The 111,955-nt window shown below is 63.3% G+C and carries 106 protein-coding genes, 2 tRNA genes and 1 pseudogene (1 of these 109 only partly in view); 52 read left to right on the top strand and 57 right to left on the bottom strand.

Going from position 1 to position 111,955, the window contains the following annotated elements; all coding sequences use genetic code 11:
* Window positions 1–26: 26 nt before the first annotated feature.
* A complete protein-coding gene (locus GDN70_RS03210; RefSeq protein WP_152102144.1) occupies window positions 27–266 on the top strand; it encodes a hypothetical protein in 240 nt (79 codons plus the stop codon).
* Between the two features lie 4 nt (window positions 267–270).
* On the opposite strand, the gene GDN70_RS03215 is transcribed toward GDN70_RS03210, so the two are convergent.
* From GDN70_RS03215 to GDN70_RS03235, 5 genes are all read right to left on the bottom strand, one after another.
* Window positions 271–1,287: an AI-2E family transporter gene (locus tag GDN70_RS03215; RefSeq protein WP_371731602.1), complete on the bottom strand. Its 1,017-nt coding sequence runs from the start codon at window positions 1,285–1,287 to the stop codon at window positions 271–273.
* Between the two features lie 271 nt (window positions 1,288–1,558).
* Window positions 1,559–2,188 (bottom strand): histidine phosphatase family protein, encoded by a 630-nt coding sequence (locus GDN70_RS03220; RefSeq protein WP_152102145.1) that lies wholly within the window; start codon window positions 2,186–2,188, stop codon window positions 1,559–1,561.
* Between the two features lie 104 nt (window positions 2,189–2,292).
* Window positions 2,293–4,530, bottom strand: coding sequence for a PAS domain-containing hybrid sensor histidine kinase/response regulator (locus GDN70_RS03225; protein ID WP_173015744.1), 2,238 nt, complete (start codon window positions 4,528–4,530; stop codon window positions 2,293–2,295).
* Window positions 4,531–4,656: 126 nt separating this feature from the next.
* Complete coding sequence (locus tag GDN70_RS03230; RefSeq protein WP_028139394.1) at window positions 4,657–5,130, bottom strand: hypothetical protein; 474 nt, start codon at window positions 5,128–5,130, stop codon at window positions 4,657–4,659.
* Window positions 5,131–5,227: 97 nt separating this feature from the next.
* Entirely contained in the window at window positions 5,228–6,766 is a 1,539-nt protein-coding gene (locus GDN70_RS03235) for a YifB family Mg chelatase-like AAA ATPase (RefSeq protein ID WP_152102147.1), read from the bottom strand.
* Window positions 6,767–6,994: 228 nt separating this feature from the next.
* Between GDN70_RS03235 and GDN70_RS03240 the strand changes: the two genes are divergently transcribed.
* Both GDN70_RS03240 and GDN70_RS03245 read left to right on the top strand, forming a co-directional pair.
* Window positions 6,995–7,240, top strand: coding sequence for a PilZ domain-containing protein (locus GDN70_RS03240; RefSeq protein WP_011083489.1), 246 nt, complete (start codon window positions 6,995–6,997; stop codon window positions 7,238–7,240).
* Between the two features lie 179 nt (window positions 7,241–7,419).
* Window positions 7,420–8,193 carry a tetratricopeptide repeat protein gene (locus tag GDN70_RS03245; protein WP_152102148.1) on the top strand — a complete coding sequence of 258 codons (774 nt, stop codon included), beginning with the start codon at window positions 7,420–7,422 and terminating at the stop codon, window positions 8,191–8,193.
* Between the two features lie 21 nt (window positions 8,194–8,214).
* Here the strand turns inward: GDN70_RS03245 and GDN70_RS03250 are convergent, their stop codons facing one another.
* From GDN70_RS03250 to rsmI, 7 genes are all read right to left on the bottom strand, one after another.
* Entirely contained in the window at window positions 8,215–9,504 is a 1,290-nt protein-coding gene (locus GDN70_RS03250; protein ID WP_028139397.1) for an AAA family ATPase, read from the bottom strand.
* Complete coding sequence (locus GDN70_RS03255; protein ID WP_028139398.1) at window positions 9,501–10,235, bottom strand: CpaD family pilus assembly protein; 735 nt, start codon at window positions 10,233–10,235, stop codon at window positions 9,501–9,503. Before GDN70_RS03255 ends, GDN70_RS03250 begins: the two co-directional genes overlap by 4 nt.
* Window positions 10,236–10,290: 55 nt before the next feature.
* Window positions 10,291–11,808 carry a type II and III secretion system protein family protein gene (locus GDN70_RS03260; protein WP_038972284.1) on the bottom strand — a complete coding sequence of 506 codons (1,518 nt, stop codon included), beginning with the start codon at window positions 11,806–11,808 and terminating at the stop codon, window positions 10,291–10,293.
* 13 nt (window positions 11,809–11,821) lie between these two features.
* Entirely contained in the window at window positions 11,822–12,643 is an 822-nt protein-coding gene (gene cpaB / locus GDN70_RS03265) for a Flp pilus assembly protein CpaB (protein WP_038972285.1), read from the bottom strand.
* 465 nt (window positions 12,644–13,108) lie between these two features.
* Window positions 13,109–14,053, bottom strand: a complete 945-nt coding sequence (gene gshB / locus GDN70_RS03270) for a glutathione synthase (RefSeq protein WP_038948653.1) — start codon at window positions 14,051–14,053, stop codon at window positions 13,109–13,111.
* Between the two features lie 10 nt (window positions 14,054–14,063).
* Window positions 14,064–14,465 carry a YraN family protein gene (locus tag GDN70_RS03275; protein ID WP_028139402.1) on the bottom strand — a complete coding sequence of 134 codons (402 nt, stop codon included), beginning with the start codon at window positions 14,463–14,465 and terminating at the stop codon, window positions 14,064–14,066.
* Window positions 14,452–15,402 (bottom strand): 16S rRNA (cytidine(1402)-2'-O)-methyltransferase, encoded by a 951-nt coding sequence (rsmI, locus tag GDN70_RS03280; protein WP_038972286.1) that lies wholly within the window; start codon window positions 15,400–15,402, stop codon window positions 14,452–14,454. The genes GDN70_RS03275 and rsmI overlap by 14 nt, the downstream gene beginning before the upstream one ends.
* Window positions 15,403–15,741: 339 nt before the next feature.
* On the opposite strand from rsmI, the gene GDN70_RS03285 reads away from it, so the two are divergent.
* Window positions 15,742–16,974 carry a penicillin-binding protein activator gene (locus GDN70_RS03285; RefSeq protein WP_028139404.1) on the top strand — a complete coding sequence of 411 codons (1,233 nt, stop codon included), beginning with the start codon at window positions 15,742–15,744 and terminating at the stop codon, window positions 16,972–16,974.
* Between the two features lie 119 nt (window positions 16,975–17,093).
* On the opposite strand, the gene hemW is transcribed toward GDN70_RS03285, so the two are convergent.
* The 3 genes from hemW to rph are packed head-to-tail and all read right to left on the bottom strand — an operon-like array spanning window position 17,094 to window position 19,595.
* Window positions 17,094–18,248, bottom strand: coding sequence for a radical SAM family heme chaperone HemW (gene hemW, locus GDN70_RS03290; RefSeq protein ID WP_152102149.1), 1,155 nt, complete (start codon window positions 18,246–18,248; stop codon window positions 17,094–17,096).
* Window positions 18,235–18,870, bottom strand: coding sequence for an RdgB/HAM1 family non-canonical purine NTP pyrophosphatase (gene rdgB, locus GDN70_RS03295; protein ID WP_152102150.1), 636 nt, complete (start codon window positions 18,868–18,870; stop codon window positions 18,235–18,237). The genes hemW and rdgB overlap by 14 nt, the downstream gene beginning before the upstream one ends.
* Window positions 18,871–18,881: 11 nt before the next feature.
* On the bottom strand, window positions 18,882–19,595 hold the full coding sequence (rph, locus tag GDN70_RS03300; RefSeq protein WP_018323503.1) for a ribonuclease PH: 714 nt from the start codon (window positions 19,593–19,595) through the stop codon (window positions 18,882–18,884).
* A gap of 181 nt (window positions 19,596–19,776) precedes the next feature.
* Between rph and hrcA the strand changes: the two genes are divergently transcribed.
* Together hrcA and grpE are read left to right on the top strand one after the other, a co-directional pair.
* The gene (gene hrcA, locus GDN70_RS03305; protein ID WP_028139407.1) at window positions 19,777–20,865 is read left to right on the top strand and encodes a heat-inducible transcriptional repressor HrcA; all 1,089 of its coding nucleotides are present in this window, start codon (window positions 19,777–19,779) and stop codon (window positions 20,863–20,865) included.
* Between the two features lie 96 nt (window positions 20,866–20,961).
* Entirely contained in the window at window positions 20,962–21,579 is a 618-nt protein-coding gene (gene grpE / locus GDN70_RS03310; RefSeq protein ID WP_097668241.1) for a nucleotide exchange factor GrpE, read from the top strand.
* 115 nt (window positions 21,580–21,694) lie between these two features.
* Here the strand turns inward: grpE and pncA are convergent, their stop codons facing one another.
* Together pncA and GDN70_RS03325 are read right to left on the bottom strand one after the other, a co-directional pair.
* The gene (gene pncA, locus GDN70_RS03320; RefSeq protein WP_028139409.1) at window positions 21,695–22,420 is read right to left on the bottom strand and encodes a bifunctional nicotinamidase/pyrazinamidase; all 726 of its coding nucleotides are present in this window, start codon (window positions 22,418–22,420) and stop codon (window positions 21,695–21,697) included.
* 285 nt (window positions 22,421–22,705) lie between these two features.
* Window positions 22,706–23,647, bottom strand: a complete 942-nt coding sequence (locus tag GDN70_RS03325) for a hypothetical protein (protein WP_028139410.1) — start codon at window positions 23,645–23,647, stop codon at window positions 22,706–22,708.
* Window positions 23,648–24,041: 394 nt separating this feature from the next.
* Between GDN70_RS03325 and dnaK the strand changes: the two genes are divergently transcribed.
* From dnaK to GDN70_RS03370, 8 genes are all read left to right on the top strand, one after another.
* Entirely contained in the window at window positions 24,042–25,943 is a 1,902-nt protein-coding gene (gene dnaK, locus GDN70_RS03330) for a molecular chaperone DnaK (protein WP_028139411.1), read from the top strand.
* Between the two features lie 245 nt (window positions 25,944–26,188).
* On the top strand, window positions 26,189–27,316 hold the full coding sequence (gene dnaJ / locus GDN70_RS03340) for a molecular chaperone DnaJ (protein ID WP_028139412.1): 1,128 nt from the start codon (window positions 26,189–26,191) through the stop codon (window positions 27,314–27,316).
* A gap of 88 nt (window positions 27,317–27,404) precedes the next feature.
* Window positions 27,405–28,004 (top strand): class I SAM-dependent methyltransferase, encoded by a 600-nt coding sequence (locus GDN70_RS03345; protein ID WP_028139413.1) that lies wholly within the window; start codon window positions 27,405–27,407, stop codon window positions 28,002–28,004.
* Window positions 28,005–28,061: 57 nt separating this feature from the next.
* Window positions 28,062–28,640, top strand: a complete 579-nt coding sequence (locus GDN70_RS03350) for an NADPH-dependent FMN reductase (protein ID WP_028139414.1) — start codon at window positions 28,062–28,064, stop codon at window positions 28,638–28,640.
* A 6-nt stretch (window positions 28,641–28,646) separates the two neighbouring features.
* On the top strand, window positions 28,647–29,354 hold the full coding sequence (gene pyrF / locus GDN70_RS03355; RefSeq protein ID WP_028139415.1) for an orotidine-5'-phosphate decarboxylase: 708 nt from the start codon (window positions 28,647–28,649) through the stop codon (window positions 29,352–29,354).
* Window positions 29,355–29,434: 80 nt separating this feature from the next.
* The gene (locus tag GDN70_RS03360; RefSeq protein WP_027566211.1) at window positions 29,435–29,746 is read left to right on the top strand and encodes a DUF1330 domain-containing protein; all 312 of its coding nucleotides are present in this window, start codon (window positions 29,435–29,437) and stop codon (window positions 29,744–29,746) included.
* A 231-nt stretch (window positions 29,747–29,977) separates the two neighbouring features.
* Complete coding sequence (gene dapB, locus GDN70_RS03365) at window positions 29,978–30,793, top strand: 4-hydroxy-tetrahydrodipicolinate reductase (protein ID WP_028139416.1); 816 nt, start codon at window positions 29,978–29,980, stop codon at window positions 30,791–30,793.
* Window positions 30,794–30,876: 83 nt separating this feature from the next.
* Entirely contained in the window at window positions 30,877–31,500 is a 624-nt protein-coding gene (locus tag GDN70_RS03370; RefSeq protein WP_028139417.1) for a 2,3-bisphosphoglycerate-dependent phosphoglycerate mutase, read from the top strand.
* 148 nt (window positions 31,501–31,648) lie between these two features.
* Here GDN70_RS03370 and GDN70_RS03375 read toward each other — a convergent pair whose 3' ends face one another.
* Complete coding sequence (locus GDN70_RS03375) at window positions 31,649–32,545, bottom strand: bifunctional helix-turn-helix domain-containing protein/methylated-DNA--[protein]-cysteine S-methyltransferase (protein WP_028139418.1); 897 nt, start codon at window positions 32,543–32,545, stop codon at window positions 31,649–31,651.
* A gap of 54 nt (window positions 32,546–32,599) precedes the next feature.
* Entirely contained in the window at window positions 32,600–33,130 is a 531-nt protein-coding gene (locus GDN70_RS03380; RefSeq protein ID WP_028139419.1) for a DUF2244 domain-containing protein, read from the bottom strand.
* Between the two features lie 22 nt (window positions 33,131–33,152).
* On the opposite strand from GDN70_RS03380, the gene nth reads away from it, so the two are divergent.
* The 3 genes from nth to GDN70_RS03400 all read left to right on the top strand — a co-directional run bounded on the left by nth (window position 33,153) and on the right by GDN70_RS03400 (window position 36,817).
* On the top strand, window positions 33,153–33,905 hold the full coding sequence (gene nth, locus GDN70_RS03385) for an endonuclease III (protein ID WP_028139420.1): 753 nt from the start codon (window positions 33,153–33,155) through the stop codon (window positions 33,903–33,905).
* 157 nt (window positions 33,906–34,062) lie between these two features.
* The gene (locus GDN70_RS03395) at window positions 34,063–35,202 is read left to right on the top strand and encodes an HlyD family secretion protein (protein ID WP_028139421.1); all 1,140 of its coding nucleotides are present in this window, start codon (window positions 34,063–34,065) and stop codon (window positions 35,200–35,202) included.
* Entirely contained in the window at window positions 35,189–36,817 is a 1,629-nt protein-coding gene (locus tag GDN70_RS03400) for an MFS transporter (RefSeq protein WP_028139422.1), read from the top strand. The genes GDN70_RS03395 and GDN70_RS03400 overlap by 14 nt, the downstream gene beginning before the upstream one ends.
* Before the next feature lie 6 nt (window positions 36,818–36,823).
* On the opposite strand, the gene GDN70_RS03405 is transcribed toward GDN70_RS03400, so the two are convergent.
* From GDN70_RS03405 to GDN70_RS03415, 3 genes are all read right to left on the bottom strand, one after another.
* Window positions 36,824–37,564 (bottom strand): sulfate transporter family protein, encoded by a 741-nt coding sequence (locus GDN70_RS03405; protein WP_028139423.1) that lies wholly within the window; start codon window positions 37,562–37,564, stop codon window positions 36,824–36,826.
* A gap of 222 nt (window positions 37,565–37,786) precedes the next feature.
* Entirely contained in the window at window positions 37,787–38,233 is a 447-nt protein-coding gene (gene nikR / locus GDN70_RS03410) for a nickel-responsive transcriptional regulator NikR (protein WP_028139424.1), read from the bottom strand.
* A gap of 58 nt (window positions 38,234–38,291) precedes the next feature.
* Complete coding sequence (locus GDN70_RS03415; protein WP_152102151.1) at window positions 38,292–40,742, bottom strand: heavy metal translocating P-type ATPase; 2,451 nt, start codon at window positions 40,740–40,742, stop codon at window positions 38,292–38,294.
* 65 nt (window positions 40,743–40,807) lie between these two features.
* Between GDN70_RS03415 and GDN70_RS03420 the strand changes: the two genes are divergently transcribed.
* Window positions 40,808–41,083, top strand: a complete 276-nt coding sequence (locus tag GDN70_RS03420) for a metal-sensitive transcriptional regulator (RefSeq protein WP_007598521.1) — start codon at window positions 40,808–40,810, stop codon at window positions 41,081–41,083.
* A gap of 193 nt (window positions 41,084–41,276) precedes the next feature.
* Here the strand turns inward: GDN70_RS03420 and GDN70_RS03425 are convergent, their stop codons facing one another.
* On the bottom strand, window positions 41,277–42,254 hold the full coding sequence (locus GDN70_RS03425) for a YiiX/YebB-like N1pC/P60 family cysteine hydrolase (protein WP_038972297.1): 978 nt from the start codon (window positions 42,252–42,254) through the stop codon (window positions 41,277–41,279).
* Window positions 42,255–42,446: 192 nt separating this feature from the next.
* On the opposite strand from GDN70_RS03425, the gene GDN70_RS03430 reads away from it, so the two are divergent.
* Window positions 42,447–43,838, top strand: a complete 1,392-nt coding sequence (locus tag GDN70_RS03430; RefSeq protein WP_152102152.1) for an NAD(P)/FAD-dependent oxidoreductase — start codon at window positions 42,447–42,449, stop codon at window positions 43,836–43,838.
* Between the two features lie 179 nt (window positions 43,839–44,017).
* Here GDN70_RS03430 and GDN70_RS03435 read toward each other — a convergent pair whose 3' ends face one another.
* The 4 genes from GDN70_RS03435 to pheS form a co-directional block, all read right to left on the bottom strand.
* Entirely contained in the window at window positions 44,018–44,788 is a 771-nt protein-coding gene (locus GDN70_RS03435) for a sulfite exporter TauE/SafE family protein (protein ID WP_038972299.1), read from the bottom strand.
* The gene (gene pheT / locus GDN70_RS03440; RefSeq protein WP_038972300.1) at window positions 44,785–47,193 is read right to left on the bottom strand and encodes a phenylalanine--tRNA ligase subunit beta; all 2,409 of its coding nucleotides are present in this window, start codon (window positions 47,191–47,193) and stop codon (window positions 44,785–44,787) included. Before pheT ends, GDN70_RS03435 begins: the two co-directional genes overlap by 4 nt.
* On the bottom strand, window positions 47,190–47,636 hold the full coding sequence (locus GDN70_RS03445) for an endonuclease domain-containing protein (RefSeq protein ID WP_038972301.1): 447 nt from the start codon (window positions 47,634–47,636) through the stop codon (window positions 47,190–47,192). Before GDN70_RS03445 ends, pheT begins: the two co-directional genes overlap by 4 nt.
* 104 nt (window positions 47,637–47,740) lie before the next feature.
* Window positions 47,741–48,823, bottom strand: a complete 1,083-nt coding sequence (gene pheS, locus GDN70_RS03450; protein ID WP_028139431.1) for a phenylalanine--tRNA ligase subunit alpha — start codon at window positions 48,821–48,823, stop codon at window positions 47,741–47,743.
* Window positions 48,824–48,967: 144 nt separating this feature from the next.
* Between pheS and GDN70_RS03455 the strand changes: the two genes are divergently transcribed.
* On the top strand, window positions 48,968–49,387 hold the full coding sequence (locus GDN70_RS03455) for a hypothetical protein (protein ID WP_038972317.1): 420 nt from the start codon (window positions 48,968–48,970) through the stop codon (window positions 49,385–49,387).
* A gap of 11 nt (window positions 49,388–49,398) precedes the next feature.
* Here GDN70_RS03455 and rplT read toward each other — a convergent pair whose 3' ends face one another.
* Together rplT and rpmI are read right to left on the bottom strand one after the other, a co-directional pair.
* Window positions 49,399–49,758, bottom strand: coding sequence for a 50S ribosomal protein L20 (gene rplT, locus GDN70_RS03460; RefSeq protein WP_027561620.1), 360 nt, complete (start codon window positions 49,756–49,758; stop codon window positions 49,399–49,401).
* Between the two features lie 80 nt (window positions 49,759–49,838).
* The gene (gene rpmI, locus GDN70_RS03465; RefSeq protein ID WP_008143958.1) at window positions 49,839–50,039 is read right to left on the bottom strand and encodes a 50S ribosomal protein L35; all 201 of its coding nucleotides are present in this window, start codon (window positions 50,037–50,039) and stop codon (window positions 49,839–49,841) included.
* Window positions 50,040–50,310: 271 nt separating this feature from the next.
* Here rpmI and GDN70_RS03470 point away from each other — a divergent pair, with 271 nt between their 5' ends.
* The gene (locus tag GDN70_RS03470; protein WP_038948624.1) at window positions 50,311–50,715 is read left to right on the top strand and encodes a hypothetical protein; all 405 of its coding nucleotides are present in this window, start codon (window positions 50,311–50,313) and stop codon (window positions 50,713–50,715) included.
* A gap of 195 nt (window positions 50,716–50,910) precedes the next feature.
* Here GDN70_RS03470 and infC read toward each other — a convergent pair whose 3' ends face one another.
* Window positions 50,911–51,450: a translation initiation factor IF-3 gene (infC, locus tag GDN70_RS03480; protein ID WP_080670072.1), complete on the bottom strand. Its 540-nt coding sequence runs from the start codon at window positions 51,448–51,450 to the stop codon at window positions 50,911–50,913.
* 246 nt (window positions 51,451–51,696) lie between these two features.
* Between infC and GDN70_RS03485 the strand changes: the two genes are divergently transcribed.
* Together GDN70_RS03485 and GDN70_RS03490 are read left to right on the top strand one after the other, a co-directional pair.
* Complete coding sequence (locus GDN70_RS03485) at window positions 51,697–52,482, top strand: carboxylesterase (RefSeq protein WP_038948623.1); 786 nt, start codon at window positions 51,697–51,699, stop codon at window positions 52,480–52,482.
* A 29-nt stretch (window positions 52,483–52,511) separates the two neighbouring features.
* Window positions 52,512–52,979, top strand: a complete 468-nt coding sequence (locus tag GDN70_RS03490) for a nuclear transport factor 2 family protein (protein WP_038948622.1) — start codon at window positions 52,512–52,514, stop codon at window positions 52,977–52,979.
* A 132-nt stretch (window positions 52,980–53,111) separates the two neighbouring features.
* Here GDN70_RS03490 and GDN70_RS03495 read toward each other — a convergent pair whose 3' ends face one another.
* From GDN70_RS03495 to GDN70_RS03505, 3 genes are all read right to left on the bottom strand, one after another.
* Window positions 53,112–53,909 (bottom strand): acyl-CoA thioesterase domain-containing protein, encoded by a 798-nt coding sequence (locus GDN70_RS03495; RefSeq protein WP_028139436.1) that lies wholly within the window; start codon window positions 53,907–53,909, stop codon window positions 53,112–53,114.
* A gap of 201 nt (window positions 53,910–54,110) precedes the next feature.
* Window positions 54,111–55,286 (bottom strand): tRNA epoxyqueuosine(34) reductase QueG, encoded by a 1,176-nt coding sequence (gene queG, locus GDN70_RS03500; protein ID WP_152102153.1) that lies wholly within the window; start codon window positions 55,284–55,286, stop codon window positions 54,111–54,113.
* Complete coding sequence (locus GDN70_RS03505; protein ID WP_028139438.1) at window positions 55,235–55,927, bottom strand: glutathione S-transferase family protein; 693 nt, start codon at window positions 55,925–55,927, stop codon at window positions 55,235–55,237. The genes queG and GDN70_RS03505 overlap by 52 nt, the downstream gene beginning before the upstream one ends.
* Window positions 55,928–56,096: 169 nt before the next feature.
* On the opposite strand from GDN70_RS03505, the gene GDN70_RS03510 reads away from it, so the two are divergent.
* The 3 genes from GDN70_RS03510 (at window position 56,097) to GDN70_RS03520 (ending at window position 59,094) form a co-directional block, all read left to right on the top strand.
* The gene (locus GDN70_RS03510) at window positions 56,097–56,903 is read left to right on the top strand and encodes an undecaprenyl-diphosphate phosphatase (RefSeq protein ID WP_028139439.1); all 807 of its coding nucleotides are present in this window, start codon (window positions 56,097–56,099) and stop codon (window positions 56,901–56,903) included.
* 121 nt (window positions 56,904–57,024) lie between these two features.
* Window positions 57,025–58,350 (top strand): FAD-binding oxidoreductase, encoded by a 1,326-nt coding sequence (locus tag GDN70_RS03515; protein WP_028139440.1) that lies wholly within the window; start codon window positions 57,025–57,027, stop codon window positions 58,348–58,350.
* Window positions 58,351–58,353: 3 nt separating this feature from the next.
* Window positions 58,354–59,094 carry an SDR family oxidoreductase gene (locus GDN70_RS03520; RefSeq protein WP_028139441.1) on the top strand — a complete coding sequence of 247 codons (741 nt, stop codon included), beginning with the start codon at window positions 58,354–58,356 and terminating at the stop codon, window positions 59,092–59,094.
* A gap of 60 nt (window positions 59,095–59,154) precedes the next feature.
* On the opposite strand, the gene GDN70_RS03525 is transcribed toward GDN70_RS03520, so the two are convergent.
* Window positions 59,155–60,120 (bottom strand): complex I NDUFA9 subunit family protein, encoded by a 966-nt coding sequence (locus tag GDN70_RS03525; RefSeq protein WP_028139442.1) that lies wholly within the window; start codon window positions 60,118–60,120, stop codon window positions 59,155–59,157.
* A gap of 151 nt (window positions 60,121–60,271) precedes the next feature.
* Here GDN70_RS03525 and GDN70_RS03530 point away from each other — a divergent pair.
* The 3 genes from GDN70_RS03530 to GDN70_RS03540 all read left to right on the top strand — a co-directional run bounded on the left by GDN70_RS03530 (window position 60,272) and on the right by GDN70_RS03540 (window position 63,494).
* Window positions 60,272–60,358, top strand: a tRNA-Leu gene (locus tag GDN70_RS03530).
* Window positions 60,359–60,446: 88 nt separating this feature from the next.
* Window positions 60,447–62,105 (top strand): tyrosine-type recombinase/integrase, encoded by a 1,659-nt coding sequence (locus GDN70_RS03535; protein ID WP_244625856.1) that lies wholly within the window; start codon window positions 60,447–60,449, stop codon window positions 62,103–62,105.
* A gap of 144 nt (window positions 62,106–62,249) precedes the next feature.
* The gene (locus tag GDN70_RS03540; RefSeq protein ID WP_152102154.1) at window positions 62,250–63,494 is read left to right on the top strand and encodes a hypothetical protein; all 1,245 of its coding nucleotides are present in this window, start codon (window positions 62,250–62,252) and stop codon (window positions 63,492–63,494) included.
* A gap of 866 nt (window positions 63,495–64,360) precedes the next feature.
* On the opposite strand, the gene GDN70_RS35420 is transcribed toward GDN70_RS03540, so the two are convergent.
* The 5 genes from GDN70_RS35420 to GDN70_RS03560 all read right to left on the bottom strand — a co-directional run bounded on the left by GDN70_RS35420 (window position 64,361) and on the right by GDN70_RS03560 (window position 68,074).
* Window positions 64,361–64,732 carry a hypothetical protein gene (locus GDN70_RS35420; protein WP_244625857.1) on the bottom strand — a complete coding sequence of 124 codons (372 nt, stop codon included), beginning with the start codon at window positions 64,730–64,732 and terminating at the stop codon, window positions 64,361–64,363.
* The gene (locus GDN70_RS03545) at window positions 64,693–65,655 is read right to left on the bottom strand and encodes a hypothetical protein (RefSeq protein ID WP_244625858.1); all 963 of its coding nucleotides are present in this window, start codon (window positions 65,653–65,655) and stop codon (window positions 64,693–64,695) included. Before GDN70_RS03545 ends, GDN70_RS35420 begins: the two co-directional genes overlap by 40 nt.
* Before the next feature lie 111 nt (window positions 65,656–65,766).
* Window positions 65,767–66,237: a hypothetical protein gene (locus tag GDN70_RS03550; RefSeq protein ID WP_244625859.1), complete on the bottom strand. Its 471-nt coding sequence runs from the start codon at window positions 66,235–66,237 to the stop codon at window positions 65,767–65,769.
* A 284-nt stretch (window positions 66,238–66,521) separates the two neighbouring features.
* The gene (locus GDN70_RS03555; protein ID WP_244625909.1) at window positions 66,522–67,025 is read right to left on the bottom strand and encodes an RNase H family protein; all 504 of its coding nucleotides are present in this window, start codon (window positions 67,023–67,025) and stop codon (window positions 66,522–66,524) included.
* Between the two features lie 176 nt (window positions 67,026–67,201).
* Complete coding sequence (locus tag GDN70_RS03560; RefSeq protein WP_152102156.1) at window positions 67,202–68,074, bottom strand: hypothetical protein; 873 nt, start codon at window positions 68,072–68,074, stop codon at window positions 67,202–67,204.
* Window positions 68,075–68,213: 139 nt separating this feature from the next.
* Between GDN70_RS03560 and GDN70_RS03565 the strand changes: the two genes are divergently transcribed.
* Window positions 68,214–68,933 (top strand): recombinase family protein, encoded by a 720-nt coding sequence (locus GDN70_RS03565; protein ID WP_152102157.1) that lies wholly within the window; start codon window positions 68,214–68,216, stop codon window positions 68,931–68,933.
* Between the two features lie 1,173 nt (window positions 68,934–70,106).
* Window positions 70,107–71,024: a hypothetical protein gene (locus GDN70_RS03570; RefSeq protein ID WP_152102158.1), complete on the top strand. Its 918-nt coding sequence runs from the start codon at window positions 70,107–70,109 to the stop codon at window positions 71,022–71,024.
* A 53-nt stretch (window positions 71,025–71,077) separates the two neighbouring features.
* On the opposite strand, the gene GDN70_RS03575 is transcribed toward GDN70_RS03570, so the two are convergent.
* The 4 genes from GDN70_RS03575 to GDN70_RS03590 all read right to left on the bottom strand — a co-directional run bounded on the left by GDN70_RS03575 (window position 71,078) and on the right by GDN70_RS03590 (window position 75,115).
* The gene (locus tag GDN70_RS03575) at window positions 71,078–71,872 is read right to left on the bottom strand and encodes a hypothetical protein (protein ID WP_197742271.1); all 795 of its coding nucleotides are present in this window, start codon (window positions 71,870–71,872) and stop codon (window positions 71,078–71,080) included.
* A gap of 23 nt (window positions 71,873–71,895) precedes the next feature.
* Window positions 71,896–73,905 carry a hypothetical protein gene (locus GDN70_RS03580; protein WP_152102159.1) on the bottom strand — a complete coding sequence of 670 codons (2,010 nt, stop codon included), beginning with the start codon at window positions 73,903–73,905 and terminating at the stop codon, window positions 71,896–71,898.
* A 385-nt stretch (window positions 73,906–74,290) separates the two neighbouring features.
* Window positions 74,291–74,878 carry a hypothetical protein gene (locus GDN70_RS03585; protein WP_152102160.1) on the bottom strand — a complete coding sequence of 196 codons (588 nt, stop codon included), beginning with the start codon at window positions 74,876–74,878 and terminating at the stop codon, window positions 74,291–74,293.
* Between the two features lie 36 nt (window positions 74,879–74,914).
* The gene (locus tag GDN70_RS03590; protein WP_152102161.1) at window positions 74,915–75,115 is read right to left on the bottom strand and encodes a hypothetical protein; all 201 of its coding nucleotides are present in this window, start codon (window positions 75,113–75,115) and stop codon (window positions 74,915–74,917) included.
* Window positions 75,116–75,554: 439 nt separating this feature from the next.
* Between GDN70_RS03590 and GDN70_RS03595 the strand changes: the two genes are divergently transcribed.
* From GDN70_RS03595 to GDN70_RS03610, 4 genes are all read left to right on the top strand, one after another.
* The gene (locus GDN70_RS03595) at window positions 75,555–77,837 is read left to right on the top strand and encodes an AAA family ATPase (protein WP_152102162.1); all 2,283 of its coding nucleotides are present in this window, start codon (window positions 75,555–75,557) and stop codon (window positions 77,835–77,837) included.
* Window positions 77,838–77,916: 79 nt separating this feature from the next.
* A complete protein-coding gene (locus GDN70_RS03600) occupies window positions 77,917–78,780 on the top strand; it encodes a DUF2971 domain-containing protein (protein ID WP_152102163.1) in 864 nt (287 codons plus the stop codon).
* 4 nt (window positions 78,781–78,784) lie between these two features.
* Window positions 78,785–79,432 carry a hypothetical protein gene (locus tag GDN70_RS03605; protein WP_152102164.1) on the top strand — a complete coding sequence of 216 codons (648 nt, stop codon included), beginning with the start codon at window positions 78,785–78,787 and terminating at the stop codon, window positions 79,430–79,432.
* A 2-nt stretch (window positions 79,433–79,434) separates the two neighbouring features.
* The gene (locus GDN70_RS03610) at window positions 79,435–80,268 is read left to right on the top strand and encodes a hypothetical protein (protein ID WP_152102165.1); all 834 of its coding nucleotides are present in this window, start codon (window positions 79,435–79,437) and stop codon (window positions 80,266–80,268) included.
* A gap of 508 nt (window positions 80,269–80,776) precedes the next feature.
* Here GDN70_RS03610 and GDN70_RS03615 read toward each other — a convergent pair.
* The 3 genes from GDN70_RS03615 to GDN70_RS34855 form a co-directional block, all read right to left on the bottom strand.
* A complete protein-coding gene (locus tag GDN70_RS03615; RefSeq protein ID WP_244625860.1) occupies window positions 80,777–81,208 on the bottom strand; it encodes a lysozyme inhibitor LprI family protein in 432 nt (143 codons plus the stop codon).
* Between the two features lie 419 nt (window positions 81,209–81,627).
* Entirely contained in the window at window positions 81,628–82,899 is a 1,272-nt protein-coding gene (locus tag GDN70_RS03620; RefSeq protein ID WP_152102166.1) for an MFS transporter, read from the bottom strand.
* A 259-nt stretch (window positions 82,900–83,158) separates the two neighbouring features.
* Entirely contained in the window at window positions 83,159–83,308 is a 150-nt protein-coding gene (locus GDN70_RS34855; protein WP_173015746.1) for a hypothetical protein, read from the bottom strand.
* Here GDN70_RS34855 and GDN70_RS03625 point away from each other — a divergent pair.
* The 13 genes from GDN70_RS03625 (at window position 83,307) to GDN70_RS03685 (ending at window position 99,553) form a co-directional block, all read left to right on the top strand.
* On the top strand, window positions 83,307–84,869 hold the full coding sequence (locus GDN70_RS03625) for a hypothetical protein (RefSeq protein WP_244625861.1): 1,563 nt from the start codon (window positions 83,307–83,309) through the stop codon (window positions 84,867–84,869). The two genes, GDN70_RS34855 and GDN70_RS03625, sit on opposite strands and share 2 nt — an antisense overlap.
* On the top strand, window positions 84,869–85,444 hold the full coding sequence (locus GDN70_RS03630; RefSeq protein ID WP_244625910.1) for a hypothetical protein: 576 nt from the start codon (window positions 84,869–84,871) through the stop codon (window positions 85,442–85,444). The genes GDN70_RS03625 and GDN70_RS03630 overlap by 1 nt, the downstream gene beginning before the upstream one ends.
* A 229-nt stretch (window positions 85,445–85,673) precedes the next feature.
* A complete protein-coding gene (locus GDN70_RS03635; RefSeq protein ID WP_244625862.1) occupies window positions 85,674–86,975 on the top strand; it encodes a UbiA family prenyltransferase in 1,302 nt (433 codons plus the stop codon).
* Window positions 86,976–87,078: 103 nt separating this feature from the next.
* Window positions 87,079–87,693, top strand: coding sequence for a ribonuclease D (locus tag GDN70_RS03640; protein WP_018323452.1), 615 nt, complete (start codon window positions 87,079–87,081; stop codon window positions 87,691–87,693).
* A gap of 159 nt (window positions 87,694–87,852) precedes the next feature.
* Window positions 87,853–88,587 (top strand): LPS export ABC transporter periplasmic protein LptC, encoded by a 735-nt coding sequence (lptC, locus tag GDN70_RS03645; RefSeq protein WP_028139456.1) that lies wholly within the window; start codon window positions 87,853–87,855, stop codon window positions 88,585–88,587.
* A gap of 4 nt (window positions 88,588–88,591) precedes the next feature.
* The gene (locus GDN70_RS03650) at window positions 88,592–89,305 is read left to right on the top strand and encodes an LptA/OstA family protein (protein ID WP_038972324.1); all 714 of its coding nucleotides are present in this window, start codon (window positions 88,592–88,594) and stop codon (window positions 89,303–89,305) included.
* Between the two features lie 222 nt (window positions 89,306–89,527).
* Window positions 89,528–90,520, top strand: a complete 993-nt coding sequence (gene lptB / locus GDN70_RS03655) for an LPS export ABC transporter ATP-binding protein (protein ID WP_152102168.1) — start codon at window positions 89,528–89,530, stop codon at window positions 90,518–90,520.
* A 90-nt stretch (window positions 90,521–90,610) separates the two neighbouring features.
* Window positions 90,611–92,242: an RNA polymerase factor sigma-54 gene (gene rpoN, locus GDN70_RS03660; RefSeq protein ID WP_152102169.1), complete on the top strand. Its 1,632-nt coding sequence runs from the start codon at window positions 90,611–90,613 to the stop codon at window positions 92,240–92,242.
* Window positions 92,243–92,443: 201 nt separating this feature from the next.
* Window positions 92,444–93,070, top strand: a complete 627-nt coding sequence (hpf, locus tag GDN70_RS03665; protein ID WP_028139460.1) for a ribosome hibernation-promoting factor, HPF/YfiA family — start codon at window positions 92,444–92,446, stop codon at window positions 93,068–93,070.
* A gap of 234 nt (window positions 93,071–93,304) precedes the next feature.
* Window positions 93,305–93,766 (top strand): PTS IIA-like nitrogen regulatory protein PtsN, encoded by a 462-nt coding sequence (ptsN, locus tag GDN70_RS03670; protein ID WP_014438750.1) that lies wholly within the window; start codon window positions 93,305–93,307, stop codon window positions 93,764–93,766.
* A 320-nt stretch (window positions 93,767–94,086) separates the two neighbouring features.
* The gene (locus GDN70_RS03675) at window positions 94,087–97,188 is read left to right on the top strand and encodes an autotransporter domain-containing protein (RefSeq protein WP_152102170.1); all 3,102 of its coding nucleotides are present in this window, start codon (window positions 94,087–94,089) and stop codon (window positions 97,186–97,188) included.
* Between the two features lie 33 nt (window positions 97,189–97,221).
* Window positions 97,222–98,517 (top strand): O-antigen ligase, encoded by a 1,296-nt coding sequence (locus tag GDN70_RS03680; protein WP_152102171.1) that lies wholly within the window; start codon window positions 97,222–97,224, stop codon window positions 98,515–98,517.
* A gap of 13 nt (window positions 98,518–98,530) precedes the next feature.
* The gene (locus GDN70_RS03685; protein WP_095424879.1) at window positions 98,531–99,553 is read left to right on the top strand and encodes a glycoside hydrolase family 5 protein; all 1,023 of its coding nucleotides are present in this window, start codon (window positions 98,531–98,533) and stop codon (window positions 99,551–99,553) included.
* A 199-nt stretch (window positions 99,554–99,752) separates the two neighbouring features.
* Here the strand turns inward: GDN70_RS03685 and GDN70_RS03690 are convergent, their stop codons facing one another.
* The 8 genes from GDN70_RS03690 to GDN70_RS03725 form a co-directional block, all read right to left on the bottom strand.
* Window positions 99,753–100,025, bottom strand: a complete 273-nt coding sequence (locus GDN70_RS03690; protein ID WP_007598581.1) for a DUF1150 domain-containing protein — start codon at window positions 100,023–100,025, stop codon at window positions 99,753–99,755.
* A gap of 50 nt (window positions 100,026–100,075) precedes the next feature.
* Complete coding sequence (locus tag GDN70_RS03695; RefSeq protein WP_028139463.1) at window positions 100,076–100,501, bottom strand: Hsp20 family protein; 426 nt, start codon at window positions 100,499–100,501, stop codon at window positions 100,076–100,078.
* Window positions 100,502–100,763: 262 nt separating this feature from the next.
* Window positions 100,764–101,852 (bottom strand): sn-glycerol-3-phosphate import ATP-binding protein UgpC, encoded by a 1,089-nt coding sequence (locus GDN70_RS03700; protein WP_028139464.1) that lies wholly within the window; start codon window positions 101,850–101,852, stop codon window positions 100,764–100,766.
* Between the two features lie 13 nt (window positions 101,853–101,865).
* Entirely contained in the window at window positions 101,866–102,714 is an 849-nt protein-coding gene (gene ugpE, locus GDN70_RS03705) for a sn-glycerol-3-phosphate ABC transporter permease UgpE (RefSeq protein WP_028139465.1), read from the bottom strand.
* Window positions 102,714–103,595, bottom strand: a complete 882-nt coding sequence (ugpA, locus tag GDN70_RS03710; RefSeq protein WP_028139466.1) for a sn-glycerol-3-phosphate ABC transporter permease UgpA — start codon at window positions 103,593–103,595, stop codon at window positions 102,714–102,716. Before ugpA ends, ugpE begins: the two co-directional genes overlap by 1 nt.
* 50 nt (window positions 103,596–103,645) lie before the next feature.
* Entirely contained in the window at window positions 103,646–104,962 is a 1,317-nt protein-coding gene (ugpB, locus tag GDN70_RS03715) for a sn-glycerol-3-phosphate ABC transporter substrate-binding protein UgpB (RefSeq protein WP_028139467.1), read from the bottom strand.
* Between the two features lie 217 nt (window positions 104,963–105,179).
* Window positions 105,180–106,400, bottom strand: coding sequence for a CaiB/BaiF CoA-transferase family protein (locus GDN70_RS03720; protein WP_038972336.1), 1,221 nt, complete (start codon window positions 106,398–106,400; stop codon window positions 105,180–105,182).
* Between the two features lie 188 nt (window positions 106,401–106,588).
* Window positions 106,589–107,014 carry an organic hydroperoxide resistance protein gene (locus GDN70_RS03725; RefSeq protein ID WP_018323436.1) on the bottom strand — a complete coding sequence of 142 codons (426 nt, stop codon included), beginning with the start codon at window positions 107,012–107,014 and terminating at the stop codon, window positions 106,589–106,591.
* A gap of 155 nt (window positions 107,015–107,169) precedes the next feature.
* On the opposite strand from GDN70_RS03725, the gene GDN70_RS03730 reads away from it, so the two are divergent.
* Window positions 107,170–107,628: a MarR family winged helix-turn-helix transcriptional regulator gene (locus GDN70_RS03730; RefSeq protein ID WP_028139469.1), complete on the top strand. Its 459-nt coding sequence runs from the start codon at window positions 107,170–107,172 to the stop codon at window positions 107,626–107,628.
* A 17-nt stretch (window positions 107,629–107,645) separates the two neighbouring features.
* On the opposite strand, the pseudogene GDN70_RS03735 reads toward GDN70_RS03730, so the two are convergent.
* The 3 genes and pseudogenes from GDN70_RS03735 to GDN70_RS03745 all read right to left on the bottom strand — a co-directional run bounded on the left by GDN70_RS03735 (window position 107,646) and on the right by GDN70_RS03745 (window position 108,662).
* Window positions 107,646–107,880: pseudogene (locus tag GDN70_RS03735) on the bottom strand (GIY-YIG nuclease family protein).
* Between the two features lie 207 nt (window positions 107,881–108,087).
* Window positions 108,088–108,163 (bottom strand) — tRNA-Ala (locus GDN70_RS03740).
* 91 nt (window positions 108,164–108,254) lie between these two features.
* On the bottom strand, window positions 108,255–108,662 hold the full coding sequence (locus tag GDN70_RS03745; RefSeq protein WP_018323433.1) for a TIGR02300 family protein: 408 nt from the start codon (window positions 108,660–108,662) through the stop codon (window positions 108,255–108,257).
* Window positions 108,663–108,822: 160 nt separating this feature from the next.
* Between GDN70_RS03745 and aroA the strand changes: the two genes are divergently transcribed.
* The 3 genes from aroA to rpsA form a co-directional block, all read left to right on the top strand.
* Window positions 108,823–110,160, top strand: coding sequence for a 3-phosphoshikimate 1-carboxyvinyltransferase (gene aroA, locus GDN70_RS03750; protein ID WP_038972341.1), 1,338 nt, complete (start codon window positions 108,823–108,825; stop codon window positions 110,158–110,160).
* Window positions 110,157–110,795, top strand: a complete 639-nt coding sequence (gene cmk / locus GDN70_RS03755; protein WP_028139472.1) for a (d)CMP kinase — start codon at window positions 110,157–110,159, stop codon at window positions 110,793–110,795. The genes aroA and cmk overlap by 4 nt, the downstream gene beginning before the upstream one ends.
* A gap of 267 nt (window positions 110,796–111,062) precedes the next feature.
* Window positions 111,063–111,955: the 5' portion of a 30S ribosomal protein S1 gene (gene rpsA / locus GDN70_RS03760; protein ID WP_028139473.1), read on the top strand. The gene runs 814 nt beyond the window's last position; the window shows 893 of its 1,707 coding nt (coding positions 1–893); its start codon is at window positions 111,063–111,065; its stop codon lies off the right edge, out of view.

Raw genomic sequence — 111,955 nt, forward strand, 5'->3', positions numbered from 1 at the left:
ATGACCTTCGAAAACGCGAGGGCTCGATGGTTGATCGTCTCAGAAGTGCTGCGGAACAGCTCGAAGCACCGACCTGCCCGGATTGCCATGTCGAGATGAGGTGGTACCGCTCGGAACTGCTCGCGGACGAGCCGGTTCCGGTCATTGCGCATCTCTTCGTATGTCCGCATTGCAAGCGTGCGGCAAAGACCGACACCATCTTCAAGGGCATCCCGGGGCCGCCCGACAAGCTCTCCGCACCGCGCTTCATAGCTTGCGCCGCGTAGCAGGTCATTTCCGGACCTCCTGTTGCTCTTTCGAGCGGACGAAGACCTGCCAGGCCGTCAGGAACATAGCCGCGACGAGTGGGCCGATGACGAAGCCGTTTGCTCCGAAAGCCGCAAGGCCGCCCAGGGTGGCGAGCAACACAATATAGCTCGGCATCCGGATCGACTGTCCTACCAGGATGGGGCGGAGAAAGTTGTCCGCGAGGCCGATCACGAAGGTGCCGAAAGCGAGCAGGATGATTCCCTTCGTGACCGAGCCTGCCACGAGCAGATAGAGCCCGGCCGGAAGCCATACCAGCGCGGAGCCGAGCACGGGCAGAAGCGAGAGCAGCGCCATCAGCGCGCCCGCCAGTAGCGGCGCCGTCAGTCCGAGCAGCCAGAAGATCACCCCGCCAAGCGCGCCCTGAATCAGGGCAACGAGGATGATTCCCTTGATGGTCCCGCGAACCGCCAGGGTGAACGCATGCAGAATCTCGGCGCTGTGGCTCGCACGCAGCGGCAGGGCGTCGCGGATGCGTGCGTTCAGCTCGTCACCGTCGCGCAGCAGAAAAAACAGCAGGTACAACATCACGAGCAAGCTTGCGACGAATTCGAGGGTCAACTGACCGATGTTGATCGCGTGCCCGGCCAGCTGCTGGCCGGCCGGGACGAGCAGACCAGACAGGCGTTCCTTCAGGGCCGAAAAATCGATGCTGGCGAGCCGATCCGCCATGGGACCAGCCCAGTCGGGCAGCGCGGATTTCAGCTGCTGAAGCGGATGAGCAAAGCTGATCTCCCCCGACTGAACGCGCTGATACAGCTCCCCTCCCTGGTCGATAAGCGAAGCGATGACGATCGCGACAGGGATCAAGACGATCACCACCACGATGACGACGGTGGAGAATGCGACAAGGTTGCGCTTTCCCGGGAGGGTTTCCAGGAAGCGTCGATAGAGCGGGGCGAAGATGATGGCCAGCAGCGTGGCCCACAGCAATGCTCCGGAGAAAGGCCAGAGCACCCAGCCAAAGGCTAGCGTGACCACGGCAAGCAATACGAGAAATGAGCGGTCCTCCGATGTTCTCACGTGTTCGCCAGCCTTTCAGTCGGAACTCGCAAGACGTGGGTATCACAAGTCGATCGTGCGGGGGCAAGTCGCACAAGGTCAATCTGTCTGCGGCGTTTCGGCAATGTCTCGGCAAATCTCGGTTTGCGCAGACGTTGGCCGGATACCCTCCACGTGAGCCGGCTCGTCGAGAGGCCGGGGAAATCCGGCCCCTCCATCACGCCAGCGATCAGGGTCGAATGTGGGCGCTTCACTTGCCGGCTTTGGCGCTCCAATCTGCAGGCTTGAGGCGTCCGGCAAAGGTGGCGGGGCCCGAGCTGCCGGCCTTGTAAACGAAGGCCTCGCCTTCCCCGACGTCGCCGGCCTCCTTCCCGAAGGCATCGGCGATGTTCGTCTTGTGGGTGACCAGGAAATTGTTGCTGCCTGCCTTCGGCGGCGCGTCGACGAGCTTGCGCACGGCCTGCCCGGCCTTTGCATTGGCGCCGGTGGGGTTTGCCATTCCCGATGCGCTGGCGTTGCTGCTGTCCGTCAACGCGTCGACCGGCTTGACCTCGCGGCCGGAGATCAGCTTGCCGGCCTCGATCGCACGGTTGAGCCGGCTGGTGTAGACATCGCCGATCGGGATCGCGAGGTCCTTGACCGCTGCCCCGATCTGGAGCGCCATGTCCCTGCCCTTTTCGCTGAGCTGACGCTGGGCGCTCATGTCGTCGAACTTGAAGGGGTAGACGTCCTTTTGGTTGTCATCGGTGGCGGTGTGCCGAAAGATCAGCACGTAGCCGCCTTGCTTGAGCGAGGCGATGAGCTCCGGCGTATCGGCCGCGGCGTATCGGGAAAATCCAGCGAGAAGGACAGTAAGTACGAGGCGGCACAGCACGTTCATGCGCGAAACCCTCCTGCAATGCCCCCCGGAGGATGGTGACGCGCAACGCGGTCGATTTCAATTGTCGATTGCCAGATGGGATGAGGTTCCCGTGAGGTTTTCGATCAGACGGCCAGCCGCCGTGACGCCGCCAGCCCTGCCAGCGCTTCGTCCAGCTTGTCGCGATCGAGCGGCTTGATCAGGAATCCGTTCATGCCCGCTTCGAAGCAGGCATAGCGATCCTCCACCAGCGTATTGGCGGTGAGCGCAAGGATCGGCGTGTGGTGGCCGCCGGTCGCCGCCTCATGCGTTCGGATTCGCTTCGTCGCCTCGATGCCGTCGAGCTGCGGCATCTGGATGTCCATCAGCACGAGATCATAGGGCGTGCCGGCCGATGAAGCGGCGAGCCAGGACTCCAGCGCGGCCTCGCCGTGGACGGCGATGACGACGCGATGGCCGAGCTTCGTCAGCAGCGAGCGCATCAACAGCGCGTTGATCTCGTTGTCCTCGGCGACGAGGATCGACAGGCCCTTGGTCGCTCCTTTGGCCGGCGTCGCGCCGGCAGCTTCCGCCGGTGGTTCCGGCGCCAGATCGGGCGAGGCCACCTCCGGCGTCATCGCAAGGCGCGCGGCGAGCGAGGCCGCCCGCAGTGGCTTCACCAGAAAACCGGTGAAGGCCGGGGACAGCTTTTCGTGGCGCGAGCTAGAGGTCAGCAGCACGAGGCGCTGCAACGCATGCGCGCGGGCCATTTCGCCCAGCTGGTCGGCCGCGGCAGGGCCGATCGCACGATCGATCAGCACCGCGTGCCATGAGCGTTCCGGCAGCAGCGCTTCGGCGACCGCGGCATCCGTAATCATGCAGGTCTGGCCACCCCAGCGCTCGAGGCGCCGCGCGATCAGCGAGGCCTCGATGCCGTCGGCGACGAGGAGCATCGACTTGCCGGTGAGGTCGGGACTTGGAAAGGCCGTCTGTCCCGCGCTGGCTTGCGACGGCGGAAGCGGCACCGCGATCTCGAAGGTCGAGCCTTTGCCCGGCTCGCTCGCGAGCGTGATCCGGCCGCCCATGCGCTTGACGATGCGCTCGCTGATGGAAAGGCCGAGCCCGGTGCCGCCATAGGTGCGGGCGACGCGCTCGTCGGCCTGCTCGAATTCGCGGAAGATGCGCTGCTGCGCCTCCGGCGCAATGCCGATGCCGGTGTCGCGGACCAGGAAGCTGATCTCGTTCGGCCAGATGCCGGGCTCGACGATCAGCGCGACGCCACCGCTCGCGGTGAACTTGATGGCGTTGCCGGCGAGGTTGAGCAGCACCTGGCGCAGCCGCGCGGCATCGCCGACCACCTCCAGCGGCAGGCGCTCGTCGACATAGGCGGCGATCTCGAGCGCCTTGGCCTGCGCGCGGGGCGCGAGCAGCTCGGTGATCTCCTCGACCAGGGTCGAGAGCGCGAAGGGACGCTGCTCCAGATCAAGCTTGCCAGCCTCTATCTTGGAATAGTCGAGCAGCTCCTCGATCAGCGCCATCAAGGCTTCGCCCGAGGTTTTCACCGCCTTGGCATAGGTCGCCTGCTCCGGCGTCAGATTGGTGTCGAGCAGGAGGCCGCCCATGCCGATGATGCCGTTCAGGGGGGTGCGGATTTCGTGCGAGGCCATCGCGAGGAAGCGCGATTTGGCGCGGTTGGCGGCGTCGGCCTGGTCGCGCGCGTCGGACAGAGCGCGTTCGGTCTCGGTGCGGTCGGTGACGTCGCGCCCCACGCTCTGCAACTCGGCGGGCTGTCCGGCATCGAGGCGGACATAGCCCTCGCGCCAGGCGATCCAGCGCGCGCCGAGCGGGGTTGCGATCTTCTGGTCGTGGATGCGTGTGCCGCTGCTCTCGCGGGCGCTGTCACCCTGCTCCAGCACGTCGAAATCGAAGCGCGTGCCGACCAGCGCGCTGCGCGCCTGTCCTGCGAGCGCGCAATAGGCTTCGTTGGCAAAGGTGATGCGGCCATCGGTAGCGCGCAGCACGATGAGGTCGCCCTGCTGCTCGAACAGGCTGCGGGCGCGTTCTTCCGCCTCCTTCAGCTCCCAATTGCGATCGATCAGCGCCTCGTTGTGGGCGGCGAGCGTACGCAGCCGCTTGCCCACGAAACGCAGGCGCATGCTCAGCGTCGCAAGGCCGAGGCAGGCGAGCGCGAACAGGAAGCTCGCGCCGATCGCAAAGGTGTGGGGATCGTAGCCGGAGTTTTCGGACCGGCTGCCGGACACGAAGCCATAGGCGCCGCCGAAGGTCGCCGAGAAGATCATGAAAGAGCGGATCGCGAAAGCGATGCGGGGATGCTGTCGCCTGAAGCGGCGCATGCGCACCTTGATCCGGAACGTCCGACCCATCGCCACCGACCCCGACTCTTCTTCGAAATACCGCCACCCGCCGTCTGCGACGATGTCGCGCCGACCTTGCGAACAGCTTGAGGCTTTGGCGCTGCCTCCAAACAGGGTTGACCAGGTGTTAATGGCTCAGAGCGAGGCGGCCTGGAGCGGGAGCGGGCGATGGCCGCCATGGGCGCCGACGATCAGCGCCGCGGCCTCGCGCTGCGAGAACGACTTCGAGCGCACATAGATGCGGTAATCCGCCGGCCCTTCGGTGGAGAGATAGATCACCTGGCCGCCATCGACGGGCTGAGCGGCAATCGAGACAAGGCGCGTCGAGGGATTGGCCTGACAGGAATCCGGCTCGGAACCGAGACCGTCGTCGACCACGGCGAAGTCCGCAGTATCGGCATCGTCGGTGATCTGAACCCGCACCGTGGCCCGGGCGGGATCTTCGGTGAAGGCGACATGGACGCCGGCGGTCCAGAACAGGGAGGTGAGCTCGACCGAGGTTTCGCCGAGGGCGATGCAGGGATGCGAGACCGATCCGATCTCCGCGCGGGCGAACACCGCAGCCGCCAACAAGGGAACAACCGAGGCCAGGATCTTGAAACGCAACATGACACTCTACTCGCCGAGGCCCCGGGGAACTCATTGGGCCTTATGGTTTGCAGAGCGTAAAGGAAACTCGTTACCGCCGGGTTGATGCGCGGAATGATCAAGCCATCTGGCGCACATCCTCCGCGAGTGCGCGGTAGGACAGCGCTTCGGCGAGATGCAGCCGGCCGATCTTGTCGGCGCGATCGAGGTCCGCCAGCGTGCGCGCCACCCGCAGCACGCGGTGATAGCCGCGCGCCGACAGCCGCATGGTCTCGGCGGCGTCGCGCAGCAATTTGGCGCCTTGCGCGTCCGGCTTTGCGATCTCCTCCAGCACAGAGGCAGGAGCCTCGGCATTGGTGCGGACACGGGGCAGGCCGGCATCGGCATAACGCGCGAGCTGGATGTCGCGCGCCGCCGCCACGCGGGCGGCGACTTCGGCGGAGCCTTCTGCCGGTGGTGGCAGGATCAGATCGGCCGCGGTTACGGCGGGCACCTCGATGCGCAGGTCGATACGGTCCATCAGCGGGCCGGAGATGCGCGCCTGGTAGTCGCCCGTGCAGCGGTCGACGCGGCCGCGCTTGCAGGCATAGCCCGGCTCGAACGCGTTGCCGCAGCGGCACGGATTCATCGCCGCGACCAGCATAAAGCGGGCAGGGTAAGTGACGCGATGATTGGCGCGCGACACCGCGACCTCGCCGTTCTCCAGCGGCTGCCGGAGCGAATCCAGCACGCGCGGATCGAACTCCGGCAATTCGTCGAGGAACAGCACGCCCTGATGTGCCAGCGAGATCTCGCCGGGCTTTGCGCGCATGCCGCCGCCGGTGAGCGCAGCCATGCTCGCGGAATGATGCGGCGAGCGGAACGGCCGCTTGGCCGTCAGCGCGCCGCCCTCGATCTCGCCGGCGACGGAGGCGATCATCGAGACCTCGAGCAGTTCGCTCGGTGACAGCGGCGGCAGGATCGAAGGCAGGCGCGCCGCCAGCATCGATTTGCCGGCCCCGGGCGCCCCGATCATGAGCAAATGATGCCCGCCGGCGGCGGCGATCTCCAGCGCGCGCTTGGCGCTTTCCTGACCCTTGATGTCGCGCAGGTCGAGCGTGGAGGCGGCGGGCTCATGCACCTTCGGTGACGGCCGCGACAGCACCTGGGTGCCCTTGAAGTGGTTGGCGATCTGGATCAGCGAGCTTGCCGCGATGATCTGGATGTCCGGGCTCGCCCATGCCGCTTCGGAGCCGCACGAGGCCGGGCAGATCAGCCCTTCCTCGCGCATATTGGCGCCGAACGCGGCGGGAAGAACGCCGGCCACGGGCGCGATCGAGCCGTCGAGGCCGAGCTCGCCGAGCACGGTGAAGCCGGTCAGCGCATCCGGCGGGATCGCGCCGATCGCCGCCATCAGGCCGAGTGCGATCGGCAGGTCGTAATGGCTGCCTTCCTTCGGAAGGTCGGCCGGCGCCAGGTTGACGATGATCCGCCGCGCCGGCAGCGCCAACCCTGAGGCGATTAGCGCCGAGCGCACCCGCTCGCGCGCCTCCGACACCGCCTTGTCCGGCAGGCCGACGATGGCAAATGCCGGCAGGCCCGGCGCGACCTGCACCTGCACGTCGACCGCGCGGGCCTCGATCCCCTCAAAGGCGACGGTGGAAACCCGCTGAACCATGCTAAAACCAGCCTGCCCCTCTCGCACAATTAGGGGTAGCAGAGCCCGGCCCTTTCCGCAAGAACAATACGGGAACGATCCCGGAGGGCGAGCAAGCCCTAACCAATCGTAAACGCCACGCCGACACTAAGCCTCGAATGCCGGCTTCTGTCCTCAGCACATTCCAACGAATGTCCGCTATTCCTGAGGCTGCGGGATGGGCCGTGGTCTAACGGGTGAACAATTCAAATGCTTGCAAATCGCCGGAGAAGCGAACGTCGGGTGTGCAGCCGGCTCGCCAAGATCCATTTTGGCGCGGGCTCGCTGCCGCGGGACTGCACGATCACGGATATCTCGGATGGCGGCGTGAAAGTGGTGGCGGAATTCCTGGAAGTGCCGCCGCAATTCACCATCATCTTCGCACCCGATTATTCTCGCCAATGCCGCCTGCGCTGGCGCATCGGCTGCGAATTCGGTGCCGAGTTCACCGACTAAAGCGCGATGCGATGAGGACCAATCGTCGTCGCGCTTTAGGTTGTTGTTTAAGCATGATCTTTCCGGAAAACCGCTGCGCACTTTCCGGATCATGCTTTGAGGTCACACAGGCCGCGTCCTTAACGGGACTTTAGCGTTAATCGGTAAGCATCTCTGATCAGTTGCCGAGTGATCAGAGTATGTCCAAGCGTTCGTCCCTCGCCTCTCCCCAGGCGAGATTGCTGCTTCCCGCACTCCTGGTGCTTGTCCTCGGCGGTTGCCAGACCGCCGGCATCGAGGATGTGACCGGTGCGCTCGGTGTCAGATCGGAAACGGCGGTCAAAGCCGACGCCAAGCCAGAGATGGACGCCTTGCGCGAGCGCTATCGCGCCAAGCCCAGTGATCCCAACGTTGCGCTCGCCTACGGCAAGGCGCTGCGCGAGACCGGCCAGCGCGCGCAGGCGGTTGCGGTCATGGAGCAGGCGGTGCTCGCCCATCCCAGCAACAAGGCGCTGCTCGCCGGCTATGGCCGCGCGCTCGCCGACAGCGGCAATTTCCAGCAGGCCTTCGACGTCCTCAGCCGCGCGCATGCGCCGGAGGATCCGGACTGGCGCATCCTGTCGGCGCAAGGTGCGGCGCTCGATCAGCTCGGCCGCAACGAGGAGGCGCAGCAATATTATGCCGCGGCGTTGAAGATCGTGCCGGACGAGCCGACCGTGCTGTCCAATCTCGGCCTGTCCTATATGCTGCAAAACAATCTGCCGAAGGCCGAACAGGTGCTCGGCCGCGCTTATCAGCGCAATCAGAACGATGCGCGGGTCCGCGCCAATCTCGCGCTCGTGCTGGGATTGCAGGGCCGCGAGGCCGAGGCCGAAATCCTCGTGAAGGCAGATTTGCCGCCGGACCAGGCCGCGGCCAAGGTCGCGGCGCTGCGGCAGCTGCTGGCGAAGAAGCAGCAGCGGGCGGACAAGTAGTCCGCCCCTTTTGGTGTACGCTTACGACGCCTTGCGATGCGGCGCCGAGTTGCGGCTTGACTTGCCCTTCAACTTCTTCAGCAGCGGTCCGAGCAGCGAGCGCTTCGGCTTCTTCACCTCGCCGCGGCCGGCGAGGCGGTTCGCCATGTTCTGGAACAGCTCGGTGGTGCGGTGGTTCTTGGAGACCTCCGCGATCATCTGGCCGTTATTGGCGGCGGTGGAGAACAGCTTTGAATCGAACGGGATCACCGCGATCGGCTGGCTTTCCATGGTCTTGGCGAACGCCTTGACCTCGATCTCCGCGCGCTTGTGCATGCCGACCTGGTTGATGCAATACAGCGGCGGCCGGTCGTTCGGCCGCGCCGCCTTCAGCACGCTCAGCATGTTCTTGGTGTTGCGCAAATTGGCGAGATCGGGCTCGGCCACGATGACGATGTCGTCGGCGTTCACCAGCGCGCGCCGCGTCCAGCCGGACCATTGGTGGGGAACGTCGAGCACGATGCAGGGCGTGGTCATGCGCAGCGTGTCGAACACGGCGTCGAAAGCTTCGGCGCCGAAATCGTAGACGCGGTCGAGGGTGGCAGGCGCCGCGAGCAGGCTGAGGCGCTCGGTGCATTTGGAGAGCAGGCGCTCCATCAGCGCCGTGTCCGGCCGGTCCTGCGACAGCACCGCGTTGGCGATACCCTGCACCGGGTCCTGGTTGTAGTCGAGGCCCGCGGTGCCGAAGGCGAGGTCGAGGTCGATCACGACGGAATCGAGCGCGAGGTCACGCGCAATGGTCCAGGCCAAATTGTGCGCGACGGTGGAGGCGCCGACGCCGCCCTTGGCGCCGACCACCGCGATGACGCGGCCGGTGATGATGGCCTCGGAGGCCGAGAACAGACTGCAGATGGAGCGGACCACGTCGAGGGTTTCGACCGGTCCCACCACATAATCGTTGACGCCGCGGCGTACCAGCTCGCGATAGGGCGCGGTGTCGTTGGGATTGCCGATCACGACCACGCGTGTGCCGGGGTCGCAGACGCCGGCGAGGTCGTCCAGTCCCTCGAGGATGTCGCGCGTGCCGTCGGATTCGATCACGATCACGTTCGGCGTCGGCATCGATTCATAGACTTCGATCGCCGCGGCAAGGCCACCGTCCTTGGCGGTGAGGTGCGCCTTGGCGAGCCGGCGGTCCTGCCCGGCCGCGGTTACCGCGGCCAGCGTCTTCTCGGTCTCGCAAAAGGCCTGCACCGAAATGCGGGGAACCGGCGCAATGTGTTCCTCGGGGTGCTGCGGATCGTCCGCTTCTTCGTCGTGGATGCCCGTCATTTGCCTGTGTCGCTGAGCTTGGCCCTGTCGGCCTCGGAATTGGGAGTCGAGATCGCAGTGCCCTTGCGGTAGCGATCAAAGGCGATGTCGCGCCGCGCGGTATAGGCCGGCGTCTCGGATCGCGGCTGCTCGAGGTCGGCCGGATTGTCGATCATCGCGGCGAGATTGCGCTGGCTGGCGCAGCCCAGATTGAAGTAGGGCCGGTTCTCGTTGTAGCCGGGATCGAGGATGTTGGGGCCGAGGTCTTCCGGCCACAGCCCGCAGGGGCCGGCGACCGCGGCGATCTTCGAATAGCTCAGGCGGATGGTGGGCAGCAGCCCGGGATCTTCAGGGCGATAGGGATGCTGGACGATGGCACGCGACGGCACGCCGCCGGATGCGAGCACGGAACGGATTTCCCGATAGGTCGCAGCCGCCGCGCGCGAATTCGCAGCGTCGACGGGAACGTCGACGACGACGGACCCGGTGCCTTCGCGCACCCAGTCCCGGGCGATGCCCGCGACGTCCGAATGCTGCGCGGCCGACAGGCCGCCCCTCGCCTTGCCGACGAAGATCACGATCGACTTCTTGCCTTCCTGCACCGCGATCGGGTGGCGCTGGCGATAGTCGGTCGGCACCGTCTGGGTGACGATCTCGCCGGTGGTGTTGCAGGCGCCCAGCATGACGGAGAGCCCCGTCAGTGCCAGCGCGACGCCTAGATTGCGACGTCGATCGGCTGTGGTCTTCGTCATCGCTTCGTCCCCTCTTGCCCCGATTCCCGCCCCGTTCCCCAGCCGTCCGTTCGTCTCAGTCGATGATGAAGCCGAAATCGCCGGGCGCGCCGGCGATCGGATCGACGCGACGCGCGATGCCATAGAGGCGGTTCATGCGGCCGAGCAGTGCGGTCTGCGCGTCCGAGGCCGGCGCGAAGCCGTCGTCGGGCCGCGCCAATTCCTTCTGGGCGACCGCGCGCACCACATAGGGCGTCACGATCACCATCAGCTCGGTCTCGTTGTTGACGAAGTCCTGGCTGCGGAACAGCGCGCCGATGATCGGCACCTGGTCGACGCCGGGCAGGCCGTTGATCGCCTGCTTGGTCTGCTGCTGGATCAGGCCGGCCATCGCCATCGAGCCGCCCGAGGGAATTTCCAGCGTCGTCTCGGCGCGGCGAGTCTGGATCGAGGGGATGGTGATCGAGTTGCTCGAGGTCGAGGACACCGCCTGGGTCAACGTGATCGAATTCGTATTCGACAGCTCCGAGACCTCGGTCATCACGCGCAGGCTGATGCGACCTTCGCTGAGCACGACGGGAGTGAAGTTCAGGGAGATGCCGAACTTCTTGTAGGTGACCTGGGTGGTACAGACGTGGGTGACCGGATCGCAGGAATAGCCTGCCGGGATCGGGAATTCGCCGCCGGCGATGAAGGTGGCGGATTCGCCCGAGATCGCGGTCAGGCTCGGTTCGGCGAGCGTGCGCATGACGCCGGCGCTTTCCATCGCGCGCATGGTGGCGCTGACGGTGGCGACGCCCTTGGCGAGGCCGGCGACGCCGAGCCCGTTGCTGCCGACGATCGGTCCGCCCGAGACCGAGAACGGGTTGGAATTGTTGAAATTCACCACCGCGGTGCCGGCGTTCAGGCTGGCGCTGAGATCGACGCCGAGCTGCTTGACGATGTCGCGGCGCACTTCGCCGACGACGACCTTGAGCATCACCTGGTCGCGGCCGCGCACGACGATGCTGTTGACGACCTTGTCCGAGCCGCCGACCAGTTTTGCGGCGACCTCGCCGGCCTGCTGGGCCTCGACTGGGCTCGACACCGATCCGGTCAGCATCACGCTGTCGCCGACGCCTTCGATCTGGACGCCCGGCAGCGACTGGCGCAGGGCCGCGCGCATGCCGTTGAGGTCGCGCTTCACTGCGATGTCATAGGAGGCGACCTGCTGGCCGTCGGCAGTGAAGAACACGACGTTGGTCTGGCCGACCTGGCCGCCGATGATATAGGCGCGCTGGGCCGAGCGGATCACTGCATTGGCGATCTTGGGATCGGCCACCAGCACGTCCTTGACCTCGCGCGGCAGGTCGATGACGACGGATTTGCCGACGCCAAGCGAGAGAAAACGCGTCTTCGCCGACGCGATGGTCCCGACCGACGACACGCCGAGATCCGGTGCCCGCATCGGCGCCTGGTCGCCGACCGGCGCATCCGTCGCGCTGACCAGGTCGGGGGCTGCGAGCAGCCCCAGCACCAGCATCGTCCCCGTCCAGAACGAGCGCGTGCGCTTCCCCCGAAGGCGCAGGCCCATCCGATCATCCCCGTAGTTCATGCTATCCCCATCATCACTTCTGTGACGTCAATTGCCGTGCCTGCACCCCGTAACGGATCACGTTCACGCCGCCCGCACGCTTGATCCCCTGGTCCTCGGGCGTGCCGTCGACTGCGTTGGCATCGACGATGCTCCGCAGCGCGAGCTGGAGCGTGCCGCCCTGGCGCGCGGCTGCGAGCACTGCGACCTGGTCGGGCCGAAGCTCGAGCGTGACGGTCTTGCCGACGACGGCGTTCTGGCCGTCCTTCTCCTTCGGCGCCTGGTCGATCGCGAGCACGCGGATGTTGGTCAGGATGACCTCGGACAGGACGAGGTCGTTGCCGCCGGTCGGACCGTTGTTGTTGGCGCCGTCGGGGTTCTTCAGACGGCGAGTCAGGACGATGTCGACGCGGTCATTCGGAAGGATGAAGCCGCCAGCGGCGGTCTCGGCTGAAATCTCGGTGGAAACGGCGCGCATCCCGGCGGGCAGGATCGCGGCCATGAAGCCGGAGCCGTCGGCCTTGACCAGCTTCTGCTCGCGGATCGGCTCGCCCTGCATCAGGGGGACGCGGGCGATCGAGCCGGCAATCTGGGTCTGCGCCTCGGGCCTGCTGTCGCGGCGGATGAAGGCGCTGCTCGCGGTCGCTGCCGGCCAGGCCTGCCATTGCAGGTCCTCGGGCTTCACGGCCTGGCCGAGCCCGATGTCGGACTTGGCGACGAGGACCTCGACGGTCGGCAGCTTCTCGGCGACGGGCAGGACGGGCGCGGGCTTGTTGTCGAAGCCGCTCGCCAGATACGCAGCGACACCACCGGCGCCCAGCGCGATGACGAGAACGACAATGCGTGCGGTATTCATACGCTTCTACTCTTACGCGGGGCACTCGAACCGCACCTGGCGGGTTCCCCGTGTCGATGAGTAGGGAGTAAAAGTATAAGGGGTGTTGCGAGGCCGAATGCGATGGCCGGCCTCGATGCTGGTTTTCGGCAGATGGTGAACGCGGCGTTATCCGGTCGGCCAGCAGCCCCGTAGATTCACGCAGTACGGAACGTCCGTTCGAATGACATGCGCGGCGTCATGGTGAATGGGTGGTTAGTGGTGTGTGGGTGCGATCATGCCAATGAGATCGCAGCGCGCTCCATAACATCGGTGTCGTCCCGGCGAACGCCGGGACCCATAACCCCAGGGAGCAGCTTGACGAAGATTGAGCGCCCGGTACCGCGACCAAGCTCCCCGGATAGATTCCGCGGTATGGGTCCCGGCGTTCGCCGGGACGACGCTGAGGAGAGTTCGCGCGCTCCGCAACGTCATCATTGCAGAGTGCTACTTCGCCCGCTTCTGTTCGATCACGTCCCAGACCTTCGCCGCAACATCCGGGCCACCGAGGCGCGCGATAGCGCGGATGCCCGTCGGCGAGGTGACGTTGATCTCGGTGAGGTTGCCGTTGATGACGTCGATGCCAACGAACAACAGGCCGCGCTCGCGTAGCGCCGGACCGACGGTGGCGCAGATCTCGCGCTCGCGCGGGGTGAGCTCGGTCTCCTGCGCCGCGCCGCCGCGCACCATGTTGGAGCGGAGGTCGTCGGCGGCCGGCACGCGGTTGACGGCGCCGGCGAACTCGCCGTTGACCAGGATGATGCGCTTGTCGCCGTGCCTCACCTCGGGGATGAATTGCTGGATCACCCAGGGCTCCCGGAACGTCACCGAGAACATGTCGAAGAGCGAGCCGAAATTCATGTCCTGCGGCATCACGCGGAACACCGCTGCGCCGCCATGGCCATGCAACGGCTTCATGACGACGGCGCCGTGCTTGTCGCGGAACGCGTTGATCTCATCTAAGTCGCGCGAGATCAGCGTCGGCGGCATCAGCTGCGGAAAATTCATCACGAACAGCTTTTCCGGCGCGTTGCGCACCGAGGCGGGATCGTTGACCACCAGCGTCTTCGGATGGATGCGCTCCAGAAGATGTGTCGAGGTGATGTAGGCGAGGTCGAACGGCGGGTCCTGGCGCAGCAGCACCACGTCAAAGCCGTTCAGCGCCTCGCGCCTGGGCTCGCCGAGCGTGAAGTGATCGCCCGGCTCGTCGCGCACGGTCAGGAGCTGAACCGGAGCCACGATCTCCTCGCCGACCATCGAGAGCTTGTCGGGCGTATAATAGGACAGGCCGTGGCCGCGCTTCTGCGCCTCCAGAAGCAGCGCAAAGGTGGAATCGCCCTTGATGTTGATGCGGGCGATGGGGTCCATCTGGACGGCGACGTTCAGTTTCATGGTCTGCCTTTCAGGTCGAGGCGTCGAATGCCGCCAACACATGGCGCGGAAGTGAGCGCGGCGCAATCAGCATGGCGTCGAATCGCAATTCGAATTCGGCATGCTCGGGATGCGCCACGAGCCAGCCTTGCGCGGCGTCGATGATGCGCTGCTGCTGGCGCGGCGTCACGGCGAAGGCCGCGTCATCCAGCGTGGCCCGCGCCTTGACCTCGACGAAAGCGATCAGATTGCGGCGGCGCGCCACGATGTCGATCTCGCCATGCGGGGTGCGGTAGCGTTTGGCCAGGATGCGATAGCCCTTGGCCATCAGATAGGCCGCGGCGCGACTCTCCGCGGAGATGCCGGTGTGGAACGCGGCGACGCGCTCGGGCGAGGCGACCTTCGGCTCCACCGGGACCTCAGTCTTCGCCATCGCCGCCCCTTAAGTCCTTGGCGAGCTCGAGCGCGCGAGCATAGACCTCGCGGCGCGGCCGGCCCGAGAGCGCGACCGCGTGCGCGACGGCATCCTTGACGCTGTGCGCGGCAAGTTGCTCGCGCAACAGACCGTCCAGCGCATCCGACGTCAGCATCTCGGCGTCGGCCGCCGGCGGCGCGATCACCAGCACGAACTCGCCGCGCGTCTCCAGCGTATCGGCCTCGCGCGCCAGCTGGCTCAACGGAGCGCGCGAGATCTCCTCGTGCAGCTTGGTCAGCTCGCGGCAGATCGCGGCCTCGCGCGCCCCCATGATCTCGGCGAGCTCGGCCAGCGTGTCCTGCACGCGGTTGCCGGATTCGAACATCACCAGCGTCGCATCGATGCGCGCGAGTTCGGTCAAGCGCGCCTTTCGCGCGGCGGATTTCGCCGGCAAAAAGCCTTCGAAGAAGAAGCGGTCGGTCGGCAGTGCCGCCACCGACAGCGCCGCCAGCACCGAGGACGGGCCGGGCAGGGCATACACCGCATGGCCGGCGGCGCAGACCTCGCGCACCAGCTTGAAGCCGGGATCGGAGATCAGCGGCGTGCCGGCGTCGGAGACCAGCGCAATCGAGCCGCCCTGCCCCAGCGCCTCCAGGATTTTCGGGCGCGCGGCTTCCGCATTGTGCTCGTGATATTGCTTGAGCTGCGCGGCGATGGCGTAGCGCTCGGTCAGGCGCCGGGTGATGCGGGTGTCCTCGCAGGCGATGACATCGACGCCGGCGAGGGTCTGGAGCGCCCGCAGCGTGATGTCGCCGAGATTGCCGATGGGGGTTGCGACCAGATGGAGGCCCGGTGCCGCCTTCGGCGCCGCAAGCCGATGGGCATCGATGCAGAAACCGCGCGAGGCGGCGTCTTGAGCTTCAGGCGTATTTATCGGGACCGGCTTTGCGCGCATAATGAAGTCAACTTAGGCACGATCCGCAGGGCTGGGAACCGGTTCGCCGAAAAAGATCGCGCCGAGGTGAGGGGCGAGGAACGGACGGGAATGTGATCGATCCAGGATCACGCCGAGAGGGCGTGAGGGCTCTCGCGCCATATTCGCGACCGAAACGCCGCCTTGATGCTGAATGAGCGAGGGCAAATAGCTGCCGGGACAGCAAGGCGGCCGCGTTAAGCGGCTATTATCCTTTTGTTTCGGTTAACTATTTGCCGACAATATGCCTGAATCCGTGGCTTGTGTCGTGGAAAGAATGTCGTGACCCGCCGGCGCCGACGGGTCAGAAGAGAAGCTGAAATGGTGGGCCCGCGTTATCCAAAATCTCCCGTTCCGGGGTCCCTGATGTCAGGGGCGACCCGCCGGAGCGCGCTCGGCCTGTTGCTCGGCACGCCACTGCTGTCGGCCTGCGCCGGCGTGCAGCAGAGCCTGAGCCAGTTTTCCAACCCCTTCTCGAACTCGACGCCGCCGGCTCAGCCCGCAGGTCCCCCGCAACAGGCGACGACCGCCGGCACCGGCGGCGTGAAGGTCGCCGTGATTCTGCCGCTCTCGGCCGCCGGCAATGCCGGCTTGGCCGCGCAATCCATGCGCAACGCCGCCGAGATGGCGCTGGCCGAGTTCCAGAACCCGAACATCCAGCTGCTGATCAAGGATGACAATGGCAGCCCGCAAGGCGCGCAGGGCGCCGCGCAGCAGGCCGTCGACGAAGGCGCCGAGATCATTTTGGGACCGCTGTTCGCGCAATCGGTGCCGGCGGTGGCGCAAGTCGCGCGCACGCGCGGCATTTCCGTGATGGCGTTCTCGACCGATTCCAGCATCGCCGGCCGCGGCGTCTATTTGCTCTCCTTCCTGCCGGAGTCCGACGTCAACCGCATCGTCGAATATTCCGCCAGCATCGGAAAGCGCTCCGTCGCCGTGCTGGTGCCCGACAATGCCTATGGCAATGTCGTCGAGGCCGCGGTGAAAGCGGCCGTGCCGCGCCGCGGCGGGCGCATCGTCTCGTTCGAAAAATACGGCGCCGATCGCGCCACGCCGGCGCGCACCGTGGCGCAGCAACTCGGCAGCGCGGATGCGTTGTTCATTGCCGATGACGGCGATGCCGTGGTGACGGTCGCAGATGCGATGACCGCGGCGGGCGCGAACTTACGCAACATCCAGTTGCTCGGCACCGGCCTGTGGGACAATCCGCGGGTTTATGCGAATGCGAGCTTGCAAGGCGGCCTCTATGCCGCGCCCGACCCGGCCGGCTTCCGCGCCTTCTCCGGCCGCTACCGCACCAAATACGGCGCCGAACCGATTCGCACGGCAACGCTGGCCTATGACGCGGTCGCCCTCGTCGCCGCGCTGGCGCGCACGCAAGGCACCACGCGCTTCTCGTCCGACGTACTGACCAATCCGTCCGGCTTTGCCGGCATCGACGGCCTGTTTCGTTTCCGTGCGGACGGCACCAACGAGCGCGGGCTTGCGGTGATGAAGGTGACCCAGGGTGGCGGCGTTGCCGTCGCGGGCTCGCCGAAGAGTTTTGGGGCGTAGTTCGGGACGACAGTGCCGTAGGGTGGGCAAAGGCGCGCTTCGCGCCGTGCCCACCATCTCTCAGCTAATCGCATGGAATTCGTGGGCACGCTTCGCTTTGCCCACCCTACGGCAGCGCGTTATGCCGCGAGATCCGCGACCACTGCATCCAGCACCGGAAAACCGCTGCTCGTCACGCGCAAGCGGCCCGTCGCATCCACCGTGATCGCGCCTTCCTCGCGCAGCAGCGCGATGCGCTTGGGATCGAGCGGGCGGCCGGAGAGGGCTTTGTAGCGCTCGGGGTCGATGCCTTCGGCGAGGCGCAGTCCCATCAGCAAAAATTCGTCGGCGCGCTCTTCGCTGTTGAGCAGATCGTCGGTGACGACACCATGGCCATTGGTCTCGACCCGCATCAGCCAGGCCTCGGGACGCTTCTCGGTGGCGGTGGCGTGCCTGACGCCGTCGATGTCGAGCCGGCCATGCGCGCCGGGGCCGATGCCGGCATATTCCTCGCCGCGCCAATAGACCAGATTGTGCCGGCACTCGGCGCCGCGCCGTGCGTGATTGGAGATCTCGTAGGCGGGCAGCCCGAGCTTGTCGCAGGTCTCCTGCGTGACGTCGTAAAGCGCGCGCGCCACCGCTTCGTCCGGCGTCTTCAATTTGCCGGCCTGGTGCAGGCCGAAGAACGGCGTGCCTTCCTCGATCGTCAATTGATAGAGCGACAGATGCTCGGCCGCTTCGTCGATGGCGAGACGCAGCTCATCGGCCCACATCGCCGGCGTCTGGTCGGGACGGGCGTAGATCAGATCGAACGAATAGCGATCGAACGAGCGGCGCGCTATGGCGACGGCATCGAGCGCCTCGCGCGCGCTGTGCAGGCGGCCCAGCGCTTTCAGCGAGGCATCGTCGAGCGCCTGCACGCCGAGCGAGACGCGGTTGACGCCGGCGGTGCGATAGCCGGCAAAGCGCGTGGCTTCGACGCTGGTCGGATTCGCCTCCAGCGTCACCTCGACATCGCTGGCGACGGTCCAGTGCTTGCCGATCGCATCGAGCACCGCGCCGACCGTTGCGGGCTGCATCAACGACGGTGTGCCGCCGCCGAGAAAGATCGAGGTGACCTCACGGCCGGGCGAGCGCTCGGCGGTGGCTGCGATCTCGCGCGCGAAGGCGGAGGCGAAGCGCGCCTCGTCGATCGCGGCGTGACGGACATGGCTGTTGAAGTCGCAATAGGGGCATTTCGACAGGCAGAACGGCCAGTGCACGTAGACGCCGAAGGCTTCCTTAGCGCGGCTCAAGGCAGATCTCCGCCAGTTTCACGAAGGCGCGGGCGCGATGCGACAGGCCAAGGCCGAGCGGCGGCAGGCCGTGCTTCTCGATGCTGTCCATCTCGCCGAAGGTGCGGCTGTGGCCGTCCGGCAGGAACATCGGGTCGTAGCCGAAGCCGGCGGTGCCGCGCGGCGGCCAGACCAGCGTGCCGTCGACGCGCGCCTCGACCTCTTCGAGATGATCGTCGGGCCAGGCGACGCAGAGCGCGGAGACGAAATGCGCTTTGCGCTTGTCCGGCGTGGTGGCGCCGCGCTCCTGCAACAGGCGCTCGATCTGCGCCATCGCCGCAGCGAAATCCTTGGAAGGTCCAGCCCAACGCGCGGAGAAAATGCCCGGCGCGCCGTCGAGTGCGTCGACCACGATGCCGGAATCGTCGGCAAAGGCGGGAAGCTTGGTCGCCCGCGCTGCCGCGATCGCCTTGATCGTGGCATTGCTGCGGAAATCGTTGCCGGTCTCGTCGGGCTCGCCGAGGCCGAGCTCTCCGGCCGACACCGCCTCGATGCCGTACGGCGCGAGCAGCTCCTTCATCTCGGCGAGCTTGCCGGGATTATGGGTGGCGATGACCAGCTTTCCGGTGATTCGGCGGTGCATGGGCTTATTGACTACGCGACAGCCAGTTTCTGCAAGTCCACGAGACGCGCGATGCCCTTTTGCGCCAGGGCGATCAGCTTCAGGAACTCGTCCTGCGTGAACGGCTCGCGTTCCGCGGTGCCCTGCACCTCGATGATGCGGCCGTCGCCGGTCATGACGAAATTGGCGTCGGTCTGGGCTTCCGAATCCTCGGCATAGTCGAGATCGAGCACGGGCGTGCCGTTGTAGATGCCGCAGGAGATCGCAGCGACGTTGTCGCGCATCACATTGGCCTTGATCATGTTGCGCGCCTTCATCCAGTTGATGCAATCGGCGAGCGCGACCCAGGCGCCGGTGATCGAGGCCGTGCGCGTGCCGCCGTCGGCCTGGAGCACATCGCAATCGACCGTGATCTGGCGCTCACCGAGCGCTTCGAGATCGACGATCGTGCGAAGCGAGCGGCCGATCAGGCGCTGGATCTCGACGGTGCGGCCACTTTGCTTGCCGGCGGAGGCCTCGCGGCGGGTGCGTTCGGAGGTCGCGCGCGGCAGCATGCCATATTCGGCGGTGACCCAGCCGCGGCCCTGGCCCTTCAGCCACGGCGGCAGGCGATCTTCCAGCGTGGCGGTGACCAGCACATGGGTGTCGCCGAATTTCACCAGGCAGGAGCCTTCCGCATATTTGACCACGCCGCGCTCGAGCGTCACGGGGCGCAATTCGTCGGGCGCACGGCGGCTTGGCCGCATGGGAAATCCTCCAAAACTCGCAGGTTAGGGCTATTCGCGGTGCTTGTAGGTGGGGTGAGGGTATGCGGCAAGGGGAAAGGACAAGGCTTTTTCACCCCCGGTTCTCCACCCTGCAAACGCGACGCTTGTCAGAACCCTCCTGGATGGACAAATTATGAGCATCTGAGAGGAGTTACCGTCTGTGGCCCATCACGATCCGATCCATCTGATCGCGCCGCGCGCAGGCCTCGCCCAGCTCAACGAGCGTTCTCGCGACATCTTTCGTCAAATTGTCGAAAGTTACCTCGCGACCGGTGAGCCCGTGGGCTCGCGCAATATCTCGCGCCTCATCGCCATGCCGCTGTCGCCGGCCTCGGTCCGCAACGTCATGGCCGATCTGGAACAGCTCGGCCTGATCTACGCCCCGCACACCTCCGCCGGTCGGCTGCCGACGGAACTCGGCCTGCGGTTCTTCGTCGATGCCCTGATGCAGGTCGGCGACCTCAACGAGGCCGAGCGGCAGTCGATCCAGAGCCAGCTTGCCACCGTCGGCCAGGCGCAATCGGTCGAGGCGGCGCTGGACCAGGCACTGACGCGGCTGTCGGGCCTGACCCGCGCCGCCGCGGTGGTGCTGACGCCGAAATCCAATGCGCGGCTGAAACACATCGAATTCGTCCGTCTGGAACCGGAAAAGGCGCTGGTGATCCTGGTCGGCGAGGACGGCCAGGTCGAAAACCGCGTGCTGTCGCTGCCCCCCGGAGTTCCCTCCTCGGCGATCACCGAGGCCGGCAATTTCCTCAATGCGCGCATCCGCGGGCGCACCCTGGCCGAGGCGCGGCTCGAGCTCGAGACGGCACTTGGAGAAGCCCGTGCCGAGCTCGATCAGCTCGCACAGAAGGTGATTTCCGCCGGCATCGCCAGCTGGTCCGGCGGCGAGAACGAGGATCGCCAGCTCATCGTCCGCGGCCACGCCAATCTGCTCGAAGACCTGCATGCGCTGGAGGATCTGGAACGGGTACGCCTGCTGTTCGACGATCTCGAGACCAAGCGCGGCGTGATCGACCTGCTGGGGCGTGCCGAGACCGCTGAGGGCGTGCGTATCTTCATCGGTTCGGAGAACAAACTGTTTTCCTTGTCCGGCTCCTCTACGATCATCTCGCCCTATCGGGATGCCGCCGGCCATATTGTCGGTGTTTTGGGCGTGATCGGGCCAACCCGGCTGAATTATGCCCGCGTGATCCCGACCGTGGACTACGCGGCCCGCATCGTCAGCCGTCTTTTGGGAGGCTGATCGGCGTTTCCGCCGATCACGGGCGCTTGATTTTCGGCGCTTTAGGCACGATATCCGGGCCAACAATCCCTGGAAACGAGTTCGAGATTAGAGCCGATGACCGAGCAAGACCGGCAACCCGAAGACACGACTGCCGCGACCGGCGAGCCCGTGGTGTCAAAACCCTACATCATGCCCGACGATCCCGAGCCCGGCTCAGTCGAGCTGTTGCAGAAGGAAGCCGCCGAGGCGCGTGACCGCATGCTGCGGACGCTGGCCGAGATGGAGAATCTGCGCAAGCGTACCACCAAGGAGGTCGCCGACGCCCGCCTCTACGGCATCACCGGCTTTGCCCGCGACGTGCTCGACATCGCCGATAATCTTCAGCGCGCGCTCGATGCCGTTCCGGCCGAGGCCCGCGCCACGGCCGATCCCGGCCTGATATCGCTGATCGAAGGCGTCGAGCTCACCGAGCGTTCGCTGCTCAACGCGCTGGAAAAGCACGGCGTGAAGAAGCTCGATCCGCAGGGCCAGAAGTTCGACCCGAACTTCCACCAGGCGATGTACGAAGTGCCTGATCCGTCGGTGCCGTCGGGCACCGTGGTGCAGATCATGCAGGCCGGCTACACCATCGGCGAGCGCGTGCTGCGCCCGGCCTTGGTCGGTGTCGCCAAGGGCGGCGCGAAGCCCGCGGCCGCGGCGAACAACAACGAGTCGAGCGGCGCGGCGAACTGATTTTTTTGCGTCATTCCGGGCGGCTCGAAGAGCCGAACCCGGAATCTCGGGATTCTCAGGTGCGCAATGGCGCACCATAGTTCGATGCTTCGCATCGCCCCGGAATGACAGTCATCTAGCCCTGCGCGCTCGCGATATCCGCAGACTGAATCCGCTTCACGCCGGCCTTGGCCATATCGGCCCAGGCTTTTGCCAGCGAGCCCTGCGTGTCGATGCCGCGGCAGGCGTCTTCCACCACATAGACCTCGAAGCCAGCCTTGCGCGCGTCGAGCGCGGTCCAGGCGACGCAGAAATCCGTCGCGAGCCCTGCGACGAAGACGCGCTTGATCTTGCGTCCCCTCAGATAGCCGGCAAGTCCTGTCGAGGTCTTGCCGTCGGCTTCGAGGAAGGCCGAATAGCTGTCGACGTCCTTGTGAAAGCCCTTGCGGATGATGAGCTCGGCGTGCGGGATCGCAAGGTCCTTCGACAGCGAAGCGCCATCGGTGCCCTGCACGCAATGGTCGGGCCACAGCACCTGCTTGCCATAGGGAAGGTCGACGGTCTCGAACGGCTTCTTGCCGGAATGCACCGACGCAAACGAGATGTGGCCCGGCGTGTGCCAGTCCTGCGTCATCACCACATTCGCAAATGCTCTCGAGATCTTGTTGATGACGGGCACCACCTGCTCGCCCTCTTTCACCGCGAGGCTGCCGCCGGGCAGGAAGCAGTTCTGCACGTCGATCACGAGCAGCGCGGAGGCATCGTCCGGCTTGATCGATGCCGCTGCAAGGAGTGCGGTTGGAGCCAGCGTTGCAAGCGCCGTCGTCCCAAGCATTGCCAAGACTTGTCGCCGATCCAGCATCGTTCGCCTCCCCTTCGGATGAACTCAACGGAGACGAAGCCTAGTTCCGTTCGTGTACGAACAGAAGCCCGAAAATGCCGCCGGGTTTGATGAGGGGTTGGGCGTGCAGCCTCAACACCGCTGTCGTCCCGGACAAGCGCAGCGCAGATCCGGGACCCATACCCCCAGGGAGAAGTTTGGCGAAGACTCTTCGGGGGTACTGCGACCGACCGCAATCGCGAGATCACGCGGTATGGGTCCCGGCCTTCGCCGGGACGACACCGAGTGTGTTGGAGCGCCTCTGGCCTACCCCTTCGGCTGGATGCCGTCGCGCACGGCGCGGAAGCGAGTGAAGGCGGCCAGCCACTGGTCGCGCGGGGCGCTGGCGATGATGCGCAGCGAGGCGCCTCCGCTCGAGAAGCGGATCCACTGCACCACGGTCACCGGGACCTTGTCCTTGCCGCTGATGCCGTCGATCCGGGTCTCGAAGCCTTGCTGGCCGTTGATGCGGATCGGCTCGGACATGGTGACGCGCGATTCGCGCACGCCGGGAATCTGCAGCGCCGCCTCCTGGGCGAAGCGGGCGCGGTCGTCGGCCTGCTGCGGCGTGGCGCCGATCAGGCCGAGGATCATGAACGGCTTCGACTCGTAACCGGTGCTCTCGTCGCCGTCCGCCAGGATGATGCTCGAGCCCGGCGCCAGAGTGCGGATGTCCTTGAATTCGGCGAGATCGGTGATCCTGAACGGCATCAGCGCGATCTGCTCCTCGGCCGAGACCTGCTTGCGGGTAGTGGCGGTCGCAAACATCTGCCGCACCGCCTCATCCGTGTAGATCTTGGTCGCATTCTCCGGGACCTGCACCGCGACGTAGCCGGAGAAGCCGGCGCCCGGCACGATCATCGAATAGCGCTTCACCGGGGTGTCGCCGGCCTTGCCGCTTTCGGTGGTGAAATAAGCGAGGCCCGCGGGCGTCTCGATCTTGTCCTGCTTGACGCCGCCAGCGCCGGCCGGATTGGAATTGAAGGCGCTCACGACCTCGCCATAGGCTGCCGGCGGCAGCTCGGTGATCAACACCTTGACGCTGCCATCCTCGCTCTCGAATCCCGGAAACGTTTTTGCCGTGCTGAGACCGACCAGCGGCACCATGCCGAGGCGCAAGCCGGGTGGAAACACGGCGTCGGCGGCGAAGGCCGGAAACGCGGAGGCGATCAGAAGGGCGAGCGCGGCGAGGGGGCGGATCAGCTTCATGGGCACTCTGATTGGTTCACATTGAGGCCGTTCGATGGTCGGCCACCGGGCCGCATTGTCGCGCGAAGCAGCTGTGGCGGCTGCCCGGCCGGTCCGCCTTTTACCGGGTTTGGGCTTGCGGCAACAGGGTGGGCGGGCTTGCGGTAGCGGGGGGCTTGCTGAAGCCTGAACCTGTTAATAATTCCTCACCCGCAAGGGCGGTGAAGCCCGGATATCATCGTCCAAAACCCAATGTTTTCACGGCAGAAACGTAGCTTCGGTCCTTGCGGGCCCCTCCCCCCCTCCTATATGAGCCTCAATCATCGCAATATCGCGGATGTTTGATCTTAGGGGGTTTCGGTCGGGTGCCTTCTGGGCCCAGCCAACCTGCCGCAAAAACAAGGATATCAGGACCATGGGAAAGGTCATTGGGATCGACCTCGGCACCACGAATTCGTGCGTCGCCGTGATGGATGGCAAGAACGCCAAAGTCATCGAGAATTCCGAAGGCATGCGCACGACGCCTTCGATCGTCGCCGTGACGGACGACGGTGAGCGCCTCGTCGGCCAGCCGGCCAAGCGCCAGGCCGTCACCAATCCCGAGCGCACCTTCTTCGCAGTGAAGCGCCTCATCGGCCGCCGCTACGACGACCCGATGGTCGAGAAGGACAAGAAGCTCGTCCCCTACAAGATCGTGAAGGCTTCCAACGGCGACGCCTGGGTCGAGGCCGACGGCCAGACCTACTCGCCCTCGCAGGTCTCGGCGTTCATCTTGCAGAAGATGAAGGAGACCGCGGAAGCCCATCTCGGCCAGAAGGTCGATCAGGCCGTCATCACCGTTCCCGCCTACTTCAACGACGCCCAGCGCCAGGCGACCAAGGACGCCGGCAAGATCGCGGGCCTCGAAGTGCTGCGCATCATCAACGAGCCGACCGCGGCCGCGCTCGCCTATGGCCTCGACAAGACCAAGACCGGCACGATCGCGGTGTACGATCTCGGCGGCGGCACGTTCGATATCTCGATCCTCGAGATCGGCGACGGCGTGTTCGAGGTGAAGTCGACCAACGGCGACACCTTCCTCGGCGGCGAAGACTTCGACATGCGCCTGGTCGGCTATCTCGCCGACGAATTCCAGAAGGAGCAGGGCATCAACCTGCGCAACGACAAGCTCGCGTTGCAGCGCCTGAAGGAAGCCGCTGAAAAGGCCAAGATCGAGCTGTCCTCGACGACGCAGACCGAGATCAATCTGCCCTTCATCACCGCGGACCAGACCGGCCCGAAGCATCTGACGATGAAGCTCACCCGCGCCAAGTTCGAGGCGCTGGTCGACGACCTCGTCCAGAAGACCGTCGAGCCCTGCCGAAAGGCGCTGAAGGACGCCGGCGTCACCGCCGGTGAGATCGGCGAAGTGGTTCTGGTCGGCGGCATGTCGCGCATGCCGAAGGTCCAGGAAGTCGTGAAGCAGCTGTTCGGCAAGGAGCCGCACAAGGGCGTCAACCCGGACGAAGTCGTGGCGATCGGCGCTGCGATCCAGGCCGGCGTGCTCCAGGGCGACGTCAAGGACGTGCTGCTGCTCGACGTCACCCCGCTGTCGCTGGGCATCGAGACGCTGGGCGGCGTGTTCACCCGCATCATCGACCGCAACACCACGATCCCGACCAAGAAGAGCCAGGTGTTCTCGACCGCCGAGGACAGCCAGAACGCGGTCACCATCCGCGTCTTCCAGGGCGAGCGTGAAATGGCGGCCGACAACAAGATGCTCGGCCAGTTCGACCTGATGGGCATTCCGCCGGCTCCGCGCGGCATGCCGCAGATCGAGGTGACCTTCGACATCGACGCCAACGGTATCGTCAACGTCTCGGCCAAGGACAAGGCCACCGGCAAGGAGCAGCAGATCCGCATCCAGGCCTCCGGCGGCCTGTCGGAAGCCGACATCGAGAAGATGGTCAAGGACGCCGAGGCCAATGCCGAGGCGGACAAGAAGCGCCGCGAGGCCGTGACCGCCAAGAACGAGGCGGATGGTCTGGTGCATTCGACCGAGAAGGCTTTGGCCGAGCACGGTTCGAAGGTCGGCGAGACCGAGCGCCGCGCCATCGAGGATGCCGTCGGCGACCTCAAGGAAGCGCTGAAGGGCGACGATGCCGAGGCGATCAAGGCCAAGACCCAGACGCTGGCCCAGGCTTCGATGAAGCTCGGCGAGGCCATGTACAAGCAGCAGGCCGAGGCCGACGCCAAGAAGGACGCGGCCAAGGACGACGTCGTCGACGCGGAATTCACCGAAGTCGACGACGACAAGAACAACAAGAAGTCCGCCTGAACCCCAAGAGGGTCATGATGCGGACGGCTTGGACCCCACACGCTCTACCGGCCTCCTCCTTCGCGGGGGAGGCCGCCGTGTCGGGACGGACGGGCGGGTCGCCCGTTACGATCGATCAATTCCCAGCCGTTATGCTGAACGCCGCCAAGCGACCCTCTGCCGCCGGGCAGAAGGCTGCCTATATCGTCGTGTGGCGACGTCGTTTCGCTCCGACTTGAATCGCGATTGGATAGACCGAGTCCCACATGTCCACGTCCACCAAGCGCTGCTATTACGAAACTCTCGAAGTCGAACGCGATGCCGACGAATCCGTTCTGAAATCGTCGTTCCGCAAGCTGGCGATGAAGTTCCACCCGGACCGCAATCCCGGGGACGACACCAGCGAAGTCAAGTTCAAGGAAATCAACGAGGCCTACGAGGTCCTCAAGGACAAGGACAAGCGCGCGGCCTATGACCGCTACGGCCATGCCGCCTTCGAGCAGGGCGGCGGCGGCGCCGGCTTCGGTGCGGGCTTTGCCTCTTCCTTCTCCGATATTTTCGAAGATTTGTTCGGCATGGCCGGGCAGCGCGGCCGCGGCGGCCGCGAGCGCGGCGCCGACCTGCGCTACAACATGGAAATCACGCTCGAGGAAGCCTTCGGCGGCAAGACCGCGCAGATCGAGATTCCGGTCTCGGTCACCTGCGAGGCCTGCTCGGGCATCGGCGCCAAGGCCGGAACCAAGCCGAAGACCTGTTCGAGCTGCGGCGGCGCCGGCCGCGTGCGGCAGTCACAGGGCTTCTTCACGCTGGAGCGGACCTGTCCGGGCTGCCAGGGCCGCGGCCAGATGATCGAGGATGCCTGCCCGTCGTGCTCGGGCCAGGGCCGCGTCACCCGCGAGCGGAATCTTTCGGTCAACATTCCCCCGGGCGTCGAGGACGGCACAAGGATCAGGCTCGCCGGCGAGGGCGAGGCAGGGGTTCGCGGCGGTCCGCCCGGCGACCTCTACATCTTCCTGTCGCTGGCCCAGCACCAGTTCTTCCAGCGCGACGGCGCCGATCTGCATTGCCGTGTGCCGATCTCGATGGTGACGGCCGCCCTCGGCGGCGAATTCGAGGTGCCAACCATCGAGAAGGGCAAGGCCAAGGTGAAGGTGCCGGCCGGGACCCAGTCGAACCGCCGATTCCGCATTGCATCAAAAGGCATGCCGGTGCTGCGGTCGCGCCAGATGGGCGACATGTATGTTCAGGTCGTGGTCGAGACCCCGCAGAACCTCACCAAGAAGCAGCAGGAATTGCTGGCCGAGTTCGAAAAGCTTTCCTCCGGCAACACCCAGCCGGAATCCGAGGGCTTCTTCGCCAAGGTCAAGGATTTCTTCGGTAATCGGGCGAGTTGACCCGGCTTGACCATACCGCCTTCGGCCTATACGTCTTTATGACCATTTTCTGACACGCCGCGGTCCCGCGGTCCCGTCCGGTCCTGACATGCCATTGCCATCGTCCGCGCGTGCGTTGAAGAAGCCTCGTCTCGACGACGAGGTGCGCTTTCTCAGATCATGGATCGAAAAGCCCCTCCACATGGGCGCGGTGATGCCGTCGGGCAAGCTGCTGGCCCGGACCATGGCCCATTACGTCGATGTCGATTCGGACGCGCCTGTGGTCGAGCTCGGACCCGGCACCGGCGCCATCACCTCGGCCCTGATCGAGCGCGGCGTCGACCAGAAGCGTCTCGTCCTCGTCGAATACAATCCCGGCTTCTGCGCCCTGCTGCGCGACCGCTATCCGCAGGCCAAGGTGGTGCAGGGCGATGCCTATCGCCTGCGTGACACGCTCTGGAACGTCCTGAGCGCGCCGGCCTCCGCGGTCGTCTCCGGCCTGCCGCTGGTGACAAAACCGATGCTGACGCGGCTGCGGCTGATCCGCGACGCCTTTGCGGCGCTCGCGCCCGGCGCGCCTTTCGTCCAGTTCACCTATGCGGTGGTGCCGCCGATCCCGAAATCGCTGCCCGGCGTGTCCACAGAGGCGTCGGAACGGATCTGGATGAACCTTCCGCCCGCCCGCGTCTGGGTGTATCGCAAGCATTAATTCCGCCGGCTCGGTTCTTTGCGCGGCGGGCTCGTTTCGCCGAACGCATTGGATTGGATGTCAGCTCCCAAGATCCTGATCATTCCCGGCTCGCTGCGCACCGGCTCGCACAATGCGAAGCTGGCGGCGGTCGCCGCCTATGAGTTTGCCCGGGCCGGCGTGGACGTCACCCGCATCTCGCTCGCCGATTTTCCGCTGCCGATCTATGATGGCGATCTCCAGGCCAAGTCCGGCCTGCCGAAGCACGCGATCAACCTCAAGCGTATGATCGGCGCGCATCATGGCGTGCTGATCGTCTCGCCCGAATACAATGCCTCGGTGCCGCCGCTGCTCAAGAACGCAATCGACTGGGTCAGCCGCGTGCACGATCTGCACGAGGCGCGCGGCGATGTGTTTCGCAACCGCGCCTTCGCGCTCGCCGGCGCCTCGCAGAGCCGGCTCGGCGCGGCCCGTGCGCTGCAGGCGCTGCGGCTGATCCTGACCTCCTGCCACGCCAATGTGATTGCCAGCCAGCTCACGCTTGCCTTTGCCGACCAGGCCTATGACGATATGGACAGGCTCAAGAACGAGGGCGATATCGCCGCGTTGAAGGAGTTGGTGGCGCAGTTGATCGACTTTTCCCAACGCATGATGTGAGGTGACATGACGCCAGCCGAGATCGCCCCCAAGGACCGCCTGATCGTCGCGCTCGATCTGCCCAGCGTCGATGCCGCGGAGGCGACGATCAATCGTCTCGGCGACAGCGTCAGCTTCTACAAGATCGGTTATCGGCTCGCTTATGCCGGCGGATTGCCGCTGGTCGGCAAGCTCGCCGACAAGGGCAAGAAGGTCTTTCTCGATCTCAAGCTGCACGACATCGGCAACACCGTGATGCAAGGCGTCGAAAGCATCACCAGGCTCGGCGCCACCTTCCTCACCGTGCACGCCTATCCGCAGACCATGAAGGGCGCAGTCGAAGGCCGCGGCAATTCCAGCCTGAAGATCCTCGCCGTCACGGTGCTGACATCCTACAACGAGGACGATCTGCATGCGGCCGGCTATCGGCTCGGCGTCTCCGAGCTGGTCGAGGCCCGCGCGCAGCAGGCGCAGGTGCTTGGCATCGACGGACTGGTGTCGTCGCCGGAGGAAGTCGGGGCCTTGCGCAAGATCGTCGGCCACCAGATGCATCTCGTCACCCCCGGCATCCGGCCGGTCGGTTCGGCGACCGGCGACCAGAAGCGCATCATGACGCCGGGCCGCGCGATCGCCGCCGGCGCCGATTATCTCGTCGTCGGACGGCCGGTCGTCGAAGCCGCCGATCCGAAGGCGATTGCGGAAGCCATCCAGGCCGAGATCGCGCAGGCGCTCTGAGCACGATCCGGAAAAGTGTGAAGCGGTTTTCCGATCAAATCATGCTCAAATGAAGATCAGCAACAACAGGGAGAAGAACAATGGCAAAAGGCTACTGGATCGGGCGCGTCGATGTGAGCAGTGACGAGGGCTACAAGCCCTACGCCGTCGCCAACGGCCCGATCTTCAAGAAGTGGGGTGGTCGCTTCGTCGTCCGCGCCGGAAAGTTCACCACCGTCGAAGGCGCCAGCCGCACCCGCAACGTCGTGATCGAATTCCCGGACTACGAGACCGCGATCGCCTGCTACAATTCGCCGGAATACCAGGCCAACATCAAGGTGCGCCAGCCGCACTCGGTCGCCGACCTCATCATCATCGAGGGCTATGACGGCCCGCAGCCGTCTGACGGCTGAGGCGTGCTGCTGGTCTTCCCCTGCGCGGGAGGGGCCGTCGCATTTGAACGTTCACGAGGGGTCGTCATGCCCGGGCTTGTCCCGGGCATCCACGTTCTTCCTGCGCGTGGCAAGGCGCGGATGGCCGGGACAAGCCCGGCCATGACACTTTAGAGAGGGTTGCCCGTCTGCTCCCCCCTCGGTTGCCGGAACTGCGTCCCCCCGCTACAACGGCCATGAGAGGATCACACCATGTCCGACATGCGCCTGATTGTTGCTGGAGCCGGTGGCCGGATGGGCCGCGCGCTGGTGCGGGCGATTGCCGAGAGCAAAGGCGCGGTGCTGGCCGGCGCGCTCGAGGCCCCCGGCTCGGAGCTGCTCGGCAAGGATGCCGGTGTGCTCGCAGGACTGCCGGCCAACGACATCAAGCTCTCCGCTGACCTCTGGGCGATGTCGAAGGAGGCCGACGGCATCCTCGACTTCACCGTTCCGGCGGCGACCATCGCAAATGTCGCGATCGCGGCACAGCGCGGGATCGTGCATGTCGTCGGCACGACCGGATTGTCGGGCTCCGACAATGCCGTGATCAAGAGCGTCACCAACCGCGCCGTCGTGGTGCAATCAGGCAATATGAGCCTCGGCGTCAATCTGCTGGCCGCCGTGGTCAAGCGCGTCGCCAAGGCGCTCGACCAGAGTTTTGATATCGAGATCGTCGAGACCCATCACCGGATGAAGGTCGATGCGCCATCCGGCACCGCGCTGATGCTGGGGCAGGCCGCAGCCAGCGGCCGCGGCGTCACCCTCGATGACCATTCCGAGCGTGGCCGTGACGGCATCACCGGCGCGCGCAGGCCGGGCAATATCGGTTTCGCCTCGTTGCGCGGCGGCACCGTCGCCGGCGATCACAGCGTCACCTTCCTCGGCCCGTTCGAGCGCCTGACGCTGTCGCACCAGGCCGAGGATCGCATGCTGTTCGCCCATGGCGCGCTGAAGGCGGCGCTGTGGGCGCATGGCAAGAAGCCGGGCCACTACTCCATGGCCGACGTGCTCGGCCTCGCCGATATCTGATCGACGAGCATGATCCGGAAAAGTGTGGAGCGGTTTTCCGACAAGATCATGCTCAAACAAATAACCCGAACGGAAAGCAGTCAATGAGCGAACGTCTTCTCGTGCTCGTGCGCCACGGCCAGAGCGAATGGAATCTGAAGAACCTGTTCACGGGTTGGAAGGACCCTGACCTCACCGAGCTCGGCGTCAAGGAAGCCACGGAAGCCGGCCGCAAGTTGAAGGCGCAGGGCCTCGTGTTCGACGTCGCCTACACTTCGGTGCTCACCCGCGCGCAGCACACGCTCGACCTCATTCTCGGCGAGCTCGGCCAGGAGGGCCTGCCGACGACGAAGAACCTCGCGCTGAACGAGCGCGATTACGGCGATCTCTCCGGCCTCAACAAGGACGACGCGCGCAAGAAATGGGGTGAGGACCAGGTGCTGATCTGGCGCCGCTCCTACGACGTGCCGCCGCCCGGCGGCGAAAGCCTGAAGGACACCCTCGCACGTGCATTGCCGTACTACGTGCAGGAGATCCTGCCCGGCGTGCTCAACGGCAAGCGCACGCTGGTCGCCGCCCACGGCAATTCGCTGCGCGCGCTGATCATGGTGCTGGAAAAGCTCTCACCCGAAGGCATTTTGAAGCGCGAGCTGGCGACGGGTGTGCCGATCATCTACCGGCTCAATGCGGATTCGACGGTGGCCTCGAAGCTCGATCTGGCGGGTTAGCGACGGTCTCGTAGGGTGGGCAAAGCGACTTGTCCGCCGTAGCTCGAAGAGCGAAGGCGGAAGCGTGCCCACGTTCTGTCGGCCCTTTCAGAGAGATCGTGGGCACGGCGCGTTGCGCCTTTGCCCACCCTACGGCATCTCGCCTAGCCTACTGCACCCCCAGCTGCCCGGCTTCCCAGCCCAGCATCGCCTGCTTGCGGGTGATGCCCCAGTGATAGCCCGTCAGTGTGCCGCTCTTGCCGAGCGCGCGGTGGCAGGGCACGACGAACGAGACCGGGTTCTTGCCGACCGCCGCGCCGACGGCGCGCGAGGCCTTCGGGCTGTTGATGTTACAGGCGATGTCGGAATAGGACACCGCGCGGCCCATCGGGATTTTCAGCAGCGTCTCCCACACCCGCACCTCGAAATCGGTGCCGATCATAACCACGCGCAGCGGCTGGTCCGGCCGCCACAGTTTTGGATCGAAGATGCGCTGCGCCAGCGGCGCGGTGCCTTCGTGATCTTCGAAATAGGTCGCGTTCGGCCAGCGCCGGGTCATGTCGGCCAGCGCGACCTTCTCCTCGCCATGATCGGCGAAAGCGAGGCCCGACAGGCCGCGATCGGTCGCGATCACGATGGCCGTCCCGAACGGCGAGGGGTGAAAGCCGTAACGCAAGGTCAGGCCGGCGCCGCCGTTCTTCCATTCGCCCGGCGACATCGCTTCATGGGTCACGAAGAGATCGTGCAGCCGTCCCGGGCCTGACAGCCCGGAGTCGAGCGCGGCGTCGAGGATGCTCGCGGAGTCCCGCAGCAAACCCTTGGCGTGATCGAGCGTCAGCGCCTGCATGAAAGCCTTCGGCGTGAGCGAGGCCCAGCGGCGGAACAGATGGTGCAGCTCATCCGGCGTGACCCCGGCCGCATCCGCCATCGCCTCGATGGTCGGCTGCGCGCGCCAGTTCTCCGAGATGAAGGCGATCGCCCGGCGCACCGAATCATAGTCGCGCAGCGCGGCGTTCTGGGTGCCCGGCCTGGCCAGGCGCTGGTCATGTATGGCGAGTGTCATCATGACTGGAAATGTAGGAGAGGGACGGGTGGGAAACCACCCGATTTCTGACTGCGCTCAGGTCACCGGATTGTAGGTCGGGCCGCGCCGGGCGGCGTTCAGGGCGCCGACCAAGGCATTGTAAAAGCTAGCTTTTTCCTCTGGCCCGAGAAAGCCTGCAATGAGCAGCCGGCGGCCGCGGGAAATCAGATAGACGTGCTCGATGCCGTATTCCTCGTCGACCTCCTGGTCGAGCCGGACCCAGAGCGGATTGAACGTCCATTCCGAGACCTGGCCACGATGGCTGACGCGGCGCACCCGCAGCTCCGACGGCGTGACCACGATCTCTTCGCTGGCCCGCGCCGCGCGGAAATTGGCCTTGAAGGCCCACCAGATCACGAGCACGTCGAGGCCGAAGAAGCCGAACACCGGCCAGGCACCCATCATCAGGAAGGCGAGGCCCGTGACGAAGCTGACCACGCTCAGGAACAGCATCACGGCGAGGAAGCCGGTGCGGTTCAGCGAGCGGTGCGGCGTCAGCAGCGCGGAGAAGATCTGCACCTCGCGCGGATCAGGATCGCTGCCCTCAATTTCGTTGCCTATGCTCATCGTCCCTCAGTATATCCCGATCATGGCGAAAATCACCCGCAAGCCGGCTCCGCGCAACGCGCCGGTGCCGAAGAAGAAGGCAAAGGCGATCGTCGCGAAGCCGAACGCGCCCGCCAAGAAGACGCTCAAGGCGATAAAGCGCTGGACGCCCGCCGAGGTCCACGAGGTCTTCAGCCGTTTCCGCAAAGCCAACCCGGAACCGAAAGGTGAGCTCGAGCACGTCAATCCGTTCACGCTGCTGGTCGCCGTGGTGCTGTCGGCGCAGGCAACCGACGCCGGCGTCAACAAGGCGACGCGCGCCTTGTTCGAAATCGCTGACACCCCGCAGAGGATGCTCGATCTCGGCGAGGAGCGCTTGCGCGAGTACATCAAGACCATCGGCCTCTACCGCACCAAGGCAAGGAACGTGATCGCGCTGTCCGCCAAGGTGCTCAGCGAGTTCGGCGGCGAGGTGCCGCGCACGCGCGCCGAGATCGAGTCGTTGCCCGGCGCCGGACGCAAGACCGCCAACGTCGTGCTCAACATGGCCTTCGGCGAGCACACCATGGCGGTCGACACGCATGTCTTCCGCGTCGGCAACCGCACGGGACTTGCGCCCGGCAAGACGCCGCTCGAAGTCGAGCTTGGTCTCGAAAAGGTGATCCCGGCCGAGTTCATGCTGCATGCCCATCATTGGCTGATCCTGCACGGCCGCTATACTTGCCTCGCACGCAAGCCGCGCTGCGAGGTCTGCCTGATCAACGATCTGTGCCGGTGGCCGGAGAAGACGATCTGAGCAACCGATGTCATTCCGGGGCGATGCGCAGCATCGAACTATGGTGCGCCATTGCGCACCTGAGAATCTCGAGATTCCGGGTCTGGTCCTTCGGACCATCCCGGAATGATGGCGGTGAGATTCGAGTCCAAGCGCAGCCGATTTTGGGGGGCATGTCGTGAGTCAACAGGAACAGGTCTCGTCGCCGCCATCGGTCGCCGCAGCACCAGCCTCACCGCCCAAGCCGACACAGCCTCCGGCGACCTCACTCTGGAGCCGGTTCGCGATCCCGCTGTTCGCCGTGATCGTCGCGCTCGGCTTCGTCGCGCTGGCGACGTTGCGTTTCGACGAATGGGTCGGCAATGCGGCGATCCAGACCACCAATGATGCCTATGTGCGCGCCGAGTTGACCCGGCTTTCCAGCCGTGTCTCGGGCGAAGTGCTGACCGTCGCCGTGACCGACTTCCAGCGCGTCAAGGCCGGTGATCTCCTGATCCAGATCGATCCCGCCGACTATGAGGCCCAGGTCGCGCAGTCCGAAGCTTCGGTCGCCGCCGCGCAGGCCACGCTCGACAATCTGGCCAACCAGATCGAGCTGCAATATGCGACGATCGCGCAGGCGCAGGCGGCGCGGCTCTCCGCGGAAGCCATGGAGGTCGAGGCGCGGCAGGAGCAGGAGCGTCAGCAATCGCTGTCGCAGACCGAAGCCGGCACGCGGCAGCGGCTCGAGCAGGCGGTGGCTGCTTACGCCAAGGCGCAGGCCGACGTGCGCGCGAGCCGCGCCGTGATCGCAGCCCAGCAGCATCAGCTCGAAGTCCTGCAAGGCACCCGGAAGCAGCGCGCCGCCGATGTCGCCGCGGCCAAGGCAACGCTGGCGGGTGCGAAGCTCAAGCTCGGCTACACCAGGATATCGGCGCCGTTCGACGGCGTCGTCGGCGAGCGCCAGGTGCAGCCCGGCGACTACGTCAATATCGGCACCAACCTCATCAACGTGGTGCCGCTGCCGAAGGTCTATGTGATCGCGAACTACAAGGAGACCCAGCTGACGCACGTCGCGCCGGGCCAGCCGGTCGAGATCACCGTCGACAGTTTTCCGCGCGAGACGCTGCGCGGCACGGTCGAGCGCATCGCGCCGGCGACGGGGGCGCAAGTGGCGCTGCTGCCGCCCGATAACGCCACCGGCAATTTCACCAAGGTCGTGCAACGCATTCCGGTGCGGATCCAGCTCGATGATAACCAGCCGCTGCTGGCGCGGCTGGTGCCGGGCATGTCGGTCGTCACCCGCATCGACACCAAGGCTGCGAATGGCGGAAAATGACGATGCCGATCGCGGACCGCTGTCGCGCGGCGGCGTCGCGCCGCGCCCGCTGTTCGCCGTTGCGGCGGTGCTGCTCGGCTCCTTCCTCGCCAATTTCGACAGCCGCCTGACCACGGTCGGCCTGCCCGACCTGCGCGGCGCGTTCTCGCTCAGCTTCGACGAGGGCGCCTGGCTCTCGACCGCCGGCATCGGCTCGCAGATCTTCATCGCGCCGGCAGTGGCATGGCTCGCGACCGTGTTCGGGCTGCGGCGCGTGCTTGGCGTTCCGAGCCTGGTCTATGCCGTCATCTCGCTGATCGTTCCCTTCGTGCACGATTATCCAACGCTGCTCGCGCTCAGCGTTGTGCATGGCCTCCTGCTCGGCACCTTCGTGCCGGCGACGCTGATGATCGTGTTCCGCAATCTGCCGATCCGGTGGTGGCTGCCGGCGATCTCGATCTATTCGATCCGCGTCGGCTTTGCGCTCGATAGCTCGAGTTCGCTGGTCGGCTTCTATGTCGACCATCTCGGCTGGCAATGGCTGTACTGGCAGAGCGTCGTGATCGCGCCGTTGATGGGGCTGATGGTCTATCTCGGCACACCGAACGAGCCCGTGAACCGCGCGCTGCTGCGCGAGGCCGATTGGGGCGGCATGCTGCTGCTCGGCGCAGGTGTCGCGATGATCTACGCCGGGCTCGATCAGGGCAACCGGCTGGACTGGCTGGGTTCGGGAACGGTGATGGCGCTGCTTGTCGGTGGCGCGGTGCTGTTCGCAGGCTTCCTCGTCAACGAGTCGCTGGTGCGGCAGCCCTGGGCGCATGTGAACGTCTTGTTCTCGCGGAATATCGGATTGGGGCTGGTGCTGATCCTGCTCTACACGCTGACCAGCCTGTCCAACGCCTCGCTGGTGCCGAATTTCCTCGCTGCCATCGCCCTGCTCAGGCCCGAGCAGAGCGGCGTGCTCCTGCTCACCTATGGCGCGCTCCCGATGTTCGTGCTGGTGCCGCTCTCGATCTGGCTGCTGCGGCATTTCGATACGCGCACCGTGATTGTCGTGGGTTTCGCCTGCTTCGCCGCCGCCAATCTCTGGGGCACGCAGCTCACCCATGACTGGGCGCGCGAGGACTTTGTCGGCATCGTGCTGCTCCAGGCGATCGGGCAGTCGCTGACCTTGCTGCCGCTGATCATCACGCTGCTGTCGAACTCCGACCCGAGCCGCGCGACGTCGTTCGCGGCCTATATCCAGATCATGCGGCTCGGCGGCGCCGAGATCGGCGTGGCGCTGATGGGGACATGGCTGCGCGTGCGCGAGCAAGTCCACTCCTTCTATCTCGGCCAGAACCTCGGCGTCGGCGACGTCGACGTGGTGCGGATGCTGAAGCAGCTTGCCGATCACTTCGCTGCCCACGGCGCCGGACTAGCACAGCCGCGCGCGATCGGCACGCTGGCGGGCATCGTGCAGCGCGAGGCCAACGTGCTCGCCTATATCGACGGCTTCTGGCTGTGCTTCTGGCTCGCGATAGCCGCGCTCGGTGTCCTCGCACTGATCACCCGTGCGCCGGCGGGCCCGTTCACGCCGGCGCCATTCGGCTTCGCCAAGACGGTGCTGCGCAAGTGCGGCGTGCAGGTGACGTAGAGCGCGTTACCGCATCTGCCGCGCCGGCTCGATCAGCTCGGGCCGCGGGCCCGACAGCCGCTTGTGCATGTGGACCATGAAGGCCATGCCGAAGATCGGCGTCGCCAGGTTCACGATCGGGATCGAGACGAAGGCGGCGATGAAGAGGCCGGCGGTGAAGATGGTGGCTGCATTGTCGCGCCGCATCGCCTTGGCCTCTTTTGGCGAGCGGAAGCGCATCGCGGCGAGCTCGAAATATTCGCGGCCGAGCAGCCAGGCGGCGGCGAGGAAGAAGATCAGGAAGCCTGCGCCGGCGAAAAGCACCAGCGGCAACGCGATCAGATAGACCAGGATGGTCAGGAGCGCGGTCTTGATGCCCTCGAAGATCGCCTGGCTGAACGGCAGCGCGAGGCCCGGCTGTTCGGCGGGATAATGCTCGCGCTCGACGATGTCGGCGACGTCGTCGACGAACAGGCTCGCCACCAGCGAGGTGATCGCGGGCATCAGGAAGACGCCGCCGAACACGACGCCGAGGCCCGCCGCGATCGAGACGATCCAGGACAAGACCTCGAGCGAGGTGTGCCAGCCCGGCCCGAGCAGGCCTTCCAGCCAGACCTCACCGGAGGTCGCAAACCAGCTCAGCAGCCGCTGCAGCCCGATCGCCAGCACGGTGATCAGCACGAGCGCAAGCCCGACCGATCGCCACAGGATCGAGCGCATCGGCGGCGAGATCATTTGCGACAGCGCCTTGATGGCGGCATCCAGCATGGGGGACCCTCTGAGGTAAACACCCTGCGAGAGGTAGACACCCAATGCGGCTTCGGCAAGGGAGGGCGGTTGTTCAAGGCACGACCGTGTCCCGGACGCAGTGCGGGATGCAATGGCGCGCTGCTGAGCCGGGACCCAGGAGCTTGCGGCGAGATGGGCCCCGGCTCAGCGGCGCACCGCTGAAGAAGCGCTGCGCCGCGTCCGGGGCACGCAAGCTCGCTCCTACCCATGCCGGTGCCCGTGCTTCCGCGCCTTCCCCTGCTTGCCTTCGCCCGTCGGGATCATCACCACGCGGCCGTAGCGCACGCCGCGTTCGGCGATGATGTGGTCGGCGAAATGCCTGACTTCGGCGGCATCGCCGCGCAGCGCCGTCATCTCCATGCAATTGTTGTCGTCGAGATGGACGTGCAGCGTCGCCAGCGCGAGGTCGTGATGGCCGTGGAATTCCTGCACCAGGCGTTTTGACAGATCGCGGGAGGCGTGGTCGTACACATAGACGAGACCGGCCACGCATTGGCCGGTCTGCGCGGTGTCCTCGGTGCTCTGCTGCAGGCCGGCGCGGGCGAGATCGCGGATGATCTCGGAGCGGTTCTGGTAGCCGCGGGCTTCCGCCGCCGCGTCGATCTCGGCCAACAGATCGTCCTCGATCGTGATGGTAATTCGCTGCATCAGGTCCTCTCCGCGCGTACCCGCTGAATGGACCTGTCTTACACGGATTTCGTCCCCCTCACAGCCGCGTCGCCCGCAGCCGCAGCGCATTTCCGACCACGCTCACCGAGGACAGCGCCATCGCCGCCGCGGCGATGATCGGCGAGAGCAGCACGCCGAAGGCGGGATAGAGGATGCCGGCCGCGATCGGAATGCCGGCGGCGTTGTAGATGAAGGCGAAGAACAGGTTTTGCCGGATGTTGCTCATCGTCGCCTGCGACAGCTTTCGCGCCCGCACGATGCCGACAAGGTCGCCCTTGAGCAGGGTCACGCCCGCGCTCTCCATCGCCACATCCGTGCCGGTGCCCATGGCGATGCCGACTTCCGCGGCGGCCAGCGCCGGCGCGTCGTTGACGCCGTCACCGGCCATCGCGACGCTGCGGCCGGCCTTTTGCAGCCTGGTGACCACCGCGCTCTTTTGGTCCGGAAGCACCTCGGCCTCGACCTCGGCAATGCCGAGCCGGCGCGCCACGGCCTCGGCCGTCGTGCGGTTGTCGCCGGTCAACATGATCACCTTGATGCCTTCGGCAGCTAACGCCTTCAGCGCCTCCGGGGTCGAGGCCTTGACCGGATCGGCGATCGCGAACAGGCCGGCCAGCCGGCCGTCGACGGCCATGTTGATCACGGTGGCGCCGTCCTGGCGTAGCCGTTCGGCGTCAGTGTCGAGCGCGGTAGTGTCGATGCCGATCGACGTCAGATATCTGGCATTGCCGAGCACGATGGTCTTGCCGTCGACCTTGCCGGTCGCGCCCTTGCCGGTCGGCGAGTCGAATTGCTCGACCTGGCCGAGGGCCAGCTGCTTCTCCTTGGCGGCGCGCATGATCGCGTCGGCCAAAGGATGCTCGCTGGCGCGCTCGACGCTGGCGGCAAGCTTGAGGATGTCATCCTCCGCAAAACCCGACGCCGGCACGATCGCGACCACCTTGGGCTTGCCCTCGGTCAGCGTGCCCGTCTTGTCGACCACCAGCGTGTCGATCTTCTCCATCCGCTCCAGCGCCTCGGCGTTCTTGATCAGCACGCCGCCTTGCGCCCCGCGGCCGACGCCGACCATGATCGACATCGGGGTTGCGAGGCCCAGCGCACAGGGGCAGGCGATGATCAGCACGCTGACGGCAGCGACGAGGCCGAAGGCCAGCCGCGGCTCAGGTCCGAACCAGGCCCAGGCGGCAAAGGCGGCGATCGCGACGACGATGACGGTGGGCACGAACCAACCCGCGACCTGATCGGCCAGCCGCTGGATCGGCGCGCGCGAGCGCTGCGCGTCCGCGACCATTTGCACGATCTGCGACAGCAGCGTCTCGCGTCCGACCTTGTCGGCGCGCATGATGAAGCTGCCCGACTGGTTCAGCGTGCCGGCGATCACCTTCGCGCCGCTCTCCTTCGTCACCGGCATGGACTCGCCGGTGACGAGCGATTCGTCGAGCGAGGACCGGCCCTCGAGGATCACGCCGTCGACAGGCACCTTTTCGCCGGGACGGACGCGCAAGCGATCGCCGGCATGCAGCGCGTCAATCTCGACCTCGTGCTCGCTGCCGTCGTCATCGACGCGGCGCGCGGTCTTCGGCGCAAGCTGAAGCAGCGCCTTGATCGCGCCGGAGGTTGCGTCACGGGCGCGCAGCTCCAGCACCTGGCCAAGCAGCACCAGCACGGTGATGACGGCAGCCGCTTCGAAATAGACGGCAACAGCACCTTCATGGCCGCGGAACGTGGCGGGGAAGATCTGCGGCACGACGGTGCCGATGATGCTGTAGACATAGGCAACCCCGGTGCCCATCGCGATCAGCGTGAACATGTTGAGGTTGCGCGTCAGCAGCGACTGCCAGCCGCGAACGAAGAACGGCCAGCCGGCCCATAGCACCACGGGGGTGGCGAAGGCGAGCTGGATCCAGTTCGACAGCGTCTGATCGATCCAATTGTGCGGGCCCGCGAGATGGCCGCCCATCTCCAGCACCACGGCCGGCAGCGCCAGCGCGCCGCCGATCCAGAACCGCCGCGTCATGTCGGCGAGCTCGGGGTTGGGGCCGGTCTCCAGGCTTGCCACTTCCGGCTCCAGCGCCATGCCGCAGATCGGACAGCTGCCGGGTCCGACCTGGCGGATCTCCGGATGCATCGGGCAGGTGTAGATCGTGCCCGCGGGCATCTCCGGCTCGGGCGCCTTGTCCTTGGCGAGATATTTTGCGGGATCGGCGGCAAACTTGGTGCGGCAGCCGGCCGAGCAGAAATGGAAGGTCTCGCCGTGATGGTCGAAGCGGTGCTTCGCGGTCGTGGGATCGACCGTCATGCCGCAGACGGGGTCGTGCACCTTGCTGGCCGCATCGCCATGGTCATGCGTGTGATGATGGCCGTGGCCGGCATGATTGCCGTGCCCGCCGCAGCAGGAGGACGCCGCCGGCTTGGTCGCTTCCGTTTTGGCGGAACAACCGCATCCGGAATGTGCGTCCCCGCCCTGATGATGCCTGTGTTCGTTCATTGTCCCTGCTCCGGCCTTGTACCCGGGGTCTTGCAACCCATACCCGGTAGGGGTATATAGACCCCATGCGCAAGGACATCAAGGCATCTGTCGGAAAACGCCTCGGCCGGATCGAGGGCCAGGTTCGCGGCCTCTCGAAAATGGTAGAGGAGGACCGCTACTGCATCGACATCGTGACGCAGATCTCTGCGGTGCGTGCCGCACTGCGCCGGGTCGAGGAAGAGGTCCTCAAGGACCACGTCGCCCATTGCGTCGAGCACGCGATCGCGAGCGGCGACAAGGCCGACCAACGCGAGAAGATCGCGGAGCTGATGGCGGTGATCGGACGGGCGGAGCGGTAGGTTTTCACCGTCGCTGCGCTCGTGATGATTGTTGTTGAGCGAGATCGCGCCATAACTCCGGTGTCGTCCCTGCGAACGCAGGGATCCATAACCCCAGGGAGATGTTGGCGAAGACTCGTTGTTCGGTATGTCTACCGCGACCACTCGATAGATCACGCGGTATGGGTCCCTGCTTTCGCAGGGACGACAGCGGTTACGCCGCAATTTCTCTCGCCCGGCCACGGCGCCTCGGGCGGTACATCGCCAGCTTCTTCAGCAGCGGGACAGGCCCGGGAACGCTTTCAGCCGTCACCGCAGGCTGTGCACTCACTTGCGCAGCCGGAATTTCAGCCGGCGCCTCTTCGTCAACCGCCTCAGGAACGAGCGGCGGCGCACTGATCGTTTCTGGAAACACACTGAATGTGCCCGCTACCTCCTCGAGCGGCTTCTGCTTGTCGGCCCAGTGCAGGGCGGTGTAGTCGAACCCGTGCACGATGGTGGGTTTGACGACTTCGAAATAGGGCGAGATGTCGAAGTCGCGGGGCATGTAGAGCGAGGAATCGCGGATGTGCAGGATCTCGCGGCGGGCGGCGCGGCTGCCGGCCTTGGTGATCTTGGGCAGGATCGGATAGCGCACCGCATCGAACGCCTGCGCGATCAGCGCCGAGCAGATGATCTTGGTCGGATCGCCCGAGCCGATCGCGATCATGCGTCGCCGCCAGCGCTGCGGCACCGGCAACGGGAACAAGAAGCGCATGAGGTCGACGATGTTCTTGGTGTCGTAGCCGAAGCCGATGCGGTTGATCGCATAGCGGCAGACCGTGGTGCGGTCCTCGTAGGACAGCCCGACCGGGCGGCAGACCCGGGTGTGATACGGGAAATATTTCGACAGCGGCGCAGACGTGACGCCTTCGCCGATATTGGCCTCGATCAGCACATGCGGTTCGCCGTCGGCCTCCGCGGCGCCCTCGACCGGGCCGACATAGAGCGCGGCATGCGACCAGGTCGACTGCGTCAGATATTTGATGATGCCGGAGATGCGGTTGTTGCCCTCGACCAGCAGCACGTCGCCGGGCTCGATCACGCCGCGCAGGTGCTCCGGGTCGCTCGGCGTGAACGGCTCGTAGCCCGGCACCTCCTTGGAGAGGTACGCGGCAATCAGCTTGCCGACTGAATCTAGGACCGTCCCCATTTCCAACTCCCCCCACGACCTTTTGCGGCCGTCTTTTTCCCTTCTCTATCATGGTCGAAACGTCTTGCAATTCGGTTCATCACTCCGTGACTTCAGGCACGATTGATTCACCATGATGGTTGCCGTGCAACATCAGATGCGGCAAGGTTCGCTGACTGTTCCCGTTCGCCGCAAGTCCTCGGAAACCATGACATGACAATCACGCGCCGCGGTTTCCTTTCGGCGTCGGCGGGTCTTGCCGCCGCAATGCCGGTCCTGCGCGCAACCGCCGCGCCCCTGCCGCGCGAGGCCGACATCGTCGTGATCGGTGCGGGGGCCGCGGGAATCGCTGCGGCGCGGCGCATCATGGCGACGGGCCGCAAGGTCCTCGTGATGGAAGCGGCATCGCAGATCGGCGGCCGCTGTATCACCGACAGCACCAGCTTCGAGGTGCCGTTCGACCGCGGTGCGCGCTGGATGCACAATCCCGACACCAATCCGATGATCCGGCTGGCGCGCAGTGTCGGGCTGGACGTGCTGCCGGCGCCATCGGGCCAGAAGATGCGCATCGGCCGCCGCAACGCGCGCGCGGGCGAGACCGAGCAATTCCTGGCGGCGCTGGTGCGCGCCAATCGTGCCATCGACGATGCCTCGCGGGCCAAGCTGGATACCTCTTGCGCCTCCGTGCTGCCGAAGGATCTCGGCGACTGGACGGGCGCGGCCGAGTTCATGCTGGGTGCGGGCTTTGCGGGCAAGGACCTGAAGGAGCTGTCCGCGATCGACAAGGGACGCGCGCAGGATCGCAACGCGGCGATCGCCTGCCGTCAGGGCCTGGGCACGCTGATCACCAAGCTCGGCGAGCAGGCGCCGGTGGCGCTGTCGACGCCGGCGAGCCGCATCAGCTGGAGCAACCGCGACGTCACCGTGGAGACGCAAGCCGGCAAGATCGCCGCGCGCGCCGTCATCGTCACGGTCTCGACCAACGTGCTGACATCGGGCGCGATCAAGTTCACGCCCGACCTTCCCAAACGCACGTTGGACGCGGCGTCAAAGCTGGGCCTCGGCAGCTACGATCGGATCGTGCTGCAATTGCCCGGCAATCCGCTCGGCCTGTCGCGCGACGATATCCTTATCGAGCAGAGCAATTCGGCGCGCACGGCGCTGATGTACGCCAATATCGGCGGCTCCTCGCTGTGCTCGATCGACGTCGGCGGCGCGTTCGGCCGCGATCTCTCCGAGCAGGGCGAGAAGGCGATGGTCGCCTTCGCCAGGGAATGGATCACGAAATTGTTCGGTAGCGAGGCTGCGGCTGCCGTCGGGAAGACCAGCGCTACGCGCTGGACCGCCTCGCCCTACGTCCTGGGTGCGATGTCGGCGGCTTCCCCTGGCGGCCAGCTGTCGCGAAAAATCCTGAGCGAGCCGATCGGCAACGTGTTCCTTGCCGGCGAAGCCACGCACGAGACGCTGTGGGGCACCGTCGACGGCGCCTGGGAAAGCGGCGAGCGCGCCGCGGACGCAGCCTTGCGCAAGATCGGTGCGCTCAAGGACGATTCGGCGGATGTGCCGACGCAATCGACGAAGAAGCGCCGCGTGCCGCGGCAATAAGGCAATCAAGCCGCCAAACACTCCGCCGTCGTCCCTGCGAACGCAGGGACCCATAACCACAGGGAGACGTTTGACGAAGCCTCGCAGTTGAGAGATCGTCGTCGGGACTGTCACTTGTGTCTTATCGATAGATCACGCGGTATGGGTCCCTGCGTTCGCAGGGACGACAGCGGAGATAATCAGCGCAACACCACGTCCAGCACCGGCAGTCCCGCGATCACCGCCATCGCGATTAGACCATAGCAAATCGCGCGAAATACTTTTTCGCTGGCGCGGCCGAACAGCGAGGCGCCGAATGCGACGCCGATCGCATAGACCGGGCCGACGATCAGCGAGAGCGCGAGCGATTCGCGGCTGATCAGCCCCGTGGTTGCGTAGCTGACCGTCGAGAAGAAATCCGACGCGCCGAAGAACAGCACGATATTGGCGCGCGCGACGATCGGCGCGATCGGGCGGCCGAGCCAGTAGCCGACGATCGGCGGGCCGCCGGTCTGCGCGAGGCCACTACAGAAGCCCGACAGGCCGCCGATGCCGACCGAGAGCCAGGTGTGGTCCTTGCCGCGATAGCGCCAACCCGACAGCAGGAGGAGCAACAGCGCGGCGACGAAGCAGGAGATGATCCAGCGCGTGGTGACGGGCTCGAGCACGCTGAGGAAATAGGTGCCGACGGGCACGCCGACCAGCGCGCCCAGCACGATGACCGCGGTCGCCTTGCGGTCGGCCTTCCGCCATGCGTCGGGCAGCAGCGGTGCCGCCGCGACGAAATCGATCACCAGAAGCAAGGCGGCGACGAGCCGTGGCGCAGCAATGCTGCTTGCTAGCGGCATGAAGATCAGCGCCGAGCCGAAGCCGGAGAACCCGCGTGCAGTGCCGGAAACGAAGGCGACGGCGCAGAGCGCCATCGCGATGGTGAGGCTGACATCCTTCGGGAGAAAATCCGCCAGGGTCATCCGCGAAGAGTGCCGCCCGTCTTCTTCGTGACCTCGGCCACGATCTTCGCCGCGACAGCTTCGATCTCCTGATCGGTCAACGTCTTCTCGCGCGGCTGGATCGTCACCGCGATCGCGATCGACTTCTTGTCGTCGTCGATGCCCTTGCCCTCGTAGACGTCGAACACGTCCACGCCGGTGATCAGCTTCTTGTCGACGCCCTGCGCGGCCCGCACGATGTCGCCGGCCTTCACGGTACGATCGACGATGAACGCGAAGTCGCGCGTGACGGGCTGGAATGCCGACAGCTCGATCACGGGCTTGGCGCGGGTCGGCTTCTTCTTCGCCTCGGGGATGCGGTCGAGGATCACCTCGAACACCATCAGTGGGCCGTCGGCGCCGAGCGCCTCGAGCGCTCTGGGATGCACCTCGCCGAAATGCCCGAGCACGTTCTGCGGTCCGATCTGGATCGTGCCGGAGCGGCCCGGATGCAGCCATGCCGGACCGCCGGCGACGATCTGCAGCGCCTGCATCGGCGCGCCGGCGGCTGCCAGCACGGCCAGCGCATCCGCCTTGGCGTCGAACACATCAGCCTGGGTCGAGCCCGACCAGTGCCGTCCCAGACCTTCCGAGGAGGCAAAGCCGCGGCGTACGCCGCTCGCCGCCATGAACTGATCCTGCGGGCGATCGCCCTTGAAAATTTGTCCAACCTCGAACAGCGCGACATCGCTCACGCCGCGATTGGCGTTCGCCTGTGCGGCCGCGATCAGGCCCGCGAGCAGCGTCGGGCGCATGTCGGAGAGATCAGACGCGATCGGGTTGGCGACTTCGAGCTCGCGCTGGCCGCCGCCGAACAATTCTGCCGCGGACTTCGTGATGAACGACCAGGTCACCGCTTCGATGATGCCGCGGCTTGCGAGCGCGCGCCGGGCGCGGCGGGTGCGCAGCTGGAGCGGTGTCAGCACCGATTTGCGCGCGTCCTCGCCGCGCTCGAACGGCGTCATCGGCACCTTGTCGACGCCGTAGATGCGGACGATCTCCTCGACGATGTCGGCCTTGCCGTGCACATCCGTGCGCCACGACGGCACCGCGACCTTCACCACCGGCCCCGGGCCCGCCATCATGAAACCGAGATGGGTCAGGATGCGCTTCATCTCCGGCTGCGGCACCTCGATGCCGGAGAGGCGCTTGACCTCGGTCACCGGGAAATCGATCACCCGGTCATCGCCAAAGGCCTTGCCGACCACGACGGTCTCGGACGGCGTGCCGCCGCACATCTCCATCACCAGCCTGGTCGCCAGTTCCAGCCCCGGCACCATGAAGGCCGGATCGACGCCGCGCTCGAAGCGGTAGCGCGCGTCCGAATTGATGCCGAGCTTGCGGCCGGTCTGGGCGATGTTGATCTCGTTCCACAGTGCCGATTCGATCAGCACGTCGGTGGTATCATCATCGCAGCCGGAGGCTTCGCCGCCCATGATGCCGGCGAGCGATTCGACGCCGTGCTCATCCGCGATCACGCAAATGGCGGGATCGAGATTGTAGGTGCGGCCGTCGAGCGCGAGCAGCGTCTCGCCCTCGCGCGCGCGGCGCACGACGAGATTGCCCTTCACCTTCCTGGCGTCGAACACGTGCAGCGGCCGTGCGCGGTCGTAGGTCATGAAGTTGGTGATGTCGACCAGCGCGTTGATCGGGCGCAGCCCGATCGCGGTCAGCCGCTTCTGCAGCCATTCCGGCGACGGACCGTTCTTGACGCCACGCACGAGGCGGAGCGCGAAGCCTGGACACAGCGTGGAATCCTCGACCGTGACCTTCACGGGGCACGCGAACTCGCCCTTGATCGGCTTGATGGCGGGATCCCTGAACTTGCCCATGTCGGCGGCGGCAAGGTCGCGCGCGATGCCGTGCACGCCGGTGCAGTCCTGCCGGTTGGGCGTCAGGTTGATCTCGATCATGGGATCGCCAAGCGCAGCCCATTCGGCATAGCCGGCGCCAACGGGTGCGTCCGGCGGTAATTCCATGATGCCGTCATGGTCGTTGGAGATCTGCAGCTCGGCCGCCGAGCACAGCATGCCGCGGCTCTCGACGCCGCGGATGGTGCCGACGCCCAGCGTGATGTCCTTGCCGGGAATGTAGGTGCCGGGCGGCGAGAACACGCTGACGAGACCCGCACGCGCATTCGGCGCGCCGCACACGACCTGCACCGGCGCACCGCCGTCACCGGTATCGACCATGCAGACGCGCAGGCGATCCGCATTCGGATGCTGCTCGGCCGAGATTACCTTCGCGATGGTGAAGGGCTTCAGCGCCTTCGCCTTGTCCTCGATGTTCTCGACCTCGAGCCCGATCATCGTGAGCTTCTCGGCGAGCTTGTCGAGCGGCTCGTCGGTCTCGAGATGATCCTTCAGCCAGGAGAGGGTGAATTTCATGGCTGGTTTTTCTCCACGGAGACGGTCTGCTCCCTCTCCCGCTTGCGGGGGAGGGTTGGGGTGGGGGCTCTCTCCGCGACGGTGGTCGCGATGGTTTCGAGAACGCCGCCACGATTTGTCATGACATCGAGATTGCTGAAGCGGAGTACCTTGAAGCCTTTTGCTTCGATCACGGCAGAGCGACGCGCATCGGCGCGCTCGCCTTCATTCGAAAAGTGTTGGCCGCCATCGAGCTCGATGACGAGCTTGGCTGCGTGGCAGACAAAATCGGCGACATAGTGCTCGATCGGCACTTGGCGGCGGAAGCTCACGCCATTCAACCGGTTGCCACGTAGCTCCGACCAGAGGATTCGCTCTGCATCGGTTGAATCGCGCCTGAGCGCGCGAGCATTGGCTCGCAGCTTGGCCGATTTCTTCCAGTCCGGATGTTCAGGATCGACCATTGGCAACCCCATCGAGGAGAGACCCCCACCCCAACCCTCCCCCGCAAGCGGGAGAGGGAGTCCGACTGTCCTCGCCGCTGGGGCGATCGTGTCCCAGCAGATCATCACGAGCTCAATCCCCCAGCCAGCGTCGGCACCTCCAGCGGCTTGAAGCCGTAGTGGCTCAGCCAGCGAACGTCGCTGTCGAACAGCTGGCGGAGGTCGGCGATGCCGTATTTCAGCATGGCGATGCGGTCGATGCCCATGCCCCAGGCGAAGCCCTGATACTCATCGGGATCGATGCCGCAGGCGCGCAGCACGTTCGGGTGCACCATGCCGCAGCCGAGAATCTCGAGCCAGTCCTCGCCCTCGCCGAAGCGGATTTCGCCCTTGTCGCGGCGGCACTGGATGTCGACTTCCAGCGACGGCTCGGTGAACGGGAAGAACGACGGGCGGAAGCGCATGTTGATGTGGTCGACCTCGAAGAACGCCTTGCAGAACTCGTGCAGGATCCATTTGAGGTGGCCGAGATGCGAAGTCTTGTCGATGACGAGGCCTTCGACCTGGTGGAATTGCGGCGTGTGGGTCGCGTCCGAATCGATGCGGTAGGTGCGGCCCGGGCAGATCACGCGGATCGGCGGCTTCTGGCTCAGCATGGTGCGCACCTGCACCGGCGAGGTGTGGGTTCGAAGCAGCATGCGCGAGCCGTCCTCCTTCGGATGGAAGAAGAAGGTGTCGTGCATCTCGCGCGCCGGATGGCCTTCCGGAAAATTCAGCTTGGTGAAGTTGTAATCGTCGGTCTCGATGTCGGGGCCTTCGGCGACCGAGAATCCCATGTCGGCGAAGATCGTGGTCAGCTCGTCCCAGACCTGGCTCAGCGGATGGATACGGCCGGCTTCCGTCGGCGCATCGCGCAGCGGCAGCGTGACATCGACGGTCTCGGACGCGAGCCGCGCATCGAGCGCCGCCGATTTCAGCACGTCGCGACGGGCGGCGAGCGCCTGGGTGACCTCGTCCTTCGCCTGGTTGATCGCGGCGCCCTGTGTCTTGCGCTCGTCCGGCGACATCTTGCCGAGCGTTGCCAGCAAGGCTGAGATCGAGCCCTTCTTGCCGAGCGAGGCGACGCGGACGGCTTCGAGGGCCGCTTCGTCGTCGGCAGCACTGATCTGCGCGAGGATGGATTGAACGAGACTGGCGAGGTCGGACACGGTCGGATCCCTCAAACTTGCAAAAGGCTGCCGGGTTGTGGCCGCAGCCGGGGCGGAACGTCAAGCCGATTGGACGTCGTAAATGCGGGGCATTTGAACCGCAAAGGCATGGCTGGCACCAACCTGAACGCGAAGGAGGGGACGATGCGTTTGCGATTCTGGGTGGCCGGCCCGACCCTGGTTCTCTTGGAAGGCTTTCTGGGAGGCGCGGCTCTCGCCGCCGAAGAATGCCAGGCCAAATCCACGTCGATGGATGACATTGTCGTGGCCCTGAACGCGGCGCCGGGCTGCGAGCGTGCCATGAAGCAGTTCGAGGCCTGCGCATACGGCGCCAGCGGCGACGTACAGTTCGGTGAGGTGGTCGAGAAGAAGTGCGAGGCCGATTTCATCGGCCAGCTGCAGCCGCCACAGAAGCTCAGCTACCAGCGCGAGTTGCGGGTCTGCGACCAGAAGTACCGGAGCAAGTCCGGCACCATGTATATCTCGGCCACGGCCTTCTGCCGGGCGGAGGTCGCCCAGCGCTACTCGCAACGTGCGCTGAAGGCCGGCAGAGCCGGCCGCTAGCGCCGCAGGGCTCAGGCAGCGAGCGCAGCCTTGGCCTTCTCGGCGATCGCCTGGAACGCCGCGGGCTCGCTGATCGCGAGATCCGACAGCACCTTGCGGTCCACGGTGATCCCGGACTTGGCCATGCCGTCGATAAATCGGCTGTAGGTCAGGCCGAACGGACGAACGGCAGCGTTGATGCGCTGGATCCAGAGCGCGCGGAAGGTCCGCTTCTTGCGCTTGCGATCACGGAACGCGTACTGCTGGGCCTTCTCCACGGCCGGCTTGGCGGCGCGGATGGTGTTCTTGCGGCGGCCGTAGAAACCCTTGGCGGCCTTGTAGACTTTCTTGTGCTTGGCGTGGGCGGTCACACCGCGTTTGACGCGAGACATGACAAAATCCTTCAGAGATGACTTTGGTTATCGGATTGCCGCGCAAGACGCGGCACGGTTGGCAATGATCGTGGACGCGATCAGGCGTTCGGCAAGAAGTACTTCTTGACGTTGTCGCCGTCGGTCTTGAACAGCACCGCGGTGCCGCGCAGCTGACGGATCTGCTTCTTCGTCCGCTTGATCATGCCGTGACGCTTGCCGCGATGGGCGAACATCACTTTGCCGGTGGCAGTCACCTTGAAGCGCTTTTTAGCGCCCGATTTGGTCTTCAGCTTGGGCATTTGGCTCTCCTAATGGCCACAGAGTTCCGCCCGCGAAGGCGGCTGGCCGTCAAAAATGCTCGTTAGAGCGTTGATTGTGCTCAGGTTTTTCGAACAAGCGCGAAACCCGCACGAAACACCGCCACGGCAGCCCTTAATCAGCCGGGCGATGAAGGCTGCGCTTATGACAGAGGACAGGCCGATTGGCAACGATGAACCGGCGAAACCAGCCCGGCGACTATCCGGCATTGCGACCCTCATGTGCAAGCCTGTCGCCTGGAGCAGGACCAAAATGGCCCATTTTTCCCGATCGCTTCCCTCTTCGACTGTTTTCGCCCGTCCGCGCCATCTGGCGCTTCTGGCCGTGCTCGCCACGGCCGCGCTGCCATCGACGGCCGATGCCCGGGTCGGCGGCTATGACGGCATCTGGAACGTCACCTTCGCCACCACGCGGGGCAATTGCAGCTCCGGTTACAGCGTCCCCTTCACCGTGACCGGTAGCCGGGTGTCGTCCGCCGGCGGCGGCCGGGTTTCCGGCAAGGTCAATCGCGGCGGTGCTGTGGCGGTCCAGGTCTCGGTCGGCGCGTCCCATGCCAGCGGCGGCGGCCGGCTCGCCGGCGTGAACGGCACAGGGTCGTGGAAGGGCATCATTTCCGGCGATCGGTGCAGCGGCACCTGGCAGGCGACGAGGACGTAGCTGTCGCCGGGAAAAATGGCGCGCTCCCTCCCCCGCTTGCGGGGAAGGGCTGGGGAGAGGGTGTCTCCGCTGGCGAGAACCCCCAAGAGGACAGAACCCTCACCCGGCGCTCGCGGCTCGCACCTCGCCCAAAACAAAACGGCCCGCCGGAGATCCGGACGGGCCGTTGAACTCTTGAGTTCCAAGCAACCGGCGTCAGCGCGGCGCCAGAACCATGACGACCTGACGGCCCTCAAATCGGGCGTCCTGCTCGACCTTGGCGAGCTCGGCGACGTCGGTCTTGATCTTGTCGAGCAGCTTGGTGCCGATCTCCTGGTGCGCCATTTCGCGACCGCGATAGCGCAGCGTGATCTTGACCTTGTCGCCCTCTTCGAAGAACCGCTGCATCGCGCGCATCTTCACGTCGTAATCGTGGTCGTCGATCATCGGGCGGAGCTTGATCTCCTTGATCTCGACGATCTTCTGCCGCTTGCGGGCTTCGGCGGCTTTTTTCTGGGCCGAATACTTATATTTCCCGTAGTCCATGATCTTGCAGACGGGAGGGCTGACGTTCGGCGAGATCTCGACCAGATCCATGCCGGCTTCCTGGGCCATCCGGATGGCCATGACGGTCTCGACCGTGCCTTTGTTGTCACCGGCCTGATCGATCAGCTGGATCTGCGCATTGCGAATATCATCATTGATGCGCGGCCCATCTTTGCTGGCGACGGGCGGGGCTTTATTGGGACGGCGAATGGGTGGTTCTCCAAAGTTGTGAAAGAGGCTGCTATTTTGCAGGAAGATGCGTTTGCCGGCAAGCAATTCGCTCGTGCGCGAAACGAAAAACCCTCAAATGCGAGGTATTTCGGCCACGCCTGGGCACGCTGACCGACATAGACACCTTGCTTCCGTTCCGCAAGCGTCCCAAAGGGACAATGCCGGTCTCCGGCGCTGCGGAATACGACCCGACAGCTCAAACCGCGCAGCCAGGTTAAACGTTCCATGAGCCATGCAATTGATGCCGTACTCGACTCCATCGATGTGGGTGAGGGCCCCTCAGCACGCAGGATCGCGGTGCGCAGCCGGCGCGGGCAGGGGCCCGGGCTGGTCTGGCTCGGCGGATTCAAATCGGACATGCAGGGCAGCAAGGCCCTGGCACTGGACGCCTGGGCCCGGGACCACGGCCGCGCCATGGTCCGGTTCGACTATTCCGGTCACGGCGAATCCGGCGGCGATTTCGCCGACGGAACCATCGGACGCTGGTTGGAGGAGTGCGTGGCGGTGTTCGAACGGTTCTGCGATGGCCCGCAGGTCCTGATCGGCTCCTCCATGGGCGGCTGGATGGCGCTGCTGCTCGCGCGCGAGATCAGGAAGCGTTCTGGCGCGGCCTCGCTCGCAGGGCTCGTGCTGATCGCGCCGGCGCCCGACTTCACCGAAGAGCTGATGTGGAAGAATTTTTCGCCCGCGGTGAAGCAGGAGATCGAGACCAAGGGTGTCTGGCTGCGGCCGTCCGAATATGGCGACGGCTCGCCCTATCCGATCACGCGGAACCTGATCGAGGAGGGCCGCAACCATCTCGTGCTCGGCAGCGCCATCGATCTCGGCTGCCCGGTCCGCATCCTGCAAGGTGCGAAGGATCCTGACGTGCCCTGGCAGCACGCTTTCGCGCTGACGCATCGCCTGCCGGCCGACGACGTCGTGCTGACCATGATCCAGGACGGCGATCACCGCCTCTCCCGCCCGCAGGACATCGCGCGCATTCTTGCCGCGGTGGCTGAGATCGGGTGAAGTGCCTTCTTCCTTCAGGAGGCAATCCAATGACCACCACCGCCATGCTGCGCGCCTTCTGCGATGCGGTCGAGCAGCGCAACGGCAAAGCGTTCGCCGAGCTGTTCACCGAGGACGGCGTCTATCACGACGTGTTCTACGGCGCCTTCGCCGGCCACGAGAAGATCGCCGCGATGATCGACGACTGGTTCTATCGCACGGCGACCGATTTCCGCTGGGACATGCACGATCCCGTCACCGACGGCACCACGCTCTATGCGCGCTATACCTTCAGCTATCGTTCGACCCTGCCGGAAGCGAACGGCGCGCGGGCGATGTTCGAGGGCGTTGCGATCATGACACTGAAGGGCGGCAAGATCGTGAGCTATCACGAGGTCGCCAATACCGCGCCGGCATTCGTCGACCTGAAGTTTGCGCCGGAGCGGATTGCCAAGATCGTCGCCAAGCAGGGCGCCGATCTGAAGGCACGACCGGAGATGAAGCGGCATTTGAAGTAGAGGCGCAACTCTCTCCATCGTCATTCCGGGGCGCGCCACTTGGCGCGAACCCGGAATCCATCGGACGTCAAAGCGCGAGGCGGCATGGATTCCGGGCTCACGCTGCGCGTTCCCGGAATGACGGTGAATAGTCTATCGCTTCGACGGATTGGCCATCGGCTTGCGCTGCGCCAGCGCGGCCACCGTCGCGGTGCCGATCGGGCCCTGTTCGTCATAGAGCCAGCATTCGCCGATCGCGACGCCGTCGGTGGCGTGGTGGTTCACCACCTCGAAGCCGATCCAGTTCGTCACCGGCAGGCGGTGCAGATAGATCGTGACGTCGCTGTTGATGTAGCCGAGCCCGTTGTCGCCGGCATTGGCAAAGGGGCTTGCGAAATCCGCACCCGTTGCGACACGGACGAACGGTGTCATCGGCACGCCCGCGACGAGCTCGCGCACCTCGCTCATCCAGAGTCTTCGCGGACCGAGCGAGCCCATATGACCGACAATGGGGCGCGTCGTCCATTTGCCGTTCATGCCGAGCCTGGGATCGGTGGGTTTTGGAATGTCGGCCGGCTTCGGCACGTCCCAGTTCGGCGGCGACCAGACATTGCCATCAGGATTTTGCGTCTTGCGCAGCAGCTGGCACGAGGCCCGCGCCATGCTGACACCGCCGGAGACGAATTCCGCTTCGACCACGCGGATGCGCAAGCCGTCGCGCACGAGACGCGTCGTCACCTCGATCGGCTTGTCGATGGTCGGCAGCCGAAACATGTCGACGGTGAGCCGCGCCGGCACCAATTCGGGACCGGAATGGCGCTCCTCGATGGCGAAGCCGAGCAGCCCGACGACGACGCGTCCATGCAGGGATTTCGGATCCCACGGACCGTTGGCGGCTTCCGTCGGATGGAATGTATCACTGTTGCGGGTGAAGAAAGGCAGGTTTGTCATGCGCGCGAGATTGAAGAAACGCGCGGGGAAATCAAGGGTGGTGGTGCCGTCGTGAGAGTCAGGCGCGCAAGCTCTCGCCACAACAACAGGTGTCTTCGCCCGGCTTGACCGGGCGATCCAGTAGTCCGAGACGGCCGTGACAAAATCGAGAAGCCGCGGCGTACTGGATTCCCCGCCTTCGCGGGGAATGACGGCGGTGGGTTAGGCGACGGTCTGCCACTCCTCACGCACGCTGTCGTCGCGTTCGTCGTCTAACGCAGCGGCCTTCATCGCCTCAAACTCTTCCCGCCTCACCAGTTGCCCCAGCGCCCACACCGCCGCGCCACGCACCAGCGGGCTCGCATCCTCCAGCAACCGCCGCGCCTCTTCCGACAACGTCACGTCATCCGAGTTGCCAATCGCAATCAGCACGTTGCGCAAAAACCGATCGCGGCCGATGCGCTTGACCGGCGATTTCGTGAACAGCGCGCGGAACGCGGCGTCGTCGAGGCGTGCCAGCGCGGCGAGACCAGGCCCGCGCAATTCGCTGCGTGCGGCGAGCTTGGCTTCGCGCCCCTCCTGCGCAAACTTGTTCCAGGGACACGCAGCGAGGCAATCGTCGCAGCCATAGATGCGGTTGCCGATGGCTTTGCGAAATTCGTGCGGGATCGGTCCCTTGTTCTCGATGGTGAGATAGGAGATGCAACGCCTCGCATCGAGCTTGTAGGGCGCGGGAAACGCCGCCGTCGGGCAGATGTCGAGACAGGCCTGGCACGAGCCGCAATGATCGATCTCGGCAGCGTCGCGCGGCAGCTCCAGCGTGGTGTAGATCGCGCCGAGGAAAAGCCACGAGCCGAACTCGCGCGAGACGAGGTTAGTGTGCTTGCCCTGCCAGCCCAGATGCGCAGCTTGCGCCAGCGGCTTCTCCATCACCGCTGCGGTGTCGACGAACACCTTCACGTCCGACGGCGCGGTCGCGACCAGCCAGCGCGCCAGCGCCTTCAGCCGCTTCTTGATGAGATCGTGATAGTCGTCGCCCTGCGCATAGACCGAGATCGCCGCGCGCGTGCGCTGCTCGAGAATCGCGAGCGGATCCTGGTCCGGGCCGTAATTGACGCCGAGCATGATCACCGAGCGCACATCGCTCCATAGCCCGCGCGGATCGACCCGGCGCTCCGGCTGCGCCGCGAGCCAGTCCATGTCGCCGTGGCCGCCGGAGGCGATGAATTCGAGGAAGTATTTTCCGGCACTCTCGATCGTGCCAGGTGCGGTGACGCCGATGCAGTCGAAGCCGAGCGCCCGCGCCTCGCGCGTGAGCGCCGTCTTCAGTTCAGTCGGATCGGAATTCAGAAATCCAGGTCCACGTAGGTCCGCGACGCCGGCACGCCGGCCAGCCATTCGCTCAGCAGCGGACGGAACGACGGGCGGGACTTCACCCGCGCGTACCACGCCTTTGCTGCGTCGTCCTCGCTCCATGGCACGTCGCCCAGATAGTCGATCGCCGAGAGATGCGCCGCGGCGGCGAGATCCGCGTAAGTGAGCCGGTCGCCGGCAAGGAAATTACGGGTCTGCGCCAGCCAGCCGATATAGGCCAGATGATAGCGCACATTGGCCTTGGCGGCGCGCATCACGTCGGCCGAGGGCGGCCCGCCGCCGTTCTCCTCGCTCATGAAGCGCTTGTAGATGCGCTCGGTGACGAGAGGATGCGAGACCTCCTCGAAGAATTTTTCGTTGAACCAGGCCATCAGACGGCGGACCTCGACACGCTCGCCGATGGCTTCCGGCATCAGGCGCTTGGGTCCCATCCCGGCGCCATAGGCCTCGTCGACATATTCGGCGATGATCGCAGCGCCCGGGATCGGCGGCTGCTCGTCGTCCACCATCACAGGCGTCGTGCCGGCCGCATTGAGCAACAGAAATGCCTCGCGCCGCTCCCAGCTGCGCTCTTCCACCAGTTTGAGGTCGAGCCCGTATTCGCCCGCGATCAGGCGGATGAAACGCGAATGCGGACAGAACGGATGATGAAACAGCGTAAACATGAAGCCTTTGACTATTTGATGGTGCTTAAGATTCCATCAATGTTTGTGCGGCGCCACACTAGTCCTTCAAAACCGCGAGGCAAGGGCGTGATTTCGCATTTTGCGATTGCGGCATGGGGGCGAATAGGCGAGAAGGGCCCCGCTTTTCCAGCCGAAATGGACCGTAAATATGTCAGACGCAATACGGGCAGTGATCCTCGGCATCATCGAGGGTGTGACCGAGTTCCTTCCCGTGTCCTCGACCGGCCATTTGCTGCTCGCGGAACGCTTCTTCCATCTCGGCGAAGGCGCCTTCTGGGATTCGTTTACGGTTCTGATCCAGCTGGGTGCGATCCTCGCGATCGTCGGGCTGTACTTCAAGAAGCTCTGGGATGTCGTGATCGGCTTCTTCACGGGCGACACCTATTCGCGCCGCTTCGTGCTCGGCGTGCTGGTCGCGTTCCTGCCGGCTGTGATCGTCGGCCTCGTCGCCGGCAAATACATCAAGAGCGTGCTGTTCAATCCCTGGGTCGTGTGCTTCACGCTGATCGTCGGCGGCGCCATCCTGCTCTGGGTCGACAAGCTCGATCTCAAGCCGCGCGAGCATGACGCCACGAGGTTTCCGCTGCTGATGTATCTCTATATCGGCATCGCGCAGTGCGTGGCGATGATCCCGGGCGTGTCGCGTTCCGGCGCCAGCATCGTCGCCGCGATGTTCCTGGGCGCCGACAAGCGCGCGGCGGCGGAGTTCTCGTTCTTCCTCGCCATCCCCACCATGATCGGTGCGTTCGCCTACGACTTCTACAAGAACCGCTCCGAGATGACGATGGACCACATGGGCATCGTCGCGATCGGCTTCGTGGTGTCGTTCATCACCGCGATCATCGTGGTCAAGACGTTCCTGGAATATGTCACCCGGCACGGCTTCGTGGTGTTCGCCTGGTGGCGCGTCATCGTCGGCACGCTCGGCCTGATCGCGCTGGCGCTGGGGCGTTAACTGTCTGGTTCCATCCGGCTGCGGCAGTTCGGCTGGCAGGCGTTTTCAACCCAAAATAAGCTTTTGATGGGTAGTCAGTTTCCAACGCCGGGCGGCGCGCGTCCGGCACAGGAGCTGAGCCATGACCCTCGTCAGCGGCTGGGGGCGTTTCCCGGTCGTCGATAGCGATGTGCTGCGCCCGCGCTCGTTCGCGGCAGTCGGCGAAGCCATCTCGGCCGGCACCGTCGCGCGCGGCAACGGCCGCGCCTATGGCGATGCCGCGATCGGCGCCGTCAGGACGATCGGCATGACCGGCTTCGACCGGGTCAGGTCGTTCGATCCGGCAACCGGGCGCATCCGCCTGGAAGCCGGCGTTCTCCTGTCGGACCTGATCGACACCTTTGGCCCGCGTGGCTTTCTGCCTTTCGTCGTGCCCGGCACCCGCTTCGTCTCGATCGGCGGCGCCATCGCCGCCGACGTCCACGGCAAGAACCATCATTGCGAGGGCGGCTTCGGTCGCTATGTCGACAGCCTTTTGCTGCGCACCGGGCAGGGCGAGGTCATCGAGGCATCGCGTGAACAGAACTCCGATGCCTTCTTCGCGACCGTCGGCGGCATGGGCCTGACCGGCATCATCCTCGAAGCGACGATGCGGCTGCGCCGGGTCGAGACCGGGTGGATCCGCGAGCGGGTGATCTCCGCGTCCGATCTCGATGCCGCGATGCGCGCGCTCGAGGCGGGCGATGCCGCGACCTATTCGGTGGCCTGGATCGATTGCGTGGCACGGGGGCGCGATCTCGGCCGTTCGCTGATCTATCTCGGCGAGCACGCGGGCAGGGGCGAGCTGACGGAAGGCGCCGATGCATTTCCGGTCGGCAAGGAGTCTCGCCTCAGCGTGCCCGTCGACCTGCCGTCGATGGCACTGAACCGCACCAGCGTCCGCGCCTTCAACGAACTTTACTATCGCATGGGCGCGCGGCGCGCCGGCGGCAGCCATGTGGTCTCGCTCTATCCGTATTTCTTTCCGCTCGACAGCGTCGGTGAGTGGAATCGCATCTATGGCAAGCGCGGCTTCCTGCAGCATCAATGCGTGATCCCGCAAGCCGGCGCGCGCGGCGTGCTCGGCGACATCCTCGATCGTGTCGCGCGGCGCGGCGACGCTTCCTTCCTCGCCGTGCTCAAGAAGCTCGGCCAGGGTGACGGCATCCTGTCGTTCCCGTTGCCCGGCTACACGCTGGCGCTGGATTTCCCGGTGAAGGGCGACATCCTGAATTTCCTCGACGAGATCGATCGCCTGGTCGTCGCCGCCGGCGGCCGGCTGTATCTGGCGAAAGACGCGCGCCAGTCGCGCGCGACCTTCGCAGCGGGCTATCCTGCCTTGCAGCGTTTCAACGCGATCCGCAAATCGCTCGATCCCGCCGGCAATATCCGATCGAAACTTTCACAGCGTCTGTTTGATGAGGTCTAGGCCGTGACGTCACGCAAATCTGTCTTGGTGCTCGGCGGCTCCTCCGACATCGGCCGCGCCGCCGCGCGCGCCTTTGCCAAGGCGGGATACGATGTCGCACTCGCCGGCCGCGACGTCGCTACGCTCGAGCCTGATGCGGCCGATCTGCGCGCGCGTTACACCGTCGAGGTTGGTCTCCACAAATTCGATGTGCTCGACACCGCCTCGTTCGACAGCTTTGTCGGAACTCTTCCCGCGTTGCCCGATGTCGTCATCTCGATCGTCGGCCTGCTCGGTATGCAGCAGAATGCCGAGAGCGATCTCGTCCACGCCACCGCGATCATGCGTTCGAACTACGAAGGCCCCTCGCTGATCCTCGGCCTGTTCGCCGAAAAATTCTTAGGCCGCGGCAGCGGCACGCTTGTCGGCGTGTCGTCCGTGGCCGGCGATCGCGGCCGGGCCTCGAACTATGTCTATGGCTCGGCCAAGGCCGGCTTCTCCGCCTTCCTGTCGGGCTTGCGCGCCCGCGCCAGCCGTGGCGGCGTGCATGTCGTCACCGTCAAGCCCGGCTTCGTCCGCACCAAGATGACTGATGGCATGAAGCTGATCGGCCCGCTCACCGTCGAAGCGCCGGTGGTTGGCGATGCCATTCTCCGGGCAGTCGAGAACAAGACCGACGTCGTCTATGTCAGCGGCAAATGGCGCCTAGTGATGCTGATCATCAAGACGCTGCCGGAAGCGGTGTTCAAGAAGCTGAAGTTTTGAGGCTGTAGCCGCGGCGGCGGTCTGTCACCTCTCCCGCAAGCGGGAGAGGTGACACCCACCTCACACGCTCATACGCTGGAACTGACCGGCGGCGCGGAAGCGCCAGAGATATTGCGGGGCGATCGCCTCCAGCGAATCGCCTGTTATGCCGAGCCCTTCCAGCGTCAGGCTGGCGGCCTTCGCCGCATCCGACACGACATTGTCACGCTCGAGCATCGTGACCTGGTCCGGCGTCAGCTTGAAGGCGCCCGGCGCGAATTGCAGGAAGTTCGCCTGGAAGCGGGCGAGGCCGAACGGCAGCGGGATCAGCGCCGGCTTGCGCGCGGTGATCTCGAGGATGGCCTCGATGATCTCGCGCATGGTCAGCACTTCCGGCCCACCGAGCTCGTAGGTCGCGCCCGCCTTGGCCTTGCCGTCGACGGCGTCCGCGATCGCGGTGGCGACGTCGCCGACATAGACCGGCTGCATCCTGGTCTCGCCGCCGATCAGCGGCAGCACCGGCGACATCCGGGCCAGCGCGGCGAACCGGTTGGTGAACTGGTCCTCGGGGCCGAACATCACGGAGGGGCGGAAGATCGTGGCCGAGGGCACCGCAGCCGACACCGCGGCTTCGCCGGCCGCCTTGGCCTTGGCATAGCGCGAGGGCGATTCGGCATCGGCCCCGATCGCCGAGACATGCACCAGGCGGGCGCCGGCCGCGGCCGCTGCCTTGGCGACCGTTTCGGCACCCCTGGCCTGGACGGCGTCAAAGGTCTGCGCGCCGCCCTCGGTGAGGACGCCCACAAGGTTGATGACGACGTGCGAATCACGCAGCGCCGCCTCGACCGAGGCCGGATAGCGCAAATTGGCCTGCACGGTGTGGACCTGCCCGACCTTGCCGGAGGGCTGGAGGTATCCGGCCAGTTCCGGCCGCCGCACCGCGACCCGGACCCGGTAATCGCGCTTGCACAGCGCGCGGACGACATTCCGGCCCAAAAACCCCGATCCGCCGAAAACCGTGACGAGCGTGTCCAGATTCGATGCCATGGGAGCCGTTCCTGCGGAAAAGAGTGCGTCTTGTCAGGCTTGTATCGGGCCGGTTTGCGATGCGCAATCGGCATCCCCAAACCCGGGTCACGCATGAATTGACAACGGCGTCACCGAACCGTAGTAACCGCCTCCGTGCCCCAAACGGCATGCCCAGGTGGTGGAATTGGTAGACGCGCTGGCTTCAGGTGCCAGTGGCTTAACGGCCGTGAAGGTTCGAGTCCTTTCCTGGGCACCATACTTTTCTGGATGCCAAACAAATCCAGATAGATAAGCCCGATCAGAGTGTTGCGTTGGCCCCGACTGTGTAACAATGGGGTGTAACATTGCTGTTCAGGGTTGTTCGGCCGATGCGCCGGGTTGGGTCTCGTTTTCCTCTTTTCGTGCAGCGCATTCCGGCTGACGTCCGACCCAAAGCGGTCGGCATCGAACTGGCGATTCCGCTCGGTGATGGCTTCGTCTTCGTGACGCTTAACGAGGGCGCTCAGGCCGTCCGGTTCTCCCTTCGCACCACGGAACCTAGCGAGGTCAAGACGCGTCAGGCGCTCGCTGCGGCCTATCTGGAAACCGTCTGGGCGGCACTCCGCAACGACGCTCCCGTGCATCTGACCCACCGGCAGGCGACGGCCTTGGCAGGCGAACTCTATCGCGTCTGGGCGGACAGCGAGAACCGCGCCCGGAGTGTTGCCATGGTCCACACGCCCGGAGTCGGCTGGGCGCCCGACACGGAGAGCCATGAGGAGCAGGAGGCCCACTGGGCGGCCGTGACGGAGATGTGGGAGAGGATCGGTCGTGACGGCGAGGCCAAAAAATTAGAGAAGGTGCTCGGACCTATCGTGGACCGCCTCTTGCTGACCAAAGGCATCCGCCGTGTGGATAGCGAATCGCGTGCTCTCCTGCTCACCGCCTTTTGGATGGCGCTGCGGGACGCCTTCGCGAGCCGCCAACGGAATGCCGAGGGCGACTATTCGCTCGACCCCAAGGCCGCTCGGTTTCCCGAGTGGCAGGCCCCGGCAGATGCGCCGAAGGAAAAGCCAAGGCGGGGCGCCTCCAAGAATTCCCTCACTGGCCTCGTGGAGGATTGGTTTAAGGAAGCTAAGCGGGCCGGCCGCAAGCAGAGCACCTATGAGAGCTATCGCAATTCGATGGCGCGTCTCGTGACATTCCTGAAGCACGACACCGCGAGCCGGGTGACGCCGGAGGACATCGTTCGCTTCAAGGACTATCGCTTGCAGAGCGACGTAAGCCCTAAAACTGTGAAGGATAGCGACCTCGCGGGCATGAAGACCGTCTTTGGATGGGCGGTGGTGAACCGTCGGCTGCCCAGCAATCCGGCTGAAGGCATCACCATCAAGGTCGGCAAGTCACGCAAACTCCGGTCTAAGGGGTTCTATGATTCGGAGGCCATTGCCATTCTGAAGCACGCCCGCGAATTCGTGCCCGGGCGGGAGGCCCCGAAGCTCGCGGCGGCTAAGCGATGGGTGCCGTGGCTGTGTGCCTTCACAGGTGCCCGCGTGGGCGAGATGATCCAGATTCGCAAAGAAGACCTCCGGCGCGAAGGCAAGCTCTGGGTGTTGCATGTGACCCCCGAGGCGGGGCCAGTGAAGACGGACGAAGCGCGTGATGTCGTGCTCCATCGGCAGGTCATCGCGGAAGGCTTCGTAGCTTTCTTTGAAAAGTCGAATGGGGGCTATCTTTTCATTGACCCCAAGGCCGGTGAGCTAGGGGTGCGCAACGCGGTGAAGACGGCGCGGAATAAGGTCAATGAGTTCGTCCGCGAGGTGGTGAAGGATAAGAATGTTGATCCAAGCCACGGCTGGCGACATCGTTTCAAGACTGTCGGCATTGATCAGGGCGTCGAGATGCGCGTGCTGGATGCCATTCAGGGGCATGCGCCGCGCAACGTCTCGGAAGGATATGGAGACGTCACCATCAAGGCGAAGGCGAACGCCATCGCGATGTTTCCGACTATTCACGTCGCATAAGCTTCCGCCGGCCGACGAAAGGGGCAAACTGCAACGTGGCCCTATCTCCGGTCTTGGTGATCGGATCGAGCGCTTTCTAAAATGGCTTGCGTTTTGGACCGCACCTATCAATCTGTACAGCTCAACGGCTAATTAGTGAACACGATGAATTCTCGCGAAATCAGCGGTTGCATCTATTGCGGAAGCTCGGGCCCGTTTTCCGGCGAACATGTTGTCAGCGCCGGTCTTGGAGGTGATGACCAAAACTGGATTCTGACCGACTGCGTATGTCGGGTTTGCAATACTGATATCTTTTCAAAGCTTGAAACGAAGTTTTTGCGAGCATCGCCTGTAGCCATCGCACGATTGTTTTTGCAGCCTCGGACGCGCAACAAAGGCGGCCAGACCGGGAAGCCCTCGGTTCAGCCGAATCTTAGCTACGTCCACGATCCCCAAAGTGATCTTCTGCTGGAAGGCCAGCTCGAGGCTGGGGGAGAGCCCAAGATCCTTCCCCAGCTCTTGTTCGTCAGTGCGGAGCAAACGGTGGCTACAGGCCCCGACGCAGAATCGCTTAGAAGCTTTTTTTCGGCACTGAGCGTTGCGGTTTCTGACAACGTGACTCTGATCAGAAAAAAGCGCGACGGCTTCGAAATTAGCTATGAACTGACGATCCTGTGCTGGAATGACAATGCCTATGCGATCGCAAGCAATAGCACGAGTGCCAAAGCACCCAAGGCGGGAATTTGGATCGAGCCTCTAGAGCAGCCGGTTACGGCTCAAGAGAATAGCGCGCCGCTGCTACCCCGTTTGTTCGGTCTGTCGACTGGACAGCTGATTTGCCGAGCCGACACCGCCGGCCAAGCGGCAGCAATCTTGACTGTGCTTCGTCAGGTTCCGGAATTGAGGGACGCCGGCGGGATCGACGAGAGCGCGATTGCGGATGGCAAGCCCGGAGTCCATCAGCGGTATCAGTTCGACGTCGCTGCCTATGACAGGGTTTTGACGAAGATTGGCTTGAACTTAGTGGCCAAGCTGCTCGGGGTCCCTCTCATCCGAGACCCTGCTTTCAATTCGGCAGTGGCATATGCGCGGGACGGCATCGGCGGAGTTTATAAATATCCGCCCGAACGCGCGGCAAAATTCGCCAATGCCCTCGGGCCGCCTCTTACTGACCGACATGTGCTCGCCCTTATGTCGGGGCCGACCTCGAATGGAGGACACTCGCTCGTCTTCCTGGCGCGGCTGTACGGCGGCCCGATGGAAGGAATTCGTCTGGCTAAGTTTGAGGCGCCTATTCCGGGCCTCGAACATCCCATTATCGTCCATGTTGATTACGTTAATCACAGAGTCGAGCGCCTGACGTTGGAGGAATACACACTGCGCCTCGTTGAGGCCGGGGTCCGAGCCTAAGTGCGCTGTCGGTCTACGGTGGCTTGCTAAACGTGCTATCGTCGTCGAATCGTCTCTCAGCTCCTCCGGCATTTGTTTCATCAAGTCCGATCCCATGTCCGGCGGACATCAGCGTGCCAGGCGATATCGGCAATGGCCACAAGAGGCCTCGTCACACTAAGCGGAGAAGACCGGGCTTGTCCCCGCGACCAGGGACCGGTTTAGCTCTTAGCGGGTGTGGGAATATTCGGTTGCTGCCGCCTTGCAGGTCGCCATCTTTGAGCAGACCAGCATGGCGCCATCCCGTAGGGCCGTCTCATATGACCCATCTTTGTGGTGGGAGTGCTCGGTTGTTGGTGCCACCTCTGAAGTCACGTGGCTAGTTCTCGTGATTGCGCCCGGGAGCTTCCCGATCACATCGCGCTCGTTTAGGTCTTGATTCCCCGCGTGATGCCTTCCGTTGAAGACCACTGTGGGCGATGATGGCCGCATGCATCCTTCCCTGGACTGCCTAAAGGGCCGATCATGGAGCCATGCAGGGGTAGGGATCATCTCTCCCTCTCCGCCGTGGCCACCGTTGTGCTGAGAGTGTCGGTGTCATGCCTAAACCTGCTTGGAGGTGTGCACCTTTGGGTGGCTTGTGAATGCAAAGGACGCATTGTTGCGTGGTCGCCATGATGGTGGCCACAGCGGCCGCCCTATGAAGAGCCCAATAGGGCTCGTGCTGTTAGTCCCCTCATCTGCTTAGAGGCGACCCTTTGACTCGTCCTCAGAGGAGAGAGGATTGATCATCCCTCACCACCCAGGCACTCCAATAAGCAGGACCCCTTTCCGGACCTCACTCTCTCAGGCTCCTCCTTGCATTAGCGGAGGCGTAAGGAGCTAAGTTATTGTTGTAACGGGCCAAAGTCGATCGAAACAATCGAGCAGCGGGATCCCGTGCGGAGCGTAAATTCGTCCTGCATGGCCTTCCGTGCGGTCTCCGCATGGGAGCGAGCCACGAGGACGGCATCGTGCAGCGGCAGCGCCGTAATGCGTTGCTTGAACAAGTGCGAGACTACCCGGATGAGGATATCGCTTTCGGCCTTCATCAATTGATACCCAAGGCCCGTTCCGAAGAGGTGAGCGATGGGGGCGTGTTTACGCTGGAGCATTTCGAAGACGTCGCGAAGCTTGGTACCTTCGGGGAAGTGCTCACGCACACCCTTCGGCCAGTTCCCTAGGGGACCGTTTGCGAACAGCATGGCGTTGAGCAGCACCTTCCTCCGTCTCGACCCCTCTTGCCGCCTGCTACATCGTAAATATCGTCATCGGGCTGTTTGGCCTGGGCTCGGGCATACGCTAGCCGCGGAAAGAGCTGTTGGTAATCCACATCAGCGATTCGCTCGCCATCCAGCCGGATGCCGTCAAAGCGCTCGGCGCGGGGCATCGACATCCAAAATCCGCCCGCTAGACGTCCACCATCTTGCCAACTTTGGTTGTTGAATATGCGTCTCAATGATCGCCGATGCAGCATTATAAGGCCGCCGTCACTCCCGATTTGCAGTGCCCTTCCAGCCTCGGTGATCTCAACGTTGGCATCCCGGAGCCATTTGTTGAGTCGTCTGATCTCGCCGCGCAAGAGGTTCGTTCTACGACTGTCCTTATATTCAATGGGCTCGGGCTGATCGCTGGCGTCCTTGCCAGACTTGAGGATGAGCACTTCAGGTTCATCGAGCCGTCTGAGCGAATTCACGCTGAAACCTCGGACCGGCAGAAATTCGGCGATCCGTTCTGTTGGAAGGACGAGAGAGGGGGCTTTCGCTTTGTCTGAGTATCGGTAGCCTGTGCTTACTTTCCGCAACACTCCCAAGCTTGCCATGACATCGATGCTGCTAAGGAAGTGCTCGCCATAGACCGGATTGGAGTAGCGGCCTTTACCCCACATCGAAGCGTGCGCTCTTGGGACGGCGAGGGCCACATCATCGTCCATCAGAGTCAGAAGCATCAGGTTGCAGGCGAGCGCCTCAACGCTTGCAAAGAACCTCTCCCGGGCCTCATCGTTACGGGCTCTTTGTCTCAGGCCCTCCGAAAGCTCAAAGTCGGAGAGATTATTGGCGAAATTCTTAATGGCCTCGCTAAGGCCTGATGATCTCGCCCGGTATTGAGGATCGAACCTAAGCGCTCGGAAACGCTTCGTCATTGCCTGGCCTTCCCGCCTTGCGTCCGGTGCGCGAAGTGACTGGCCTCAATGCCCAACATGCGCGTACCATCTTTGTGGCACCTGATCTCGCGCGAGAGGGAGGGGCACAAATCATCGCGAGGGGGAAACGGGGGCGGTGCATCGCGGGTGCTGACCAAAGCGCTTTTTCTTGAGGGCGAGGACGCCAGGGAGATGCTTCTCGACAACCCATTCGCAGGGCTCTTCCACCGCGCGACCCATGATGCGCAGGACCTGCCCAGATGACCTAGGAAAGGCGTGAAGTTCCGAGACCTTTCGGAGGCGGCCCCTCTCGTCGGGAAGTTCCCAAACGCGATGGTAGCCGCTTGCAAGGCGATGCAGGGCCTTTGCGATTTGGACCGTGCGAAACTCCTTCGTCCGGTGCGAGTCGGGGTCTTCCTCGATCAGCGCGGTAATGGCCAACACGATGGCAACAAAGCGCTCCGGCTTGATGCCCGCAACACGAAGCCGCGCCAAGGCGATCCGCGCTCGTCTCCGTGGAGGCATACCGCGCAACCGCGTGGCGATCTCCGTTGGGCCGGCTTCTTCGAGGAGCAAGGCCATGGCGCTGAGTGCTGCCTTGATGAACCGATCGGATTCGGCTCGTGGCCGGAGATACGAGGATGCGGCCGCGAGGTAGGGTTTCAGTTCCGCGGCGCAATACGTCCCATGCCAGTGCGATCCGTGCCGGGCTTTGTGCTCAACGTGCTTGCGGCAATGGAAGGCGGCAAGTCCAGTTCCAGTCGCTCCCATAGTGGGCGTGCGACATCCAGGTATCGCGCAACGGCCTGCAAACGCAATCTTGGATATCCTTGTCTTAAGCCATCTTTGGCCGGTAAGCCCGCGCATCAGTTTCTATCCCTGCAGGCTCCTCTTGCTCTTTCGTTCAGCTGACGCCGAAGCTCAGTGCAATGCTCCTTCTTCCAACTCCGCGCAGAGACTTCGAGATGGCGCTTGTCTATAAGATCCAAGTAACGGTCCCAAATGTCGGGATTTGCAACTGGCTCGTTCTGACTGTTGCGCCAGCCGCGAGCTTTCCAAATGCGTGCATACTTGACGCCATCGGTGATGTACGTGCCCGTCGCATAGACGAGGCAAAACGATGCATAGCTTACCGTTTCCAGAGCTCCGACCAAGGCTGCAGCCAAGCCACGTTTCTCATCGCTACTTTGGGTTCGGCTCTGCTTAGCTTCGCTGTCGTCGACTATCGTTCCGTCCATCGTCCGAATTTGCCAGACACATGCAGACGGCCCTGATTGGTCTTCGTTTTGGAGATCAGAAGAATCCAGAAAGATGACGTAGTCAGCAGTGGGTAACAAAGCTTCGTTTCTCGGTAAGGGAAGTGCAGGCATGGCTTTCACGTCGGCTCCTGATTAGCTTTTCGACTCCGCCAAAAGCAGCGGCAAGTGTCATTTGAACTCTTCAGGGCGCGGTGCAAGTCGTAAAGTGCGAGCAGGACAAGCGATACTCCTCCCTTTCGCAGCCTCCACATTCATCGGACAACCCGGAAGTACGGGCCAACAATGCACTATTTGTTTGATCGCTTTCTGGTGTTGGAGGAAACGTGTGCCCCAACATCGCGCCATGGGTTGTCACCGCGGTCCCCCGACCAAGCTTCGAGATCAGCAGTGCGAGACATCAAATCAGACACGAGCTGAATGTTGGACCAGTCCCAAAGGCGGCTTAGGGTCGCCTTCTCGTTGGTGATAGCCTTCTGATCTCGATTGATGCGGCGGGATAGAAAGCGGCGTGCTCGTTGAGCGTTGATTGCTTCTATCTCAGCCGGAATTCGACTCGAGCGGCACCAGTTGATCAAGTCTTCAACGGTTCTGCGGTATCTGGCGCGGGTGGCCTCAGAGTACGATTCGGACCGCAGCCAATTCTCCGCACTTGCAGCTATAGATGTCGTTCGGCCCGACGCCAGATTGAAAAACCGCATGGCGCGGGCGTTACCTATTTTATTCTCAAGCTCGTATGCGCGATCGACCAAAGCATCGAACTCGGAGTACCGCTGTTCAAGGCCAAGCGCGTGTAGATCTTCCGCATTGATTGGTTGACCTGAAGCGGGCAATCCACGTGCGGTTAGTGAATTGTCTTCGGGGAGGGTGTTTTTTCGCCAACGTTGCGCCTCTGACAGTAGCCCCGGCGGAGTTCGATCTCGACGGGCGAGTCTCCTGAACCGTCTTTGCATCTGGTCAACAAAAGCTTGAGCTGCTGGAGCCGCTTCTCTGGGATCATCGGTTCGAAGGTTCTTGTAGACGAACTTCTTAAATCGAGTGCCGGACTCGCTGATCGGGAAGTGAAAACGGAGCTGCTCGGGGATGCGCAGTTTCGCTCTGTAATGGTTGCCGTGCCATTCAGTGTAGGGCGGTGGCTTTCCTGTTCTGCGGGTGGGGGGCATTTGAGTTCAGTTCTAAGGTGGCGGTCGCCGAGTTTGGGAGCGAGTCAAGGTGACGCAGTTGTCAATTTCAGGCTAGGGCCTCAAATTACATAATCGCCTAACGACCATTAGGCAGTTGTGTATAGGCTAGGCGGGTGGCATGAAGATCGTGGCTTACAGGCGTGTTTCGACGCAGAAGCAGGGCAGGAGCGGTCTGGGTCTAGAAGCTCAGGAGGCAGCCATTCTGGAATTCGCTCAGAGCCGAGGTGGGCGAATCATCCGGGAATACACTGAGGTGGAGAGCGGGAAGGCCAACAAGCGGCCCGAGCTCGCAGCAGCGCTGCACCACGCCAAGGTCACTGGCGCTACTCTGGTGATCGCCAAGCTGGACCGTCTCTCTCGCTCAGCATCATTCACCCTCACTCTGAGGGACAGCGGTGTGAAGTTCGTTTGCTGTGACATGCCCGAAGCCAATGACCTCACAATCGGGGTACTGGCGGTGGTCGCTCAGGCAGAGGCTCACGCTATTTCCAGACGCACGATAGACGCGCTCAAGGTGGCCCGCAAGCGCATAGCGGAAACCGGCCAAAAGGCGCACAGCAAAGTCCGCCGTCTTGGCAATCCTAACGGAGCAGCTGCGCTGAGGCGGGCGGCGAAGGGTAACTCAGCTGCCATCGCCACGGTATCAGCAAACGCGGTGCAACGCGCGCGTGATCTTGCGGAGGTGGTGAACGACATACGAGCAAGCGGCGCCGTGACGCTGAAAGCCATCGCCAGCGAGCTAAATGGCCGCGAGATGATGACGCCGCGAGGTGGCCGCTGGTATCCGTCGTCTGTAGCGAACCTTCTGAAGCGCTTGCCTCCGGTGACGGTGCGTTAGCGTTGCTTCCAAAGGAGGAATGGTCGCGTGATCAACTGCGCGAGAGGCTACCGGGGGAAATACGAACGCCGCCGTCGCAAGGTCACGTCTCACATTTGGTACCCTTGCGGAAATTTCGTCGGGATAGTCAATGGGAAGCGGAAGGCGACCCCCGGAGGGGTAGCCGCTCAGCGACTATATGACAGCCATCCAAAAGAGCCGGCTGTGAAGACGGCACTACCGATGGCAGTCATCGGCGCCAGAGTCGAGGCGTACTCGCTGCGAGCCGAATGGGTCGGGCCTTATGCCGTGCTATTCGCGTTTCCATGGCCCGAGGCACCACCCCTGCTCAAGAACAAAATAGATCCGGTTCGCTCGTCCGTCCATTTTGGTAAAATAGTTTCATGGGAACGCTATGCGCAGCCATCATCGCGACGCAATAAAGTCAGTGCTCGTCGACTACTTCACGACACCCGCAGGGCATAAGCCCCCACAGGACATGGTGAGCGCGGGGATCCAGGCAAGTTCGGATAGATAAAGGGAGCTTCAGCGGGAAGCGATAGTGCTGGATGCCGATAGAAGATCTTCGATGCTCCCTGAGACCTGCCAGGACGATCTCTAACGAAGACGGACTGTCGAGCTTTTTGCTTGCGATCTGGGAGGAGCCGTACACGTCCTACCGCAACGATGCTGATAGACGGCTGGCCGCAAGGCTTGGTGCCTAGATCGCTAATTACCCGCTCCGCTAGAGAAAGACATTGCTTTATCTTTAGTTGTCCATGTGCGACATTACGCGCATTTTCAAATGAAGTTTTGCCGAGGGACTAATGGCCGACAGCAACGAGGGTGCCGACGTTCCACCTTTGCCAGACGGGTTGCACAAACTCAGCTGGCTTTTTCGGTCGCTGTACTATCGCCTTAGACCGTTGGACTTTGAGGCGATCCTGAAAGAATGGCGAGCGGAATCAGGCGTATTGGTCGCGGGAAACAAGGAAGTTAAAACAATTGCACCTCCTGCGCGATGTTGCGTTATGAGATTGCCAAGATATGGAACGGTCTGTAGCCACGAGCCAACAAATCAGCAGCAATGCTCCGACTTGGCAGCTCGGGCTGGAGGAATTGGCCATCAGGTAGATAGACCCTGCGCGGTCGGTTGCCCCCCATTTCCGAGCTACTGAGCTGGAGCACGCACCTATGCTTGTTCTCCGAGCATTGTTGTTTGCGACTCCAGTGCTGCTATCTTCATGCGCGAACGTTGTTCCATCGTTTGATCTTCCTGTAAGTCCGGTGACCAATGGACCCACCGTCAAATCGATCGTCGATCGAGTTACTTGCGAGCTCGCTGAGCTGGTTTCACCCGAGAGCTTGAGCAATCCGGAGAAGAACGTCGGCTATTTCCTTTTGACGGCTCAGTACGAGGTAGCCATTCAGCTCGACTTGTCAGTGAATGACACCGGGGGATTGGCTCCTTCTTTCACCTATACCGCAGGTCTGTTTGATTTCGGTGCTTCTGCAAAGATCGAACAATCGCGGGAGCAGACTTTCCACGAGACACTTTTTTACAGTTTACTCGACCTGCAAGAGCAGATCATCTTGAGAGACAGCGAGATTTCTGCAGGAGAACAATTGCCTCGGATAGGGGCGTGCCCGGTTACTGATACCAATCTCGCCGGTCGTCTTGGAATCAGACAGGCTGTCGAGATGGCGGCTGACTCTGATCATTTGCAAGTAGCTAAGCAAGGTGAGCAGGGCGCATTTGGCGGGTCAATCAACTTCACTGTCACTAAGAACTTGAGTGGAATTGGTCCGACATGGACTCTAACTCACTTTAAAGGACCGGGAGGTTTGGGATCAGTGTCAGAAGTCAATGTTGATAAATTGACATTTGCATTCGCCGAAGCCATGCACCCGCTGAGTGGACGACAGCTTGCGGACCGTGCGACGCGGCTGGGTCTATCGGGAGATTCCAGTCAAACACGGGCACGAACCGCAAGCCGGCGCACGATCGCCTCAACTCCCATTCGCAACCGAACGGCTGAGCGGCTGCTTGAACGGCTAACGTTAACTGATATTTCGACACAACTGCGTAGTATTCGCTTCAATACTCGATGAGAGGCAGGAATTAGCCTGTGCTAAAAACACGGTAACCTGTTGCGGAATTTCCATCAGGCTCCATCGTCGGACCAATGTGGGGGATCATCCACAAGCTTAATTACCCCGTACGTTGCTCCCACGGCCGCAAGATCAGTATGTGTGCCGTTTCGTGGTTCACCTTTTATAGCTACTTCTTCGCCAGAGGCGTTCTTAATAGTCTTGTCGCCCGACCAGGAGATCGTCATGTCGATGGCTCGCCCCTCTTCGTGCCGACTTTGGAGCACGGGCAAGTACCGGATCCCATAGCCAGCGACCATTTCTGCGGCTGCGCTTTTGGATTTTTTCAGATCTGTCTGTCCGCCCTTGTCTCGGTGGACCCACTCAATGTTTACGCCTGCTTCTTCCGGTACATCTTCTGGGTTGATGTCTCCACGAGCGATCAGCCAAGCATAGTGCATTAGGTACGCGCGCTCCTTCGGCCGGAACGTTGCTCCAATAGAAATGGACATCTTAGCGTCCTTCATGGACGTGATGAATTTTTCAACGTCCTCTTTAAACGGGCTAAGGAGCGTGGATGTTTCTCTACTCCCCGGAAACTTACTTACCCAAGCCGCTCCGCTCAGTTCCTTACCGTCCAACTTCAGAAGGGAGCTCAAGTTCGCAGGCAACGGAAGCGTGAACGAAGCTAAGTTGGCGTAAGTACGCTGCCTAATATTTGCTAGCGTCTGCCTTTCCTTTGGCCCGGCCGCGTTAGTCGCCAAAAGATCATCGATGGACTGAATAAGTGTCAGAAGTTCGCCAACTATCGCAAGATCGTCTCGTGAGAAGATGCCTTCTGCATTCTTTGCAGTTGTGACCTTTCTCATGCTCATTCACCTTCCCTCATTTGCTACCAACATATGCGGGGATTACAGCGAGGCTCGCGAGGCTCGCGCGGTTCTTTTCGGGGCGGAGGGGTTGGCGCCGGCGGCGGGGGAGGGGGTGCAGCAGGCCGCACAAAGTCCGCGCTCACTCTGAGGGGAATTTGACCTGCGATCGACTTGAGTCGCTCTGAGGTCATGCACATCGGATGTGTTGCAGAAATTGAGCAAAAAGAGCTAGATAACGGCGAGAACCGGTACTGGAAGATCCACGTCCGATAGCGATCAGCTGCGAGACCTACAATGTAGTCATCATTTGGTCCACCGCTGTCCTTGGGGTGCGCATTGGATTCTTCAACAGTAACAAGACTGCCCAGGTTTAGCTCCGGCTCTACGTTGTTAGCTGACCCAGGTAGTTTGCCTCCTCGAAAAACTGGCTTAAGCCCCAGCCAATAATAGTACCAGTCGAAGCCGTTACGCCCGATACTGCCGTCCTGTATCTTCTTCTGCAAAATCTGCCCGTCAGATGATAGTTTATCAGAAAGCGCTTTAGCGTCTGAATCTTTGAGTGCGGCCGAGGCTGCCATCGCTTTGGTCGCCTCCTTGTATTCCGGCGAGATGACTTCATCGCCAATCAAACCTGCATCTGGACTATTCAAGATCTCGGCTATCGCTGTGGCACCGAACGTTCGTTGAATTAAGGAATCTAGTGGGCGAGCCCTGACGATAGCTGCCTCTGCCTCAGTGAGGAGGGGGCTTGATCTCGGAATAGATTTTATTTGGTCCAGCGTTTTCGCCAGCGCCGATTGAAGCTCACAATTCCGATTCAGGGCACATTGTCCTAAAACGATGTCTAGAAACTTCGCTGACAAAACGATCGTGTCTTGAGTATCCAGAGCATCGTCGATCGGGGTCTTTGATTGTTTGAGGTCGCCGAACGAGACGAAGCTGTAGAAGTCGGGGTTCGAGACTATTCCCTGATATTCGTTGTAAAGATTGATCAATCGCCAATAGTGGCTCGACCAAATGTTCAAGTCCTCCGGGGTAGCCGGACGTTGCGTAGTGCCGGAAGGATAGTCTTTCAGGTTCCGATAGTCGATGAGATAGATCTCATACGGCCGAGGCTCAAACCCTTCTCGTTTTGCGAAGTCTTTGAGCTTCTTAACGAGAGCCGGTGCATCTGTCGGAACTTCGTCAGGATTCCCGCCCAGCTGGTTGTATTGAAACTCGAATTGATTGTTGTCGACCTTGCTCTGAAATTTCTGGTTCATCGAGGCGCTAGCAGAACCCCAAAGGCCCTTGGCTTTGATTTCTACATCCAACTCTCGCTTCTCTTCGCGCGAAAAGGTTTTCAGCTTTAGAAGGGCATTCAAGGCGCCGCCCTCTCGGACGCCGATCACGAAAGCATCTCCGCATAGCTGCTGAAATGCAGTAAGACCACCGGCTGTCTTCAGAAGCTTTTGAGCCTCATCCGTAAGCTTCAGCTCGCCGTATGAAACAAGTGATGCGTTTGAGCTGGCAACTGGGCCGAGAAATTGCCCACCTTTGTCGACGTTAACTATCGCGAGCAAATTTAGGTTGCTTGTATCTAAGGTCACTTCTCGGGAGAACGATGATGATCCTTCTACTGATGTTAGTCCTCCGCTGAATTTCGCACTCGCAGAGACTTTAAGCCAATCAAATACGTGTTCTTTGTCCTCAACACGCTTCAACTGCATGTCTACGCTATGGCCGCTCAGCTTGTAGATCGAACCGGTTACGCATGTACCCGCCTGTTTTCGATTGAGATAACGATCCCACCCCTGGCCAAGTGCAACACCTTCCAGCGGGTAGTCTTCTCGAGTCACCTTTACCTGACTGCCAGACAGGATCTCACCGAGAGTTCTGTCTTCGCCCTTCTTTACCGTGTCAGATGCTAACGGAGTCACGGCTTGGCGCGTTGCGGGAGGCGGCGCGATGTCTTTTGAAAGAGCGTCGGTGGACGAACTAAAGGCGGCAAATTGCAGCGCAACAATGGGCAACCCGAAACGCTTGATCATATACCCCCCTCTAAAAGCAACAAGGATATACGCAGCTTGTATCGAGTCAATGGGTCAACCGAGGCTAGAAGTTGCCACACCGTCGCGATGGAACGCACCTTAGCCATCGTCCGTTGACACCATTGTTAGTGGCACTGGAATCGCTCGCCAACATGCAGCACATGAGTCAAATCGACTCAGGACGGAGGATGACGTGCGCTAGTGTGTTGCAGTCAATGCGGCGCGAGACGCGGCCGGAGTCGGTGGTCATGCCATTTAATGAGCATGGTTTTAGAAGTTGTGTGGGGGTACGGGGGAGAAAGCGGTAACCCGTCGCGACGAGGTCACGTCTCGCGTTTCTGCCCCTCGCTCATTTCGAGCCGGGGCGTAGTAGACACCGGCTCAGCTATGTGTCTCTGGGGTCCTTCTTCAGTCTTTCTCGCGCGATTCTGAGTTCGCTAAGCAGATAACCCGCTTGCCGCGAGTACTCCTCGACTGCGAATGTCGGTGGCAGCTCGCGAGCGTGCGCGAGCGCATTTCGCGCTTGCTGAAGTGTATCAAACAGGTCCACCATCTCGGATGAGATCAAGCGGCGCTTCCAAAGCATACGCATGATGCTCATCCCATTCCTGACTTTCACGCCCAACTCCTCGCCCACCTTTGCCAACTCCTCAGAAATCGCCTCATAGGCGGGCAGGATGCTGCGGTACGCGAATTCACGTGTTAGGTGTTTTGCCTGCCGAGCAGCTTCTTCTTCCAAACGTTCGGAGTCGGCTACGTCGGGACTTTGGAGCTGCTTCGGCGCTTCTTCGATCAGCTCTGCGCCTCTTGACAAGAGCTTCTCGAACTTCACGCTGGCGCCCCCGAAACTGAGTTCTAGGATTCGTTCGGCCAGCGACCCGAGATGCTTGCGCACGGCAACAAGAACAATCAGGACAACGATGGGCCATGCTAAACGTCCCACCATACTGTCGATGAATTGCAGCCAACTCATAAGGCGGTCCTCTCACTAGCTTAGCTGCACATCCGGCTATTTCCTTGCCTCGTACTCGTCGATAAAGCGCTTTGCTTCGTCGATAGCTCCTTCGACGCCGCCGCCAAGCACGGGACGCGGGGGCTCGCGTAAGGGCTTGTCCTCATCACCGTCGAAGATATTGAGCACGAAGTAATCCTCCATGTCGGATACGAGAACGGTGTATCCACGATAGTTCACATTGGCGCGCAATGGCATAACGACCTCATGATACGCTTAGATAGTGCAATATCGTACTATCGTACTCTCGGACGAACCGAAGTCCACCCCAGCACATTTGTTAGCGGCGCTTGATTCGCTCGCCAACGGTCGTGAGTCAAATCGGCTCAGACGGCGGCGTCTTCGTTGCGCTTCGGGTCATACGGGGGCAGCGGCGCGGCGAAAGATAGGGGGCCGGAGAGAAGCGCCGACGATTGAACTGATCTTGAGAACTGTAGGCCGCTGCCACGAGGTCCGCGTCTGAAATTCGGGACTCTTGAAACCAGTTCGGCCGGAGTCGAGATAAGCCATTAGGGAATTCCGTCAGCAACGAATGCGCGTCGATAGTCTACTTTACAACCCGGGCTCGGTTGTTAGTAGTATTTCCTATTTGGTCCTTAGCGAGTCGGCCTAAGGACGAAAATGGGTTGAGGCGGTCGTGACAATCATCGAGAACATTCGCTTGCTCAAGGGTGCAGCCGTGTTGGCGGAGCGTAAAGCAGCGACGCCCAGCCTCGACCTCAAGCGGTTCAATCTCTTCTATGGCTTCAACGGTTCCGGAAAGTCTACCCTCTCTCGCATCTTCGCGGCGCTCCAACATGGCGAGAAGCATAACCGGCTTCCCGAAGGGTGCACGTTTGAAATTGAGATGTCTGATGGCGTAAAAGTTAGCTACCCCAAGGCGCCTACTGGCCTCGAAAAGCGTGTCTGTGTTTTCAATAATGACTTCATCGCTGAGAATTTGCGGTGGGAATCCGGTGTAGCGAGTCCGATCTTTCACATCGGCGCTGATCAGGCGGAGGCGGCGGAGCAACTCAAGGCGCTAGAGGCCACCTTGCCGGCTGCACGGGCAAAGCACGAGGGAGATACGAAAGTTCTTGGGGAACGTGAGAAGGCCTTTAACGAGTATAAGCGAGTCCTCGCGAGAACCGTTTCCCAACGTCTGCGCCAAGCCGCGCGATACGAGGCACCTCAATTCGTTGCAGACATTGATAAGCTCAGTGGCATGGGCGACAAGCTCAGCGATGCCGATCTCGATGCCGCTACCGCAACCTGTGCGCGGTCTGAACCTCCGGCCAAAGTCAAACCTGTTGAAGTTCCGTTCTCGACGTTACTAAAAACGATAGAGGCTGCCGCTCAGCTTGCACCGAAATCGATCGGGAGCATTGTCGTGGAGGGGCTCGATTTACATCCGCAGATGGTTCCTTGGGTCAATCAAGGTCACGAGTACCATGTTAGTCACGACTTGAAGTCATGCCTCTATTGCGGCGAATCAATTACCGAGGAACGTAGAAAACTGCTTACAGCGGCGTTTGATGACAAACTTTCTGAATTCACTACCGATCTAAACACCGCCGCCCATCACGCTCAGGAATGCGTCGAGGCGCTCAATATCGCAAGGGCCGCGATACCAGCGGCAGCGCAGTTATCGGCCGAGTTCCAGCCTCCCTTTGAAACCGCTGCGTCGGCACTAACCGTTGCCTTGGACGACATCGCCCCCCTGTTGATGACAGCATTGAACGCTCTGAGGGAGCGTAAGTTCGCCCCGACCAGCCCGGTTGCTATCGACCTTCCCGCGCCCGACGTGATCGAGGCTCGCGTTAAGCTGCTGGAAGGATGCTGCGAGGCGGTCAATGTGGTCTGCCAGCAGCATGCCGACATGGTCGATGACTTCAACGCGCACCAGAGAAAGGCGCGAGAAGCAATCCGCCGCCATTTTGTGCTCTCTAGTGCGGACGAATACGAGAAGCACCTCAGTGAGATTTCGGATGCCACAACGAAGGAGGCGGATGCGAAGGCGGCCGTCGAAATGCTGGAAGAGGATATTGCCGCGCTACGAGCGAAAGTCCAAATGCACGGGCCTGCTGCTGACAAGATTAACGCGCTGATTAGGTCCTATCTCGGTCATGGTGAGTTGACGATCGTCGCGGTCGCCGAGGGTTACGAGTTACACCGTCGCGGAGCACTTGTGACCGGCGCACCAAGCGAGGGGGAGAAGACGGCGATCGCCATTTGCTATTTCTTGTCTACGCTTGAGGCGGAGGACCGCAAGATCAAGGACCTCATCATCGTGATCGACGACCCAGTATCAAGTCTCGACACAAAGGCAATGAACTATGCGTGCGGCCTCATTCGCAATCGGCTGTCCAATGCGTCACAGCTTATCGTGCTGACTCATAATCAGCATTGCATGAATGAGTTCAAAAAATTCTGGAAGGGTTGGGCCAAGGCGGAGCCAGCCAAAGCCACGTTGAAGTTCATTGACGTTTCGATTCCATCTTCCACCATGTCCCGTACTTCGAACATAGTCGATCTACCGAAACACCTTCGCGAGTATGAATCCGAGTATCATTATCTCTTCGAGAAAGTTGTCGCGTTCGAAGGCGCCGGAAGCGGTCATTTCGATTATACGTTTATGATGCCGAATGTACTGCGACGAGTCCTTGAGGTCTTTCTGGCATTCAAAGTCCCGCACAATGGTAATCTAAGTGACAAACTTAAGACGCTCTGCGGGCGCCATCACGACTTGGACCAGGATCGGCTTCACGCGCTTGAGCGACTCTCTCAGGTTGAGTCGCACTCCGACAATTTAGACGATTTGATCGGGCAATCGTCCCTAACCGTAGAAGAAAGTCGGGATGCGAACGCCGCGCTGATCCACCTAATGGGAACGGTCGATGCGGACCATCTTGTTGATCTCCGAAAATACTGCAAACCTTAGATCGAGTACTATGAGTCGGGTTGCCAGTGTGTATGTCCCAGGCGGGCCGTCGCGGATGCCAGATTGGAAGCCAGCATAGATGCTGTATCACTACTGCACCAACAATACTTTTCTCTCGATTATGCAGACTAGAGCAGTTTGGTTGTCTGACTTCACGCTCTCCAATGACCGGCTGGAGGGACGATGGCTGCGCAATCTTTTGGTCGAGCGATGTGAGCGGGAAAGTTTCTATCCAGTCCAAATGGAACGATTACTGTCGTTCTTTGATTTGGGTGCAACTCGGCTCGGCGCTGCGGGCTTTTGCATGTCAGAGGAAGGCGACCTGCTCAGCCAGTGGAGGGGTTATGCTGGGGATGGGGTCGGCGTTTCGATCGGCTTCTCCAAAGAGTATTTCGAAGCGCTCGCCGGGGCCCGCTATGCCCACCAAACCGGAGAGGCCCTATCACTACACAGGATTGCCTACTCCCGGGAAGACCAGACTAATCTTGTCCAATCGATTCTAGATGATGCCGTGCAAGCGGTAAGAGCCGGAGCGCTGGACACGGGAACACTCTTGACCCCGCTAGAGGGAAACCGAAAGGCCGAGGTCGATAAACAGTTTCGAAGCCTCACGGCGAGCTTTCTATCTCTGCATCTAGTACAATACCGAGTTAAGAACCCGGCCTTCTCGGAGGAGCGCGAGTGGCGGTTGATCTCCCTTATCCAGTCGTATGCCTCAGAAGCGTCCGTGCATGGTGACCTCTCCAGAATGGAGTTCCGTTCAGGACATGATCGGATAGTTCCGTATCGTGTTCTTCCGCTTGAGGAAGCTGCGTCATCATGCATAACCGAAGTCGTTCTTGGACCTAAGAACATTACGCCCACGCGATACATCACGGCTGCACTTGAGCGGTATGGGTGGAAAGACGTGCCGGTCCGGGTATCGGCAGCATCCTATCGATGAACTCATGCCGCCGCAGAATCGCATTCCCAGAGCAACAATCGATAGCTGGCGAGTCGAACTCTCGAATTGGAATCGCGTCGATGCATTCCGCAATCGGGTTGACGAAATCGTGCGTCCACTCTCGCGGTCGATCTTCTTCGGTCAAGCAGGTCTCGCATTCTTACGGGATGCATGGATTGCGGGTCGCGTTGCGAGTGCCCTTTCGTCGGACCTCGTTCGATTGTCGCCAGCCGAGAGGCCGGACTTCGAAATACAGGCGAGCGGATTGGTTCAACAATTTGAGGCAACCGAAGCTGACAGGGACGGCCGCCGACGCGGCGATGAGCGAGACGGTCCCGAGCTAAAGCCCGACCCCGTCGAACAATGGAGGGAGAGATTTGAAGCAATCCCCGCGGCGCTCGACCGCGTGGTTACAAAGAAAATCAGAAAGCATTATCCGCCCGGCGTCGGTCTAGTGATCTACGTTAATCTTGGCTGCTATGGGGCGCACCTAGATGAAGGGCTGCCGATTCTTCAAAACGGCACCGCGCCGGCGAAAGACAAGTTCAGCGTAATTCTCGTGATGTGGGAAGGGGCCGTTTACAAGCTTTGGGAGGATGGGCGGCCCGTCTTGAGAAAATGGCCGTACACGCGCATGGAAGAAGATCTTTGAAGATGTCAGTAGCTATCAAGATAGATCGAGACATCAGCCAGGAGCTTCTTTGGCTTTCCGCCGCGTTCGAGACGAATAGTGATGGTCGGATTGCGTGGCCGATGGAGGTAGACCAGCACACGTTCCAGCTTATTGCCAGTCTGTCGTTCACTCCAAAAATCGCAGATCACGAAAAGGACGGTGCAATTTGGTCCGCGATGAACGAGTGCGCAAAGACCAAGAAATTCGATGAGAGAGCATTTGTTCGTCATCTACGAGATGCGATCGTCAAAATTCGATCCAAGCCAACGTCTGCTCATTCCGTCCTAGCTCAGATCAATGTTCCAAAGAGTAAGAAGACTCCCAAATCGTTAAGTTCGTACTACGGGCTAAGCCGGATCGATTTCCCAGATCGACTTGCGACCGCGATTGTACTTTTCCAAGATGGATTGAGCGCCACTCAGGTGGATGTCGCGCTTATCAAGCTTTGGACGTGCATCGAGCTAGTGACGTCGCGGGCAGATGCTAAGGAGCCCCTAGAAAAGGCAATCGAAAGAGCCTCTTCGATATTCACGCCGCCCGAGCTCACGAGAGTCAGACTCGACTTTATTGCCAATTCTCGCCACGCTGTTGTTCACAAGGGAGAAAGCGGTGAGCATTCTCTACTGTGTGCACAATGGGCCAGTATATATGCAGGCGAGCTGTTGAGGTTCGCGGCCTTCAACAAGCACAATCTGACCAAATATGCTGACATCCTGGACTACCTTAGCTCGCCAATCTCAGAACGTCGTCTGAAGCAGAATATTCGGATGAGTAGGCTACGCCTGCGGGCGCTTGCGCAGAGGTCGAAGAACTAAAACTTGGTCAGTGCTCATAGCGTAGATGCCCCGCATTCTAGCGTTAGGGTCGCTCCAAGACGCATTTTGAGCGTGGCCGGGATAAGCGGGCGGCCCGTATCCTTGGACACAAGACTGTGTAACAACCAATCACGAAGCTTGAAAATATTGTGAATTATCAATAGGGTGCGGGGTGGCTCTCGCAATCCTTTCCTGGGCACCACCCCCAACCCAAGTGGTTGAAATCGCTCATTTGCAGGGAATTTGAGCCGCTGACCGGTACACATAACCGGGACACAGCGCTCATAGCGTACCGAATGGCCTAGATCGATCGTCGGGTCGACTCAGATCGCCGGCGAGCTTGAGGCGGCTGGCTTTGTCAGTCGCTTAGGCAAGCGCTACGCGCCGACAGCCGTTGCCCGGGTGCCAGGTGAGCTACGAACGACGTCCACTGCGCTCGCGGCCGAAGCCGTCGTCGCTAGGTGGGAAAAGGTCGGCAAAGCTGATGACCCCAAGAGCCTGAGAGGTCTCAGTGCTCGTTGACCGCGGCGCCGAGCTTGATCAGGCTCAGCGAGCGGTTCGCGGTCTCACGCAGGCGGCAGTAGCTCGCGCCGCCCCGGTACATGCCGGGGTCGACCTGGTCGAAGGCCGCGCAGAGGCGATCACGCGACGCGGCGAAAGTTTTCTGCGAGTCGTTGGCCGCCTTGATCACGTCGGCGAACCCGCCAGCCTGAACCTTCTTGAGCGCCTCACTGGTTTTTTGCGTCCAAACGGCGAGTTCGCGCGCCGCGCAGGCTTTCCATTTGGCGACATCGTCATTCGCGCCCTCTGCCGCTTTGATGCAGGGGTCGGCGACGAGCCCGACGCACGCGCTGCCGAAACCGCCGGTTTTCTCCGCGGTCTTCAGGCAGGCATCGATCACTGCATGATCGGCTGGCGCGGTGCCCTGGGCGAAAGCCATCGATGCGAGCGGGAGGCTAGCGGCGAGCATCGCGGCGGCAAGTTTAAGCTTCATTGGAGATCTCCGTTCGCGCATCGACCGGCCGGTGTGGCGGAAGGGCCGGACGGCGAGTGGGAAGGGGGAAACGAGGGGGGTATGCGGCTTCGGCTACGCCCTCTCCAATCAATGCCTTTGAATGCGCCTTGACCTGACTAACGAGATTTTCGACCAAAACGTGATACATGCAACTTTGGTCATCGAAGGCCCAGTGTTGGTTCACCTTAATGTGGAACAGGAGCTACGCTGACGACTAATGACGGCGGGACCGGTTAAGGCACGCACTGGCTATCGCGTCCCAACGCGCAAGAGCGCCGTGGGCGGCGTCCTGATCGTCACGCATGCGATGCACGGTCTGCCGGCTCAGTCGCCTTTGCTGCCCCTCATACCACCCTTTTCCCCGCCCGCTCCGCCACCGCCTTCTGCACAAAATACATCGCGACCAGCGAGACGATCGCAGAGGCGACGACGACGTAGCCGATCCGGTCGAAATGGATCAGCGAGCCGTCGGGTGCTTGCGCGATGATCGCGCCGGCGAGCACCGAGCCGAGCCCGCCGGAGAGCTGCTGCAGCGAGGCGCTGACCGCGCTGAAGGAGCCGCGCTGGTCGGGATCGGGGATTGCCGACATCAGGGCCTGCGACGGGATCATGCGCGAGAAGATGCCGACGAACATCAGCACGTTGACGAGGATCGCGGTCGTAAGCGCGACGTGGCCGAGATGGGTGTAGATCAGCACCATGATGACGGACACCACGCTGCCGAAGACGAAGGTCGGATATTTGCCGAACGCATCGCTTGCCCTGCCGACCAGTGGCCCCGTGACGATGCTGAACAGGCCGGAGACGAGATAGATCGTCGGCAGGTGCGTGATGTCGATGCCGAGATTGTGCACGGTGAAGGCGCTGGAGAACGGCATCAGCATATAGCCGCCGGTCGCCAGCAGCGTCGTGACGGCGAAGGCCAGCGTATAGCGCGGCTGTCCGATCGTCGCGATCAGATGGTGGAACGGGTTCTTGTCCTGCTTCGATTTCAGATGCGCGTCGACCGGCTCCATGGCGAAGGCGATGATGGCGATCGCCGCGATCGACACGATCACGATCGCAATGAAGCAGACGTGCCAGCTCCAGTGATTGGCGAGAAACAGCCCGGCCGGAATACCCAGCACCTGGCTCGCGGCGAACGCCGTCTGGACGAAGCCCATCACGCGGCCGCGCAGGTGCAGCGGGAATAGATCGGTGATGATGGCGAGCACCACCGAGCCGATCACTCCCCCGAACAATCCGGTCACGATCCGGCCGAGCAGCAGCACGTGATAATTCTGCGCGGCGGCGCAGAGCATGGTGCCGAGCGTGAAGCCGACATAGAAGAACAGCAGCAGGCGCTTGCGATCGAAGCGATCGGCAAAGCCGGCGGCCAGCACGCCCGAAATGCCCGCGCTGAACGCGTAGGCCGACACCGCGACGCCGAATTGCCCGGCCGTGATGTCGAGGGCCGGCATCAGAATGGCGCCGAGCGGCGACATGATGATGAAATCGAGGATGATCGTGAATTGCGTGAACGCGAGCAGCGCGATGAGTAGCGCCTGATAGCGCGAGAAGCCGCGCGGGCGTTCCGATGGATCGTCGATAGGCGCAGCGAGCGTCTGTTCGGTCATGGGTCTCGATTTCGTCGGGAGCGGGGGAGGAAACTGGCAGATGGGGTGCGCCCGCACGATTTTCACGGGGCGGACGGCCCTCGTTCCTGCCTGAACCCGAACTCGGGCCGGGTTGTGGGATCCGTGCAACAGCCTCCCATCCGACGAACCGTCCGGCTTCTTCGCGAAGGAGTGCGCGGATTGAGAAGCCGGGGCGCCGTCCGCACCCCATGAATATGGGGGGACGGAATGCCGCGCGGTCCGTTGCGCATCGACATCTTCACAAAGCCATGGCCTGCATGCTTTGAGTGTCTGCAAGTGTCAATTGCGTTGATGCGGTGGCGGCCTGGGGCTGGAAGTGACGGCGGCCTTCGTTCTTCGCGCGCCACTTGCCGGTCGCAAGGTTGGAGGACGGGGTGGGGACCAACATGATGATGTCATCGCGCGCGCGAATCACCGCTTGTCTCGCGACGGCGCTGCTTGCCGCGATCGCGGCCTGTGCCGGCGCGCCGCAAGCCCGGGCCCAGTTCGTCTGCGTGGATGGTACCTTGTCCGATCAAGGCGCCAGTGCGGCTGGCTCTGCAGGCAATTTTGCCTGCGGGCCCTCCGCCTCTGCTCCGGGTGCGGGCAGCAACAACTCCGCGATCGGGAGCGGCGCTTACGCTGACGGAAATGCCAGCAGCAATATTGCCGTCGGTTCCGCCAACGCCAGCGGCCACACCAGCTCCAATATTGCCACCGGAAACAATGCCAACGCCAGCGGCAACAACAGCTTCAACAGCGCGACCGGAGCGGGAGCCATCGCCAGCGGTGACACCAGCAAAAACATGGCGTCCGGAAACAACGCGCAAGCCGGCGGTGACAACAGCAACAATATCGCGGCCGGAGCCGGAGCCAACGCCAGCGGCAACAATAGCGGTAATCTCGCGTCCGGGCTCACCGCCCTGGCCAACGGCGACAACAGCAGGAACGTTGCGACCGGGCGCAGTTCCAATGCCTCCGGCAACAACAGCAGAAATGTTGCGACCGGGTTTGTCGCCAGGGCCTACGGCGACGCCAGCTCCAACACTGCGACGGGGACCAACGCCAACGCCTACGGCAACGGCAGCAGCAACATCGCGACCGGCCCCAACTCCAACGCGACCGGCGACAACAGCTTCAATATCGCGACCGGCGTGAATACCAACGCGACCGGGTCCGGAAGCAATAACGTCGCCACCGGCAACGCCGCCAGCGCGTCTGGCGCCAACAGCTCGAACGCGGCAACCGGCTATCTGGCGAATGCCAACGGCGCCAACTCGAGGAATATCGCGAACGGCACGCAATCCAATGCCAGCGGCACCGGCAGCTTCAACATTGCGGTCGGCAACGGCGCCAACGCGAGCGGAAACGGTGTCGCGAACACTGCGGTGGGCAACGGCTCCAACGCGACCGGCGCAAATTCCTCGGCCTTCGGCAATGGCGCCTCCGCAACCTTCGCCAACTCCACCGCGATCGGCAACGGCGCCACCGCGACCCGCGCCAACCAGCAGGTCTACGGCACCGCGAGCAATACCTACACGATGACAGGCGTCACCTCGGCTGCGAGCGCGGCCGCGCAGTCCGGACCCGTGCAACTCGTCACCACGGACGCGGCCGGCAATCTCGCCTCCACCTCGCTCAGTGCACTCGGGTTTGCGAGCCCCGCGGATATCGCAAGCATCAACAGCCAGCTCGCAGGCATCAATGCCCGCCTCAACGACCTCGACGGCAGGACCGGCAAGGCGATCAACGGCGTCGCGATGGCCTTTGCGATGTCAGGCTCGCCCTGGCTGATGCCGTCCGAGAAGATCGCGATGAGCATGAACTGGGGTACGTTTCAGAACACCAATGCGCTCTCCATGAGTGCGGCGCTGCGCGTCAGCGAGCATGTGCAGGCCAGCGGCGGCCTGACCTACGGCACCAACGGCGGCGGATTGGGCGGCCGCGTCGGAATGCGCGTCGGCTGGTGATGTCAGGCTTTGGCAATTCGATGCAATTGATCGCGCGAGCCGTGACGGCACTGGCGCTGCTGCTGTGCTGCGGAAGCGACGGGGCGATGGCGCAGCAGAAAACGCCTGCGCAGGCTGCGGCTGCCGCGCTGCCGTCGCTGCCCGTCACACTGGAGCAGGCTCTCTATCTGATCCGCTCGACGCTGCTCACGCTCAACGATGCCAACCGCACGGGCAATTACACGGTGCTGCGCGACCTTGCTGCGCCCGATTTCCAGGCGCGCAACACCGCCGCCGATCTCGCGCTGAATTTTCTCGATCTGCGGCGCCGCAACTTCGATCTCTACGGTGCGGCATTGCTGGCGCCGCAATTCAGCGACGCGCCCGCGCTCGATCAGCGCGGAATGCTGCGCTTGGCAGGTTACATCCCGACCCGGCCGCAGCAGATCCAGTTCGATCTCACGTTTCAGACCGTGGCCGGGCAATGGCGTCTGATCGCCATCGCGATCTCTACGCCGGAAGCCGCATCCCCCCAGCCGCAAGCCCAGGTGACGCCCGTGAAGCCGGCTGTGCCTGCGCAGAAGAAGACGCCGTGAGCGTTTCTGAGCACTATCTCATTGATAAGACTTCGTTTGTCGCCGGATTGGCGGCCGCGCCCCACCCTGTTCTCGCTGCTCCTGGCAGCCCCGATTAAGCCGCCCTTAGCGAATGCTCCCCTAGTGTCCTGACCGTCCATTTCCCTGCTCCCCGGCCGGATGCCGGTCAGTTTGCGGCAAGTCAGAGCGTTTTCGGATGGAGCAGCCTGCCCGGCAGTATGATCCTGGCGTGCCCGAGCCGTTGGTCACGGCGGCGGCCACGCGGACGCTCGTCATCGATCTCGAAGGCGGCCTGCTGCGGTCCGAGTTGCTGATGGAGGCGCTGTTCTCCAGCCCCGGCCGCATGCTCGCCCGCTTCGGCGCGGGCGGACGACCGGGCATGGCGGCACTCACGGGTATCCTGGCGCGCGCCGAGATCGACTACGCCCATCTGCCCTATGATTCCGACGTGTTGAACCGGGCGCTCGCTGCGCGGGCGCGGGGCGCGAAGATCTATCTGGTGGCTGGCCGCTTCGCCCACCACGCCGCCGGCATTGCCGCGCATCTCGGCTTTGACGGTGTCGTTGCGCCGGCCGATCTGGCTGCGGGAGAAAACCTGCCGTTCGATCCCGGCGCCATCGAGCGCATCGAAAATCGCAGCCGCAACGCCAGCCTCAAGACCAGCCTCAGGACCTGGGCCAAGGCGCTGCGCGTCTATCAATACGCCAAGAACACGCTGGTGTTCGTGCCTGTCATCACCGCGCATCAGTTGAATTTTGCCAGCTTTGGCTCCGCGCTGCTGGCGTTCCTGGCATTCTCGGCCTGTGCGTCTGGCGCCTATCTGATGAATGATCTCCTGGATCTCGCAGCGGACCGGCAGCATCCGACCAAGCGCCATCGCGCGCTGGCGGCCGGCGATCTGCCGATCTCGTCCGCGCTATCAGCGATCCCTGCGTTGTGGCTGTTCGCGGTCGTGGCCGGCCTCTGCATCTCGCCTCTGTTTCTCGGCGTGCTCGGCGCCTATCTTGTCACCACCATCGCCTATTCGCTCGCGCTCAAGCGCAAGATGCTGGTCGACATCGTCACGCTCGCCGGTCTCTACACGCTTCGCATCGTCGCCGGCGCGGTCGGCGTCGGCGTGGTGCTATCGGAATGGCTCCTGATCTTCTCGCTGTTCGTGTTCACCTCGCTGGCGCTGATCAAGCGCTTCAGCGAGCTCAGCATGCGCGAGAGCGCCGGCCTTGCCGATCCCTCCAACCGCGACTATCGCGTCACCGACCTGCAAATCATCGCCGCGATGGCGGCGGCGAGCGCGATGAACGCGGTGACCGTGTTCTCGCTCTACGTCTCCTCGACCGCGGTGACGCCGCTGTACAGCCGACCCTGGCTGCTGTGGCTGCTCAATCCGCTGCTGCTGTACTGGTTCGGCCGCGCCCTGATGATGGCGCATCGCCGCGAGATGCCCGATGACCCGATTCTGTACGCCTTCCGCGACGGCCCCAGCCGCGTTGCGGTCGCGGCGATGATCTGCATCATGCTGGCGGCGATCTGAGCGAAGCCCGTGCTTGCGCGGCCCGCCGGCAATGGCTACATCGCGGGCAATCCGAACTCGCTATTTGCCGACGCACCGATTAGACCCGAGGTTTTGAAACGCCATGACCGTACGCCTGCATCGCGGCGACCTGCCCGACCTGTCCCGCTACACCGGAGCGGTGGCGATCGACACCGAGACCATGGGGCTGAACCCGCACCGCGACCGGCTCTGCGTGGTGCAGCTCTCGCCCGGCGACGGCAGCGCCGACGTGGTGCAGATCCCCAAGGGACACACCGACGCGCCGAACCTCAAGGCGCTGCTGGCCAATCCCGCCATCACCAAGATCTTCCACTTCGCGCGGTTCGACGTCGCGGTGCTGTACCAGACCTTCGGCGTCATGACCGGCCCGATTTATTGCACCAAGATTGCCTCGCGCCTGACCCGCACCTACACCGATCGCCACGGCTTGAAAGACCTCGTGCGCGAGGTGCTCAATGTCGATCTCTCCAAGCAGCAGCAATCCAGCGACTGGGGTTCCGATAGCCTGACCGAGCCGCAGCTCGCCTATGCCGCCTCGGACGTGCTGCACCTGCATGCCTTGCGCGAACGGCTCGACGCCATGCTGGTGCGGGAGGGCCGCACCGCGCTGGCCAAAGCCTGTTTCGACTTCCTGCCGACCCGCGCCCTGCTCGACCTCCAGGGCTGGGCGGAGGAGGACATTTTCGCGCATTCCTGAGCCCTCGCCCGCCGGTTAGACTTCGGGCTGCGCCCCGTTTCGGACACTTTCATGCGGCCTGTCCAAGCCTGATATGTACAAGGCTGCATATTGCGGCGGTCACGGGTACAATGGAGCGGCCTGCAACCCGGCCTGGCGAGCGGCACCTCAGGAGCTCAGGTGAATTCGGCCCACAATCCCACCTACGACGCCGCGCTTGCGGCGAAGTTTGCCAGCGCGGCGCGCCACAGCCGTCTGGTGCGGATTCTGCGCCTCGCGGTGCCGGCTGCAGTGCTGTTGTCGATGGCCGCGATCGTCGGCGTCTCGGTCTTCAATCCGTTCCGCATGCTGATGCCGAAGCTGCCGCTCGATTCCGGAAACCTGGTGGTGTCGGGCACCAAGATCACGATGGAATCGCCGCATCTGGCGGGCTACACGCCGGACCAGCGGCCCTACGAGCTCTGGGCCAAGACTGCGACACAGGACATCACCGATCCCGATCATGTCGATCTCTCCGACCTGCGCGCGAAAGTGCTGATGGAGGATCAATCCACCCTGTTCCTCGATGCCCGCACCGGCCGCTTCGACAACAAGCAGCAGCAGCTCGATCTGCACAAGGACATCTTCCTGCGCACCTCAACCGGCTACGAGGCCCGGCTGAACTCGGCCTTCGTGGACATGGGCAAGGGCACGGTCTCCTCGGACGAGCGCGTCGACGTCAAGCTGACCAACGGCACGCTGACCGCGGACCGCTTACGCATTACGGAAGGCGGCGACGTCATCCGCTTCGAGGGCAATGTGGTGATGCATCTGGACAAGCTGGATGACCCCGCCGCCGCTCAGCCTGCGCCGGCCGAGCCCGCGCCGGCGGCGCCGCCGGCCAAGTCAAAGAACAAATCTGCCAATTCAAAGTGATTTCATGATCAGGTCTTTTCCGCGCAACGACAACAAGCGCAGCGCCATCTTCAGTGCAGCTGCGCTCGCCGCCATTGTCGTGCTTGCTGCAACCGGCACCGCTTTTGCGCAGAGCACGATGCAGGGCGTGCCGAACGCGATGCAGGGTTTTTCGCAGAACCGTGATCAGCCGATTCAGATCGAGGCCGCCTCGCTCGAGATGCGCGACAAGAAGAAGGAGGCGACCTTCGCCGGCAATGTGAAGGTCGTCCAGGGCGACACCACCATGACCTCGAAGACGCTGGTGGTGTTCTACGAGTCGGGCGGCGACAAGCCCGCCACGCCGCAGCCTGCGGGCAAGGCGACCAAGGGCGCGCCGATGCAGTCCGCGCAGCCGGGCCCCGGCGGCAGTTCCTCGATCAAGCGGCTGGAAGCGCGCGGCAATGTCGTGGTCACCCAGAAGGACCAGGTGGTGACCGGCGAGACCGCCGTGTTCGACACCAGGACCAATCTCATCACCATGCTGGGCGGCGGCGGCCAAGTCGTCCTGACGCAGTGCAAGAACGTGCTGCGCGGCGACCGTTTGATGGTCGACATGACGACGGGCGTGTCGCGGGTGGAATCCGACAACGGCCGGGTTCAGGCCCTGCTGCCCCAGGGCGGCGGCAATGATTGCGGTTCGGGCAAGCCCGGCGGGGCGCCGCCTTTGCAATTGCCCGGCGCAACTAAACCGAAATGAATTCAACAGCTTGGTTCGGATGCGGCCGAACCGAGGTTGAAGCTTGGCCGGCGAGACTGTATCTAGCGCGCAGGGCTTTCGAAGCGGGGTCCGCCGCTTTTCGGGCGTGTTTCACTGGGCATGAGACATCCCTTCACTCATGCTGCACCGGCTACTCGAACGGCCGGTGCGGCAGATCGCGCGAATTCGCGCAGGATCGTCGCGAAAGGCTAAAAGGCGGGGATGGTCGATCTCTTCAGCATGTTCCGTCGGCGCCCCGCCAAGCGCGGCCGGCCAGGATTTGCGCGTCAGGACATCACCGCGCTCGGTGACGGCGTCGGCGGGCTCGTGACCAGCCCGATCCGGGACGCGCCGATGGCCCGCGACCAGGCGATCCATGCGCCCGATCAGTTCCCGGGCGACTATCAAGCCGAGGCGCCGCGCCAGCCGGCAGTTCACCCCGTCAGGGCCGCCGCCAAGCCGAACGGCGGCGGGCCGCAGCTGTTGAAGCGGCCGGGCTTCCTGGCTGTGCATAGCGTGGAAAAGGCCTTCGGCAGCCGCCAGGTGGTGCGCGGCGTCAGCATCTATGTGCGCCGCGGCGAGGCGGTCGGCCTGCTCGGTCCGAACGGCGCCGGCAAGACCACCGTGTTCTACATGATCACCGGCCTGATCAAGGCCGATCGCGGTGCCATCGAGCTCGACGGCCACGACGTCACCAAGCTCCCGATGTATCAGCGCGCGCGGCTCGGCATCGGCTATCTGCCGCAGGAAGCCTCGATCTTCCGCGGCCTCACCGTCGAGCAGAACATCCGCGCCGTGCTCGAAGTGGTGGAGCCCTCGCGCAAGAAGCGCGAGCAGCAGCTCGATTCGCTGCTCGACGAGTTCAACATCACGCGGCTGCGCAAATCGCCGTCGATCGCGCTGTCCGGTGGCGAGCGGCGCCGCGTCGAGATCGCGCGTGCGCTGGCGACGCGGCCGAACTACATGCTGCTCGACGAGCCCTTCGCCGGCATCGACCCGATCGCGGTCGGCGACATCCAGGACCTCGTCCGCCATCTCACCAATCGCGGCATCGGCGTGCTCATCACCGACCACAATGTCCGTGAGACGCTCGGCCTCACCGATCGCGCCTACATCGTCTATGCCGGTGAAATCTTGACCGAGGGGAGCCCGGATGAGATCGTCGCCGATCCGGACGTGCGCCGCCTTTACCTTGGCGAGGAATTCCGCCTCTAGCCCGTTTTTGGGTTTCGTCAAGACGTGTACATCGGGCCCGGACTAGGATAAGCAAAAATCGGACCAATTTTTGGGAACGGTTCTTGCTTCATGGCGCTCACGCAGAGATTAGAGTTCCGGCAATCGCAGTCGCTGGTCATGACGCCGCAGTTGATGCAGGCGATCAAGCTGCTGCAATTGTCCAATCTCGATCTCACGACCTTCGTGGAAGAGGAGCTCGAGCGTAACCCCCTGCTGGAACGGGCCAATGACGAGGCCCCCGCGGGCGAGGCCCCGGCCGAGGCCGGCCAGTACAGCGATGGCGAGGAGTCCGGCGGCCAGGGTGACGGTCACGGCGATGATGGTTTTGGCGGCAGCGGCGAGGCCTTCGAGCCCGGCCAGGAAGAATGGATGAGCAAGGATCTCGGCACCCGCGCCGAGATCGAGCAGACCCTGGATACGGGCCTGGACAACGTCTTCTCCGAGGAGCCGGCCGAGGCCGCAGCGCGCAACGCCCAGGATGCAGCGCCGACCACCTATACGGAATGGGGCGGCGGTGCCTCCGGCGACGAGGACTACAATCTCGAAGCCTTCGTCGCCGCGGAAACCACACTCGGCGACCATCTGGCCGAGCAGCTTTCGGTGGCCTTCACCGCACCTGCCCAGCGCATGATCGGCCAGTATTTGATCGACCTCGTCGACGAGGCCGGCTATCTGCCGGGCGATCTCGGCCAGGCCGCCGAGCGCCTTGGCGCGACGCAAGCCGACGTCGAGGGCGTCCTTGCCGTGCTGCAAAAATTCGATCCGCCCGGGGTCTGTGCGCGGAATTTGAGCGAATGCCTGGCGATCCAGCTCCGCGAACTCGACCGCTACGACCCCGCGATGCAGGCCCTGGTCGAGCATCTCGATCTCCTGGCCAAGCGCGACATCGTGGCCCTGCGCAAGATCTGCGGCGTCGACGACGAGGACATCGCCGACATGATCGGCGAGATCCGCCGCCTCAATCCCAAGCCCGGCATGAAGTTCGGCTCGGCGCGTCTGCAGACCATGGTGCCCGACGTCTATGTCCGCCCGGGTCCCGACGGCGGCTGGCATGTCGAGCTCAACAGCGACACCTTGCCGCGCGTGCTGGTCAACCAGACCTACTATTCCGAGCTGTCGAAGAAGATCGGCAAGGACGGCGACAAGTCCTATTTCACCGACGCGCTCCAGAATGCGACCTGGCTGGTGCGCGCACTCGACCAGCGCGCCCGCACCATCCTGAAAGTTGCAACCGAGATCGTGCGCCAGCAGGACGGCTTCTTCACCCATGGCGTCGCGCATTTGCGGCCGCTGAATCTAAAGGCCGTCGCCGACGCCATCCAGATGCATGAATCCACGGTGTCGCGCGTCACCGCCAACAAGTACATGGCGACAAATCGCGGCACATTTGAGCTGAAATATTTCTTCACCGCCTCGATCGCCTCGGCCGACGGCGGCGAGGCGCACTCCGCCGAAGCCGTGCGCCACCACATCAAGCAGCTGATCGATTCGGAGGAGCCCGCGGCGATCCTGTCGGACGACACCATCGTGGAACGCTTGCGCGCCTCGGGCATTGATATTGCCCGCCGCACGGTCGCGAAGTACCGCGAAGCCATGCGCATTCCTTCCTCGGTGCAACGTCGCCGCGACAAGCAGAGCGCTCTTGGTAACGTCCTCTCTACCGCCTTGTCCGATCGTTCCCGCAACACCGAACCGGCCTGATTGCGCTGGCGCGAAATCGCGCTACTCTCGACCTCCCGTCGAGACGGATCCAAGCACGCGCATGATCCGGAAAAGTGTCCAGCGGTTTTGCTTCCCGACAAGCGCCAAAGGCGTTTGCGGCGAGATCATGCGCAGGCAATATTCCAGAGGTGCGATGACGTGGCATCGCACCGCGAGCACGTGAACCAAGCGAGGCATCACATGACTCTCAGAATCTCGGGAAAGAGCATCAGCGTCGGCGAGGCCCTGCGCGGCCGCGTTTCCGACCGCACCGACGAGGTGCTGCGCAAATATTTCGACGGCAATTATTCCGGCCACATCACGCTCAGCAAGGACGGCTTCGGCTTCCGCACCGATTGCGCCCTGCACCTGGATTCCGGAATCACGCTGGAGGCCGATTCGAACGCGCCGGATGCCTATGCCAGCGCCGACCAGGCGCTGCTGATGATCGAGAAGCGGCTGCGCCGCTACAAGAACCGGCTCAAGGACCGCTCCGCCCGCAAGGCCCATGTCGCCTCCGAAGCGATGGCTGCGCTCGATGCCACCAGCTACGTGCTCGAGGCCCCGGAGGGCGAGGACGAGGTCACCGGCTACAGCCCCGTCATCATCGCCGAGGCCACCACCTCGCTAAAGCCGCTGTCGGTCAGTGAGGCCGTCATGGAACTCGACCTGAGCGGGGCTCCCTGCCTGGTCTTTCAGCATGGCTCCAGCGGCCGGGTGAACATCATTTACCGCCGGGCCGACGGCAATGTGGGCTGGATCGACCCGCCCGGAGCCAAAACGGATGCCGGCGCGGATGGCAAGGGGAACAGCAGGGCCGGGGGATAGGCAAAAAACCGGCCCCGTCGTACCATCCGCAGGCCTTAACAATGACCGGGGCAAAGCCGCACGCGGGAGTTGGCACCGGGATTGCGTTGGAGTAGAAGCGCCCCACATCAGGACTTAACGGGATTTGGGCTAAGTCCTCCTCCTGCTTGACCTTCTTGACGCCGGCCCGGCGTGGTTTCTCTCCAAGCCGGCCAATTCGGAACCTGACGGTTTAATTCACCTCGGAAACCCTCCATGCCGATTACCGATCTGGTCGCACCCGAGGCGATTCTCCCGGCATTGAAGGTCAACAGCAAGAAGCAGGCCCTGCAGGAGCTCGCGGCCAGGGCCGCCGAGCTGACCGGGCAGAACGAACGCTCCGTGTTCGAAGTGCTGCTGCAGCGGGAGAAGCTCGGCACCACCGCGGTCGGCTATGGCGTTGCCATTCCGCACGGCAAGCTGCCCAAGCTCGAAAAGATTTTTGGCCTGTTCGCACGCCTCGACCGCCCGATCGATTTCGAGGCGATGGACGGCCAGCCGGTCGATCTCGTCTTCCTGCTGCTCGCCCCCGAAGGCGCCGGCGCCGATCATCTCAAGGCGCTCGCCCGCATCGCCCGCCTGCTGCGCGACCAGGACATCGCCAAGAAGCTGCGCGCCTCGCGCGATGCCCAGGCGATCTATTCCGTGCTGGCGCTGCCGCCGGCAACGGCGGCCTGACGTCGCTTTCCCCTGCTCTGTGTTGGCCTTCCAGATCGCACGGCGTTGGCAGCGTCGTGGCATGCGCACCGTTGGATAGCCAAGGTAGACGGTATCAAAATCTTCCCGTTTGAGACGCACGGCACATCGGGCGGCGTCAAGGTCCGCTAAGAGTCGCTCGAGACCATTGGGACTGAGCAGACGTGATACGGAATGGAAGCGCGCCGTTGCGTCGTGGCGCGGCGGCGGGAGAACGGCCCGATGCGAGCAGCGGCTTGCGCCTGGCGCTGCTCGCCACTGTGGCAAGCTGTGCATCCTGGCTGGCCCAACCGGGATCGGCGTTGGCCGGGCCTGCCAGCTGCACGACGGTCGGAGGCGCGGCCACCTGCAGCGGCGATCAATCGGCTGGAATCGGTGCCGCCGATTTCGATCAGGCCGCGGTCGGCACGCTCAACGTCAATGCGCTGACGACCGACATCGCGCCGGCTTCAGGCGTCGCCGCCATTTCCTACAGTCGCGGCGGTGGCAGCATTACGATCAATACTGACCTCTCGCAGCGGACGATCAAGACGACAGGCATCACCGACGCAGTCTCCGCCTCGACCGACGGCGACGTGACGATCAATCACGCAGGCAACATCAGCTCGGCCGGCGGCGCCGGCATCTACGTCACCACGACCGGCGGTTTCTTCGGTACCACCGACATAAGGATCACCAGTAGCGGCACGATCGACGCGTATAGCGACGGCATTCACGCGCGATACCAAGGGCCTGGAGGAAGCAACGGCAACATCGTTGTCGCGCACACGGGTGACATCACGTCCAGGACGACCTACGGGGTATTCGCCGAAACACGCGCTGCCACGGTAAGCGTCACGACACTCGGAAACATCAACGCTGCTGCCAGCGGAATTCTGGCCGCCGCCGACTTCGGGGTTACCGTCAGCAGCACGGGAAACATCACAGGTGCCAGTGGGATCGCTGCATATTCCGTCTTCGGCGACATCGCTGTCTCGCAACGCGGCGACATGGCCGTGACACTCGACGGAATCTTCATCGACAACTCGAGCGCCTCCGCGACGGTCGTGAATAACGGCAACATCTCGGCTGGACGCAACGCACTGTTCATAGCGGCGGGGGACAGCATCAGCATCACCAGCCGCGGCGACCTCACTGGCCGCGATACGGGCATCGCCGCGACCGGAATGGGTGTCGGGGTAAACAGCGTCGGCAACATCGCCGCGAGCCACGGCTCCGGCATGTACATCGTCGGGCAAGCTGCAGTCGGGGTCACCAGCCGGGGAAACATCAGCGCGACCGACTATGGCATCTTCGCGCTCATGTCGAACGTGCCCGGATACTTCGCGACGGTGGACAGCACCGGCGACATTGTCTCGACCGCAGGCGAAGGAATTCGCGTTCAATCGCACGGCGGCTTCGCCTCCCTCATCAGCCGCGGGACTGTCAGCGCATTTGCCGATGGCATTCACGCCTATGCACCCGGCGATGTCACGGTGACCAGCATCGGCACTGTCTCGTCGGCCTCAGGCAACGCCATCAACGCGAGCGGGGGCGGTAATCTCCAGGTCACGGTCAGCGGAGGCGTCTTGTCCGGCGCGCTGACGGGCATCCGGCTGGACGGCGGCGCAACCAACACCGTCACCATCGGCGCGACGGCGAAGGTCGCCGGCGGGCTCAATGCCGTGCTGGCAACCACCGGCAACGACACCGTGAACAATTCCGGCATCGTCATCGGCAATGTCGCGCTCGGCGGCGGCAGCAATGCCTTCAACAATCTCGCCGGCAGCGTGTTTGACAGCGGTGCGACGGTGGACCTTGGCGCCGGCAATCTGCTGAGCAACGCCGGCACGTTGGCGCCGCTTGGCGTCGGCACGGTCGGCACCACGACGCTGACCGGCGATTTCGTCCAGGGCGCGAGCGGCCGGTTCGTCGTGGACGTCGCCGGTCACGCCGCCGACCGGCTCGACGTCACGGGCACGGCGAGCCTCGGCGGCAAGGTGGTCGTGGATCCGACCGCGCGCCTTGCGACGACGACGACCTACACGATCGCGAGCGCGGGCAATTTGAACGGCAGTTTCACGGGTGTGGATTTCCTGACCGCAAACAGCTTCGCGCGCAATGCGCGGCTGAGCTACGCCGGCAACGACGTGCTGCTGACGCTCGATCCCGGGCTGCTGTCGTATACGCTGCCCGCCAATGCCAGCGTCAATGTGCGGAACGTGGCGGCGGGGATGGACGCTCCGCTGATATCAGGCGCGGCGCTGCCGGGGGGCTTCAACCCGCTGTTTGCGTTGGCCGGCACGCCCTTGATGGGCGCCCTGACGCAAGCCTCGGGCGAGACTGCGACCGGCGCGCAGCAGACGACCTTCAACGCCATGAACCAGTTCATAGGCACGCTGACCGATCCCTTCCTGGCCGGGCGCAGCAATCCTCCGCCGGCGGCTGGCGCGACGGGATACACAGCCGACGATGGTGACGTGCTGGCTTATGCCGGCGGCCGCAAGCTTAACCGCGACCGGCGCGACGCCTACGCCGCGATCTCTGGCAAGGCGCCGCCTGCGCTGACCTTCGAGTCCCGCTGGAGCGTTTGGGCTGCGGGCTTCGGTGGCTCGCAGACCACCGACGGCAACGCGGCGTTCGGCTCCGGCAGCGCCACCAGCCGCATCGCCGGCGCGGTCGCGGGTGCGGACTATTGGCTCTCGCCGAATACCGTGGCCGGCTTTGCGCTCGCCGGCGGCGGCACCAGCTTCTCGGTCACGAATGGCGGCACCGGCCGCTCCGACCTGTTCCAGGCCGGCGCCTTCGTGCGGCACAATGCCGGCGCCGCCTATGTCACGGCCGCTCTGGCCTATGGCTGGCAGGACGTCACCACCGATCGCACCGTCACCATCGCCGGTGCGGATCATCTCCAGGCCCGTTTCAAGGCCAACGCCTATTCCGCTCGGATCGAAGGCGGCTATCGCTTCGTGGCGCCGTGGATCGGCGGTGTCGGCATCTCGCCCTATGCGGCGGCCCAGTTCACGAGGTTCGACCTGCCGGCCTATACCGAGCGGGCGGTCACCGGCAATGACACGTTCGCTCTCAGCTACGCTTCGGACGCCGCCACCGCCGGCCGCAGCGAATTCGGCCTGCGCAGCGACAAGTCCTTCGCCATGGCCGACGGCATCGCCACGCTGCGCGTTCGCCTCGCCTGGGCACACAATTTCAATCCCGACCGTTCGATCGGCGCGACCTTCCAGGCGCTGCCCGGTTCGAGCTTCGTGGTCAACGGCGCAGCGCAAGCCGCCGATGCCGCGCTCGTCACCGCGTCGGCGGAGAAGACTTGGCTGAACGGCTGGTCCGCGGCAGCGACATTCGAGGGCGAGTTCTCGAGCGTCACGCGCAGCTATGCCGGAAAGGGCGTCGTGCGATATGGGTGGTGAAGCCTGCGCCGGGCAGGCCGGGGTGGTCAGCTCATGACCAGCCTGCGCACCGCGTCAGATTCCGAGGGACACGAAAGCGCAATCTGGAAGGCGCCCAGCCCTGGCGTCGAGAAGCTTGCCAGAACCGTGATCCGCGGCTCGATCACCGTCAACGTGGTCGCCTCGATGGGCGTCTTCCACCCTGCGCTGCTGCCTGCAGAGTGGAGCTATCTGCAACAGGCTGTCGCGCTCCTGATGTGGGTCATCCTGATCTACGCCAGTGCCTTCGTGCGTCCTTGCCTGCGCGTGCAGCCCAATCCTGACCTCATCGCGCTGGTGGCATTCTACGCCCTTGCCGCCATGTCGGTTCTCTGGACCAGCCTCGCCGCTGCAGCGATCATGAAGAGTGCGGCTCTCGTGATAACGACTTTCGGCGCGTACTGCCTCATTATCCGTATCGACGTGGACGAGATCGTCGGATCGACGGCACTCGGGTTCTTCATTCTGGTCGCCGCCTCGGCCTTGTGTGCCATCTTCGTGCCCGAGATCGGCGTCGACCAGAGCTGGATGCACAACGGCCAGTGGCAAGGAATCTACGAATCGAAGCAGACGCTCGGTTTCATCAGCGCATATCTGATGTTCTTTGCCTGCTATCAGAAGATGACCGGGCAGGGATGGATCGCTTTTCTCGCGACGTTTCTCCTGGCATCGACGTGCGTCATCGCCTCGGAATCCCGTGGTGCCGGCGCCGTCGCCGTCGCCGCTTGTGGACTGCTGGTGACCTCGATGTGGTCGATCCGCTGCATGAGAATCTATGCGGTGCTGCCATTCATCATGTGCATCCTGGCCGCCCTGCTGTTCCTGTATTTCTATCTGACGGGGTACGATTCCTTTCATCTCGGCGGTGAATCGACCATCGACTTGACCGAGCGGACCTTCATTTGGCAGTACGCCATCAGCCATTTCAACGACGCGCCCCTGCTGGGCTTTGGCATCAACGGATTCTGGACGCGCCCTTCGATTTACGACTATTTCAACCAGAACCATGGCTGGGTGCTCGACAATTATCATAGCGGTTACATCGCGGTGCTGATCGAAACGGGGTTTCTGGGATATTTGCTGTTCGTCGCGAGCGTCTATCTGTTTTCGGAAAAGGTCCTGTACTTGATCGCCACCCGGTCGATCGATCGCTCCCATTGCGCTCTCATCATCGGATTTGTCGTCCTGAGCTTTCAATCGAACTTCACGGAGACGATGTTCCTCCGCTCGACGATGTTCACGTCGGTGCTTCTCGTCGCGTTCTTCTTCGCGGTGTGCAGGCCGGTGTCGCAGCAATCCCTGCTGCCATGATGGAGAAAGCAGCATGAATGCCATCTGCGCCCGCTGGTCGGTGACCTTCGGCCTCACCTTGGCGATAGCCATGCTCGCGATCTGCTCTCGGGCTGACGCAGCCAAACAGGGCATCGCGCGCGCCCCAGGAGAGTTGGGGCGCGGCATCAACATCCTCGGCTACGACGGCATCTGGGAGGGAGGCCGGAACGCGCCATTTCGTCTGGACAACCTCACGGCCATCCGAAAGGCCGGGTTCTCGCACGTTCGGATCAATTTCTTCGGCTTCAAGTTCATGGGCGAAGGGAATCTGCTGGATGAAATCGTCTTGAGGCGGCTTGATGCCGTGATCGAGGAGGTGCTCGCCCGGAAGCTCATCCCCATTCTCGACGAGCACGATACGGATACCTGCCAGCGCGACGTGTCCGCATGCGCCGAGAAGCTGAAGGCATTCTGGACGCAAATCGCCGAGCGCTATGCCGGAAAATATCCGAAGCTTGTCTTCGAGGTCCTCAATGAGCCCGGCGGGCAGATGACGTCGCCCAGTTGGAACGCCCTTCTGAACGAGTGTCTCGGCATCATCCGCACCAGCAACCCAGGGCGGACGGTCATTGCTGCCGTTCTCAACGTCGATGACATGCCGGTCGAGGAGCTGGCCCTGCCATCAGGTGACAGAAACCTCATCGTCACGTTTCACTATTACGCGCCGATACGCTTCACGCATCAGGGTGCACCGTGGTCCCCAACGTTTTCGCGGCTCGGGCCGCTCGATTGGGGCACCCCGGAGGATGAACGGAAGGCCCTCGCCGACTTCGAAAAGATTCGTAGCTGGTCCGAAAAAGAAAAGCGCCCGATCTATCTCGGCGAGTTCGGCGTGTACGAGCGCGCTCCGACGGATGCCCGGACGCGATATCTGTCGTTCGTGGCGCGAAGTGCGGATCGGCTTGGTTGGGCATGGGCCTATTGGCAGTTCGACCATGATTTCGCGGCCTTCGACAGCGCGCGTCAAACCTGGAAGCCGGACGTCCTGCCGGCGCTGATCCCGGCGGTGCGTTGAAGCGCGTGTTCGGGATTCGAGAGTTGAGCCCGCTGCGGCCTCACCCTCATTGCTTCGTCGCACCAGCGCAAAATTGCTTTGCAATTTGTCGCGGGCTCCTCGCAATGACAATGTGGGAGCGTCATCGTGTCAAAATGAAAACGGGCACGCCTTCGCAAGAAGGCATGCCCGCTGGAAACTCTATTCGTGCGACGTGCGCTCAGTGCACGCTGACGGCTTGCAGCTCGTTGCTCCAGGCATTGGCGATCGCAGCTTCCCGGCTGTCGGTCAGCATGATCGGCGTGCCGTCGGCGGCGTGGAGCGCAAAGAGCTTGAGGCCCGGCGCGATTTTCGGCGCCTCGGGAAACAGGCCCGGCACATCCTCGGAGCGGATCTGCTTCACATAGGCGATATGGCCTTCGCCAAGGGTTGCCAGCGTCTCGGGCGAGACATTCTTGGCTTCGTATTCGAACGCAACGTGACCTTCACTCATGGTCTCGACTCCTCTGGAACACTAAGCGGTCGAGTCCGCTACTCGTTCCATTATTCGTGCTCATTGATAGCGATTGTCTTAACGATCCTCTCCGGTTCAGGCCGGGCCAGATCGATCGACAACAACCCGTTCTTCAGATCCGCACCCAGCACCAGCATCCCCTCCGCCAGCACGAAGGTGCGCTGGAAGTGGCGCGCGGCGATGCCGCGATGGATGTATTGCCGGGTCTTGTCGTCCTGCTGCCGCCCGCGGATCACGAGCTGGTTTTCCTCAATGGTTACATCGAGTTGGTCGCGCGTAAATCCGGCGACCGCCAGCGTGATACGTAAGCGCTCGGGCTGGCCGTCCGCGCCGCCACACCTCTCGATATTGTAGGGAGGATAGCCGTCGGCGCCTTTGACGACGCGATCGAGCACGCGCTCAATCTCGTCGAAGCCCAGCAGGAACGGACTGGATAACGTGGGAACACGAGACATAGTTTACAAAGTCCTCGCAGAAGCGACTTTGGTGCATCAGGGCCCTGAGAGGCGCCCCTTGATCAGCAATATGGGCATGTTCCCGTGTTGGTTCAAGCAGGTAGCCGGGAAGCTGTGGATTGGCCATTTCCTGTCGTCATGCCCGGGACAGGCCCGCGCATGACGACATCAGGCGGGCCATTTATCTCAACAAAAACAGACCCCCTTGTACTGTGCATGGGGTTGTTTTCGCGTTTTGTGTTGTCCGGCCTTTCGGAACCGATCAGGCCTCCAGCCGCGTCCGCCCGTCGCCGCTGAACAAATGCAGCTTCGCCCGCAGCGCCGCGACGCGGATTTTCGCGCCGATGGCGGGAGCCTCGGTTCCGGGAATGCGGACGATGATCTCGCCGGGCGGCAACTCGCCCGGCGTGGCGGCGACACGCTGCTCTTCCTGCTCGCGCGAGCCGTAGACGAAGGTTTCGGCGCCGACGCGCTCGATCGCCTCCACCGTCAGCGGCAAAGCGACACCGCCGCCCGGGGTCTGGTCGGTGATGACGAAGTCTTCCGGGCGGATGCCGAGAATGCCGGCGTCGGCCGCCGCGCTGCCCGCAAGCTGCGACCTGATCTCCTCCGGGCGCGTCGACATCAAATTCATCGGCGGCGCGCCGATGAAGGAGGCGACGAAGGTGGTTGCCGGCTTCTCGTAGATCGCAAGCGGATTTCCGACCTGCTCGACCTGGCCGCCGTTCATCACCACAAGGACGTCGGCGAGCGTCATGGCTTCGAGCTGGTCGTGGGTGACGTAGATCGACGTCGTGTTGAGCCGGCGCTGCAATTTGCGGATCTCGACGCGCATCGCGATGCGGAGTTTCGCATCGAGGTTCGACAGCGGCTCGTCGAACAGAAACACCTTCGGCTGGCGCACGATGGCGCGGCCCATGGCGACGCGCTGACGCTGGCCGCCGGAGAGCTGACGCGGCTTGCGCTCCAGCATCGGCGTGAGCTCGAGCACGCGTGCGGCTTCGTCGACGCGGGACTTGATCTCGGCTTCCTTCATGCCACGGTTGCGCAGGCCGTAGGCCATGTTGTTGTAGACGCTCATATGCGGATAGAGCGCGTAGTTCTGGAACACCATCGCGATGTCGCGATCGGCGGGCTCGACCTGGTTGACCACACGTCCGCCGATATCGATCTCGCCGCCGGTGACGGTCTCGAGGCCCGCGACCATGCGCAGCAATGTCGACTTGCCGCAGCCGGAGGGGCCGACCAGCACGCAGAACTGTCCGTCGCCGACATCGACGTTGACGCCCTTGATGGCCTCGAAGCCGCCGAGATAGGTCTTGCGGACGTTGCGCAGGGTGACGTTAGCCATGAAAACTCACTTCTTACTTTTCCGTCTCGACGAGGCCGCGCACGAACAGTTTCTGCATGACGACGACGACGAACACCGGCGGCAGCATGGCCAGCATGGCGGTCGCCATCACGATCGGCCATTCGGTCAGCGCGTCGGTGGTGGTGATCATCTTGCGGATGCCGACCTGGATGGTCTGCATGTCGTCGCGGGTGGTGATGAGCAGCGGCCAGAGATATTGATTCCAGCCGAGGATGAACAGGATCACGAACAGCGCCGCCATGTTGGTGCGCGACAGCGGCAGCAGCGTGTCCCAGAAGAAGCGCAAGGGGCCCGCGCCGTCGATGCGCGAGGCCTCGAGCAATTCGTCCGGCACCGTCATGAAGAACTGTCGGAACAGCAGCGTTGCGGTGGCCGAGGCGATCAGCGGCAGCGCGAGGCCCGCATAGCTGTCGAGCATGTGCAGATCGGCGACGATCTTGTAGGTCGGATAGATGCGGACCTCGACCGGCAGCATCAGGGTGATGAAGATGATCCAGAAGATCGGCATCCGGAACGGAAAGCGGAAATACACGATCGCATAGGCCGAGATGATCGAGATCGCAATCTTGCCGACCGCGATCAGCAGCGCCATCACCAGCGAGTTCAGCATCATGTTGCCGACAGGCTCGCGGGTCGAGCCGCTCGTGCCGACGAAGATGGTTTGATAATAGGTCTCGAAGAAATGACCGCCCGGCAGCAGCGACATCTGCCCGTTCGCGATCAGCGCATTGTCCTGGGTCGAGGCGACGAACGCGATGTAGACCGGGAAGGCGACGATCGCGATTCCGATCCAGAGAATGATGTGCGCGACGTAGCGCCGAAAGCCCTCTTCCTCGACCATCAGTAGGTCACCTTGCGTTCGACGAAGCGGAACTGGATTCCCGTCAGCACGATGACCATCACCATCAGGATCACCGATTGCGCGGCGGAGCTGCCGAGATTGCCGCCGAGCAGGCCGTCGGAATAGACCTTGTAGACCAGCGTCTCGGTCGACTTGCCGGGACCGCCGCGGGTCATGGTGTCGATGATGCCGAACGTGTCGAAGAAGGCGTAGACGATGTTGACGACCAGCAGGAAGAAGATGGTCGGCGACAGCAGCGGGAAGGTCACGGTCCAGAACCGGCGCATCGGACGGGCACCGTCGATCGCGGCGGCTTCGAGCACGCTTCGCGGGATGCTCTGCAGACCGGCGAGGAAGAACAGGAAATTATAGGAGATCTGCTTCCAGGCGGCGGCGAGGATGATCAGGGTTGCCGCCTGGTCACCGTCGAGCAGCGGATTCCAGTCGACCCCGATCGCGCGCAAATAGCGCGCGATGATGCCCAGCGAGGGATGCAGCATGAAGATCCAGAGCACGCCGACGACCGGCGGCGCCACCGCATAGGGCCAGATCAAGAGGGTGCGGTACAGCATCGAGCCGCGCAGGGGCTTGTCCGCCATGACGGCGAGCAGCAGCGCAAAGGACAACGACGAGACCGCGATGGCGAAAGAGAAGAAGAAGGTGCGGAGGATCGCCTCGAAATAGGCGGGCTCCCTGAACAGGTCGAGATAGTTCTCGAACCAGACGAAGCTCGTCGACAGACCGAAGGCGTCCTGGAGCAGGAACGACTGGATCACCGCCTGCAGGGCCGGCCAGTAGAAGAATAGCAGGACGATCGCGAGCTGCGGGGCAACCAGCGCGTAAGGCAATAGCCTGGATTGGAAAATGGCTTGCTTCTGCATGGTGTCCGCCGAAAGCGGCAGGCCGGGGGACCGGCCTGCCGCTCATCGCCTCACTTGACGGCGGTCTTTTCGAACTGCCGCAGCATCGTGTTGCCGCGCTCGACGGCGGCATCCAGCGCCTGCTTGGCGGTCTTCTTGCCGGCCAGCGCCTGCTCGATCTCTTCCGACCAGACGTCACGCAGCTGAACCATGTTGCCGAGGCGCAGACCGCGCGAGTTCTCGGTCGGCTCCTTGTTGGTCAGCTCCAGCAGCGGGGTCTCGAGATAGGGCTGGTCCTTGTAGAAGCCCTCGGCCTTGGCTTTCTCATAGGCCGCCTTGGTGATCGGCAGATAGCCCGAGGCCTTGTGGATGTAGACCTGGCGATCGGTGTCGGAGAGGAAGGTCAGGAATTTTGCGACGCCCTTGTATTCGTCGGCCGGCTTGCCGCCCATGACCCAGAGCGAAGCGCCGCCGATGATCGAGTTCTGCGGCGCGCCCTTTGCCTCCGGATAATACGGCATCGGCACCGCGGTGAAGTTGAACTTGGCCTGGGCCTTGACGTTGCCGAAGAAGGCCGACGAGGTCAGGTAGATCGGGCATTCGCCCGAGGTGAAGCGGCCTTCGCCGGTGTTGGTACGGCCGGCATAGTCGTAGACCTTGGTCTTCTGGAGCTCGACCAGGTTTTCGAGATGCTTGACCTGGAGCGGCCCGTTGAACTCGAGCTTGGTGTCGAAGCCGTCGAGGCCGTTGGCCTTGCTGGCGAGCGGGACGTTGTGCCAGGCGGAGAGCTGCTCGAGATTGACCCAGGTGACCCAGGAGCCGGAGAAGCCGCAGGTGTCATGACCGGCAGCCTTCAGCTTCTTGGCGGCCTCGAACGTCTCGGGCCAGGTCTTCGGGATCGCGACATTGGCCTTCTTCAGCTCGTCGAGATTGACCCACATCACGGTGGACGACGAGTTGAAGGGGAACGACAGCATCTCGCCCTTCGAGGTCGAGTAGTAGCCGGTGATGGCGGGCAGGTAGATCTTGGGATCGAACTTCTCGCCGGCCTCGGCCATCAGCTTGTAGACGGGCTTCACCGCGCCGGTCGCAGCCATCATGGTGGCGGTGCCGACCTCGAACACCTGCATGATGTGCGGCGCGTTGCCGGCACGAAACGCCGCGATGCCCGCGTTCATGGTGTCGGCGTAATTGCCCTTGTAGGTCGGAACGACCTTGAAGTCGCTCTGCGACGTGTTGAAGTCGTTGGCGAGCTTGACGATGACGTCGTTGTTGGCGCCGGTCATCGCGTGCCACCACTGGATTTCCGTCACGGCCAGCGCCGGCGACGCCGTCATGCCAACCGTGAGTGCAAATGCGGCAGCCACCCCAAAGTGTCGAAGAGCCATCAAGTAAACCTCCCTTGGCCGTCAAAAGAAGCGCTTGCGCTAGCAGCGCCATATGACGTTCACATGACTGTGTAAGCGGCCGAAACGAAAGCGGCAAGCGCTGGAAAAGGGAAGACGGCAAATAGGCGAAGACGGAGCGGCAGCCGCATTGGTTCGCGGTGCACTATCGTGCCCGCGCCGCACTGCGGCATCATTCGTCGGACGGAGGTGGTGGCCTCTACCGCTTGCGCTCGGGGCCGCAGACGGTGCCCTTCTCGACCATCGCGTCGATCTCGGCCTTGGAGTAGCCAAACTCGCCCAGCACCTCCTGGGAGTGCTGGCTGAATTTCGGCGGCAGCCGGCGCAGGCTCGGCTTGCTGCGGTCGAGCCGGATCGGCGAGGCGACGCCCTTGTACCAGTCCTTCTCGATAATATCGCCGCGCGCGATCGTGTGCGGGTTGGTCAACGCCTGGTCGATCTTCTGCACGGGCCCGGCGGGCAGGCCCGCGGCGAGCAGGCGATTGCACAGCGGCTCGGCCTCGTGCTGGCTGAACACGGCAGCAAGCTCGGCGCGCAGCGCCTCGCGATTGGCGATGCGGTCCTTGTTGCGGGCAAAGCGCGGATCGGTGCCGAGCTCGGGCTTGCCGATCTCCTTGGCGAGCTTGCGGAAGGTGCCGTCATTGCCGACACCGATGAAGATGTCGTCGGTCTTGGTCGGGAAGATCGCGTAAGGCACGAGGTTGGGATGCTCGTTGCCGGTGAGGCTCGGCGGCTTGCCATGCATGAAATAATTCGCGGTGTGCGGATGCATGATGGCAAGGCCGGTCTCGTACAGCGTCGTCTCCAGGAATTGGCCCTTGCCGGAACGCTGCCGCTCCGACAGCGCCATCAGGATGCCGATCGCCGCATAAAGTCCGGTGGTGATGTCGACCAAGGGCACGCCGATCCGCATCGGTCCGCTCTCGGGCGAGCCGGTCGCGGCGATCATGCCGGTCATGGCCTGGATGATGGCGTCATAGCCGGGATTGCCGCCGCGCGGGCCGTCGGCGCCGAAGCCGCAGATCCGGCAATGCACGAGGCGCGGGAATTTCTTGCTGAGCACGTCGTTGCCGATGCCCCATTTCTCCAGCGTGCCCGGCTTGAAATTCTCGATCAGGACGTCGGCGGTCTCCAGCATCTTGAGCAGCACGATGCGGCCGCCCTCGGAGGCGAGGTCGAGGCCGATCGAGCGCTTGTTGCGGTTGATTCCGACGAAATAGGCCGCGTCCTCCTCGTGGAAGGGAGGGCCCCATTCGCGCACCTCGTCGCCCGCGGGCGGCTCGACCTTGATCACGTCGGCGCCGTGGTCGGCGAGGATCTGGGTGCAGTAGGGACCGCCGAGCACGCGCGTGAGATCGATGACGCGCAATCCGCTCATTGCGCCCAATGCGGCTTCAGAACTGGCGGCTTCAGAACTCATGCCTTCGCTTCCCCTGTGTCGATATTTGGCCACAGGCCTAGCGAGGTTCGCACAAGCCAGCAATGGCCTGTTGCGTAGGGGCGTATGCACTGCCGGCCGCATGCCGCGGCATGGCAAATCAGGATTGGCAGATCAGCGGAAGCGGCCGGCCCGAGGGGGATCCCGGGCCAGCCAATCCGCACTTTCGATCAGACGACCGTCAGGCGAACGTCGACATTGCCGCGCGTGGCATTGGAGTACGGGCACACCTGGTGCGCCTTCTCGACCAGCGCCTCGGCTTCCGCGCGGGCGAGGCCCGGCAGCGAGACGGCGAGATCGATGTCGAGACCGAAGCCGCCCTCGGAGCGCGGGCCGATGCCGACGGTCGAGGTCACGGAGGCATCGGCCGGAACCTTCGGCCCACCCTGCGACGAGACGAACTTCATCGCGCCGATGAAGCAGGCCGCATAGCCGGCCGCGAACAGCTGCTCGGGATTGTTGCCGGCGCCGCCGCCGCCCCCGAGCTCCTTCGGCGTGGTGAGCTTGACGTCGAGCGCGCCGTCGAGGGTTGCAGCATGGCCATCACGGCCGCCGGTGGCCTTGGCGCTGGTCTTGTAGAGGACGTTCACGGACATTGTCGTCTCCTCGGGTCTTCCGGTTGGGGTGTGCTCTGTATCGCAAACAATTAGATTGCGCGCAATTGAAATTAGCGCGGCTCACATTTAATTGTTCGCAATTGAATGTGCCGCCCGCCGGCCCCAGAATGGGAGGAAATCCCGTGAGATTCTCCATGCCCCGGAAGCTATCGACCCTCGATCCGCAACGCCTCGACAATCAGATCTGCTTCGCGGTCTACTCGGCCGCGCATGCCTTCAACCGCGTCTACAAGCCGCTGCTGGACCGGCTCGGCCTGACCTATCCGCAATATCTGGTGATGCTGGTGCTGTGGGAGCGCGACGACGTGCCGGTCAAGGACATCGGCGAGCGGCTGTTCCTGGATTCGGGCACGCTGACGCCGCTGCTCAAGCGGCTCGAGGCCGCCCATCTCGTGCGGCGCACCCGCTCGAGCGAGGACGAGCGTCAGGTCCTGATCGCGTTGACGGCGCAGGGGCATGCACTGAAGGAAAAGGCCCGCAGCGTGCCGCAGTCGATCCTGGCGGCCTCGGACTGCTCAGTGTCGGAACTGGTGTCGATGAAGGACGAGATCGTCGCGCTGCGGGATCGGCTGAACGCGGTGATCGGGGAGTAGGGGGGTAGCGCGCGCGATCAGAAATGCTTCTTGGCAAAAGCGCGTCCCGATCCCGATTTCAGGTAACGCTCGAACGCGACAGCGCGAGGCATCGTCAAACGCGAAATAGGTCCGTATCCGCCATGGCCCATATTTCGAAGTGTGCGGTACCTCGCCGGCGTTGTGCTTTGCCAAACGAGCCCTCAGGTCGTCGGTAATTCCAACGTAGAAGTGCTCGGAATCGAGACTCTCGAGGATATAGATGTATTTCATCGCGCTCCCTCCCCGGAGGGTAGGATAGCAGCTTCGAGACACGTTTAGGGTGTTACCTCAGCCTGCAGTCGCAAGGGAGCAAACAGAGTGATTGCCGGCCCAAGTCCGCCGTCGCCCTTCGGGCTATGGCGGGACAGCCTTCGCTCACTTCGCTACGAGGGACTTCCGTAGGCTTGCCCAGCCGAAGCTCGCGAAGCGAGCGAAGGCTGGTGGAGCCAGGCGGGATCGAACCGCCGACCTCTTGCATGCCATGCAAGCGCTCTCCCAGCTGAGCTATGGCCCCTTAGTCCTTGTGGGGATCCTAGTGGATCACCCGTACCGGCGAGCCCTGGTGACTCGCGCGGTGCACCCTTTTTCACAGATCAGGGCTGATCTCAAGTCTCTTCATCACCTCCGACATCACCAATGATGTCGGTCACGTCCTCATCGCCCTCTTCTTCGTCGGCAATGAAGGTCGAATCATCGTCATCGTCGTCATCGAGGGTCTCATCGACCTCGATATCGTCCTCGGATTCGGGCACGGCGGCCTTGACCTTGCCGGTGTTCTCCTCGGCGTCGGCCTCCTCGAGCGAGACCTCCTCGACCTCTGCCGGCTCCGGCGTGGCGTCGGCCGTCGCTGCGTGCCGGGCTTCGGCGCCGCGGGGCATGCGCGCGGGCGCGACCGGGGCGATCGGCACGACTTCACCGGTATAGGGCGAGATCACCGGATTCTTGTTGAGGTCATAGAACTTCTTGCCCGTGGTTGGGCAAATACGTTTGGTTCCGAGTTCGGACTTGGCCACGGCAGGAATCCTGGGAATGTCTGAAAAGCGGTGTTTCACTTGGCTAGTTGGCGGCCCGCTGTCAATAGCGCATTACGGGAGAACGACATGCCCGTGACGAGGCGCTGACCATGTGGTACCTGCGCCCAGCGCCCTCGAGGGCGCATCCAAGGACACAATCGTGACCCATTCCGACCAAACGAGGCCGCTCCAGGCTCGCGCCAGCGGGCCGCTGACCGGGAAAGTACGGGTGCCTGGGGACAAGTCGATCTCCCACCGTGCCCTCATCCTGGGCGCGCTCGCGGTCGGCGAGACCAGGATTTCAGGTCTGCTGGAGGGCGAAGACGTCCTCAACACCGCCAAATCGATGCAGGCGCTGGGCGCCACCGTGGAGCGGACCGGCGATTTTGCCTGGAAAGTGCAGGGCGTCGGCGTCGCGGGCTTCGCCCAGCCCAAGGAAGCGCTGGATTTCGGGAACTCCGGCACCGGCTGCCGGCTGGTGATGGGCGCCGTCGCCGGCTGCCCGATCTCGGCGGTTTTCGACGGGGACGCCTCGTTGCGCAGCCGCCCCATGCGCCGGATCCTCGATCCCCTGGAAAAGATGGGCGCCAAGGTCATCTCCGGCAGTGAGGGCGGCCGCCTGCCCCTGACACTCCAGGGTGCCCGCGATCCGCTGCCGATCACCTACAAGACCCCGGTCGCCTCGGCCCAGATCAAATCGGCAGTGCTGCTGGCGGGCCTTGCCGCGCCTGGCATCACGACCGTCATCGAGACCGAGGCCAGCCGCGACCACACCGAATTGATGCTGAAGCATTTTGGTGCCGACATCACCTCGGCACAGGAGGGCGTGCACGGCCGCCGTATCACGCTCAAGGGCCAGCCCGAGCTGCACGGTGCCAATGTCGTGGTGCCGGCCGATCCCTCTTCGGCGGCTTTCCCGGTGGTCGCGGCGCTGATCGTCGAGGGCTCCGATGTCGTCCTGTCGGATGTCATGACCAATCCGCTGCGCACCGGCCTATTCACCACGCTGCGCGAAATGGGCGCATCGATCGAGGAGAGCGAAGTCCGCGGCGACGCCGGCGAGCCGATGGCGAAACTGCGCGTGCGGGCCTCGAAGCTGCGCGGCGTCGTGGTGCCGCCGGAGCGCGCGCCCTCGATGATCGATGAATATCTTGTGCTCGCGGTGGCAGCCTCTTTCGCTGAGGGCACCACGATCATGCGCGGCCTGCAGGAGCTGCGCGTCAAGGAATCGGATCGCCTGGAGGCCACCGCTGCCATGCTCCGCGTCAACGGCGTGAAGGTCGAGGTCTCCGGCGACGATCTGATCGTCGAGGGTCGCGGTCACGTCCCCGGCGGCGGCACTGTCGCGACCCACATGGACCACCGCATCGCGATGTCCGCATTGGTGATGGGCTGCGCCTCGGACCAGCCGGTGACCGTGGACGACACCGCTTTCATCGCCACCAGTTTCCCGGACTTCATTCCGATGATGCGTTCGCTAGGGGCCGAGTTTTCATGATCATCGCCATCGACGGACCCGCGGCCTCGGGCAAAGGGACGCTCGGCAAGCGTCTCGCGCACCATTACGGCTACCGTCACCTCGATACCGGCGTGATCTACCGTGCGGTGGCCTATGCCCTGATGCAGTCCGGTCACGATCTCCGGGACGAGGAGGCTGCGGTCGCTGCGGCGCTGGAACTCGATCCCGAAAAGTTCGGCAATCCGGCCCTGAAGACCCAGAAGGCCGGCGAGGGCGCCTCCATCGTCTCGGCGATCCCCAGGGTTCGCGAGGCCCTGGTCAATTTTCAGCGGCAATTCGCCGCCGATCCGCCCGGAGCGGTGCTGGACGGCCGGGACATTGGAACCGTGATCTGCCCGCATGCGGACGTGAAGATCTTCGTCGTCGCCGATCCAAAAGTCCGAGCGCGCCGCCGGACCATGGAGGCCAAGGCGAGGGGCGAGGAGGCCGACGAGGCCGCCGTGCTCGCCGACATCATCCAGCGCGACGAACGCGACAAGAACCGGCCTATTGCGCCCCTGAAACCGGCCGCCGATGCTTACTTGCTAGATAACTCCCAACTGGATATAGAAGGCGGCGTCCGGGCCGCCATCGACATTATCGAGGCCGTCCGAGCGGGCCGGTCGCGGGGTTAAGCCGCCGCCGTCATTGGAGGAAGTGCCCGCTCCCGCTCTTTGAGGTCGATACCTCGGTCCCTTGTTTGGGGCCGACGCGATCCAGGCTCCGGACACAAGATTTCCACGTATCGAACGCGCGGGCCTCAGCCGGCCCGCTTCCGCTGTTCCGCCTATCAGGCCGGAGCAGCGAGCGGTCGCTCGAAGGTCTTGCGGACCTTCCGACACTGCGCGTGCGATGCGCCCATGAACCCAACGGCCGGCACGACATCCGCAACTGGAGAACAAATGGCTTCGACTTCTGCTGATACCTATAGCCCGTCGCGCGACGATTTCGCCGCGATGCTCGACGAGTCCTTCGCAGGTGGCAACCTGCAGGAGAGCTCCGTCGTCAAGGGCAAGGTTGTTGCAATTGAAAAGGACATGGCCGTCATCGACGTCGGCCTGAAGACCGAGGGCCGCGTCGCCCTGCGCGAATTTTCCGGCCCCGGCCGTGACAGCGAACTGAAGGTCGGCGACGAGGTTGAAGTGTTCCTCGATCGCATCGAGAACGCGCTCGGCGAAGCCGTGCTGTCGCGCGACAAGGCGCGCCGCGAAGAGAGCTGGGGCAAGCTCGAGAAGGCGTTCCAGAACAACGAGAAGGTCAACGGCGTCATCTTCAATCAGGTCAAGGGTGGCTTCACCGTCGACCTCGACGGTGCCGTGGCCTTCCTGCCGCGCTCGCAGGTCGACATCCGTCCGATCCGCGACGTTGCGCCGCTGATGAACAATTCGCAGCCGTTCCAGATCCTCAAGATGGATCGCCGTCGCGGCAACATCGTCGTGTCCCGCCGCACGGTTCTCGAAGAGACCCGCGCCGAGCAGCGTCAGGAGCTGGTGCAGAACCTCGAAGAGGGTCAGGTCATCGACGGCGTGGTCAAGAACATCACCGATTACGGTGCGTTCGTTGATCTCGGCGGCATCGACGGCCTGCTGCACGTCACCGACATCGCGTGGCGCCGCGTCAACCACCCGACCGAGGTGCTCTCGATCGGCCAGACCGTGAAGGTCAAGATCATCAAGATCAACCACGAGACGCACCGCATCTCGCTGGGCATGAAGCAGCTGCTGGACGATCCGTGGCAGGGCATCGAAGCCAAGTACCCGCTGGGTGCCCGCTTCACCGGCCGCGTCACCAACAT

This window comes from Bradyrhizobium sp. TM102 (assembly GCF_009176685.1).
GTDB classification, from domain to species: Bacteria; Pseudomonadota; Alphaproteobacteria; order Rhizobiales; family Xanthobacteraceae; genus Bradyrhizobium; species Bradyrhizobium ottawaense.

What these genes read in the sequence shown, in the direction of transcription:
- GDN70_RS03210 (WP_152102144.1), top strand. Translation starts at nt 27, where the DNA reads ATGGTTGATCGTCTCAGAAGTGCTGCGGAACAGCTCGAAGCACCGACC.
- GDN70_RS03220 (WP_152102145.1), bottom strand. Translation starts at nt 2,188, where the DNA reads ATGAACGTGCTGTGCCGCCTCGTACTTACTGTCCTTCTCGCTGGATTT.
- GDN70_RS03225 (WP_173015744.1), bottom strand. Translation starts at nt 4,530, where the DNA reads ATGGGTCGGACGTTCCGGATCAAGGTGCGCATGCGCCGCTTCAGGCGA.
- GDN70_RS03230 (WP_028139394.1), bottom strand. Translation starts at nt 5,130, where the DNA reads ATGTTGCGTTTCAAGATCCTGGCCTCGGTTGTTCCCTTGTTGGCGGCT.
- GDN70_RS03235 (WP_152102147.1), bottom strand. Translation starts at nt 6,766, where the DNA reads ATGGTTCAGCGGGTTTCCACCGTCGCCTTTGAGGGGATCGAGGCCCGC.
- GDN70_RS03240 (WP_011083489.1), top strand. Translation starts at nt 6,995, where the DNA reads ATGCTTGCAAATCGCCGGAGAAGCGAACGTCGGGTGTGCAGCCGGCTC.
- GDN70_RS03245 (WP_152102148.1), top strand. Translation starts at nt 7,420, where the DNA reads ATGTCCAAGCGTTCGTCCCTCGCCTCTCCCCAGGCGAGATTGCTGCTT.
- GDN70_RS03250 (WP_028139397.1), bottom strand. Translation starts at nt 9,504, where the DNA reads ATGACGGGCATCCACGACGAAGAAGCGGACGATCCGCAGCACCCCGAG.
- GDN70_RS03255 (WP_028139398.1), bottom strand. Translation starts at nt 10,235, where the DNA reads ATGACGAAGACCACAGCCGATCGACGTCGCAATCTAGGCGTCGCGCTG.
- GDN70_RS03260 (WP_038972284.1), bottom strand. Translation starts at nt 11,808, where the DNA reads ATGAACTACGGGGATGATCGGATGGGCCTGCGCCTTCGGGGGAAGCGC.
- cpaB (WP_038972285.1), bottom strand. Translation starts at nt 12,643, where the DNA reads ATGAATACCGCACGCATTGTCGTTCTCGTCATCGCGCTGGGCGCCGGT.
- gshB (WP_038948653.1), bottom strand. Translation starts at nt 14,053, where the DNA reads ATGAAACTGAACGTCGCCGTCCAGATGGACCCCATCGCCCGCATCAAC.
- GDN70_RS03275 (WP_028139402.1), bottom strand. Translation starts at nt 14,465, where the DNA reads ATGGCGAAGACTGAGGTCCCGGTGGAGCCGAAGGTCGCCTCGCCCGAG.
- rsmI (WP_038972286.1), bottom strand. Translation starts at nt 15,402, where the DNA reads ATGCGCGCAAAGCCGGTCCCGATAAATACGCCTGAAGCTCAAGACGCC.
- GDN70_RS03285 (WP_028139404.1), top strand. Translation starts at nt 15,742, where the DNA reads ATGGTGGGCCCGCGTTATCCAAAATCTCCCGTTCCGGGGTCCCTGATG.
- rdgB (WP_152102150.1), bottom strand. Translation starts at nt 18,870, where the DNA reads ATGCACCGCCGAATCACCGGAAAGCTGGTCATCGCCACCCATAATCCC.
- rph (WP_018323503.1), bottom strand. Translation starts at nt 19,595, where the DNA reads ATGCGGCCAAGCCGCCGTGCGCCCGACGAATTGCGCCCCGTGACGCTC.
- grpE (WP_097668241.1), top strand. Translation starts at nt 20,962, where the DNA reads ATGACCGAGCAAGACCGGCAACCCGAAGACACGACTGCCGCGACCGGC.
- pncA (WP_028139409.1), bottom strand. Translation starts at nt 22,420, where the DNA reads ATGCTGGATCGGCGACAAGTCTTGGCAATGCTTGGGACGACGGCGCTT.
- GDN70_RS03325 (WP_028139410.1), bottom strand. Translation starts at nt 23,647, where the DNA reads ATGAAGCTGATCCGCCCCCTCGCCGCGCTCGCCCTTCTGATCGCCTCC.
- dnaK (WP_028139411.1), top strand. Translation starts at nt 24,042, where the DNA reads ATGGGAAAGGTCATTGGGATCGACCTCGGCACCACGAATTCGTGCGTC.
- dnaJ (WP_028139412.1), top strand. Translation starts at nt 26,189, where the DNA reads ATGTCCACGTCCACCAAGCGCTGCTATTACGAAACTCTCGAAGTCGAA.
- GDN70_RS03345 (WP_028139413.1), top strand. Translation starts at nt 27,405, where the DNA reads ATGCCATTGCCATCGTCCGCGCGTGCGTTGAAGAAGCCTCGTCTCGAC.
- GDN70_RS03350 (WP_028139414.1), top strand. Translation starts at nt 28,062, where the DNA reads ATGTCAGCTCCCAAGATCCTGATCATTCCCGGCTCGCTGCGCACCGGC.
- pyrF (WP_028139415.1), top strand. Translation starts at nt 28,647, where the DNA reads ATGACGCCAGCCGAGATCGCCCCCAAGGACCGCCTGATCGTCGCGCTC.
- GDN70_RS03360 (WP_027566211.1), top strand. Translation starts at nt 29,435, where the DNA reads ATGGCAAAAGGCTACTGGATCGGGCGCGTCGATGTGAGCAGTGACGAG.
- dapB (WP_028139416.1), top strand. Translation starts at nt 29,978, where the DNA reads ATGTCCGACATGCGCCTGATTGTTGCTGGAGCCGGTGGCCGGATGGGC.
- GDN70_RS03370 (WP_028139417.1), top strand. Translation starts at nt 30,877, where the DNA reads ATGAGCGAACGTCTTCTCGTGCTCGTGCGCCACGGCCAGAGCGAATGG.
- GDN70_RS03375 (WP_028139418.1), bottom strand. Translation starts at nt 32,545, where the DNA reads ATGATGACACTCGCCATACATGACCAGCGCCTGGCCAGGCCGGGCACC.
- GDN70_RS03380 (WP_028139419.1), bottom strand. Translation starts at nt 33,130, where the DNA reads ATGAGCATAGGCAACGAAATTGAGGGCAGCGATCCTGATCCGCGCGAG.
- nth (WP_028139420.1), top strand. Translation starts at nt 33,153, where the DNA reads ATGGCGAAAATCACCCGCAAGCCGGCTCCGCGCAACGCGCCGGTGCCG.
- GDN70_RS03400 (WP_028139422.1), top strand. Translation starts at nt 35,189, where the DNA reads ATGGCGGAAAATGACGATGCCGATCGCGGACCGCTGTCGCGCGGCGGC.
- GDN70_RS03405 (WP_028139423.1), bottom strand. Translation starts at nt 37,564, where the DNA reads ATGCTGGATGCCGCCATCAAGGCGCTGTCGCAAATGATCTCGCCGCCG.
- nikR (WP_028139424.1), bottom strand. Translation starts at nt 38,233, where the DNA reads ATGCAGCGAATTACCATCACGATCGAGGACGATCTGTTGGCCGAGATC.
- GDN70_RS03415 (WP_152102151.1), bottom strand. Translation starts at nt 40,742, where the DNA reads ATGAACGAACACAGGCATCATCAGGGCGGGGACGCACATTCCGGATGC.
- GDN70_RS03420 (WP_007598521.1), top strand. Translation starts at nt 40,808, where the DNA reads ATGCGCAAGGACATCAAGGCATCTGTCGGAAAACGCCTCGGCCGGATC.
- GDN70_RS03425 (WP_038972297.1), bottom strand. Translation starts at nt 42,254, where the DNA reads ATGGGGACGGTCCTAGATTCAGTCGGCAAGCTGATTGCCGCGTACCTC.
- GDN70_RS03430 (WP_152102152.1), top strand. Translation starts at nt 42,447, where the DNA reads ATGACAATCACGCGCCGCGGTTTCCTTTCGGCGTCGGCGGGTCTTGCC.
- GDN70_RS03435 (WP_038972299.1), bottom strand. Translation starts at nt 44,788, where the DNA reads ATGACCCTGGCGGATTTTCTCCCGAAGGATGTCAGCCTCACCATCGCG.
- pheT (WP_038972300.1), bottom strand. Translation starts at nt 47,193, where the DNA reads ATGAAATTCACCCTCTCCTGGCTGAAGGATCATCTCGAGACCGACGAG.
- GDN70_RS03445 (WP_038972301.1), bottom strand. Translation starts at nt 47,636, where the DNA reads ATGGTCGATCCTGAACATCCGGACTGGAAGAAATCGGCCAAGCTGCGA.
- GDN70_RS03455 (WP_038972317.1), top strand. Translation starts at nt 48,968, where the DNA reads ATGCGTTTGCGATTCTGGGTGGCCGGCCCGACCCTGGTTCTCTTGGAA.
- rplT (WP_027561620.1), bottom strand. Translation starts at nt 49,758, where the DNA reads ATGTCTCGCGTCAAACGCGGTGTGACCGCCCACGCCAAGCACAAGAAA.
- rpmI (WP_008143958.1), bottom strand. Translation starts at nt 50,039, where the DNA reads ATGCCCAAGCTGAAGACCAAATCGGGCGCTAAAAAGCGCTTCAAGGTG.
- GDN70_RS03470 (WP_038948624.1), top strand. Translation starts at nt 50,311, where the DNA reads ATGGCCCATTTTTCCCGATCGCTTCCCTCTTCGACTGTTTTCGCCCGT.
- GDN70_RS03485 (WP_038948623.1), top strand. Translation starts at nt 51,697, where the DNA reads ATGAGCCATGCAATTGATGCCGTACTCGACTCCATCGATGTGGGTGAG.
- GDN70_RS03490 (WP_038948622.1), top strand. Translation starts at nt 52,512, where the DNA reads ATGACCACCACCGCCATGCTGCGCGCCTTCTGCGATGCGGTCGAGCAG.
- GDN70_RS03495 (WP_028139436.1), bottom strand. Translation starts at nt 53,909, where the DNA reads ATGACAAACCTGCCTTTCTTCACCCGCAACAGTGATACATTCCATCCG.
- queG (WP_152102153.1), bottom strand. Translation starts at nt 55,286, where the DNA reads ATGGCTGGCCGGCGTGCCGGCGTCGCGGACCTACGTGGACCTGGATTT.
- GDN70_RS03505 (WP_028139438.1), bottom strand. Translation starts at nt 55,927, where the DNA reads ATGTTTACGCTGTTTCATCATCCGTTCTGTCCGCATTCGCGTTTCATC.
- GDN70_RS03510 (WP_028139439.1), top strand. Translation starts at nt 56,097, where the DNA reads ATGTCAGACGCAATACGGGCAGTGATCCTCGGCATCATCGAGGGTGTG.
- GDN70_RS03515 (WP_028139440.1), top strand. Translation starts at nt 57,025, where the DNA reads ATGACCCTCGTCAGCGGCTGGGGGCGTTTCCCGGTCGTCGATAGCGAT.
- GDN70_RS03525 (WP_028139442.1), bottom strand. Translation starts at nt 60,120, where the DNA reads ATGGCATCGAATCTGGACACGCTCGTCACGGTTTTCGGCGGATCGGGG.
- GDN70_RS03540 (WP_152102154.1), top strand. Translation starts at nt 62,250, where the DNA reads ATGAATTCTCGCGAAATCAGCGGTTGCATCTATTGCGGAAGCTCGGGC.
- GDN70_RS03545 (WP_244625858.1), bottom strand. Translation starts at nt 65,655, where the DNA reads ATGACGAAGCGTTTCCGAGCGCTTAGGTTCGATCCTCAATACCGGGCG.
- GDN70_RS03550 (WP_244625859.1), bottom strand. Translation starts at nt 66,237, where the DNA reads ATGGCCTTGCTCCTCGAAGAAGCCGGCCCAACGGAGATCGCCACGCGG.
- GDN70_RS03555 (WP_244625909.1), bottom strand. Translation starts at nt 67,025, where the DNA reads ATGCCTGCACTTCCCTTACCGAGAAACGAAGCTTTGTTACCCACTGCT.
- GDN70_RS03560 (WP_152102156.1), bottom strand. Translation starts at nt 68,074, where the DNA reads ATGCCCCCCACCCGCAGAACAGGAAAGCCACCGCCCTACACTGAATGG.
- GDN70_RS03565 (WP_152102157.1), top strand. Translation starts at nt 68,214, where the DNA reads ATGAAGATCGTGGCTTACAGGCGTGTTTCGACGCAGAAGCAGGGCAGG.
- GDN70_RS03570 (WP_152102158.1), top strand. Translation starts at nt 70,107, where the DNA reads ATGCTTGTTCTCCGAGCATTGTTGTTTGCGACTCCAGTGCTGCTATCT.
- GDN70_RS03575 (WP_197742271.1), bottom strand. Translation starts at nt 71,872, where the DNA reads ATGAGAAAGGTCACAACTGCAAAGAATGCAGAAGGCATCTTCTCACGA.
- GDN70_RS03580 (WP_152102159.1), bottom strand. Translation starts at nt 73,905, where the DNA reads ATGATCAAGCGTTTCGGGTTGCCCATTGTTGCGCTGCAATTTGCCGCC.
- GDN70_RS03585 (WP_152102160.1), bottom strand. Translation starts at nt 74,878, where the DNA reads ATGAGTTGGCTGCAATTCATCGACAGTATGGTGGGACGTTTAGCATGG.
- GDN70_RS03590 (WP_152102161.1), bottom strand. Translation starts at nt 75,115, where the DNA reads ATGCCATTGCGCGCCAATGTGAACTATCGTGGATACACCGTTCTCGTA.
- GDN70_RS03600 (WP_152102163.1), top strand. Translation starts at nt 77,917, where the DNA reads ATGCTGTATCACTACTGCACCAACAATACTTTTCTCTCGATTATGCAG.
- GDN70_RS03605 (WP_152102164.1), top strand. Translation starts at nt 78,785, where the DNA reads ATGCCGCCGCAGAATCGCATTCCCAGAGCAACAATCGATAGCTGGCGA.
- GDN70_RS03610 (WP_152102165.1), top strand. Translation starts at nt 79,435, where the DNA reads ATGTCAGTAGCTATCAAGATAGATCGAGACATCAGCCAGGAGCTTCTT.
- GDN70_RS03615 (WP_244625860.1), bottom strand. Translation starts at nt 81,208, where the DNA reads ATGGCTTTCGCCCAGGGCACCGCGCCAGCCGATCATGCAGTGATCGAT.
- GDN70_RS03620 (WP_152102166.1), bottom strand. Translation starts at nt 82,899, where the DNA reads ATGACCGAACAGACGCTCGCTGCGCCTATCGACGATCCATCGGAACGC.
- GDN70_RS03625 (WP_244625861.1), top strand. Translation starts at nt 83,307, where the DNA reads ATGATGATGTCATCGCGCGCGCGAATCACCGCTTGTCTCGCGACGGCG.
- GDN70_RS34855 (WP_173015746.1), bottom strand. Translation starts at nt 83,308, where the DNA reads ATGTTGGTCCCCACCCCGTCCTCCAACCTTGCGACCGGCAAGTGGCGC.
- GDN70_RS03630 (WP_244625910.1), top strand. Translation starts at nt 84,869, where the DNA reads ATGTCAGGCTTTGGCAATTCGATGCAATTGATCGCGCGAGCCGTGACG.
- GDN70_RS03640 (WP_018323452.1), top strand. Translation starts at nt 87,079, where the DNA reads ATGACCGTACGCCTGCATCGCGGCGACCTGCCCGACCTGTCCCGCTAC.
- GDN70_RS03650 (WP_038972324.1), top strand. Translation starts at nt 88,592, where the DNA reads ATGATCAGGTCTTTTCCGCGCAACGACAACAAGCGCAGCGCCATCTTC.
- lptB (WP_152102168.1), top strand. Translation starts at nt 89,528, where the DNA reads ATGGTCGATCTCTTCAGCATGTTCCGTCGGCGCCCCGCCAAGCGCGGC.
- rpoN (WP_152102169.1), top strand. Translation starts at nt 90,611, where the DNA reads ATGGCGCTCACGCAGAGATTAGAGTTCCGGCAATCGCAGTCGCTGGTC.
- hpf (WP_028139460.1), top strand. Translation starts at nt 92,444, where the DNA reads ATGACTCTCAGAATCTCGGGAAAGAGCATCAGCGTCGGCGAGGCCCTG.
- ptsN (WP_014438750.1), top strand. Translation starts at nt 93,305, where the DNA reads ATGCCGATTACCGATCTGGTCGCACCCGAGGCGATTCTCCCGGCATTG.
- GDN70_RS03680 (WP_152102171.1), top strand. Translation starts at nt 97,222, where the DNA reads ATGACCAGCCTGCGCACCGCGTCAGATTCCGAGGGACACGAAAGCGCA.
- GDN70_RS03685 (WP_095424879.1), top strand. Translation starts at nt 98,531, where the DNA reads ATGAATGCCATCTGCGCCCGCTGGTCGGTGACCTTCGGCCTCACCTTG.
- GDN70_RS03690 (WP_007598581.1), bottom strand. Translation starts at nt 100,025, where the DNA reads ATGAGTGAAGGTCACGTTGCGTTCGAATACGAAGCCAAGAATGTCTCG.
- GDN70_RS03695 (WP_028139463.1), bottom strand. Translation starts at nt 100,501, where the DNA reads ATGTCTCGTGTTCCCACGTTATCCAGTCCGTTCCTGCTGGGCTTCGAC.
- GDN70_RS03700 (WP_028139464.1), bottom strand. Translation starts at nt 101,852, where the DNA reads ATGGCTAACGTCACCCTGCGCAACGTCCGCAAGACCTATCTCGGCGGC.
- ugpE (WP_028139465.1), bottom strand. Translation starts at nt 102,714, where the DNA reads ATGGTCGAGGAAGAGGGCTTTCGGCGCTACGTCGCGCACATCATTCTC.
- ugpA (WP_028139466.1), bottom strand. Translation starts at nt 103,595, where the DNA reads ATGCAGAAGCAAGCCATTTTCCAATCCAGGCTATTGCCTTACGCGCTG.
- ugpB (WP_028139467.1), bottom strand. Translation starts at nt 104,962, where the DNA reads ATGGCTCTTCGACACTTTGGGGTGGCTGCCGCATTTGCACTCACGGTT.
- GDN70_RS03720 (WP_038972336.1), bottom strand. Translation starts at nt 106,400, where the DNA reads ATGAGTTCTGAAGCCGCCAGTTCTGAAGCCGCATTGGGCGCAATGAGC.
- GDN70_RS03725 (WP_018323436.1), bottom strand. Translation starts at nt 107,014, where the DNA reads ATGTCCGTGAACGTCCTCTACAAGACCAGCGCCAAGGCCACCGGCGGC.
- GDN70_RS03730 (WP_028139469.1), top strand. Translation starts at nt 107,170, where the DNA reads ATGCCCCGGAAGCTATCGACCCTCGATCCGCAACGCCTCGACAATCAG.
- cmk (WP_028139472.1), top strand. Translation starts at nt 110,157, where the DNA reads ATGATCATCGCCATCGACGGACCCGCGGCCTCGGGCAAAGGGACGCTC.